Source organism: Gracilibacillus ureilyticus (genome assembly GCF_900111195.1).
Lineage (GTDB): Bacteria > Bacillota > Bacilli > Bacillales > Amphibacillaceae > Gracilibacillus > Gracilibacillus ureilyticus.
Window position 1 is genome coordinate 173014 of the sequence record NZ_FOGL01000002.1, and the last position, 115343, is coordinate 288356.

The 115343-nt window shown below is 37.7% G+C and carries 105 protein-coding genes and 2 riboswitches (2 of these 107 only partly in view); of the genes, 84 read left to right on the forward strand and 21 right to left on the reverse strand.

Annotated features, from left to right (window positions below):
- The 3 genes from BMW36_RS03835 to BMW36_RS03845 all read right to left on the reverse strand — a co-directional run.
- Positions 1–1193 carry the 5' portion of an assimilatory sulfite reductase (NADPH) flavoprotein subunit gene (locus tag BMW36_RS03835; protein WP_089739228.1) on the reverse strand. The gene continues 619 nt to the left of window position 1, outside the view, so 1193 of the gene's 1812 nt are visible here — the first part of the coding sequence; the start codon lies at positions 1191–1193; its stop codon lies beyond the left edge, outside the window.
- A 100-nt stretch (positions 1194–1293) separates the two neighbouring features.
- Positions 1294–2019, reverse strand: a complete 726-nt coding sequence (locus BMW36_RS03840; protein ID WP_089739229.1) for a phosphoadenylyl-sulfate reductase — start codon at positions 2017–2019, stop codon at positions 1294–1296.
- Positions 2020–2109: 90 nt separating this feature from the next.
- Positions 2110–2227, reverse strand: a riboswitch (SAM riboswitch).
- Positions 2228–2325: 98 nt separating this feature from the next.
- A complete protein-coding gene (locus tag BMW36_RS03845) occupies positions 2326–3270 on the reverse strand; it encodes an aldo/keto reductase family protein (RefSeq protein ID WP_089739230.1) in 945 nt (314 codons plus the stop codon).
- 149 nt (positions 3271–3419) lie between these two features.
- Between BMW36_RS03845 and BMW36_RS03850 the strand changes: the two genes are divergently transcribed.
- From BMW36_RS03850 to BMW36_RS03870, 5 genes are all read left to right on the forward strand, one after another.
- Complete coding sequence (locus BMW36_RS03850; protein ID WP_175480348.1) at positions 3420–4580, forward strand: sensor histidine kinase; 1161 nt, start codon at positions 3420–3422, stop codon at positions 4578–4580.
- Complete coding sequence (locus BMW36_RS03855) at positions 4528–5166, forward strand: response regulator transcription factor (RefSeq protein ID WP_089739235.1); 639 nt, start codon at positions 4528–4530, stop codon at positions 5164–5166. The genes BMW36_RS03850 and BMW36_RS03855 overlap by 53 nt, the downstream gene beginning before the upstream one ends.
- Before the next feature lie 121 nt (positions 5167–5287).
- Complete coding sequence (locus BMW36_RS03860) at positions 5288–6220, forward strand: ABC transporter ATP-binding protein (RefSeq protein WP_089739238.1); 933 nt, start codon at positions 5288–5290, stop codon at positions 6218–6220.
- 10 nt (positions 6221–6230) lie between these two features.
- Positions 6231–7505, forward strand: coding sequence for an ABC transporter permease (locus tag BMW36_RS03865; RefSeq protein ID WP_089739240.1), 1275 nt, complete (start codon positions 6231–6233; stop codon positions 7503–7505).
- On the forward strand, positions 7502–8602 hold the full coding sequence (locus tag BMW36_RS03870; protein WP_089739242.1) for an ABC transporter permease: 1101 nt from the start codon (positions 7502–7504) through the stop codon (positions 8600–8602). The genes BMW36_RS03865 and BMW36_RS03870 overlap by 4 nt, the downstream gene beginning before the upstream one ends.
- A 170-nt stretch (positions 8603–8772) precedes the next feature.
- Here BMW36_RS03870 and gdhA read toward each other — a convergent pair whose 3' ends face one another.
- Entirely contained in the window at positions 8773–10134 is a 1362-nt protein-coding gene (gene gdhA, locus BMW36_RS03875) for an NADP-specific glutamate dehydrogenase (RefSeq protein WP_089739244.1), read from the reverse strand.
- 270 nt (positions 10135–10404) lie between these two features.
- Positions 10405–11685, reverse strand: a complete 1281-nt coding sequence (locus tag BMW36_RS03880) for an MFS transporter (protein ID WP_089739246.1) — start codon at positions 11683–11685, stop codon at positions 10405–10407.
- A gap of 157 nt (positions 11686–11842) precedes the next feature.
- Here BMW36_RS03880 and BMW36_RS03885 point away from each other — a divergent pair, with 157 nt between their 5' ends.
- From BMW36_RS03885 to treR, 4 genes are all read left to right on the forward strand, one after another.
- Positions 11843–12187 carry a hypothetical protein gene (locus tag BMW36_RS03885; RefSeq protein WP_089739248.1) on the forward strand — a complete coding sequence of 115 codons (345 nt, stop codon included), beginning with the start codon at positions 11843–11845 and terminating at the stop codon, positions 12185–12187.
- 168 nt (positions 12188–12355) lie between these two features.
- Positions 12356–13801: a PTS system trehalose-specific EIIBC component gene (treP, locus tag BMW36_RS03890; protein WP_089739250.1), complete on the forward strand. Its 1446-nt coding sequence runs from the start codon at positions 12356–12358 to the stop codon at positions 13799–13801.
- A gap of 61 nt (positions 13802–13862) precedes the next feature.
- The gene (gene treC / locus BMW36_RS03895) at positions 13863–15545 is read left to right on the forward strand and encodes an alpha,alpha-phosphotrehalase (protein WP_089739252.1); all 1683 of its coding nucleotides are present in this window, start codon (positions 13863–13865) and stop codon (positions 15543–15545) included.
- Between the two features lie 15 nt (positions 15546–15560).
- Positions 15561–16274 carry a trehalose operon repressor gene (gene treR / locus BMW36_RS03900; RefSeq protein WP_089739254.1) on the forward strand — a complete coding sequence of 238 codons (714 nt, stop codon included), beginning with the start codon at positions 15561–15563 and terminating at the stop codon, positions 16272–16274.
- Positions 16275–16452: 178 nt separating this feature from the next.
- On the opposite strand, the gene BMW36_RS03905 is transcribed toward treR, so the two are convergent.
- From BMW36_RS03905 to BMW36_RS03915, 3 genes are all read right to left on the reverse strand, one after another.
- Positions 16453–16719, reverse strand: coding sequence for a hypothetical protein (locus BMW36_RS03905; protein WP_089739256.1), 267 nt, complete (start codon positions 16717–16719; stop codon positions 16453–16455).
- Between the two features lie 120 nt (positions 16720–16839).
- On the reverse strand, positions 16840–17661 hold the full coding sequence (locus BMW36_RS03910) for a DUF2268 domain-containing putative Zn-dependent protease (protein ID WP_089739257.1): 822 nt from the start codon (positions 17659–17661) through the stop codon (positions 16840–16842).
- Between the two features lie 2 nt (positions 17662–17663).
- Positions 17664–18365: a class I SAM-dependent methyltransferase gene (locus BMW36_RS03915; protein ID WP_089739260.1), complete on the reverse strand. Its 702-nt coding sequence runs from the start codon at positions 18363–18365 to the stop codon at positions 17664–17666.
- Positions 18366–18481: 116 nt separating this feature from the next.
- On the opposite strand from BMW36_RS03915, the gene BMW36_RS03920 reads away from it, so the two are divergent.
- From BMW36_RS03920 to BMW36_RS03930, 3 genes are all read left to right on the forward strand, one after another.
- Complete coding sequence (locus BMW36_RS03920) at positions 18482–18976, forward strand: Lrp/AsnC family transcriptional regulator (RefSeq protein ID WP_089739262.1); 495 nt, start codon at positions 18482–18484, stop codon at positions 18974–18976.
- Positions 18973–20139, forward strand: coding sequence for an aminotransferase (locus BMW36_RS03925; RefSeq protein WP_089739263.1), 1167 nt, complete (start codon positions 18973–18975; stop codon positions 20137–20139). Before BMW36_RS03920 ends, BMW36_RS03925 begins: the two co-directional genes overlap by 4 nt.
- 202 nt (positions 20140–20341) lie before the next feature.
- Positions 20342–21502 (forward strand): family 43 glycosylhydrolase, encoded by a 1161-nt coding sequence (locus tag BMW36_RS03930; protein ID WP_089739266.1) that lies wholly within the window; start codon positions 20342–20344, stop codon positions 21500–21502.
- A gap of 79 nt (positions 21503–21581) precedes the next feature.
- Here BMW36_RS03930 and BMW36_RS20700 read toward each other — a convergent pair whose 3' ends face one another.
- Positions 21582–21704 (reverse strand): hypothetical protein, encoded by a 123-nt coding sequence (locus tag BMW36_RS20700; protein ID WP_281242987.1) that lies wholly within the window; start codon positions 21702–21704, stop codon positions 21582–21584.
- 256 nt (positions 21705–21960) lie between these two features.
- Here BMW36_RS20700 and BMW36_RS03935 point away from each other — a divergent pair, with 256 nt between their 5' ends.
- Positions 21961–23349: a vWA domain-containing protein gene (locus BMW36_RS03935; protein ID WP_245711574.1), complete on the forward strand. Its 1389-nt coding sequence runs from the start codon at positions 21961–21963 to the stop codon at positions 23347–23349.
- Positions 23350–23437: 88 nt separating this feature from the next.
- On the opposite strand, the gene BMW36_RS03940 is transcribed toward BMW36_RS03935, so the two are convergent.
- Positions 23438–23725, reverse strand: a complete 288-nt coding sequence (locus BMW36_RS03940; RefSeq protein ID WP_089739268.1) for a HesB/YadR/YfhF family protein — start codon at positions 23723–23725, stop codon at positions 23438–23440.
- 219 nt (positions 23726–23944) lie between these two features.
- Here BMW36_RS03940 and BMW36_RS03945 point away from each other — a divergent pair, with 219 nt between their 5' ends.
- Positions 23945–24271 (forward strand): MerR family transcriptional regulator, encoded by a 327-nt coding sequence (locus tag BMW36_RS03945; RefSeq protein ID WP_089739270.1) that lies wholly within the window; start codon positions 23945–23947, stop codon positions 24269–24271.
- Positions 24272–24282: 11 nt separating this feature from the next.
- On the opposite strand, the gene BMW36_RS03950 is transcribed toward BMW36_RS03945, so the two are convergent.
- Entirely contained in the window at positions 24283–24513 is a 231-nt protein-coding gene (locus BMW36_RS03950; RefSeq protein WP_089739272.1) for a Fur-regulated basic protein FbpA, read from the reverse strand.
- A 349-nt stretch (positions 24514–24862) separates the two neighbouring features.
- Here BMW36_RS03950 and BMW36_RS03955 point away from each other — a divergent pair, with 349 nt between their 5' ends.
- The 9 genes from BMW36_RS03955 to BMW36_RS03995 all read left to right on the forward strand — a co-directional run bounded on the left by BMW36_RS03955 (position 24863) and on the right by BMW36_RS03995 (position 33600).
- A complete protein-coding gene (locus BMW36_RS03955) occupies positions 24863–25672 on the forward strand; it encodes a glycosyltransferase family 2 protein (protein WP_089739274.1) in 810 nt (269 codons plus the stop codon).
- Positions 25673–25689: 17 nt separating this feature from the next.
- Positions 25690–27036 (forward strand): MATE family efflux transporter, encoded by a 1347-nt coding sequence (locus BMW36_RS03960; RefSeq protein ID WP_089739276.1) that lies wholly within the window; start codon positions 25690–25692, stop codon positions 27034–27036.
- On the forward strand, positions 27033–28016 hold the full coding sequence (locus BMW36_RS03965; protein ID WP_089739278.1) for a Gfo/Idh/MocA family protein: 984 nt from the start codon (positions 27033–27035) through the stop codon (positions 28014–28016). Before BMW36_RS03960 ends, BMW36_RS03965 begins: the two co-directional genes overlap by 4 nt.
- Before the next feature lie 59 nt (positions 28017–28075).
- On the forward strand, positions 28076–28858 hold the full coding sequence (locus tag BMW36_RS03970) for a CAP domain-containing protein (RefSeq protein WP_245711575.1): 783 nt from the start codon (positions 28076–28078) through the stop codon (positions 28856–28858).
- Positions 28859–28996: 138 nt separating this feature from the next.
- Positions 28997–30148, forward strand: coding sequence for an MFS transporter (locus BMW36_RS03975; RefSeq protein WP_089739280.1), 1152 nt, complete (start codon positions 28997–28999; stop codon positions 30146–30148).
- Between the two features lie 18 nt (positions 30149–30166).
- Positions 30167–31072, forward strand: coding sequence for an AEC family transporter (locus BMW36_RS03980; protein WP_089739282.1), 906 nt, complete (start codon positions 30167–30169; stop codon positions 31070–31072).
- Positions 31073–31308: 236 nt separating this feature from the next.
- Positions 31309–32112 carry a basic amino acid ABC transporter substrate-binding protein gene (locus BMW36_RS03985; RefSeq protein WP_089739284.1) on the forward strand — a complete coding sequence of 268 codons (804 nt, stop codon included), beginning with the start codon at positions 31309–31311 and terminating at the stop codon, positions 32110–32112.
- A gap of 112 nt (positions 32113–32224) precedes the next feature.
- The gene (locus BMW36_RS03990; RefSeq protein ID WP_089739286.1) at positions 32225–32881 is read left to right on the forward strand and encodes an amino acid ABC transporter permease; all 657 of its coding nucleotides are present in this window, start codon (positions 32225–32227) and stop codon (positions 32879–32881) included.
- Positions 32878–33600, forward strand: a complete 723-nt coding sequence (locus BMW36_RS03995) for an amino acid ABC transporter ATP-binding protein (RefSeq protein ID WP_089739288.1) — start codon at positions 32878–32880, stop codon at positions 33598–33600. Before BMW36_RS03990 ends, BMW36_RS03995 begins: the two co-directional genes overlap by 4 nt.
- Before the next feature lie 72 nt (positions 33601–33672).
- Here BMW36_RS03995 and BMW36_RS04000 read toward each other — a convergent pair whose 3' ends face one another.
- A complete protein-coding gene (locus BMW36_RS04000; RefSeq protein ID WP_089739290.1) occupies positions 33673–35193 on the reverse strand; it encodes a NarK family nitrate/nitrite MFS transporter in 1521 nt (506 codons plus the stop codon).
- Positions 35194–35484: 291 nt separating this feature from the next.
- Here BMW36_RS04000 and BMW36_RS04005 point away from each other — a divergent pair, with 291 nt between their 5' ends.
- The 11 genes from BMW36_RS04005 to BMW36_RS04050 all read left to right on the forward strand — a co-directional run bounded on the left by BMW36_RS04005 (position 35485) and on the right by BMW36_RS04050 (position 46941).
- Positions 35485–36402, forward strand: coding sequence for a fumarylacetoacetate hydrolase family protein (locus BMW36_RS04005; protein WP_089739292.1), 918 nt, complete (start codon positions 35485–35487; stop codon positions 36400–36402).
- A 354-nt stretch (positions 36403–36756) separates the two neighbouring features.
- Positions 36757–37794 carry an N-acetyl-gamma-glutamyl-phosphate reductase gene (argC, locus tag BMW36_RS04010; protein ID WP_245711576.1) on the forward strand — a complete coding sequence of 346 codons (1038 nt, stop codon included), beginning with the start codon at positions 36757–36759 and terminating at the stop codon, positions 37792–37794.
- Between the two features lie 15 nt (positions 37795–37809).
- On the forward strand, positions 37810–39039 hold the full coding sequence (argJ, locus tag BMW36_RS04015) for a bifunctional ornithine acetyltransferase/N-acetylglutamate synthase (protein WP_089739296.1): 1230 nt from the start codon (positions 37810–37812) through the stop codon (positions 39037–39039).
- Between the two features lie 14 nt (positions 39040–39053).
- A complete protein-coding gene (argB, locus tag BMW36_RS04020) occupies positions 39054–39866 on the forward strand; it encodes an acetylglutamate kinase (RefSeq protein WP_089739298.1) in 813 nt (270 codons plus the stop codon).
- The gene (locus BMW36_RS04025; protein ID WP_089739300.1) at positions 39859–41028 is read left to right on the forward strand and encodes an aspartate aminotransferase family protein; all 1170 of its coding nucleotides are present in this window, start codon (positions 39859–39861) and stop codon (positions 41026–41028) included. Before argB ends, BMW36_RS04025 begins: the two co-directional genes overlap by 8 nt.
- 161 nt (positions 41029–41189) lie before the next feature.
- Positions 41190–42089, forward strand: coding sequence for a formyltetrahydrofolate deformylase (gene purU, locus BMW36_RS04030; protein ID WP_089739302.1), 900 nt, complete (start codon positions 41190–41192; stop codon positions 42087–42089).
- Between the two features lie 155 nt (positions 42090–42244).
- Positions 42245–42985, forward strand: a complete 741-nt coding sequence (locus tag BMW36_RS04035; protein ID WP_089739304.1) for a C40 family peptidase — start codon at positions 42245–42247, stop codon at positions 42983–42985.
- 125 nt (positions 42986–43110) lie between these two features.
- Positions 43111–43245: a hypothetical protein gene (locus tag BMW36_RS20705; protein WP_281242989.1), complete on the forward strand. Its 135-nt coding sequence runs from the start codon at positions 43111–43113 to the stop codon at positions 43243–43245.
- Positions 43246–43451: 206 nt separating this feature from the next.
- Complete coding sequence (gene araD, locus BMW36_RS04040; RefSeq protein ID WP_089739306.1) at positions 43452–44144, forward strand: L-ribulose-5-phosphate 4-epimerase; 693 nt, start codon at positions 43452–43454, stop codon at positions 44142–44144.
- A gap of 45 nt (positions 44145–44189) precedes the next feature.
- Positions 44190–45674, forward strand: a complete 1485-nt coding sequence (araA, locus tag BMW36_RS04045) for an L-arabinose isomerase (protein WP_089739308.1) — start codon at positions 44190–44192, stop codon at positions 45672–45674.
- Positions 45675–45828: 154 nt separating this feature from the next.
- A complete protein-coding gene (locus tag BMW36_RS04050) occupies positions 45829–46941 on the forward strand; it encodes a GntR family transcriptional regulator (RefSeq protein ID WP_089739310.1) in 1113 nt (370 codons plus the stop codon).
- Between the two features lie 91 nt (positions 46942–47032).
- Here BMW36_RS04050 and BMW36_RS04055 read toward each other — a convergent pair whose 3' ends face one another.
- The 4 genes from BMW36_RS04055 to BMW36_RS04070 form a co-directional block, all read right to left on the reverse strand.
- Positions 47033–47641, reverse strand: a complete 609-nt coding sequence (locus tag BMW36_RS04055) for a YesL family protein (RefSeq protein WP_089739312.1) — start codon at positions 47639–47641, stop codon at positions 47033–47035.
- Between the two features lie 148 nt (positions 47642–47789).
- Complete coding sequence (locus tag BMW36_RS04060) at positions 47790–48632, reverse strand: carbohydrate ABC transporter permease (RefSeq protein ID WP_089739314.1); 843 nt, start codon at positions 48630–48632, stop codon at positions 47790–47792.
- On the reverse strand, positions 48632–49588 hold the full coding sequence (locus tag BMW36_RS04065; RefSeq protein ID WP_089739315.1) for a carbohydrate ABC transporter permease: 957 nt from the start codon (positions 49586–49588) through the stop codon (positions 48632–48634). The genes BMW36_RS04060 and BMW36_RS04065 overlap by 1 nt, the downstream gene beginning before the upstream one ends.
- A gap of 90 nt (positions 49589–49678) precedes the next feature.
- Entirely contained in the window at positions 49679–51016 is a 1338-nt protein-coding gene (locus tag BMW36_RS04070) for an ABC transporter substrate-binding protein (protein WP_089739317.1), read from the reverse strand.
- 687 nt (positions 51017–51703) lie between these two features.
- On the opposite strand from BMW36_RS04070, the gene BMW36_RS04075 reads away from it, so the two are divergent.
- From BMW36_RS04075 to BMW36_RS04155, 17 genes are all read left to right on the forward strand, one after another.
- A complete protein-coding gene (locus BMW36_RS04075; protein ID WP_089739319.1) occupies positions 51704–52831 on the forward strand; it encodes a GntR family transcriptional regulator in 1128 nt (375 codons plus the stop codon).
- Positions 52832–53221: 390 nt separating this feature from the next.
- Positions 53222–54583, forward strand: a complete 1362-nt coding sequence (locus BMW36_RS04080; RefSeq protein WP_089739321.1) for an ABC transporter substrate-binding protein — start codon at positions 53222–53224, stop codon at positions 54581–54583.
- Positions 54584–54791: 208 nt separating this feature from the next.
- A complete protein-coding gene (locus BMW36_RS04085; RefSeq protein ID WP_089739322.1) occupies positions 54792–55721 on the forward strand; it encodes a carbohydrate ABC transporter permease in 930 nt (309 codons plus the stop codon).
- 50 nt (positions 55722–55771) lie between these two features.
- Positions 55772–56605 carry a carbohydrate ABC transporter permease gene (locus BMW36_RS04090; RefSeq protein WP_425431919.1) on the forward strand — a complete coding sequence of 278 codons (834 nt, stop codon included), beginning with the start codon at positions 55772–55774 and terminating at the stop codon, positions 56603–56605.
- 69 nt (positions 56606–56674) lie between these two features.
- Positions 56675–57961 (forward strand): arabinan endo-1,5-alpha-L-arabinosidase, encoded by a 1287-nt coding sequence (locus BMW36_RS04095; protein ID WP_089739324.1) that lies wholly within the window; start codon positions 56675–56677, stop codon positions 57959–57961.
- Between the two features lie 68 nt (positions 57962–58029).
- Positions 58030–58653, forward strand: a complete 624-nt coding sequence (locus BMW36_RS04100) for a YesL family protein (protein ID WP_089739326.1) — start codon at positions 58030–58032, stop codon at positions 58651–58653.
- A 433-nt stretch (positions 58654–59086) separates the two neighbouring features.
- A complete protein-coding gene (gene arfA / locus BMW36_RS04105) occupies positions 59087–60601 on the forward strand; it encodes an arabinosylfuranosidase ArfA (RefSeq protein ID WP_089739327.1) in 1515 nt (504 codons plus the stop codon).
- An 86-nt stretch (positions 60602–60687) separates the two neighbouring features.
- Positions 60688–62016 (forward strand): glycoside hydrolase family 27 protein, encoded by a 1329-nt coding sequence (locus BMW36_RS04110; RefSeq protein WP_089739330.1) that lies wholly within the window; start codon positions 60688–60690, stop codon positions 62014–62016.
- Positions 62017–62038: 22 nt separating this feature from the next.
- A complete protein-coding gene (locus BMW36_RS04115) occupies positions 62039–63520 on the forward strand; it encodes an alpha-N-arabinofuranosidase (RefSeq protein WP_089739332.1) in 1482 nt (493 codons plus the stop codon).
- A gap of 333 nt (positions 63521–63853) precedes the next feature.
- On the forward strand, positions 63854–64780 hold the full coding sequence (locus BMW36_RS04120; RefSeq protein ID WP_089739334.1) for a carbohydrate ABC transporter permease: 927 nt from the start codon (positions 63854–63856) through the stop codon (positions 64778–64780).
- A 35-nt stretch (positions 64781–64815) separates the two neighbouring features.
- Entirely contained in the window at positions 64816–65607 is a 792-nt protein-coding gene (locus BMW36_RS04125) for a carbohydrate ABC transporter permease (RefSeq protein WP_089739430.1), read from the forward strand.
- 10 nt (positions 65608–65617) lie between these two features.
- The gene (locus BMW36_RS04130) at positions 65618–66277 is read left to right on the forward strand and encodes a YesL family protein (protein WP_139180290.1); all 660 of its coding nucleotides are present in this window, start codon (positions 65618–65620) and stop codon (positions 66275–66277) included.
- A gap of 20 nt (positions 66278–66297) precedes the next feature.
- Positions 66298–67623 carry an ABC transporter substrate-binding protein gene (locus BMW36_RS04135; RefSeq protein WP_089739337.1) on the forward strand — a complete coding sequence of 442 codons (1326 nt, stop codon included), beginning with the start codon at positions 66298–66300 and terminating at the stop codon, positions 67621–67623.
- Positions 67624–67732: 109 nt separating this feature from the next.
- The gene (gene larC / locus BMW36_RS04140) at positions 67733–68605 is read left to right on the forward strand and encodes a nickel pincer cofactor biosynthesis protein LarC (protein ID WP_089739339.1); all 873 of its coding nucleotides are present in this window, start codon (positions 67733–67735) and stop codon (positions 68603–68605) included.
- A 131-nt stretch (positions 68606–68736) separates the two neighbouring features.
- Positions 68737–69054 carry a PadR family transcriptional regulator gene (locus BMW36_RS04145; RefSeq protein ID WP_089739341.1) on the forward strand — a complete coding sequence of 106 codons (318 nt, stop codon included), beginning with the start codon at positions 68737–68739 and terminating at the stop codon, positions 69052–69054.
- A gap of 29 nt (positions 69055–69083) precedes the next feature.
- Complete coding sequence (locus BMW36_RS04150; protein ID WP_089739343.1) at positions 69084–69899, forward strand: undecaprenyl-diphosphate phosphatase; 816 nt, start codon at positions 69084–69086, stop codon at positions 69897–69899.
- A 23-nt stretch (positions 69900–69922) separates the two neighbouring features.
- The gene (locus BMW36_RS04155; RefSeq protein ID WP_089739345.1) at positions 69923–70549 is read left to right on the forward strand and encodes a hypothetical protein; all 627 of its coding nucleotides are present in this window, start codon (positions 69923–69925) and stop codon (positions 70547–70549) included.
- A gap of 253 nt (positions 70550–70802) precedes the next feature.
- On the opposite strand, the gene BMW36_RS04160 is transcribed toward BMW36_RS04155, so the two are convergent.
- Both BMW36_RS04160 and BMW36_RS04165 read right to left on the reverse strand, forming a co-directional pair.
- On the reverse strand, positions 70803–73100 hold the full coding sequence (locus tag BMW36_RS04160) for a helix-turn-helix domain-containing protein (protein ID WP_089739348.1): 2298 nt from the start codon (positions 73098–73100) through the stop codon (positions 70803–70805).
- Positions 73101–73140: 40 nt separating this feature from the next.
- Complete coding sequence (locus tag BMW36_RS04165) at positions 73141–73812, reverse strand: YesL family protein (RefSeq protein WP_089739350.1); 672 nt, start codon at positions 73810–73812, stop codon at positions 73141–73143.
- A gap of 341 nt (positions 73813–74153) precedes the next feature.
- On the opposite strand from BMW36_RS04165, the gene BMW36_RS04170 reads away from it, so the two are divergent.
- From BMW36_RS04170 to larC2, 16 genes are all read left to right on the forward strand, one after another.
- Positions 74154–75716 (forward strand): extracellular solute-binding protein, encoded by a 1563-nt coding sequence (locus BMW36_RS04170; protein ID WP_425431917.1) that lies wholly within the window; start codon positions 74154–74156, stop codon positions 75714–75716.
- Between the two features lie 244 nt (positions 75717–75960).
- Entirely contained in the window at positions 75961–76923 is a 963-nt protein-coding gene (locus tag BMW36_RS04175; RefSeq protein ID WP_089739353.1) for an ABC transporter permease, read from the forward strand.
- Positions 76924–76943: 20 nt separating this feature from the next.
- Complete coding sequence (locus tag BMW36_RS04180; RefSeq protein ID WP_089739354.1) at positions 76944–77825, forward strand: carbohydrate ABC transporter permease; 882 nt, start codon at positions 76944–76946, stop codon at positions 77823–77825.
- A gap of 29 nt (positions 77826–77854) precedes the next feature.
- Positions 77855–78979, forward strand: coding sequence for a prenyltransferase/squalene oxidase repeat-containing protein (locus BMW36_RS04185; protein ID WP_245711577.1), 1125 nt, complete (start codon positions 77855–77857; stop codon positions 78977–78979).
- A gap of 7 nt (positions 78980–78986) precedes the next feature.
- Entirely contained in the window at positions 78987–80183 is a 1197-nt protein-coding gene (locus tag BMW36_RS04190) for an MFS transporter (RefSeq protein ID WP_089739356.1), read from the forward strand.
- A gap of 9 nt (positions 80184–80192) precedes the next feature.
- Positions 80193–80507 (forward strand): cupin domain-containing protein, encoded by a 315-nt coding sequence (locus BMW36_RS04195; protein ID WP_089739358.1) that lies wholly within the window; start codon positions 80193–80195, stop codon positions 80505–80507.
- Between the two features lie 10 nt (positions 80508–80517).
- Positions 80518–82017, forward strand: a complete 1500-nt coding sequence (locus BMW36_RS04200) for a glycoside hydrolase family 28 protein (protein WP_089739360.1) — start codon at positions 80518–80520, stop codon at positions 82015–82017.
- A gap of 14 nt (positions 82018–82031) precedes the next feature.
- Positions 82032–83597 (forward strand): glycoside hydrolase family 43 protein, encoded by a 1566-nt coding sequence (locus tag BMW36_RS04205; RefSeq protein WP_089739433.1) that lies wholly within the window; start codon positions 82032–82034, stop codon positions 83595–83597.
- Between the two features lie 18 nt (positions 83598–83615).
- A complete protein-coding gene (locus tag BMW36_RS04210) occupies positions 83616–84713 on the forward strand; it encodes a glycoside hydrolase family 88/105 protein (protein WP_089739362.1) in 1098 nt (365 codons plus the stop codon).
- A complete protein-coding gene (locus BMW36_RS04215) occupies positions 84710–85402 on the forward strand; it encodes a rhamnogalacturonan acetylesterase (RefSeq protein WP_089739363.1) in 693 nt (230 codons plus the stop codon). The genes BMW36_RS04210 and BMW36_RS04215 overlap by 4 nt, the downstream gene beginning before the upstream one ends.
- Positions 85399–86043 carry a bifunctional 2-keto-4-hydroxyglutarate aldolase/2-keto-3-deoxy-6-phosphogluconate aldolase gene (locus BMW36_RS04220; protein ID WP_089739366.1) on the forward strand — a complete coding sequence of 215 codons (645 nt, stop codon included), beginning with the start codon at positions 85399–85401 and terminating at the stop codon, positions 86041–86043. The genes BMW36_RS04215 and BMW36_RS04220 overlap by 4 nt, the downstream gene beginning before the upstream one ends.
- Complete coding sequence (locus BMW36_RS04225; RefSeq protein ID WP_089739368.1) at positions 86040–87050, forward strand: sugar kinase; 1011 nt, start codon at positions 86040–86042, stop codon at positions 87048–87050. The genes BMW36_RS04220 and BMW36_RS04225 overlap by 4 nt, the downstream gene beginning before the upstream one ends.
- A gap of 24 nt (positions 87051–87074) precedes the next feature.
- Positions 87075–87905, forward strand: a complete 831-nt coding sequence (kduI, locus tag BMW36_RS04230; protein ID WP_089739370.1) for a 5-dehydro-4-deoxy-D-glucuronate isomerase — start codon at positions 87075–87077, stop codon at positions 87903–87905.
- Positions 87906–87918: 13 nt separating this feature from the next.
- The gene (gene kduD, locus BMW36_RS04235) at positions 87919–88695 is read left to right on the forward strand and encodes a 2-dehydro-3-deoxy-D-gluconate 5-dehydrogenase KduD (RefSeq protein WP_089739372.1); all 777 of its coding nucleotides are present in this window, start codon (positions 87919–87921) and stop codon (positions 88693–88695) included.
- A 100-nt stretch (positions 88696–88795) separates the two neighbouring features.
- Positions 88796–89638: a sugar phosphate isomerase/epimerase family protein gene (locus tag BMW36_RS04240; protein WP_089739374.1), complete on the forward strand. Its 843-nt coding sequence runs from the start codon at positions 88796–88798 to the stop codon at positions 89636–89638.
- Between the two features lie 259 nt (positions 89639–89897).
- The gene (gene larC2, locus BMW36_RS04245) at positions 89898–90362 is read left to right on the forward strand and encodes a nickel pincer cofactor biosynthesis protein LarC2 (RefSeq protein ID WP_089739376.1); all 465 of its coding nucleotides are present in this window, start codon (positions 89898–89900) and stop codon (positions 90360–90362) included.
- Between the two features lie 34 nt (positions 90363–90396).
- Here larC2 and BMW36_RS04250 read toward each other — a convergent pair whose 3' ends face one another.
- Positions 90397–91389 (reverse strand): LacI family DNA-binding transcriptional regulator, encoded by a 993-nt coding sequence (locus BMW36_RS04250; RefSeq protein WP_089739377.1) that lies wholly within the window; start codon positions 91387–91389, stop codon positions 90397–90399.
- Between the two features lie 149 nt (positions 91390–91538).
- Here BMW36_RS04250 and BMW36_RS04255 point away from each other — a divergent pair, with 149 nt between their 5' ends.
- Both BMW36_RS04255 and uxaC read left to right on the forward strand, forming a co-directional pair.
- On the forward strand, positions 91539–93029 hold the full coding sequence (locus BMW36_RS04255) for a tagaturonate epimerase family protein (protein ID WP_089739379.1): 1491 nt from the start codon (positions 91539–91541) through the stop codon (positions 93027–93029).
- Positions 93030–93062: 33 nt separating this feature from the next.
- On the forward strand, positions 93063–94463 hold the full coding sequence (gene uxaC / locus BMW36_RS04260) for a glucuronate isomerase (RefSeq protein ID WP_089739381.1): 1401 nt from the start codon (positions 93063–93065) through the stop codon (positions 94461–94463).
- A gap of 413 nt (positions 94464–94876) precedes the next feature.
- Here the strand turns inward: uxaC and BMW36_RS04265 are convergent, their stop codons facing one another.
- Entirely contained in the window at positions 94877–95278 is a 402-nt protein-coding gene (locus BMW36_RS04265) for a secondary thiamine-phosphate synthase enzyme YjbQ (RefSeq protein ID WP_089739382.1), read from the reverse strand.
- A gap of 102 nt (positions 95279–95380) precedes the next feature.
- Here BMW36_RS04265 and BMW36_RS04270 point away from each other — a divergent pair, with 102 nt between their 5' ends.
- The 8 genes from BMW36_RS04270 to BMW36_RS04305 all read left to right on the forward strand — a co-directional run bounded on the left by BMW36_RS04270 (position 95381) and on the right by BMW36_RS04305 (position 105418).
- Positions 95381–95758 carry a RidA family protein gene (locus tag BMW36_RS04270; protein WP_089739385.1) on the forward strand — a complete coding sequence of 126 codons (378 nt, stop codon included), beginning with the start codon at positions 95381–95383 and terminating at the stop codon, positions 95756–95758.
- A 157-nt stretch (positions 95759–95915) separates the two neighbouring features.
- Positions 95916–96818 (forward strand): DUF1002 domain-containing protein, encoded by a 903-nt coding sequence (locus BMW36_RS04275; RefSeq protein ID WP_089739387.1) that lies wholly within the window; start codon positions 95916–95918, stop codon positions 96816–96818.
- A gap of 142 nt (positions 96819–96960) precedes the next feature.
- Positions 96961–98682 carry an ABC transporter ATP-binding protein gene (locus BMW36_RS04280; RefSeq protein ID WP_089739389.1) on the forward strand — a complete coding sequence of 574 codons (1722 nt, stop codon included), beginning with the start codon at positions 96961–96963 and terminating at the stop codon, positions 98680–98682.
- Complete coding sequence (locus BMW36_RS04285) at positions 98675–100492, forward strand: ABC transporter ATP-binding protein (RefSeq protein ID WP_089739391.1); 1818 nt, start codon at positions 98675–98677, stop codon at positions 100490–100492. The genes BMW36_RS04280 and BMW36_RS04285 overlap by 8 nt, the downstream gene beginning before the upstream one ends.
- Positions 100493–100524: 32 nt before the next feature.
- Positions 100525–102891 carry an RNA polymerase recycling motor HelD gene (helD, locus tag BMW36_RS04290; RefSeq protein WP_089739393.1) on the forward strand — a complete coding sequence of 789 codons (2367 nt, stop codon included), beginning with the start codon at positions 100525–100527 and terminating at the stop codon, positions 102889–102891.
- Between the two features lie 135 nt (positions 102892–103026).
- Positions 103027–103866 carry an aldo/keto reductase gene (locus tag BMW36_RS04295; RefSeq protein WP_089739395.1) on the forward strand — a complete coding sequence of 280 codons (840 nt, stop codon included), beginning with the start codon at positions 103027–103029 and terminating at the stop codon, positions 103864–103866.
- A 111-nt stretch (positions 103867–103977) separates the two neighbouring features.
- Positions 103978–104214, forward strand: a complete 237-nt coding sequence (locus BMW36_RS04300; RefSeq protein WP_089739397.1) for a DUF362 domain-containing protein — start codon at positions 103978–103980, stop codon at positions 104212–104214.
- A gap of 151 nt (positions 104215–104365) precedes the next feature.
- Positions 104366–105418: a rhamnogalacturonan acetylesterase gene (locus BMW36_RS04305; protein WP_089739399.1), complete on the forward strand. Its 1053-nt coding sequence runs from the start codon at positions 104366–104368 to the stop codon at positions 105416–105418.
- 71 nt (positions 105419–105489) lie between these two features.
- Here BMW36_RS04305 and thiW read toward each other — a convergent pair whose 3' ends face one another.
- Positions 105490–105966, reverse strand: a complete 477-nt coding sequence (gene thiW, locus BMW36_RS04310) for an energy coupling factor transporter S component ThiW (RefSeq protein WP_089739435.1) — start codon at positions 105964–105966, stop codon at positions 105490–105492.
- A gap of 125 nt (positions 105967–106091) precedes the next feature.
- Positions 106092–106207: riboswitch (TPP riboswitch) on the reverse strand.
- A gap of 140 nt (positions 106208–106347) precedes the next feature.
- Between thiW and BMW36_RS04315 the strand changes: the two genes are divergently transcribed.
- The 7 genes from BMW36_RS04315 to BMW36_RS04345 all read left to right on the forward strand — a co-directional run.
- A complete protein-coding gene (locus tag BMW36_RS04315; protein WP_089739401.1) occupies positions 106348–107322 on the forward strand; it encodes a ring-cleaving dioxygenase in 975 nt (324 codons plus the stop codon).
- Between the two features lie 241 nt (positions 107323–107563).
- Entirely contained in the window at positions 107564–109249 is a 1686-nt protein-coding gene (locus BMW36_RS04320; RefSeq protein WP_245711578.1) for an alpha-L-rhamnosidase-related protein, read from the forward strand.
- Positions 109250–109262: 13 nt separating this feature from the next.
- Positions 109263–110405, forward strand: a complete 1143-nt coding sequence (locus tag BMW36_RS04325) for an oligogalacturonate lyase family protein (RefSeq protein ID WP_089739405.1) — start codon at positions 109263–109265, stop codon at positions 110403–110405.
- A gap of 57 nt (positions 110406–110462) precedes the next feature.
- Positions 110463–111329: a Cof-type HAD-IIB family hydrolase gene (locus BMW36_RS04330; RefSeq protein WP_089739408.1), complete on the forward strand. Its 867-nt coding sequence runs from the start codon at positions 110463–110465 to the stop codon at positions 111327–111329.
- A 49-nt stretch (positions 111330–111378) separates the two neighbouring features.
- The gene (locus BMW36_RS04335; protein WP_089739410.1) at positions 111379–112149 is read left to right on the forward strand and encodes a DeoR/GlpR family DNA-binding transcription regulator; all 771 of its coding nucleotides are present in this window, start codon (positions 111379–111381) and stop codon (positions 112147–112149) included.
- Between the two features lie 253 nt (positions 112150–112402).
- On the forward strand, positions 112403–113905 hold the full coding sequence (locus tag BMW36_RS04340; RefSeq protein ID WP_245711579.1) for an extracellular solute-binding protein: 1503 nt from the start codon (positions 112403–112405) through the stop codon (positions 113903–113905).
- A 912-nt stretch (positions 113906–114817) separates the two neighbouring features.
- Positions 114818–115343, forward strand: partial view of a sensor histidine kinase gene (locus tag BMW36_RS04345; protein ID WP_089739412.1) — the beginning only. 1199 nt of this gene lie beyond the right edge of the window; 526 of the gene's 1725 nt are visible here — the first part of the coding sequence; its start codon is at positions 114818–114820; its stop codon lies beyond the right edge, outside the window.

The window sequence follows — 115343 nt, forward strand, 5'->3', positions numbered from 1 at the left end:
CAGCTGCTTGAAATAGAATACTGACGTGCAGGTATCTTCCGCAGCCAGTGCATTAATGAGGCTGGATCAAGGTCTGCTGGCGGGTAATCCTTAACTAAATCAAGTAAATCTCTACCATCAATATACTGTTTGATTTGCTCATTATCAGATATTAATTTTAGTAGATCGTCATTTTTAAAGAAGCTTGCTGCTTTATCTAACATGCCTTTTGTTAATCTTGTAATCTCAAAAATAGAGGTTAATGCCTCCTGGATCGAGCGAATTTCTCCTTGTTTATTAATAGGAACAGTCTGCTCAGGATTCCAGCCTAATGTCGAAATTACTTGTTTCACCAATTCCGGGTCATTTTTTGGATAAATAGCAAGGCAGTCCCCTGGTTCATAACTGAAGTTTGATCCATCAAGGGATAATTCAATATGCCTTGTTTCCTTATTGGAACCTCTGCCGCTTAAATTAATATTCTCTAAGACTTCAGCAGAGAAGGGATTGCTTTTTGAGTAAATTGGTTGTTCAGCTGGTGTTGGTTCGGCAATGGCAGCTGTTGACTGGCTGCCTTGTTCTTCTTCAAGTTTTGTCAGCACACCATTAACCCACTCTTCTGCTAACTCCTCGTAATCCACATCACAATCTACTCTAGGGTAGATTCTCGTTGCACCCAGTTCTTCCAGTCGATTGTCGAAATCTTTACCAGTCTGGCAGAAGTGCTCATAAGATTCATCTCCCAATGACAGGACAGAGAAACGAACGTTTTCTAACTTTGGAGCTTTCCGTCCTAATAAAAATTCATGGAACTGAATAGCATTATCAGGTGGGTCTCCTTCTCCGTGAGTAGCTGTAACAATAAATAAGTCTTCCACATCTTTAATTTTTTTCGCTTTAAAGTCATCCATACTTGAAACAGAAACTTTCAAATCTCTTGCTTTTAACTTATCTGACAGACCTTCTGCGATTGTTTGGCTGTTTCCTGTTTCAGATCCGTAAAGAATAGTAATTGTTCTGGCTGGTGCTGCTGCCGGTGCGGATTGTGCCTGCGGCTGGGCAGGACCTGCTCCTGCTGGTGCTTCAACTGTCTGGGAGGCTGCAAGGTAGCCAGCCAGCCAGTTTTTTTGTGAATTGGTTAATGTCGGTAATAGTTGATTTAGAATCTCTGTCTGCTTTTCGTCAAAAGGACTATTGACAACTTGTAACGTCAATAAACTCACCCCTAAAATAGATATTTGGATAAAAAATACATTTACATTATTAAACCGATTGATTTACTTTGATATTGTCATAAAAATAAGCACCATATTTTTACGTGGTGTGTAATCCGCATTCTGTCTTTTTAAAATTAGCCCATCTTCCAGCTCTTTCATCTCCGCCTTGTTCCACCGGATTTGTACATGGAATACAGCCGATACTTGGATAGTTCTGATCGTGTAAAGGGTTATATGGTAGATCGTTAGATTTTATATAATTCCACACATCATCATGAGTCCAGTAGATTAATGGACAAACCTTTACAGACTTAAATCGATTGTCTTTGTTGAAAAATTGTGTATTCGCACGGCTTGGTGATTGCTCTCGTCTTAATCCTGAAATCCATGCAGTTGCTCCATTTAAAACATCTTCTAATGGCTTGATCTTTCTTATATAGCAACACTGGTCCGGGTTTCGTCTCCACAGCGCAGATCCATGCTGTTCTGACTGCTCTTCTAAAGTTAACTCAGGTCGTTTCATTTCAATCTGCAGGCTTGGATATTTTTCTTTTACCCGATCAATCAGATCGTATGTTTCTTGAAAGTGCAGGTCAGTATCCAGGAAAACTAATTTGGCATTTGGCTTTACTTTGGAAATCAGATCAATTAATACCATACTTTCTGCACCAAAGCTGCATGCATATACTAAGGAATCTCCATAAGACTCATAGGCAGTTTGAATGATATCCTGCGCACCTTTTACAGGGTCTGCCTCATCTGGTAAAAACGTATTCCACTCACTCTCCTGATAATGTTCATACGTTATTAATTGCTTAGGCATGTACCAACATCCTCCTTTTGTTGTAATACAACCATATAGTAAAAAAACTTCTCATCAAGGTTTGATAAGAAGTTTGATTGAAATCATTACTTCTTATCTTCCGGGTACTTATATATATGCTGTCCCGCAGGATTTGGCACAGTGTTCTACTTTCGAACCTGTTGCCGAGGATTCACCGGGCCTGCCCCTCCACCTCTCTAGATAAGAATTGCTTTATAAATATTTAATGTAATGGTATAACTATTTTTTGGCAATGTCAATAGAAACTCATAAAAAAATCGTATTTCAGGAAATTTCAACAATACATTACTTGTTTAATATATTTTCAATTTTATCAAGTGTATTTTGTGATAGATTTATTCCGGAAGCTTTAACATTTTCCTCGATTTGCTCGGGTTTACTTGCACCAATTAAGGCACTGGAAACATTTTGCTGACGAAGAATCCATGCAATAGCAAGCTGTGCAATGGATAGATTCTCATCACTGGCAATTTCTTTTAGTGATTCTACTTTTTCGAGATTCGATTCTGTCAGGACTCTGGACAGGTCCATGTTTTCCTGAGCTGCACGGCTGTCTGCAGGAAGTGACTCCCCTATCTTATATTTTCCTGTAAGCACACCTTGGGCAAGAGGGGAGAAGACAACCTGTCCAATACCGTGTTTCTCACTTACTGGAATGATTTCATTTTCAATGTTCCGGTGAAGCATACTATAGTTCGGTTGATTAACGACGATTCGATCAAGCAGTTTTTTGTCTGCAAGATGCACCGCCTCAGTTATCTGTTCAGCAGTCCACTCACTAACACCAATATATAATACCTTTCCTTGTCTGATAAGATCATCTAGTGCACGTAAAGTTTCTTCAAGCGGAGTGTCCTTGTGGTATCTGTGACAGTAGTAAATATCGATATAATCAAGCCCAAGCCTTTGCAAACTTGCATGACACTGCTCGATAATATGTTTTCTTGATAAGCCCTGGTCATTTGGCCCATCTCCCATTTTTCCAAAAACTTTCGTTGCAAGAACATATGAATCTCTTGGATATTTACTTAGTGATTTACCGACAATTTTCTCTGCTTCTCCCCGCATATACACATTTGCTGTGTCGAAGAAGTTGATGCCCAGATCATACGCTTTGTCAATGGCGGCTTCTGCCTTCTGTTCTTCAACATATCCACCATATGTAAGCCAGCTGCCTAAACTGATTTCACTTACCTTTAAGCCAGTATGACCTAATCGTCTGTATTCCATTTAGAGCACCCCTTTTAAATTCCTGTTCATATTGAAACGCTTACATAAAATTATACACAAAATTAGTTCCGGAAGCGAATATATTGACTGGAAAGAAGTCTCACCTTCCTTAAGTTATGATATATTATCATAAGGGGGAGGGGTCGGAGATGCGGGGTATTTTTTGGATTTGGTTATTGTTTTGGTTTCTTGCGTGGATGGGAGGCTTAATTGTCGAGCTTGATGGCAATTCCGCGTATCTTTTTGGAATGACAGCCGTTTATTTCACATTACTTTTCTTTACTTCCATTGTGAAGAAGAGTAATTATATAATTTGGTCAGGTTTAATTATTGTCCTTACGGCAACATTTTTATTTCCTTTTAACGGTATCATAAACCCGTTTGTATGGCTGATGTTAGCTTTTCTCATTGTACATATTGTTTATCATATGAGAGAGAAAACACTCTATAACTTATTAATCTTAATCATTGTTTCTCTATTTTCCTTACATATTGAATTTTTCTCAACGATGAATATTTTCCTGCTTTGTTTGACATCTTTTGCTATCATTCTGTCAGCTATCTATTATCAAAAAAATATTGCAGACATCATAGATTTAGAGGAAAGATATCAGGCTTTATTACATACCTACAGGAAGTTAAAAAGGGATTCTGTCTCCAATGATGCCCATGTCAGACAACAAGAGCGGATATTAATAGGAAGAGAGATTCATGACCGTGTTGGACATACATTAACAAATTTGCTCATGCAAATAGAGATATTAAGATTGCAGGATAACCGTAAAGAGTGGGACCAGTTGAAAAGTTTAGCAAAAGAAAGTCTATCTGAGACGAGAAAAGCAGTGAAAGCATTAAAAGAAGAATCAGTTGCCGGAATTGCTGCCGTTATTCAGTTAATTCGTAAACTGGAAGCAGAGCAGTATATTTCGATAACATTCTCAATGCGTCAAAATGCACTGTCTGTTTCACTAAGACCAGAGCAAGCAAGTGTTGTCTACAGGGCAATCCAGGAATCATTGACAAATGTGATGCGGCACAGTTCAGGAAAAGAAGCAACAATTACCCTGGAAGCGCCAGGTGCTACCCATTTCAGGTTTGAGGTTATTAATCCATTAGACGATGAAATGGTTATAACAGAAGGGTTCGGCTTGAAATCAATGAGAGAACGGCTTAAACAAATTGGCGGAGAATTAGAAGTTCATTCATACAGCAGCCAGTTTGTTGTTCGGGGAATATTTCCGCTAGAGGGGGGATACGGTGATAAAGATCTTATTAGCAGAAGACCAGGCGATCGTAAGACAGGGAATTAAAATGATGCTGGAAACTGATCCGATTTTAAAGGTTACAGGTGAAGCCAAAAATGGAAGGGAAGCTTTGCAGTTACGCGAACAAAATTATTACGATTTAGCTATACTTGATATAAGAATGCCGGAAGTGGATGGCCTGCAGGCGGCTAAAGAGTTACTTAGCCGTTTTCCGGAAATGAAAGTACTCATTTTAACGACATTTAATGATGAAGAGTATGCGATTCAGGCTTTAAAATTAGGTGTGCACGGATATTTGCTGAAAGATGCGGAAGCAAGCCAGCTTATTCATTCTATTAAAGATTGTCTTGCTGGCGGACTGCAGCTGCCAGGAGAAGTTGCGAAGAAAGTCGTTCCGCATTTGCTTGAAAGAAATGAGCCGATGAAAAACCAGCATACAATCTCTTTGACGAAAAGAGAAACAGATATCCTGTGTCTGTTGGGTGAAGGGAAAAGTAATAAGGAAATTGCAGAACTACTGGCATTATCAATTGGAACGGTAAAAAACCATATAAGTCAATTGCTTGATAAACTGCAATTAAGAGACCGAACCCAACTTGCCATCTATGCGATCCGCAATGGATATGTATAAAGAAAAAATAAATGACTAAAGTCATGGTTTTCATTAAAAGTAATGACTGAGGGCAGTGTTCGCACTGTCCCTTTTCGTATAGACTGTGAGTATATGAAAAGGCAAAAGGAAGGTGAGACCAATGTTGGAAACAGAATCATTGCGTAAAGTTTTTAAAAAGCAGGTAGCTGTGGATGATGTGAATTTATATTTAAAACAAGGTGAATCTGTTGGATTGCTTGGACCGAATGGTGCAGGAAAATCAACTTTTATTTCCATGATTGCTACATTAACGAAACCTTCATCAGGTATGGTGACATGGAATGGGCAGGATGTCATTAAAAATCCTAATATTATTCGGCCGACACTCGGGGTGGTGCCGCAGGAGATAGCTTTATATAAAGAATTATCAGCGTATGAAAATGTGAAGTTTTTTGGCAGGATCTACCGTTTAAAAGGAAAGGAACTGGAGAGCAGGGTACAGGAAGTACTGGAACTTGTGGGTCTGAAGGACAGACAGAAAGAACTTGTGAAAAATTACTCAGGCGGGATGCAAAGGAGAATTAATATTGCTGTTGCATTATTGCATGACCCGGAAATCATTATAATGGATGAACCTACTGTTGGAATTGATCCTCAATCGCGTCACTATATATTGGAAATGGTTAAAAGACTAAATGAAGAAAAAGCAATGACTGTTCTTTATACCTCTCATTATATGGAAGAAGTAGAAAGGCTCTGTGACAGAATTTATATCATGGACCACGGCAAAGTTATCGCAACAGGGACGAAAGAAGAGCTGACAAGTATCTTATCAAGCGAAGAAACAATCCAACTTGAATTGGATCAGCCTTCTAAACCTTTTGAAGAAGCGTTAAAAGAGCAGTCTGATGTTCTGAAAGTAACAGAATGGGAAAAAGGAATAAAGTTAATTGTAGCAAAAAACACCCGGAGATTAGCAGGTATTTTTCAACTTGCTGAACATCACCAGGTATCAATAAACAGTGTCGATATTCAAGTTCCTACATTAGAAGATGTTTTCCTGCATTTGACTGGTAGAAGATTGAGAGATTAGGAGGTGTGACATGTTAGATTTCTGGATAAAGGATATGAAACTTCTATGGCGTGATCGCACCGAACTTCTGGTCATCTTCTTGATGCCATTTATTTTAATGACAATATTAGGCTTTGCTCTAAAAGGGATAATGGGTGAAGAAGCACAGGTTTTTGATATGACTGTTGCCTTAGTGGAAGAAGATAATCAGGAAGAAGCAGCGGCATTATTTGTTGAAGAACTGGAGGGGAAAATGCTGCCGCCTGTTGCTGTTACGGCGATGACACAAGCAGCGGAACAATTGAGGCCAAATCAGATTTTGCAGCAGATATTAAAAGAAGATTTGGACTTTGTGACAGTTAGGGAAATGGATGCCTCAGAAGCAGAAAAGCAACTAGCAGCGCAGGAAGTGGAGGCTGTTTTAATTATTCCTGAAAATTTCACGTATAATCTTTTAAACCATATATTGCTGGATCAATCCGTGGAACGGAGTACTTTGCATATCATCAAAGGAGAGCATGCTCACTTTGATGGGGACATTTTACAAAATATTATAGAGCAATTTACTCAGTCGATGAATTTAGAAACAGCTATTGTAAAAGCAACTGGAGCGAATGAAGTGCCAAAGGTGCATCTCGATATAGAAAACATAGCTGAAGAAGAAACTATTACTAACCGTGATCCAATCACCTCAATTGAGTATTACACCATCGGTATGGCTGTGATGTTTGCTTTCTTTGTAGCTTCCACAATGGCAGCTAAAACATATACAGAGCACTCGCAGTTAGTATTAGACCGAATCATACTGTCAGGGAAGCATCCGGTATTTTTCCTTTTGGGGAAATTCCTTGCAGTTATTTTAATGGCTTTTATTCAAATACTGATATTATTTGGTCTTTCTTCACTGATTATGCAATCATTTCAACCATTTACCTGGAAGATAAGTTTAACAGTTATCTCCATTACATTTCTCTATGCGATAGCAGTTGGTGCAATTGGCAGTCTTCTTGTTGCCATGACAATACGCTTCCACTCTAATTCGGTTTCTGGTGCTTTTTCTGGTGGGCTGGTTAGTGTTATGGCTTTACTGGGGGGGAGTTTCACGCCAATTACTACCTTTCCTGATATTATTCAGACTATCGGAAGCTGGACCCCAAATGGAATGACATTACGGGCATATATGCTTGCAAATCAGGGGATGCCATTAACAGATATTCTTCCATATATGTACCGGCTTCTTATTATTGCAGTAATTATCTTTATTGTTAGCATCATGGTATTCCCTGCAAGGAGGACTGAATCATGATAAATATCTTCACACTACAATGGCAGCGTCTGCGGAGAAAACCGTTTATGGTTTTAGCAATGGTTGCAATGACAATTGTCTTCATCATATTTATTGGAGGGGCAAATAATCAGTCTGAAGTATCTGTACCTATAAGTTTTACAGAAGGTGTTTCTGAAGCGGAAAGAACGAAGCTGGCTGACCAGTTAAATGAGTTAGATGGCTTTCGGTTTATTGAAACAAACGAAGACAAGGCAAGAGAAAATATTGCATTAGGAGTATCCAGTTTTGGTATTACACTTGCAGAGGAGAATTACCGTTTTATCATTGGGACAGAAAATCCTAATCAGGCAATTGTTGAACAATATATTAGTTCCATGTATTGGGAGAAATTAAGGATTGAACAGGCGGTTGGTCCGGAAGGCGATGAACACTTGCGCCGAACGATTGAGGCTTCCCTGGAAGATCCCTCAATGGATGTTGTTAGTCAAATTGGTGAATCAGAAGGAGATGTATTTATCTATAATAATAAGCTGCAGGCATTATTCGGAATGACATTATTCTTCGCTATTTATACGATTGTTTTCGGTTTGGGCGAGGTGGCTGAAGAGAAGCAGAGAGGCAGCTGGGACCGCCTTATACTATCACCAGTAAGAAAGTGGCAGATCTATCTAGGCTATTTAAGTTTCGCTTTTGTAATTGGAATGGTTCAAATTTTCGCAGTTTTTACCATGTTTCACTTCTTCTTTGGGTTTGACATGGGAGGTCGCTGGCTAGAAATTTTCATCATTTGCCTTGTCTATACGTTCGCAATTGTGTCACTTGGAATGCTCATCATCGGATTAGTTAACCGTTCTTCACAATTGAATGCAGTTGTACCGATTATAGCTGTAAGTATGGCGATGCTTGGCGGTGCATACTGGCCAATTGAAATAGTAAATAATGAGGTAGTGTTAGCCATCTCCAAGGTAATTCCGGTAACACACGCTATGGAAGCACTAAAAGCAATTACTGTGTATGGAAAAGGCCTGGCAGACATTGCCCAGCCGCTATCCATCCTTCTATTAATGGGAGTATTATGTATGGGGTGCGGAATTAATTTAATGGAAAGAAGATAAGGGAAAGTCCAGCGATGAATACGCTGGACTTTTTACTAGTGGAAAAAAGCGGATGAGGGAATCTGCAAAAAGAGAGCGAAAGTTGCAAAAAGAGCGTGAAATCTGCAAAAAGAAAGCAAAATCTGCAAATATAAAAACCCCACAAATATTTGTGGGGTTCTCCTTAGTTATTAAATTACACCTTGAGCTACCATTGCGTCAGCAACTTTTAAGAAACCGGCAATGTTTGCACCAACAACTAAGTTACCTGGACGGCCATATTCTTCTGAAGCCGCAACACTGTTTTTATAGATATTTTGCATAATTTCCTGAAGTTTTTCATCAACTTCTTCAAACTTCCAAGAAAGACGTGCACTGTTTTGTGCCATTTCAAGAGCGGAAACTGCCACACCACCAGCATTAGCTGCCTTAGCAGGTCCGAATAATACTTTGTTTTCTAAGAAAACATCAATTGCTTCAAGCGTTGAAGGCATGTTCGCACCTTCACCAACTGCTTTTACACCGTTAGCTACTAATGTTTTCGCTGCATCTTCATTTAATTCATTTTGTGTAGCACATGGAAGAGCGATATCACAAGGAATGTTCCAAATGCCTTCAAAACCTGCAGTATATTCTGCTTCAGGATGCTCGTTAACATATTCTTTAATACGTTTTCTTTCAACTTCTTTCAAACGTTTTACAGTTTCTAGATTAATACCGTTTTTGTCATACACATAACCGCTTGAATCACTACATGCGACAACTTTCGCACCAAGCTCTGTAGCTTTTTCAATTGCGTAAGTAGATACATTACCAGAACCGGAAACAACAACTGTTTTACCTTGGAAGCTGTCGCCTTTATCTTTTAACATTTCCTGCACGAAGTACACAGTACCGTACCCAGTAGCTTCTGTACGTGCTAAACTTCCGCCAAAGTTAAGTCCTTTACCTGTTAATACACCAGCTTGATTACCACCGCGCATTTTCTTGTATTGACCGAATAAGTAGCCAATTTCACGACCGCCTACCCCGATATCACCTGCAGGAACATCAGTATCAGGACCGATATGTTTGGAAAGCTCACTCATGAAGCTTTGACAGAAACGCATAATCTCGCCATCAGACTTTCCTTTTGGATCAAAGTCAGATCCACCTTTACCGCCACCAATTGGTTGACCAGTTAAAGAGTTTTTGAAGATTTGTTCAAAACCAAGGAATTTAATAATACTTGCATTTACTGATGGGTGGAAACGAAGTCCGCCTTTGTATGGTCCGATTGCACTGTTGAATTGTACACGGAATCCCCGGTTAACCTGTACTTTTCCTTCATCATCTACCCAAGGTACACGGAAAGAGATAATTCTTTCAGGCTCTACCATTCTTTCCAGGATCCCTTGTTCCATATAAACTGGGTGCTTTTCAAAAACAGGTACTAAAGATTCGAAGATCTCTTTTACTGCTTGATGAAATTCACTTTCATTTGGATTACGTTTTTTGACTGTTTCATACACATCATTGACATAATTTTGAGCAACTTGATTTGCATTTGTCATATCTTATTTGTTCTCTCCTTACTTCTTTATATATATTTGATAAGCATAAGCGTGACACCATATTAAATCTATCTTATTTTGCCAAGCTAATATCCATATATTCCTTTCGAACATTGAAAAGGTAATCAAAACTAAATGATCGAATAATATGAATATTTGGCGATATTTCAAGTGTATTATATCAATTTGGTATAAACAATGCTCATACGAGATATAATTAATGCTTATTTTAGATAGGTTGGCTCCCTAAAAAAAGTACCCCGACAATTTCTAAGCTCGTCGGGGTATCTCTATAGGCATTTCTATCTTTTTATCAGAGGGTACAAATGCGAGAACGATCATCCCTATTACAAATAAAACAATAAGACTTAATATACCCGCATTTGAATTTCCGGTTAATTGGGAAGTTGCTCCCAATATGAGTGGTCCTGTAATGGAGGCAAATTTACCGAAAATGTTATAAAACCCAAAAAACTCGTTTGCCTTTTCTTTTGGTATTAATTTTGCAAAATAAGACCTGCTTAATGCCTGAAGCCCTCCCTGTGATGAAGCGACCAGCATTGCAAGCACCCAAAAGTCCATTGCTGTCTCAAGGAAATACCCATTAATACAGACAATAATATAGACGAATGATCCAACGAAGATCATTAATTTTGCTGAATAGCGATCAGCTAATTTACCATATAATACGGCAAACGGTGCGGCAACAATCTGTGTAACCAGTAGTACGACTAACATCAAGGTAGCATCAAGGCCAACGTCCGATCCGTATGCGGTTGACATAGAGATAATTGTACCGACACCATCTATGTAAAAGAAATAGGCAACTAAAAAGATGGACAGGTATTTATATTGTTTAATATCTTTAATAGTCTGGAATAGTCGCCGAAAGCTTTGTCTTACCGGCTTTGGATCTCGCTTAATAAAATAAACCTGCTCCACATTTTTAATCATTGGAATGGCGAAAGCAGCCCACCAGATACATGTAATTAAAAATGCAATACGGCTGGCCATCACACTGGAGATTGGCAAAATTCCCTGTTGTGCTAAAAGGATGACCGAGATACTAATAATAAATGGAATTGTACTTCCTATGTACCCGAGACCAAACCCTCTGGCTGACACTTTATTCATCCTGCTATCATCTGTAATATCAACTAAAAAAGCATCATAAAAAACGTTAGCACCTGTGGATCCGAGAGAAGCCAGGGTATAGAAAATAAGCAGGAGGAGCCACTCACCTTCCGGTACAAATATCAAGGCACCTGTTGAGAACACTCCCAATCCCACAAAACTGAGGAAAAATTTTTTCTTAAACCCCTGGTAATCTGCAATTGTTCCGAGAATTGGTCCAATCATCGCTAGAATAAACGTAAACATGGCTATAGTATATCCCAGGTAGGCTGTTGAATCGTGGTTCTCAACACCGACATTTGCAGCTTGTGCCTTAAAATATATCGGAAAGATTGCTGTTGTGATAATGACTGAAAATGCAGAGCTTCCCCAATCATACATCATCCAGCTTTTTTCCTGTTTATTAAAAAACTTCATACATTCCTTCACCCGCCTTTTTTCTTTATTTTACTAAATGGAAGAAAATAGATCTCGGTTTATGAGTGAAAATTTAGATAAAATTTACTTTCGGTTTCGAAATGAGTCGAAATGGGTACATTATTTACAACAAATATAATGGAGAGGAAGATGTTCTGTGGCTAAATTTCTACAAGCATTCTTTAAAACAGAAGATGATGCAGAGTCAGTAAAAACGGATTTAGTAAAATTAAAAACAAGTGATATACGCATTGATCATTTACCGGATGCTTCGCAAACTTTATTATTGACACCATTAGCCTACAACAGCAGCACCTCAAGCAGTGTTGGCGGTAACGGATTTGTTGCATCCATCACGAATGATAATGGGCAGGAAGTCAATGATGATTCGCCAAGAGAGTATACAATTGAATTTAATGTGGAAGAAGAAGACTTTGAAGAAGCCTTGCATGTAATCATGAAAAGTGACGGATATGTTGATAAGAAAACAGTTGATCTGTAACTGGAAGTATGGGAAGGGAGCTTTGTTACGGAAGCTTCCTTTCATACATATTGGAAAATTTAGAAAGAGGAATACTTATATTTTTTTATTGACAAACATGTATATACAAGATACAATGAAAACGCAATCAAGTAACTTGTATATACATGACGTCGAGGAGGTATGAACATGAGTAAATATACGGAACCAGCAAAAGAATTACTTGAAAAAGTTGGTGGAAGTGAAAATATATCTGTAGTCACTCACTGTGCAACAAGAATGCGCTTTGTGCTTAATGATAATGACAAGGCAGATGTGAAAGCGATTGAAGAAATAGGTCTTGTGAAGGGAACTTTTACATCGGGTGGTCAGTTTCAGGTGATTATTGGAAATGAAGTTGCTTCATTCTATAATGAGTTTACAAAAATTGCAGGTGTGGGGGATAGTTCCAAAGACGATGCAAAGCAAGCTGCTAAGCAAAATATGAACTTTTTACAGCGGATGGTATCACACCTTGCAGAAATTTTTACACCGATTATTCCAGCATTAGTTGTCGGTGGTCTTATTCTAGGTTTTCGGAATGTCATTGGCGGTATTGATGTAGATACGGATCAGGAAGGCATGCAAACTTTTGCGGACAGCTCTCAATTTTTACAAGGATTGTACGATTTTCTCTGGTTAATAGGTGAGGCTATATTCCAGTTCCTCCCGGTAGCTATTACTTGGGCCATTTCAAGGAAAATGGGGACAACTCAAGTTCTTGGAATTGTATTAGGTATTACACTGGTTTCCCCGCAGTTATTAAATGCGTATGACGTAGCAGGAGCTGAATCGATTCCGTTTTGGGATTTTGGTTTTGCCCAGATTGATATGATTGGATATCAGGCGCAAGTTATTCCCGCAATCTTAGCCGGATTCGTATTAGCCTATTTAGAGATATGGTTACGTAAAGTTATACCAAGTGTTGTTTCCATGATTTTTGTTCCGTTCTTTGCACTTATCCCGGCAGTATTAGTTGCACATGTTGTATTAGGACCGATAGGATGGGAAATTGGTTCATGGATCTCTAATGTTGTTTACTCTGGCTTAACCTCAGGATTTGGCTGGTTATTTGCAGCAATATTTGGCTTCGCCTATGCCCCGCTGGTTATTACAGGTCTTCATCATATGACAAATGCGATCGACTTGCAGTTAATGAGTGACTTTGATGGGACCATATTATGGCCGATGATTGCACTATCTAATATTGCTCAAGGGTCAGCTGTTGTTGCGATGATTTACTTAAACCGGAAAGACAAACAGGAACAGCAAGTTTCCGTACCTGCAGCCATTTCTTGTTACCTAGGTGTAACGGAGCCTGCATTGTATGGTATTAATTTAAAATACCTTTTCCCATTTTTCGCTGGAATTACAGGGTCAGCAATAGCTGCTGTTATCTCTGTTGGCTCAGGAGTGACAGCGAATTCTATCGGTGTAGGTGGTCTTCCTGGTGTACTATCCATCCAGGTTGCGCATATTTTAATGTTTTGTGTTGCAATGGTAGTGGCGATTGTGGTGCCGTTTATTTTAACAGTAATATTAGCAAAAACAAAAATAGGTAAAGATGCATATAAAAGACTCGGAAAAGTGAAATAAACAAAATAAGGGGAGGGTACTCACTCTCTCTTTTTGCTATATAAAGGAAAGGATGTTTCAAATGGAAGAAAAGTGGTGGAAGAAGTCCGCTGTTTACCAAATTTATCCGAAAAGTTTCTGTGATACTACAGGGAATGGTGTTGGGGATCTTCAGGGAATTATCAGTAAATTAGATTATTTGAGAGAATTAGGGATTGATGTTATTTGGCTGACACCTGTTTATGCTTCGCCTCAAAATGATAATGGGTATGACATTTCTGATTACTTTTCTATACATCCTGAATATGGAACAATGGATGATTTGGAAGAGTTGCTTAACGAAGCCCACAATAGAAACATAAAGGTGATTATGGATATCGTAGTAAATCATACCTCTACAGAACATAAGTGGTTTAAAGAGTCACGAACCTCCATCCAAAGTCCATACCGGGACTTTTATATTTGGATGGATGGGGATGGAAATAATCCTCCAACAAATTGGCGGTCAAAATTTGGCGGTTCGGCATGGGAGTATGATAAAGAAACTAATCAGTATTACCTTCATTTGTTTGATGTGACACAAGCCGATCTGAATTGGGAAAACACACAAGTTCGTGAAAAAGTTTATCAGATGATGAATTTCTGGTTGGATAAAGGTGTCGATGGGTTTCGTTTAGATGTAATCAACCTTATATCAAAGGATCAGAAATTCCCTGACGATGATGGTACAGTTCCACCAGGAGATGGTCGGAAATTTTACACAGATGGGCCAAAGGTGCACGAATATCTGCATGAAATGAATCAGCAAGTTTTCAAAGGTCGTCAGACAATGACAGTTGGAGAAATGTCATCAACCACTTTAGAAGATTGTATTCAATATTCCAATCCAAAAAATGATGAATTGGACATGACTTTTAACTTCCATCATCTAAAAGTTGATTATCCTAATGGAGAAAAATGGACTAAAGCAGAATTTGACTTTTTAAAATTAAAACAAATTCTTTCTAAATGGCAAATCGGAATGCAAAAGGGCGGGGGCTGGAATGCACTCTTCTGGTGTAACCATGACCAGCCAAGAGTTGTATCGAGATTTGGGAATGACGCGGAATATCATCAGGAGTCAGCGAAAATGTTAGCAACAACCATCCATTTAATGCAGGGAACACCTTATATCTATCAGGGAGAAGAAATAGGGATGACTAACCCTGGGTTTGAGTCGATTGATCAATACAGGGATGTAGAATCATTGAATATGTATAAAATAAAAAAGGCCGAAGGAATGCCGCCAAAAGAAATATTGGAAATTTTAAAAGAAAAGTCCAGGGACAATGCCAGGACACCAATGCAGTGGGATGATCGGGAAAATGCCGGTTTTACTAAAGGGAAACCATGGATCAATGTTGCAGATAATTATCAATTGATTAATGCAGAAAAGGCCGTCTCTCAATCTGATTCGATCTTCCATCACTATCGGAAGCTTATTTCTTTAAGAAAAGATTACCAGGTCATTACGGATGGCGACTATCAGTTGCTCCTGCCTGAACATCTTGCAATTTTTGCTTATATAAGAGAGAATGAAGACGAATGGATGTTAGTTGTAAACAATTTTTATGATAAAAATGTCCAATTTACACTACCGGATGATAGAAATATATATGATGGCTCTGGAGAAGTAATATTATCAAATTACCCTGATAGCAAAAAAGGTGTCAATAATACAGAACTTCGGCCATATGAGTCATTTGTTTATTATCAGAAGAAATAAATGAGGATCTCCATCATGCAAAACAAGTATATGATTATTTACCAGGAAATGGTCAAACAGATTGAGCAGGAAGCATATAAACCGAATCAGTTTTTACCTTCAGAAAATGAGTTAACCGCCGTTTACAGTACATCAAGAGAAACAATTCGGAAGGCATTGACCTTACTTGCCCAAAATGGTTACATTCAAAAAATCAGAGGAAAAGGCTCTCTTGTCATTGACAGGAGTAAATTCGACTTTCCGGTTTCTGGACTTGTCAGCTTTAAAGAAGTTGCAGAGAAAATCGGCCAAAAGCCTGAAACACTGGTTCATTCGTGTGAATTAATAAAACCGCCTGCTGACATTTGCAGACAATTGAAGATCAAACCATCAGAGCAGGTATGGCAAATAAGCCGCACAAGGTCATTTTCAGGTAACAGAATTATTTTTGATAAGGACTTTCTTGTGGCAAAATATGTACCACTTATAACTGCCGAAATAGCGAAGGACTCCATTTATGCCTATATTGAACAACAATTAGGCTTAACGATCAGTTTTGCTAAAAAAGAGATTATAGTCGAAGAACCGACAGAGGAAGACCGCTCGCTGCTGGACTTAGATGGTTTTCATAACATAGTGGTTATTAAAAATCATGTCTACCTGGATGACGCCAGTTTATTCCAGTACACAGAGTCTCGCCACAGACCTGACAAATTCCGCTTCGTCGATTTCGCGAGAAGAAGCCGCTGAAGCGTCATCACAAGTTGGTGTGAAGATCGTATGTTATATACAGCTTATACACAGATTGTGGACATATTAGGGGTGGGACTATAGAGTTATCCACCATTAATGTGAAAATTAAAAAAGCCGAAAGATTTCAAATGACTAGTGGAATCTTTCGGCTTTTTAACTATCCAGAGTCTTGATATTACCAGAAGAAAAATGGCAGAAATGCGATCGTGGCAATTGCTCCTAATGCTATTCCGACACCTAAACCCCATGGATAGCCGCCATATGGGCGGTAGCCGTAATATCCAATCCCGTACCCACCCGGACGATTTCCTTCCATTGGTGCCAAGAAGACTTTTGACCGGTTAACACGGTGAATTACTCCTTTGTGTACTTGCCCGTCTTTTGTAACTACCCTTACCGGTCGACCTATATTTTGACAACAAAAATCATAATGTCTTGACATAAAGATACATACCCCTCTCATTGTGTGACTACTATACATTATGCACAAACAGGGGATTGGGATGGACATATATTCCCCGGCAAGTTCATCAATTAACTTACAGTATATTTAACGCTAGCCTCAAAGGTTAATATCTTTTAGAATGACATCGTTTTCCATATAAAGAATATCGTTAATCGAAATCTCTTTGTCTTTTGTAAATTGGGTAAGTATATAATAACCAATATGGTAACCAAGGTTCTGCGGAATCCCGTGCCTGTTACCATACATGAGTAAATCATGCTTGGGATGAGTGCGTGTGATAGTTATATTCGGCTTGATCCATTTTTCATAATATTCTTTTGCTTCCATAGAGGAATATTGATTAATCCAGTCATTCCCTGAATCTTCTCCGAGTTTCTTTCTTACAATGTATTCAGCAATACCTTCCAGAATAATGGCATCCAATAGAGTATATTCAGCTTCCGGCTTGCTGAAGTATTGGAGTCGGCAAGTATGACTGTACTCATGAAGGAACAATGCAGTAATCTGTTTTACTTTGGCCTGATTACTTAAGAAAAGAAACAGATGCTTTGGGTAACTTAAACCAGTACAGCCGGAGAATTTTTCTGTTAGATCCCTACTGAAAGGATTAGAAGGGAAAATGAAAATATTGGCAGAAGGGCCTTTCCAGGAACTGCGGTATTTTTCATAAAGATTTTCAACCAACTGGAAATACTTTTTCTTTAACCATTTACGAAGGAGTTCTTCATCCTCGGGTGACGGTGGAAACAGGCCGTGACGAAGTAAGTGATCCTGCAGGGAAAGGATGCTGGTATTAGTAAAATACTTGCTGACTGGTTTGCAAATCAAGTCTTTATGATATTTCCACTTGTCGGCCATATTTCCTGAATGACTATCCACATACTGCTGTATCCATTTATTAGTCGAGTGTACAGTCATTTTTAATCACCTGTCTTTGTTGCAACAAATAAACAGGCATGCAGCAGCTCGCTGTATTGCTCATTTATCTGATAGTGTTTTCCAATTGTCGCAAGCATCGAATCTGTCCAAAGGATCTGTTTATTTGCGGGCGTACTGTCTTTGTTGTGTTTACTTATCTTTGCAAGCCTCACTTCATTAAACCCACTATCCAACAGTAACTTTAACCATTCAAAACGACTGAAAAGGTTTGGAATGTGATAAAAATCCTGGATTATCTCTTTGTCAAGCTGATCCAAGTCCGGGGCTGCCAACATTTCCAGCAAAACTAGCTTCCCGTTTTGCGTTAATACACGGGAAATCTCTTTAAGACTCTTTACTGTGTTTGTAAAAGAAAGTGCTGACTCACAAATGATAAGAGTAAATTTTTCATCATCGAAAGGTAAGTCCTCTGCATTAGCTTCAAATACGCTGATTGAGGAATGTGATGCTGTGTTTTTTTTAGCGTGATTGACCATTTGCTTGCTGTTGTCTAAACCAATAATTTCCGTATTCGTTCTTTGCTGGAGTGAAAGCAATGTTTCGCCGACACCACAGCCAATTTCTAAAATGCTGTTCATACTGGAAAAGGAAAGCTGATCCATCCATTTTGCAGTAGCAGCTCTGCCCCCTGGATGGGCATGGCTCATTCCTAACCGATCTAATAATTCCTGATAACTAAGCACAATACGTACCGTCCTTTCGCCAAAAGTGAAGGTTTATATTTAGGTGGAATTGTAGTAAGATTAAATATAATTGTTATAAGTTAGTGTATACTCAATGTTTAAAGAAGGTGAATGGATTGGAACAAAAAGAGATAGAATTACTGAAACTGTTAGAGAAGAATGGAAGACTTGATACAATTACGATTAGTAAGATGATTGATGAAGATCCGGAAACAGTAGAAGAAATGATTGTGAAATTAGAGAAAGAACACGCGATTCTAGGTTATTCCACATTAGTGGACTGGTCCAATGTATATGAATATGAAGGGGTAGCTGCACTTATTGATGTGAAGGTAACTCCGGTAAGAGGTGTAGGTTTCGATAAAATTGCTTCAAGAATCTACCGCTTTCCTGAGGTAAAGGCAGTGTACCTGATGTCAGGTGCGTACGATTTAAGTGTCTCTGTTGAAGGGAAAACAATGATGGAAGTAAGCAGGTTTGTTTCAGAAAAATTATCCACATTAGATACTGTTATCTCTACTACTACCCACTTCATTTTGAAAAAATATAAACATGACGGAATTATTTTCGATGAAGATGATGATGATAAAAGAATGATGGTGTCGCCATGAGTTCACAATATTTAGCTAAACAGGTTCAGGATTTAAAACCATCTGGAATTAGAAAATTCTTCGATTTAGCATCAAAGATGGAGAATGTCGTTTCCCTCGGTGTAGGGGAACCAGACTTTGTTACACCATGGAATGTAATTGAAGCAAGTTATCATTCCCTGGAACAAGGATATACGGCATACACCGCAAATGCTGGGTTACTTGAGTTACGTGAAGCAATTAGTGAATATCTAGAGGATTATTTCTCCGTTTCATATGATCCCGAAGAACAGGTACTAGTAACTGTAGGAGCAAGTCAGGCAATTGATATTGCGCTACGTGCGCTTCTTAATCCCGGTGATGAAGTAATTATTGTGGAACCATGCTTTGTAGCTTACAGTTCTGCTGTCATATTGGCAGGAGGTGTGCCAGTTACAGTAAGTGCCACAAGTGAAAATGCTTTTAAAGTAACACCGGAACAAATAGAAGCTGCTGTAACAGAAAGAACAAAAGCCATTGTTCTATGCAGTCCCAATAACCCGACGGGAGCTGTACTGAATGCAAAAGAGTTAGCGGATATCGCAGAAGTTCTTTGTAACCATGACATAATTGCCATATCTGATGAGATATATGCGGAATTATCATATGATGAAAAAGCATCAAGCTTAGCTGAAATAGATGGAATGAAAGAGAGAACGATTTTAATATCTGGTTTCTCCAAGTCGTTTGCAATGACTGGCTGGCGCCTGGGCTATGCAGCAGGACCAACCGATATTATTCAGGCAATGACTAAAATCCATCAATATACGATTATGTGTGCGCCAACAATGGCTCAGCATGGCGCATTGGAAGCACTGAGAAACGGCAGAGATAGTGTGGACAACATGACAACAAGCTATCGCCAACGTCGGAACTTTGTTGTAAAAGCATTAAACGAAATGGGATTGAGTTGTCATTTGCCAGGTGGAGCATTTTATGTTTTTCCTTCAATAAAGGCAACCGGAATGTCTTCGGAAGAATTTGCAGAAAAGCTGTTAGCTGAAGAAAGAGTAGCAGTAGTACCGGGTAATGTATTTGGAGAAAGCGGAGAAGGATATATCCGCTGTTCTTATGCAACCTCTATTAAACAATTAGATGAAGCAATGAAGCGAATGAGTCGTTTTGTAGAAAATCATATCAAGTAATAGTCAAAGACCAGCACCTGAAAAAGGTTTGCTGGTTTTTTTAGTAAGGAAATTTATCACTGCACTGAAATATCATACTTATAAACAACTCGAAAGAGAATTCGTTAGGATAAGTTCGTTTTATAAAGCTATTAAATAATAGTTGTAAGTACAAGTTGGATTGTTTATAATAAGCTTATAGAGAAAAGAGAGGATGTCAGAGATGGAAATTAAGCGTATTCACGATATAGAATTAACAGTTAGTAATGGGGAAACACCTCAATTGCCTACTCAGATATTAGTTGATTTAGATGAAAATATTACGGCACCATTCGATGTGGAATGGGAAGTTCCTTCTGCAGAAACATTGAATAACAAGGGCACATATGAAATTGAAGGGAAAATTAAACATAAAGATTATCCTAAACCATTTATAGAGCAACGTGCAGATCCATACCTCTATAAACATACGGACGGGTATTATTACTTTACCGGTTCCTATCCGTTATATGATCGAGTTGTATTACGCCGTGCAAAAACGATTGATGAATTACCGCAGGCAGAAGAAAAGGTTATTTGGTGGAAGCATGAATCAGGAATCATGTCAGAACATATATGGGCACCGGAAATTCACTTTATTGATGGAAAGTGGTATGTTCATGTAGCTGCTGGGGACAAAGATGATGTATGGGCAATTCGTCCATATGTGTTGGAGTGTGATGCAGAAAACCCGTTAGAGGGTGAGTGGGTTGAGAAGGGACAAGTAAATACAGAATTTCAGAGTTTCTCTTTAGATGCGACCACTTTCGAGCATAATGACAAGAGGTACTTAGTTTGGGCACAAAAAGTAGAGAATGATACAATTTCTAATCTGTACATTGCTGAAATGGAAAATCCATGGACAATTAAAAAGCAGGTGTTTTTATCTACGCCTGAATATGATTGGGAAACAATTGGCTTTGATGTAAATGAAGGTCCTGCCATGATTAAGAATGATGAGAAAATCTTTATAGCATTCTCTGCGAGCGCTACAGATGAAAATTATTCTGTAGGTTTATTGTACGCTGATGTCGACAGCGATCTGTTAGACCCGGCTTCCTGGGAGAAAACAAAGCAGCCTGTTATGGTATCGCATGATGGAAACAGTGAGTACGGGCCTGGACATAATAGCTTTTCGGTTGATGAAAATGGCTATGAATTAATTATTTATCACGCTCGTCCATATAAAGGATTCAACACAGAGAACCCATTATATGATCATAATCGCCACGCAAGAATCCAACGATTATTCTGGACAAAAGACGGGTTCCCGTACTTTGGCGAGCCTGGCTATACGCTGGATTTCTCTGAACATAAAGCAATAGCAAAGGTAACAGTTGAATAAATTGATCAAAGATGGAAATACAACTAACTAAAATAAAAAATGGTTCCGAAGCAAACCTTTGCCAGGAACCATTTTTTTATTACTGGTCCGTACGGTAAACTTCCACAAATTCACCTGAGAAACGATTTACGTTGTCTTTACCTTTTGTTTTCCAGCCCCCACCTAATGCTCTGAATACCGCAACTCTGGCAAATAAATTCATCTTTAGTAAATATCTTTTGTCCCAGCATTTTAAGGGACATAACTCTGTCCATATACCTATCTTTTTCCATGAATATTGTGTGAAGAGTAGTAGCAGGGAATCAAAATCAACTTTGAGAGAATGCATGTAAATGGAAGTATTTCCAAGAATAACAGTGTATAAAGAAAAATGTAGCGGATTATGAGAAATTGATCATTCTCAGTCACTCCATTAACATATATTTGTATTTCTATGATTTTTTAGGGAAGGAACGTAGATGATGAAAAAAGTCCTTATTTTTCTGGTTTTTGGATTAGTGCTGTTAACTGCCTGTAGCGCACAACAAGAAGGAGGAGCAGCAAGCAATGAGGAAACAAATGATGAAACGGAAGTAGAAAATGAAGATGCGGAGAGTAATAAGGAAGCTTTCTCGGAAAGTGAATTCAGTTACTATGAATTGGAAGAGATGGCTCGTCCGCTTACAGAACTGGAACAAGAGCTTCTTCGCAAACCTGGTAAATATAGTGGGGATAACTATGAAGAAGAGGCAGTAAAACAAGAAATTGATAAATTACCCGATGATTTGACAGCAGAGCAATATTTAAATGAGCTGGTATATTTACTTGCAGAAGACTATCATGAGGAAATAGATACTATTGTCAATTTCGATACAGAGATCAATGTGGAAATTGCCCGTCCTGATGAAACAGTTGATTCTCCTACAATGAAAACTGCTCATTATGCTATATTAATGGATGCAAGCAGCAGTATGCATCAAGAAATAGATGGCAAGAAAAAATGGGAATCGGCAAAAGAAGCGGTTACCAGTTTTGCAGAAGCTTTACCCGGAAATGCTACCGTTTCTATAAGGGTATACGGACACGAAGGTACAAGTGAAAGTGAAGATAAGGAACTGTCATGCAGCAGTACAGAAAATATTTATAGTGGCGGGTATGATGCGGATTTATTTGAAAAATCACTGTCCAAAATTTACCCGTCAGGATATACACCGATAGCTTTAGCAATCGAATCAAGTGAGGAAGATATCCCTGAAGAAGCAGAAGAAGTAGTCGTCTATATAGTGAGTGATGGTATCGAAACATGCGATGGAAATCCAGTTCAGGCAGCAGAGCAACTTGTGGAAAAAGGCATCCAGACGGTTGTTAATATTATTGGCTTTGATGTAGATGATGAAGGACAGCAATTGTTAAAAGAGGTTGCGGATGCAGGAAATGGAGAATTTACTTACGTCGATTCAGACCGAGAGCTGAAGAAATATATGAGAGAACAATATGAAGCAATACAACAAGCTTGGTATGATTGGAAGCAGGAGGGCAAGTCGCAATCGTATGAATTGAAAGAGCAGAAAAAAGAGTTAGCATATGATACAAAACAACAAATGAAGGATAAGTCCAGCAGGGAAAAAGAAAGATTAAAAGCTGCCCAGCAATACCTGGAGGATCGTTTTGATGATTATCACCATCCATCCAATCAGGTATTTGGTCTCGTTGTTGATTATTCAAATGAAATATGGCGATATGCAGTGGATTCAGGCAACAAATTATATAGAGAAAGTGTAGATAACGGGAATGCTGAGTATAGAGAGTATGTTGATGAGGGAAATGAGAAGATAAGAGAAACAATTGATAAGAAAAATTCACAGTAATAAGAAAGCGGAGAGTGGCAGAGACTCTCCGCTTTTTAAATGCCTGACACTGCCTCTGCAGTCTGAAACACCTTGCTGGCCAAAATTCTCACTTAATAACATAATCTATTTCATCGAATTTGCGTGAGTATTTAATGTGAAAATCTTTGTTGTCAAAGTACCATATATCGGATTCTTCAACATAAAATAAAACACCCTCTTCTTTCACTTGTAAGCCGGGATTATTAGGTGCTGTTTTATCCAGCGCAAGGGAGAAGCCTTTATGTACACCGCCAAAACCTCCGTATCTTGCGAAAAAACGTACGGCATCGTTTTCTTCTAGATTTAGTTCATTGATAAACCATTTAGCTGCTGGTTTAGTAATAGACATTTCCATATAACCTGTCCCCTTTTTCGGTAATGGATTATTATTAAGTATTCTTTCAATAATATAGCAGAATTCGGCCCAATGTTTCCACTAATTATCATCATCTTAGAAACTGACAGATAATGTTTGTCAGATTTTCTTACAAATGTTTATATTCAATGATTAGAACGGTGTATACTTAATGTAATAGATTAAAAGAAACGTAAGTATTCACAGGTGGTGTGCGAATTGGCCGAAAATCCTTCATATAAGACTAGAAAAGTGATCACGATTGGTGTAGTCAGTGAATTAACAGGTTTATCGGAAAGACAGATCCGTTATTATGAAGAAAGAAAACTCGTTTTTCCTGAGAGAACTGCGAAAGGCAACCGTAAATACTCCTTTGCTGATGTAGAGCTATTAATTGATATTGCTAACAAGCGGGAAGAAGGAGTGCAAACCTATGAAATTAGACAGGATATGCTTCGTGCCGAAAAGAAAAAAGAAAAGAAAATGCGTCGTGAACTTTTACGTGGAGAAATTAACGCAAGGTTCGGTATTCAAAAGGAACGCTAAAAAGAGAAGCCTTAATGAAGACTTGGCTTCTCTTCTTCCTGATAAGGATTATATCTGGTGAATTTAAAGCTGTTAGGATTTCGTTGTTCAAATTCAATGCAAAATGTTTCATAATCATGTACTAATTCACTGATTGGTTTATGATATATTTCTGTGTCATCTGCTTTTACTTCTCCGCTTGCTATTAACTGCTCAATTAAGAAGACCTTCTGTTTTTCGACTGCTTCCCGTAAAAAAGCCATTATTACCAACCTCCTTATTGTAGTTTCATTTCACTAAGATAAGTATTGCCAGTTTTGTTATATGTTAAACCATAATGCTATATGTGAGTTGTAGTTGTATTGTGATGATAAAGTTAGATGATTGTAATGTATCGTCTGGAATTCGTATCGTTTTCCGTGCTATAAGGATTTATATATAATAGAGGTATCTTGCTTGGTTTATTAGTGGACTGTTATAAGTTATACCTAAATTATATGCTTCCATTTTAACGGTGTCATGGCTTATGTCAACAAACTTTACATACATTTTATAGAAATTACATACTTTACACATTTATGTAACAAAAAAGAAAGAATGGAGAATAAATAAATGTCAGAACCTAAAGTAACAATTATTATTCCTACATATAACAGACCGGTTTCACTTGCCGAACTATTAGGGGCTTTATGCCAACAGACCTTTCAGGACTTTGAAGTGATTATCGTAAATGACGCCGGGCAGGATATCTCCCGCATTGTTGAGCTATACCCGGATTTATCATGCAGATTAATTAACCTGAAGGAGAATGGGCATCATGTTCGTGCAAGAAATATGGCCCTTCCATATGTAAAAGGTGAATGGATTATGTTAGTGGATGATGATGATCTTATTTTACCAACACATATGGAAACAATGCTCAGCGAATCAGAGGGATACGATTTTATTTATTCTGATGTAGAAATCGTCAATTACCGTGAGACAGAGAGTGGAAGAGTCCCTTTATCCCGAAAGCTCTTTGCATATGACTTTAATTTAGAAGCAATGCGCAAGTTTTCCACATATGTTCCTTCAGGGAGTATGTACAGGTCCGTTATTCACAAGGAGATTGGCCCCTTTGATGAAAATGTCCGAAATTACTGGGATTGGGATTTCTTCTTGAGAGTAGCAGGTACCTACCGAGTGAAGCGATTACCGGTTGCAAGCGTATTGTACGAATTTTCCGATGCGGGAAATAACCAGTCTAAAAATACAGGAAAAATGAGGCCATATCTGGATTTGTTAGCGGAAAAGCATAACTTGGGTCACCTTCCAACAAAGAATTTTTTCTTATTGTTAGAGGAACCAGGGGTAAAGGAAAGAGAATCTAAAAGCAAGCGAATATGGAATGGTGAAATGCCTCCTTCACGGCTTAAAGGATAAAGGGGGACAATACAACATTGAGACAACGGGATTTTACTAAAGGGAAAATATGGCTCGATTTGTTTTACTTTTCGTCACCGATCATGCTTTCCAATTTATTGCAGGTTTCTTATCAATTTATAGACAGTTTGTGGGTAGGGAATTTGCTTGGGGCGGAAGCGTTAGGGGCAGTCGCAGTTTCAGGTACAGTGATTTTCACTGTTCTCTCTTTTATTATTGGAATAAACAATACAACATTAACCATTTTATCCCAGCAAAAGGGGAAGGGGAATGAGCAAAGTCTGGCGAGTTACGTCAATGCCTTTATTGTTACGTTAACTGTATTGGCAATTGTGATGGGGATTTTTGGATTTGGTTTTGCAGTACCGATTCTTCATCTGTTAGGTACACCAGACTCCATGATGGGAGAGGCGACTTCCTATTTAAGAATTAACGCTGCAGGTATTCTTTTTTTAGTTGGCTATAATTTTATCAGCACTGTCCTTCGAGCGATGGGGGATAGTAAGACACCACTGATTTTTGTTACGATTGCTGTCATTTTAAATATCATTCTGGATCCACTTCTGATCTCCGTTTTTCAAATGGGTATCGAAGGGGCGGCTTGGGCAACTGTATTATCCCAGGGTTTTTCCTTTCTTTACGGTGTATCGTATATGATTAGAAAGGAGCTCGTACCCCTTACATGGCCAAGAAAGCCAGACTGGCGTGAAGTGAAATTAATATTAAATCTCGGTATTCCGTCTGGATTACAGATGGCAGTGATTTCTGCAGGATCGGCTGCAATAATGAGTGTCGTTACATCATTTGGTTCTTCAGTTGTTGCGGGATATAGTGCAGCACAGCGCTTAGACAGTTTGTTTCTGTTACCGGCCCATGCGCTAAGTGCGGCAGTGAATAGTATGGCCGGACAGAACATAGGGATAAAGCAGTGGGACCGTGTGAAAAAAATTGCCGTATATGCGACAGTTTACAATGCGGTTATTATGTTAATATTTGCTGGTTTGATTGTACTGTTTGCTGATTTTGGTATCAGATTGTTTGTCAAGGAACAGGAGGCGGTGTCGTTTGGCGCGAAGTATCTAATGATCATAGCCTTTTTCTATCCTTTTTTAGGGATAAATTTTGTGCTAAACGGGATCGTTAGAGCATCGGGCGCGATGTACCAGGTGCTCATACTCAATCTTCTGTCTTTCTGGGTATTACGCTATCCATTATCCTTTCTTTTTTCAAAATGGCTTGGTGAGAATGGTATTGCATACGGAATTGGTGTAAGCTTCATAGTAAGCAGTATAATAGCGTATTTGTATTATCGGTTTGGCAAGTGGCGATCTAAACAAATATTCAGGGAGCAGGTGGAGAAATGAAAGTAAAAGTTGGTTTGATAGGAACAGGCTGGTTCACAAAGCATCACCTTCATATTTTGTCACAGCTTGAGGAAGTGGAAGTAGTTGGATTTGTAGGATCAAGTAAAGAAAAAGCTGAAAAATTGGCAGCAGATAACCCGGGAACTAAAGGATTTGGGTCATTAGAAGAAATGATTGCTAATGACCGCCCGGATGCAGTCTATATTTGTGTTCCGCCAATGAGTCATGGTCATTACGAAAAGTTGCTGATTGAGGAAAATATTCCGTTTTTAATTGAAAAACCTTTAGGTACGGATCTGGCAGTTGTGAGAGAAATCAATGAATTGGTGGAAAGGAAAAACCATTTAACATCGGTAGGCTATCATTTCCGGTACTCAGATGTTGTTGAAAAATGGAAGCGCTATAATGAAAAGGTGAAAACTGGCATGGTTACAGCCGGGTGGATGGGATCAATGCCGTCAGTATACTGGTGGAGAGATCAAAGCTTATCAGGCGGCCAATTCAATGAACAGACAACACATCTGGTCGATCTCATTCGGTTTATATACGGGGAAGTGAATTCTGTTTATGCACAGGAAGCAAGGAATGTAAAAGCTAAAACAGATGCAAGCATTACAGTAGCAGATGTTGGTTCATTTACAGTGACAATGGAAAATGGAATTATTGTTCAAATTGCAAATACATCCATTTTGCCTGACGGAACTGGAGATGTAGGGATTAAGGCATTTACAGATAAAGGAATATTAACATGGCAAATGCAGAGTTTTGAAGTGGCAGGAGCAGAAAAGAAAGAATGGTTTAAGGCGAAGAATAATCCCTATCTGGAGGAATCAAAAGCTTTTATCCACGCTGTGAGAAGTGATGACCGGAAAGGAATTATGTCACCATATCAGGACGCATATCAATCCTTTAAAGTGGCAATGGCAGCACAAAAATCAATCAGGGAAGGAAAGGTTATTGGGTTAAATGATCTAGAATAATAAGTTAGAAAATGTGCATAGTAAGTGGTGAACCTTAAGATAAAATGGAGGTAACCATTATGCACAATAAATTGATGTACATTGCTATATTTTGTCTCTGTTTGATTTTAGCAGCCTGTAACCAAACTTCCCAGCAGGATACGGAAGGAGAAAACATTGAACCTGATTATGTTAGTTTCAATGGTGAGCAGGATGCTGATAACAGGGAAATAGCTGAGGATACCAGGTTTAGAATCCCTGTAAATCCTGGAAGAGAGCAGAATATATTTGAAAATAGGCAGTATCAGTATGATGGTAATTTCAATTACCGGGAACGTAATCAGAATCAGAACCAGAATAATCAGCCAAATCAGCAAGATAGCTTGAGACCAGATGAACAGCAGCAGAATGAACAAACTCCGCAAAATGGCCAGCAGCAGGGTGGCAATCAGGCAGAAACTGCACCAGCACCGAATGGTGGTCAACTTGATCAGGTAAGACAGCAGGTAATTGATTTAACGAACAAAGCACGTAGTGAAAATGGAGCAAGTCCGCTTAAGTTGGATGCAGATTTAGCAAGTGTTGCTCAGACTAAATCAGAAGATATGGCAGAAAATAATTACTTTTCCCATACTTCACCTACTTATGGATCTCCCTTTGATATGCTTAGATCTTTTGGTGTAGACTATACGAAAGCTTCAGAAAATATTGCGGCAGGACAACAGTCACCTGAGCAAGTTGTCCAAAGCTGGCTGAACAGTGAGGGGCATAGAAGAAATATGCTGGATCCTGCAGTTACCCATATTGGTGTAGGTTACGAATCAGACGGAGATTACTGGACCCAAATGTTTATTAAGAAGTAATAACAATAGTCGAACAAGTTGTTCGGCTTTTTTATCTTTTTACATAAATTATAACCTTTTCTTTACATCATATTAGTCGTATAATTAGACTTTAATGCACAGGGAAAATTATACACCGTAGAGAAAGGGGCCATTGATATGGCGAAAGAGGGATCTACGATACCACTGAAGATGCTGTTGTTTTATTTCCATGCAGCAAATACAGTAATTGTTAGTTTTTTACCATTATATTTACAATTTAGAGGGTTAACTGGAACAGAGATTGGATGGGTAATGGCTATTGGTCCGCTCATTTCCATATTCTCACAGCCATTCTGGGGATATATGAGTGATAAATATCAAACAGTAAAGCGTATACTGATGATTTGCCTTATTGGATTATTAATCAGCAGCACATTTTTCTTGCAGATGGCCACATTACCTTTGTTATTAACATTGGGAGCAACTTACCACTTCTTTGCTGCGCCAATTGGAGCATTGGGAGACAGTCTTGCTCAAAGACGAGCAGATCAATTGGGGATATCGTTTGGAACCATAAGAACATGGGGTTCCATCGGTTTTGCTGCATCTTCATTAATTATTGGTCAAATTCTAGAAATTATCGGAATTGAGCTCATGGTTTGGCCATATTTAGTTTTAGCAGTGGCAGCTTTTCTGTCAAGTACAAGATTAGTTGATGTGAAGGTTGAGACAAGACCTGTTCAGTTTAATGATATCGGTTTATTAATGAAAAAGAAGCCATTTCTCATCTTTCTTGGCTTGATTGTGCTGATTACTATCACACACCGGGCAAACGACAGTTTTATGGGGATATATATTGCACAACTTGGAGGATCTGAGCAACTGGTTGGTTTTGCCTGGTTCGCCGGAGTTGCAAGTGAAGCAATAGTGTACGCTACGGCGGGAAAGTGGTTCCGTAAATTTCACCCATTGATATTTATTATTGGGGCAGGAGTGCTCTACTCCATCCGCTGGTTCCTCTATGCTTCCTTTGAAGATCCGGTGCTGATTGTGGCATTACAATTTTTACATGGTTTAACTTTCGGTATCTTCTATTTAACAGCATTTCAGTATGTAACAAGAATTATACCAAAGTTATTGCAGTCAACAGGACATTTAGTGTTTGTCTCCGTCTTTTTTGGAATATCAGGAATTATCGGTTCATTAGCTGGCGGGATGATAATGGATAACTTTGGCGGAGATACGTTATATTTCATTATGGGTATCTCATCAGCGGCTGGTGCTTTATTTATTTTGCTCTATCATATTTTTCCTTACGGGAAATCATAAATAAATTAGGTGATTACATTGCAATTCATTGGTGTCCTTATACCGATCTTTAGTATATTTGCGGTAGGTTATATTGGTATGAAATTCTTGCGAGTGGATATCAAATCAATATCTACAGTTACATTATATTTAATGTCTCCTGTATTGGCGTTTCGGACATTTGTTGAAAATGACTTAAATATGGACTATATCTACTTGGGTGGTTTTTTGCTGGCGCTGTGCCTGTTAAGTCTGTTATTTTGCTACATTGTCGGTTACTTTCGGAAATGGAGTGAATCAGAAAAGAGTGGATTTATTCTTGCTTCGGTTTTTATGAATAATGGAAATTACGGCACACCGCTCGTTTTGTTAGTTTTTGGAGAAGAAGGTTTTCATTATGCGATTATTCTGATGGTATTGCAAACACTAATTATGTGTACTGTGGGGATATATGTTGCTGCTAAGGGTGGCGGATCAGAGGAAAAAGTGAAGATTTCACCATTAAAGGATGTTATTAAAGTACCGATAGTTTACGGTGCCTTTCTTGGGGTAATAATAAATATTAGCGGAATAAAAATAGACGAACAGATGATGACAGCGATAGATATGGTAGCAGATGCGACAATTCCGATTATCATGATAGTATTAGGGATGCAGCTGGCGATGATTAAATTAAATGATCTGGAAATTGGCAAGCTTTCGACATCCGTTATCTTTCGGCTGATTCTCGCACCAGTTATTGCCTATTTAATTACATTGCCATTACCGGTTGATGAGATGGTAAAGGATATACTGATCCTAACGGCAGCAATGCCAACAGCAGCAAACACGACAATGTATGCACTCCAGTTTGGTGCAAGACCCAACTTTGTATCAAGTGCCACCCTTGTTACAACCATATTAAGCATTATTACATTGCCAATTCTTTTAATTATTATTGTATAGCTTGGAACATGGGGACATATCCTAAAAGAGTGGCTAATCAGGAGATGGCAGGAACTATTCTCTCCTTTTCTCAGGGTACCCCCTGTTTTGGGTTAAGTGTATAATGTATTCAAAGTCAAAATAGTTTTCAGAATATTTTTAATATAAAGAATTTAATAAAACCCATTGTGTTATGTATAAATATACTATATTATAATGATTATCAAATGTATAAATAATAAATGGAGTGAATATTTATGTATAAATTACTACTTAGAATTACAGCGGTTTTATTTTTGGCTATGTTGGTTGCTTGTGGTACAGGTACGGATGAAGACAGTGCCCAAAGTGACAAAAACAGTAAAGGCACATTATCTGTAGTCACAGAAGCGGGATTCGCGCCTTTCTCTTACTTGGATAAAGGGGAATTAGCTGGTTTTGATATTGAATTATTAGATGCCGTGATGAAAGAAGCTGGCTATGATTATGACATTCAGAATGTAGGATGGGAGTCAATGCTTGCATCTGTTCAGAACGGAGAAGCAGATCTTGCGATTGCAGGTATTACTATTAATGATGATAGAAGAGAATCGTATGACTTTTCTTCACCATATTTTGAATCAACACATAAGATCGTTTTCCGTGAAGGTGAGAATATTACAAGTGGAGAAGATATTCAAGACCTTAAAGTTGGTGTACAGGCAGGTACGACTGGTGCAGAAGCTGCAGAAAAAATATTAGGTGCAAACCATCCGAATATTGCAAAATATGATGCCAACACATTAGCATTTATGTCCCTGCAGTCTGGTGATGTAGATGCCGTAGTAACAGATAATGTTGTAGCAAATGAATATGTGAAGAATAATCCAGATGCTAAAGTGGAAATGATTGAAGATCCAGACACATTCGACTCTGAGTTTTATGGAATTTTGTTCCCTAAAGGCAGTGAAGTTACAGAAGATGTTAATACTGCATTACAGACATTAATTGAAAATGGTACCTATGCAGAATTGTACGACAAATGGTTTGGTGCAGAACCAAATATCGAAGCATTACAATAAAAAAGTTGTATGTGAGCGTAGCGGTTTCTCGTTGCGCTTTTCTATTTGTTATGCGGGGTATAATTTTGGGAATCAAACAGCAAAGTATAGGATATAGAAAGGAGTTAACGTGATGAATTTTAGGTTTGAAATCATTATGGAATATTTACCTTTTCTCTTAGAAGGTATGTTGCTAACACTATTAATGTCCGTAGTTGGTGTATTAGTTGGATGTATATTAGGATTTTTTATCGCACTAGGAAAGATGTCGAAACAAGCAATTATCCGTATTCCTTTTGTATGGTATATTAATTTCTTGAGAGGAACACCATTACTTGTACAATTATTTTTATTCCATTATGCGGTTCTGCCGACAGTATTGGGTGATACAACAGCAGTTACATCTGTGATTGTAACACTTTCACTGAATTCATCTGCTTATGTTGCAGAAATTTTCCGTGCAGGGTTACAATCAATTGATAAGGGTCAGGCTGAGGCTGCGCATTCTTTAGGTATGAGAAAATTTCAGGTGATGCGCTATGTATTATTGCCACAGGCATTTAAACGTTCCATTCCGCCGCTTGGAAATGAATTTATTGTTTTATTAAAAGATTCTTCACTTGGTGCAATGATTGCAGCACCTGAACTGTTGTATTGGGGAAGAGCTGCAGCTGGTCAGTATTATGTGTTTTGGGAACCATACCTGGCCGTTGCGGTAGGATATTTAATCCTTACGCTTTCCTTAACTTATTTACTTAATTATTTAGAAAGAAGGTTTGATGTCAAATGATTTCTGTTAAACATTTAAAGAAAACCTTTGGAGAATTAGAAGTTTTAAAAGATATAAATGTTGAAATTAAGCAAAAAGAAGTTGTCGTCGTGATCGGTCCCTCGGGCTCAGGGAAATCAACGTTTCTTCGCTGTTTAAATTTAATTGAATCAATCACAGAAGGAACAGTTGAGATTGATGGAAAAGTGCTGACAGATAAAAAAGTCGATATTAACAAATTGCGCGCAGAAGTGGGTATGGTGTTCCAGCAGTTTAATCTGTTTCCGCACAAAACCGTTTTACAAAATATCACACTTCCTATGATTACTGTTAGAAAGTGGAATAAAAAAGATGCGGAGAAAAAAGCATTGGAATTGTTGGCTAAAGTAGGGTTAGAAGATAAAGCAGGCGTATATCCTGAGTCTTTATCTGGCGGACAAAAGCAAAGAGTTGCTATTGCGCGTGCTCTTGGGATGGAACCAAAAGTGATGCTATTTGATGAACCGACCTCTGCTTTGGATCCGGAAATGGTTGGTGAAGTGCTGGAAGTCATGAAGCAGCTGGCACAGGAAGGTATGACAATGGTTGTGGTGACACACGAAATGGGCTTCGCTCGGGAAGTGGGCGACCGTGTGATTTTTATGGATCAAGGCTATGTGGTGGAGGAAAATGATCCCCAAAGTCTATTCCGGAATCCACAGCATGAGCGGACACAGGCGTTTTTGAGTAAGGTGCTCTAAGGGAATTTTATCGGTTTTATGAGAGGATGGATGGGGACTATTGCAACTTGCAAAAGTCCCCATTAATAATGTTTAAAACTTTTTTATAATAACCTGCTTTTTAAGATCTGTCCCTGTTGCTAACGTATTTTGCGCTTCCAGCTCATCATCCGTTAAATAATAGTCTTCACCAAATGAATTTTTCGGTTCTTCTAATAGAAAATAGCAGATAACAAAACTTAAGAAGGCGCCACCTGCCAGGATAAAGAAAAATTGCTGCGGGTTAACGAATGTATATAAAGTTAAATAGATAGTTGAGCCAACATTCCCATAGGCTCCTGACATTCCGGCAATTTGACCTGTCACACGCTTTTTGATCATAGGAATTACAGCGAATGTTGCTCCTTCTGCCCCCTGTATGAACATGGAGGTTAGAATGGTAATGGCCACAGCCAGGACAAGCGGCCAATTGGAATCCATGAAGCCCATTAAGACAAGACCAATCGAAATACCAACCATATAAACCAGCATCACTTTTCTCCTGCTGCCCATTCTATCGGAGAGAACTCCACCCAGCGGCCTTGCAACCAGATTTACGAAAGCGAATGAGGATGCAATTAACCCTGCCTGTGCAGGTGTCAAAGAGAAAGTCAATTGAAAAAACATTGGCAGCATCGAAACGATCGCAAGTTCAGCCCCGAAGTTAGCAAAATACGTACTATTGAGTGCTGCTACATTCCTGAATTTATACTTATCTTGTTCAGGAACACCTTTTTTCAGGATCGGTACATTTACTTTTAAAATGGCATAAATCTGATAAATTAAAATTAGGCCAATGACGCCATATACAATATATAGACTTTCAGCAGAGATAAAACCTAATCCTTCCAGTCTCCATGCACTAACCCCGACAGCTCCTCCCAGAGGTATTGTCCATAAGATTAGCTGAATCATATCTCCCCAGCTGCTTACTTCAAGTGCTGCCGCTTTTTTAGGTTTAATTAATGTTTTTCCCTCTGGTGTATCCCGAACGAAGATATAATAGATAATCCCATAAATAAAACAAATGACCCCGGTAAATGCAAGAGCATACCGATATCCATTATCTCCACCCAGTATGGTTAAAGCGAACCATGGTAACAGCATTGCTGCAGCTGCAGAACCAAAATTGCCCCAGCCTCCATAAATGCCTTCTGCAAAGCCAACATTTTTCGGAGGAAACCATTCTGCCACCATTCGAATACCTATAACGAAACTTGCACCAATACTGCCCAATACCAGCCTAGATACCATAAGCTGTGCCCAGTTGTCCCCAAAAGCGAATACAATCGCCGGGACAGACATGATGATTAGTAAACCTGAGTAAACTGCTCTAGGTCCAAATTTATCGAGCAACTGTCCAATGATGATCCGTGCAGGAATGGTTAATACCACATTACAAATTCCTAATGCGGCAATATGCTGCGGTGTTAACCAGTCCATATCTGCCATCATAGTAGTTGCTAATGGTGCCATACTGAACCAGGCGAAAAAAGCAACGAAAAATGCAAACCATGTAAAATGTAAAACTTTAATACGTTCATTTTTAAATTTAAATAAATCAGCAATAGTCATTCGAATACACTCCTCATGTAAATTAAATTAGTATTATTTTTACATGTTTCTTAGTTTGCGTCTGACTTGTTGTAAGATTGATTAACAGATATTTTTTAGGAATAGCTCTGTCGCTAAAGAATGCTGTATGGCAGTGTGAGATTTTCTGTCAGGTCAGTTGATTTTCTTTTATCAGGAAAAAGGGCAACCTTTTTTTGTTTCGAAATTTGCGAAAAAAAGGACTGAATACCTTAAGTTGTTTCCAATTTAAAAAGCGTGGTAAGATAAAAGAAATGACAGGAGGGGTATATAATGAAGCTGGTAAATTATAAGTTAAAATATGACTTTGCTCCAAATCGAATGGGAATGATGCTATATGATAATGTTGTTGATTTACAACAAGCATCTGAGCAAATGCATGAAAATGAGGTAACAAAAGAAAGCGCTTATCCACTGCCGAGTAATCCGGATGAATTTTTTGCACAAGGAGCGGCAAGCTTGCGATGTGCAGAAAAGGTATTTTCCTATATCCAGAGAAATCAGCCAAAGTTACAATACAAAAGAGAAGAAGTAATACTGGGCCCTCCGGTACCAAATCCTTCTAAGATTATATGTGTAGGAATTAATTATGCAGATCATGTCGCAGAGATGGGGAGTGAAATTTCGAAGTTCCCTGTACTGTTCTCTAAGTTTAACAATGCATTGATTGGCCCTGAAGATAACATTCATAAAGTGAGTGCAACGGAAAAACTTGATTACGAAGCAGAGCTGGCAGTAGTGATCGGTAAAAAAGCTTCGAACGTTAAAAAAGAAGAAGTGTTTGAGTATATTGCCGGATATACGATCGGGAATGATACATCTGCAAGGGATCTCCAGAAAAGAACCGTACAATGGCTGCAGGGGAAATCATTGGATCATACCACACCGGTCGGGCCATGGCTTGTGACTAAAGATGAACTAACTGATCCTGCTAATCTGTCAATTCAATCCTTTGTTAATGGAGAAAAGAGACAGTCATCCAATACAAAACATTTAATCTTTGACATACCATATTTGATTAGCTTCATCACCGAGTTAATTACACTGAATCCAGGGGATATTATTTTAACCGGAACACCAGATGGAGTAGGAATGGCAATGACTCCACCACAGTTTTTGCAGGATGGTGATACGGTAAGAGTGGAGATTGAAGGAATTGGAGCAATGGAAAACAAGATTATCGATATGTAAAAAGGCTTATTCAAAAGCAAATCCGGACAATCATTTACTCAATGAGTAAAAGGCTGTCCGGATTTTCTGTTTTGAATTAGAGTTCACATGAACATTCACAGAATTTTTCTGTAACATGCATCATATAAATATACTTGGATATTTATACAGACAAATTTGTTAATACTCATTTGTATGCATACAGTGTTGAAGGGTGCGACAATATGCGCTTGATTATAAGTGTTGTTTTATATAGAGTTTTATATCCGTTTTCTGTTTTTATCTGTATCTTTTTTTATAAACAATATTGCATGAAAATACAAAATGGAGTATAATTATAAAATATCATATACGGATTACTTAGGAGGATTTATTGTGAAAGTAGCAATTGTAGGAGGCACAGGATACGGGGCTGTTGAATTACTCCGGTTTTTATATAATCATCCACATGTAACAGTGTCAAAAATAATTTCCCATTCTAATAGCGGAACACCTTTTTCAGATGTCTATCCACATTTAGTCAATGTTATTGATCTGGAAATGGAATCACTTGATATCAGCCAGTTAGCAGAAGAGGTTGATCTTGTATTTTTCGCAACTCCCTCTAATGTGAGTAAAAATTATATTCCCGGATTAATTGATAGAGGGGTTAAGGTGATTGATTTATCTGGAGATTTCAGACTGCGAAACGGGAAAGAGTACGAAAAATATTATGGTGAAGAAATGGCGTCTTCGGAATATATCGGAAAAGCTGTGTACGGATTAAGTGAGATTAATAAAAATGAAATAGCAAATGCAACGTTAGTAGCTAATCCTGGCTGCTATCCAACAGCCACCACATTAGGGCTGATTCCGGTAATAGCTAATAATCTGGTAAATTACCATAGTATAATTATTGATGCGAAAACAGGTACAACCGGTGCAGGAAGAAGCCTGTCACAAGGATTCCACTTTTCTGAAATGCAAGAGAATTTCAGAGCATATCAACTAGGTGTGCATAAACATATTCCAGAGATTGAACAAGTACTTGCAGGTTCTGCTAAGGAAGCGGTGCAAGTTAGTTTCACACCACATGTTGTTCCAATGACACGGGGTATTATGAGTACAATTTATGTGGATTTAAAGGAAAAACAATCAACAAAGCAATTATTAGAATTATATAAAGAGTTTTATAAAGATAAACCATTTGTGAGAATAAGAGAAGAGGGTATAATTCCACAGACAAAAGAAGTTTATGGAAGTAACTTCTGTGATATTGGATTATATGCAGATGAACGGACAGGCAAATTAATTATTATTTCAGTGATTGATAATTTAGTGAAAGGCGCATCAGGCCAGGCAATTCAGAACATGAATATTATGAACGGATGGGACGAAACAACTGGAATAAATCAGTTGCCGATTTATCCATAAGGAGTGAATGAGTAAATGTTAACAGAAGAACAACAGGGGATTTTCAGAATAATTGAAAATGGAAATATTGCAACAGCGAAAGGATTCAAGGCAGGAGGATTACATTGTGGTATCCGGAAGCAGAAAATAGATTTTGGCTGGTTTTATTCGGAAGTGCCGGCAAATGCAGCTGGAGTTTATACAACAAACGTTTTCCAGGCGGCACCGTTAAAAGTAACTCAGGAGAGTATAGGGAAAGAGAATAAACTCCAGGCTGTAGTTGTTAATTCTGGAATAGCTAATGCATGTACAGGGAAGCAAGGGCTTGAAGATGCTTATGATATGAGAAAGTTATTTGCAGAAGCTGTTGGTGTAGAGGAGCACTTAGCAGCTGTTGCTTCCACTGGACTGATTGGAGAATTGCTGCCAATGGAACGGATTCATAAAGGTATTAGCCAGATTAATAATACCGAACATCATGGTGCGGATAAGTTTGAAACAGCAATCTTGACAACAGATACGCATGAAAAGGGAATTGCAATTGAATTAGAAATTGATGGCGAAAAAGTGGTTATCGGCGGTGCAGCAAAAGGTTCCGGAATGATTCACCCGAACATGGCGACAATGCTTGGTTTCGTCACAACAGATGCTGCAATTGAGGGAAGTGAACTGTCGGCAGCTCTAAAATCTATTACAAACAAATCATTTAATATGATTACAGTCGATGGGGATACAAGTACAAATGATATGGTACTGGTTCTGGCTAATGGGAAAGCAGGCAACAGCACACTTTCTGAAAAACATAAAGATTGGGAAAAATTTTACCAAGGATTAAAATTTGTATGTGAGTATTTAGCAAAAGAAATAGCAAGAGATGGTGAAGGTGCGAGTAAATTAGTAGAAGTCTGTGTAGAGGGTTCATTTTCAGATGAATCAGCTGCGGCGATTGCGAAGTCAATTATCTCTTCTAATCTGGTAAAAACAGCCATTCACGGGGCTGATGCCAACTGGGGAAGAATCATCACCGCAATCGGTTATAGCGGCCAGTCACTGGACCCGGATAAGGTGAGTATATTCTTAGGTGATATTCTGGTAGTGGAGAATGGTGTACCACATAAATTTGATGAAGATGAAGCGAAACAATACCTGTTACAAGACGAAGTGAAAATTACAGCGAAACTTGGTGATGGTAACGGGAAGGCAACAGCATGGGGCTGTGATTTGTCTTATGAGTACGTAAGAATTAATGCATCTTACCGAACATAAGGAGGATATACAAAGTGAAAACAAATTATGTTGTGATTAAATGTGGTGGCAGTGTATTTGAACAGCTGCCTCATTCTTTTTATCAGGATATTGTAAAAATCCAGCAACAGGGCGAATGGCAGCCGATTATCGTTCATGGAGGCGGACCGCTCATTTCCAAATTGTTAGAACAAACCGGGGTAAAAACAACCTTTGTGAATGGTCTCAGAGTGACAACAAATGAAGTACTCGATGTAGTGGAAATGGCTCTAAGTGGATCATTGAATAAGGAAATTGTGCGAAATATTACAAAAGCAGATGGGAAAGCTTTTGGTTTAAGTGGTGTTGATGGCAGATTACTGCAAGCGGAACCTGTTGAAGAAAGTGACACCCTTGGTTTTGTAGGTGAAGTAACAGAAGTTGATACAGTCTTAATCGAAGATCTTGTAACAAGGCAACTGGTCCCTGTCATCTCACCTATTGGTATAGATGAGAGGGGTCAGCGCTATAATATCAATGCAGACATGGCAGCATCTTCCATTGCGCAAAGCTTAGGAGCGAAGCTGTGCTTTATTAGTGACATTCCTGGTATTTACGAGGAAAAGAATGGGGAGAAACATATTTTCCATCAGCTGAACGAAAAGCAAATCAATGAATTAATCGAAAAAGAAGTAATAATCGGCGGTATGATTCCAAAAGTAAAGTCAGCAATAAGTGCATTGCATAAAAATGTTCAGGAAGTATCGATTGTTGATGGAATGGAGCCAAATGGATTGCTGCAATTTATGCAGGGAAAAGAAATTGGAACAAGAATTTCGTTAGATAAGGAGGCGACTTTTTATGCCTGAGCACTTAGTAAATCCGGTAATGGGGACTTACGGCAGATTCCCGTTAACTGTAGTTGAAGGAAAAGGAAGTTATGTCTGGGACGATAAGGGGAACAAATATTTAGATTATTCTTCAGGTATCGCCACATGTAACCTTGGGCATGTTCCAGATGTAGTCGAAAAAGCTCTGCAGGAGCAATTAAGTAAGTTATGGCATTGCTCCAATTTATATCATATTCCAGCCCAGGAGCAGCTGGCTGAAGTTTTAGTTAAACATAGTTGTGGTGATCAAGCATTCTTTTGTAACAGCGGAGCAGAAGCGAATGAAGCTGCCATAAAGCTGGCAAGAAAATATGCAAAAGATAACTTTGATAAAGAACTCCCTGAAGTAATAACATTTGGCAACTCCTTTCACGGGAGAACGATGATGACATTATCGGCAACTGGCCAGGAGAAAATCCATCAAGGCTTCACTCCCCTGACACCAGGTTTTTCGTATTTGCCATATAATGATCCAGAAGCATTAACAGAAGTGAAAAACAAGAAACCAGATGCAGTTCTGTTAGAGCTGGTACAGGGAGAAGGCGGCGTCGTACCTGCTGAGCGTACATGGGTGAAAGAATTGGCTGATATATGTAAGGAAAATCATATTCTGTTAATGGTGGATGAGATCCAGACAGGAATGGGGCGAACAGGTACATTGTTTGCTTATGAACAATATGACATAGAGCCTGACGTAATCAGTTTGGCAAAAGGACTGGGTTCCGGTATACCAATAGGTGCTATTATTGCGAAAGAACCTGTTGCTAAATCGTTTACCCCGGGGTCACATGGCAGTACATTTGGCGGGAATCCTGTCGCTGCAACAGCAGGCTTGGCTACAGTTACCCATCTGACTAATTCAAATGTATTAGCAGATTCTAATGAAATAGCAGAATATATCTGGTCGGGATTAAAGGAAATAGCCGCAGAAAAAGATACGGTAAAACAGCTTAGAGGGAAAGGTTTACTTATTGGATTAGTTGTAGAAAAACCCGCCATCGAATATGTTAATAAAGCCAGAGAAGAACATGGTGTACTGATTATCGTGGCAGGTCCAAACGTCATTCGAATATTACCACCACTTACTACGAACAAAAAAGAAGCTGATACTTTCCTGCAAGTAATGAAGCAGCTTTTATAATAGGAGAACGAGAAAAGCGCTTATTATTAGTTAATAAGCGCTTGTTTTATGAAAACAGTGGAAAACATTTAACCGCACGAAAAAAATATACTAGGATAACTTGACCATTTGCGATAAAATGTTAAAGTATAAAGAACGAAAACTAACAAAGAGGGATTATGATGAAAAGCTATATTAAGGAAAAAATAGATACATTCCGTATGGAAAATGAGAACAGAGCGAGATTGTTAATTAACTGCCCTGACCAACCAGGTATTGTAGCCGCAGTCTCCCAGTTTCTTTCAGAACACAATGCGAATATTATTGAATCAAATCAATATTCAACCAATCCAAAGGGCGGGGAATTTTTCATTCGAATTGAATTCGAAATGCCAGATCTAAAGGAAAAGAAAACCGATTTAGAAGCAGGATTTGAATCAATTAAAGAACAATTTGAAATGGAAGCTACCTTTAAATATGTTGATCAAATTAAAAAAATGGCTATTTTTGTTTCAAAAGAACCACACTGCCTGTTGGAATTATTATGGGAATGGCAAAGTGGCGACTTAATGGCAGACATAAGCCTTGTTATCAGTAACCATGAGACATCGAGAGAATTCGTGGAATCGTTAGGAATTCCTTATTATTATATTCCAGCCAATAAGGATATTCGCAAAGAGGTAGAACAAAAACAGATTGAGCTCATTAAACAATATGATGTAGATTTTATTGTGCTTGCACGTTATATGCAAATATTAACACCAAATTTTGTGGAAACTTTTAAGAACCGTATTATTAACATTCACCATTCATTCCTACCTGCCTTTATTGGTGCAAAGCCTTATGAGCGTGCATATAATAGAGGGGTTAAGTTAATTGGTGCAACTTCTCACTATGTGACAAATGACTTAGATGAAGGTCCGATCATTGAACAGGATATCAGCAGGGTAGATCACAGAGATAATGCCGAAGCGATGAAGAAAATTGGACAATCTGTTGAACGAAGTGTGCTTGCACGTGCGGTAAAATGGCAATTGGAAGACCGAATTATTGTATATGGAAATAAAACGATCGTATTTTAATAAGGAGCAGGCAGTATTTTAAACATCTGCCTGCTCTTTTATCTTCCTAATAAACCATTGGGCGTATAGTACCAGTTAATATGTTGAAATCCTCCATACCGCTTCTTTGTAGCATTGTCTTTAAAACTGCATAACATGGTGTGGGGGGGATGGCGATGCAAAAATGGAGTTCTGCCTGGAAACATGAAGAGCATCTTATCATTAAACCGGCATACCCGCATTATACAAAGGTTTATAAAGATCACCGTCTGTATTGTGAAATTCACGGTGACCAAGAAGTTACTCTTCCAATAAAAGAAAATGATACTGTGCTGACTATTGTTGGATTTTACGATAATTGGATTGTGAGAGAAGATTTTAATCTTTTTGATCAGAATGTGATGAGAAATCAGGATTATCAGCCTGGAGATATTCTTGTAGCCAGTGATAATATAAAACAAGAGCTGTCGGGTTATGTTGGTCATACGGCCCTTGTAGTTGATGGGCAACAACTTGTAGAAGCAACCGGGGGACACCCGGCAATTGTTAAGGATTCGATTAAGCAGTTTAAGGAAAAACATCCGATCCATGCCCAATTTCGGCCGAAAAACAAAGAATTAGGCGAAAAAGCAGCCGCATTTGCGAAAGAATATTATTCAAAATATAAAGAAAACCTTAGTAATGATATAAAAAAGCCGGAGTTTTCTTTTCAATTATCGCAAGATCTCAAGGATATATGGGATTATATTTATTGTTCCAAGTTAGTGTGGATAAGTTATCATTATGGTGCCAATTATACATTTGAGAATGATTACTTATGGTTCTCGCCAGAAGATTTATACAATCAGCTAATAGAAAATGAAAAATTTGAATTAGTCTATAAACACCCGGAGGTAAAATTTATTATTAACACTTAACAGCAAGAGACACCCGGACTAAAGAGTAGACTCATACCAAAACCATAAATTCTCATGAACACTCCATGCATTGAATGTTCATGAGAATTTTATTAGTTTCAACCTCTCCCTGAGCGGAGGGGAATATGGAGGCTCTAGTACAGGAAGTGAATCCTTCCTATGGAGCGACATTCAGTACATACAAACATCCATTTGAAAGAAATATCGTCATTGATACGGAACATTTTAGTTATGTCCCACGCTCTTTATTTTTAAGGTAATGAATGTTACATATAACACTACTTAAATGGAACATAACTTCATAGATAATATGGAGACAGGCTGTCATAAAATAACTTCCATTAATTTTTTCAAATTTTTGATATATTTTTATTGAATGTACGTACGAATTATATTATTATTAAGGTAATCGATTTTACACATACGTACAATTGCAAAATTATAAAATAAAGGAAGTGATTAGGGCGTGCTTGAATCATTGAAACAACAAGTATTGGAAGCGAATATGGACTTGCCGAAGTATGGACTTGTCACATTTACTTGGGGTAATGTAAGCGGATTCGATAAGGAATCAGGTTTGATGGTAATTAAACCGAGTGGTGTGCCTTATGAAGAATTAAAAGTAGAAGATCTTGTAGTCCTTGACTTAGATGGAAATATCGTTGAGGGGAACTTAAAGCCTTCATCTGATACACCTACACACCGCTATTTATACCAGAAGTTTCCGGGAATCGGCGGAGTCGTTCATACACATTCCCCATGGGCAACAAGCTGGGCACAGGCAGGAAAGGGAATCCCTGCATTAGGGACAACCCAGGCAGATTACTTTTATGGAGAAATTCCTTGCACACGAAGAATGACGGAAGAAGAAGTAAAAGGTGAATATGAATGGGAAACAGGAAAAGTAATTGTTGAATCGTTTAAAGAGATCGATCCTACCCAGGTTCCTAGTGTCCTTGTGCATAGTCATGCGCCATTTAATTGGGGGAAAGACCCGCATGAAGCGATTCATAATGCGGTAGTATTAGAGGAAGTAGCAAAAATGGCACTACACACTTATCAAATAAATCCAAATGCACAGAACATGGATCAATATTTATTAGATAAACACTACTTGCGTAAGCATGGAGCTAATGCTTATTACGGGCAGGATAAATAAAATTAGATCAAATACAAACAAGTACACATAATAGGAGGAAAGAATATGTTACAAATTAGACCATACAAATTTTGGTTTGTTACAGGAAGTCAGCACTTATATGGGGAAGAAGCAATCAACGAAGTAGAAAAAAACTCACAAGAAGTAGTTTCAGGTCTGAATAATGCTGGTAATTTACCATTTGAAGTAGAATTTAAAGAAGTACTTACAACAGCTAATGACATTCATGCTTTAATGTTAAAGGCAAACTCTGATGAAAATTGTGCGGGTATCATTACATGGATGCACACATTTTCACCAGCAAAAATGTGGATCGCAGGGCTAAAAACATTACAAAAACCATTATTACATCTGCACACACAATTTAACCGTGATATCCCTTGGGAATCCATTGATATGGACTTCATGAATTTAAATCAGGCTGCACACGGTGATCGTGAATATGGATTTATCGGTACACGTATGGATGTATCCCGAAAAGTAGTTGTTGGCCACTGGCAAAATGAAGGTGTACTTAAACGTGTAGCTGACTGGATGAAGACAGCTGTTGCTGTATCAGAAGGTTCGAATATTCGTGTTGCTCGTTTTGGTGATAACATGCGTAATGTTGCCGTTACTGATGGTGATAAAGTAGAAGCTCAAATTAAGTTTGGCTGGGTAGTAGATTATTATGGAATCGGTGACCTTGTAGAAGAAATGGCAAAAGTAACAGATGAAGAATTAGATGCACTTTACAAAGAATATGAAGAATTGTATGAATTACCTGCTGAAGCCAGCGAGGCTGGTCCAGTCCGTGACTCGATTCTTTACCAGGGTAAGATTGAATTAGGTTTAAAATCATTCCTGGAAAAAGGGAATTATTCAGCGTTTACAACCAACTTCGAAGATTTACACGGTATGAAACAATTACCAGGTCTTGCAGCACAGCGCTTGATGGCTGAAGGATACGGTTTTGCTGGAGAAGGTGACTGGAGAACTGCAGCATTAACTCGCTTTATGAAAATTATTGCTGATAACAAGGGTACATCGTTCATGGAGGATTATACTTACCATTTAGAGCCAGGAAATGAAATGATCTTAGGTTCTCATATGCTTGAAATCTGTCCGACAGTTTCAGCAACAAAACCAAGAATTGTTGTTAATCCTTTAGGTATTGGCGGAAAAGAAGACCCGGCGCGTTTAGTATTTGATGGCCAGGGCGGCGATGCTGTTAATGCTTCATTAATTGAAATGGGTGGACGTTATCGCCTTGTAATCAATGAAGTGAAAGCAGAACAGCCACAAATTGATACACCTGAATTACCTGTTGCTAAAGTACTTTGGAAACCTGAACCTTCTTTAAGCGAAGCGACAGAAGCATGGATTTATGCTGGTGGTGCTCACCACACTGTCTTTTCTTTCAATGTAACTACAGAACAGCTTTATGATTTTGCTAACATGGCCAAAATTGAATGTGTTGTTATTGATAAGGACACAAACTTAAGACAATTCAGAAATGAATTAAAATGGAATGAAGCGGTTTATCGTTAATTGAGATAAGCAGAGATCTACCGAGTGTAGGTCTCTCTTTCTATTTTATGTAATCATATATGAGTAGTTGTTGTTGGTTGTGGGCGTTTAAGGTAAAATAGATTTATTCTTATAAAAAAACATGGGAAAAGTCGGTTTGAAGAGGGGTGTATAGATGCAAACGAAATATAATATAGTAAAACAAGCTATAAAATCTCAAATATTAGATGGTACGTACCAACCACACCAGAAAATCAGTTCTGAGAGTGAATTGATGAAACAGTTTGGGGTGAGCCGTCATACAGTGAGACTCGCTATAGGGGATCTTGTTAATCAGGGATGGCTTTATCGTGAGCAGGGGGCTGGGACGTTCTGTGCTGACCGTTCCAAGGAAGATAATCTGCAGCAAGTTAGACAGAAAAATATTGCCATAATCACAACTTATATTTCTGATTATATTTTTCCATCGATTATTAGAGGTGCAGAATCCTATTTAAGTCAACGTGGTTATCAAGTCAGTCTATTCTCGACAAACAACGATCATGAAAACGAAAGAAAGTTTCTGGAGAAGATATTAACACAGCAATTTGACGGCGTAATTATTGAACCAACAAAAAGTGCTGTCTCGAATCCAAATATCAATTATTATTTGAATTTAGAGCGCCAAAATATTCCTTATCTTATGATAAATGCTTTCTATGATGAACTGGAACCTTTTCATATTGTAATGGATGAAGAAAAAGGTGGTTTCCTCCAAACAGAACATTTAATTGAATTAGGACACAAGAATATTATCGGATTCTTTAAAAATGATGACATTCAGGGAACAAAAAGAATGAAGGGTTATCTAAAAGCGCATCGGAAACATAACATTGAGATTTCTCCCAACAATATTGTAACATATACGACAGAGGAAAAATTAACAAAGCCGGTGGAAGTACTGAAGAAGCTGTTGTTTGAAAATAGCGAAAGCCGGCCAACAGGAATTGTTTGTTACAATGATGAACTAGCTATAAACCTATTAGATGTAATTAGGGAAAGTCAGTTAAATATCCCGGAAGACCTTTCTATTGTTGGGTTTGATGATTCCTTTATGGCAGAGATCACAGAAGTTAAACTTACAACGATTAAGCATCCTCAAAGTGAGATGGGGGAGTTGGCAGCAAAAGTGATTCTAGATATGATTAAACAATCCAAGGGCTCCAAAAAGCAAACAATTACCGAAAAAGATTTAATAAGATTTGATCCCGAATTAGTTGTGAGGAGTTCAACAGCAGAAGTTAAATGAAAAGAACTAGCATTTTTATAATGCTAGTTTTTTAATAGAGAGCGGGAAATGGGAAATAGCTGTGAAGTATGCTGCATTGAGTAACCATTTTTTAGAAAATGTCTTTAAATACTCTTAATGTGAGCCACATCCATACGAGTGACAGTAAACTAAAACTGAAAAATATTAATAAAACCGGAAACTCTAATGAAAAATACATCATAGAAAACAGTAGCAGCATAATAGTAATAGTAATATGTATTTTGGATATCCCGATAATTAAAGCATTTTTTAATTGATGAAGGATGGAAGCGTAATTATGTACATTAAGAGGGAATACCCAGATTACGATAGTAAAGTACAAAAATAATATAAAATAAAAAGCAAATGGTATAACGAATAAAAGATCTCCTTGGGCAGCTTGTATGCTGAGAAAATTCAGGTACAGAATGATACCAAGAATTATGATTATCCAACCGATAATATTGGAGTATTTAAACTCCTCTCGATAAATCTTTTTAAAAGTTGGCCAAATACGGATGTTCAGATCTCCCATTAGCCATTTTCTAACTACACCTAAAGCAGCCGATGTAGCTGGAAACAGTCCGAAAGCGATTAAACCTAAAAGGGTAAAGGCTACCCATAACAGATTTAGAAATGCCAGTTTATTTATCCATATAAATCCTTTGTCTAGTATGGTTGAAAAGTTTCTTTTACTCATCTTTTAAGCCATCCTTCTGCAATTTTACTATTATTATAACATGAAAAAAGCCATAGTCCTTGGTTCACACTATGGCTTTCCTCATTTATACAAACCTTTTTCACAGCATAAACTACCCCATACAGGGCCCGAAAATGGAAGTCTTACTTTATCCTTTCACCCCGCCAGATGTTAAACCGGCAACGAAGTAACGCTGGAAGAAAATAAACAGTATAACAATTGGGATAATTGTCAATACAGACCCTGCTATTAGAATATCATAGTTATTTCCATATGGTGTTAATAGTGTTGCTAACCCTATCGGGAGTGTGAACATACCATTTGACCTTAATACTAGTAATGGCCAAAGGAAGTTATTCCAACTTGCTAATCCTTGTAAAATAGCCATAGCTGCCATTGAGGGCCCCATTAATGGTAACATAATCTTAAAAAATATCCCATACTCCGTACTTCCATCCATTCTAGCTGCATCCATCAGTTCTTTAGGTAATCCTGTAGCATATTGTCTAAAGAAGAATACAGCAACAGGTGCTACAATTAATGGAAGGACAACTGCAAAGTAACTATCAACTAACTGAGCGCCTACCATCATTTGATATAGAGGAAGCATTAGTATTTCGAAAGGAATCATTAATATAAGTAATACTAATACAAAAAATAGGTTTCTTCCTTTAAAGTCATAGACTGCTAAAGCATAGCCAACCATAGAAGAAAAGAATAGTGATAAAACAATTGTCATTGCTGAAATGATCAAACTATTTCCATACCAGCTCCAATAAGAAGCTGCTTCCTGAAAAATATACATATAGTTAGCTAAGTTTAATTGGCTGAAATCTATACTAAATGTAATCCCGTCACGCATCAGTTCGGATGAAGGTCTAAAAGAAGAGATAATCAATCCGATGATTGGGAACAGGATAATTAAAGAAATGAGTAAAAACCCAATACTTGCTACCCAGGTTAAACTACTGTTTTTCTTGTTGGAAGCCATTATTCATCACCTCGCTTGAAAGTACCTGTAAGTAGTAAATTAATTATACTAATAACAAAAATGATCAACATCAGGACAACACCGATTGCAGAACCGAATCCCATATCATTTTGTCCAATACCCTGTTGATAGATATAACCTACTACTGTTAAACCGATATTACCTGGTGAGCTGGTTTCCCAGAATACAAAACTTTCTTCAAACATTCTAAATCCGTTTATTATCGTTATCGTACTAACAAAAATAGTGATTGGCTTTAGATGAGGAATGGTAATATATCTTAGTTTCTGAAAGGCATTCGCACCATCAATATCTGCCGCTTCATATAATTCACTTGAAATGTTCTGCAGCTGAGCAAGGAAGTAAAGTACATTAACGCCTATCCAGCGCCAAGAAGCTAAAATTACCATTAAAAACATGGCTGACCATGCATTATAGCGCCAATCTATTGGCTCCAAACCTAAAAAAGTAACAATTTGATTTGATACAGAGGAATCTGCTTCACTAAACATTAACCTAAAGATCATACCACCAACAATAGTTGAAGTTAATGCCGGTATAAATATAGAGGCTCTAAAAAAGGTTTTAAATTTTACAAATTTAGAGTTTAATAAAATTGCTAACAGCATTGGGATGATCGTTAAGATTAATACAGTCAAAATCACATAAATGGTTGTATTGGATAATGCTTTATAGAAGTTAGGATTTAGCACCCGTTCATAATTTCTAAGTCCAATAAACTCTACTTGACCCGGCAAAATACTCTGAAAACTCATGATGATCCCGTGAATAGCCGGGTATAAGGTTAAAACTAAGAAGGAAAGAATAAACGGTGAAACAAAAATATATGGCACTACGTTCTTTGAATTTAGAAATGTTAAGAACTTATTAGGTTCTTTATAACTTTTATCTTGTACACTTGCGCTGGTGTTAGATTCCTGATTTGGAGAGGACACCGTAATACCTCCTTTTGATTTATTTAATTAGGAGACAGGTATGTTTAAGTACTCTGTCTCCTAATTTTAAAGTAATCTAGTAAGTTGTTTTTACTCCATTTGTGATCTTACAGCTTCAGCTGCTTGTTCAAGAGCTTCTTGTGGAGTTTGAGAATTATTTCTCAGGGTTTGCTGTGTTACATTAGTGTGATACTCACTTATGACATCTGGTGTATATTCCGTAAAGTTTAATGCGTTGATATCATCCTTTATTTCCAGAAGCATGTCGAAGATACCGTCTCCAAAGTATTGATAGTACTTGTTATCTTCTCTTACTTCTTCACTTTCCCATGTATCCCAGCGAGGAGGATCGAAACCTAATACAGTCCATAGTTTAATATTTCCTTCTTCACTTAACTTCGCGTAAGCTAAAAATTCTTTTGCTAACTCTACATCTTCTGCCTGATTTGTTACAACAGTACCTGTACCACCCATCCCTGCAGAACGGTTACCGCCTTCTTCCCAAGCTGGTAGAGGGCGAATAGCAATTTTGCCTTCTAAGTCTGGCATATTATCTAAGAACCTGCCCATATACCATAATGGTGCTAAAATAGATGCTGCTCCACCATCTGAGAAATAACCGTAAAACTCCTCGGATTGATTCATTCCTCCTGGTGTTACTTCAGCAATTTTATGTTCGTATATAACGTCTTGTAAAAATTGTAACGTTTCCACATTTGTTTCATTATCAAGAATTAATTCTCCATTCTCATCAAAAGCATCTGAACCTTGTTGGGAAATCATTGGCCACATGTCCATTAACCAGTCTTCTGTACCAACATTCCACATCATTGAGTCAGTATTCTCCACAACTTTTTTCCCTGCTGCTACGAAATCATCCCATGTTTGGATAGAATCTATATCCACGCCAGCCTGATCCATAATTTCTGTATTATAGAACATTACTGTCGCACCAACATGTGTTGGGACTCCATAATAATTTCCATCTTTTGCATAGTTCTCAAACCTAGAGGTTACTGCTTTGTCCAATACAGGTTCAACATACTCATTCAATGGCTCCAACTGAATGTCGCCTTGTAAGTAGTTAGGGAACTGTCCAATTTCGATATCCACAATGTCCGGACCACCTTGTCCAGATTGAACAGCTAACAATAAGTTATTGTGCATTTGTTCGAATGGATAAGTCTCTGCAACTAATTTAATAGGACGGTCTGGATTCTCCTCATTCCATCTTTCTGCTGCATCTCTGTATAGATCCACGTGTTGTCCAACAAATGTCCAAAACGTAAGTTCTGTTGCACCCTCGATGTCCTCACCGATAATTTCTGTTTCTTCTGCTTCACTGGAAGTGTCTCCACCCCCGCCTCCGCAAGCTGCTAGGATAATTGACAATAAACCTAAGAAGAAAATAAATAAACCTTTTTTCATAGTAACTACCTCCTAAATGATTTTGAAACGCTTTCAAGTGGTGGATAAAAATAATCTTTAACTATCAAGCAAGACAGAATAAAGAATGGAGTGAACACCTAGTTGTCAGTAAAAGCCTAACATGGCATTATTTACTTGTCAATAACTAACCATTGAATTTCCGCTCATTTATACGTATATGCAATATCTATGTATTTCAAAATGGTATGATAGATATTTTTGTTTATTAAAAAGGTATATTTTGAGTTGTTGGGCTGTTAAGATTAACTTTAATGTAAATTAAGCTATTGAAGATTGATTCAGAGATAAAATAAGAAATTCAGTTATGGTAAGTCAACACCAAAACTCCCATCGACACTGAATTTATCTTTCTTTTGAGTAAAGTTACCAATATTCATTAATGTTTACGGTCCTTTACCGTCAATATATCTTTTTACATCGATTACTTCTTTCTGCTTCTGTAACAGGAATGATTAACCTATTGTAAAATAGACATAATTAATATAATATTAGTACGTACGAATTCCGGAAGTGCATTTTTAAAAAATAAAAAAAGCAGAAGGCAATCTTACCAGATTCTATTTGCTCTTTTGGAAACGATAACAAATACTAGTATATAGTTTATTCAATTAATTAAGTAAGTTCTTAGCATATTAAAAAAAGCAGAGAAAAGAAGGGGAGGCAGCCATGGGATATTCTGAAGCTAAATACAAAAAAATAAAGCAGTCGATCAAAACAAATATATTAAAAGGACTGATTACCACAAATGAAAAAATCAGTTCCGAAAGTCAATTGATGAAGGAATTTAAAGTTAGCCGGCATACAGTAAGGTTAGCTATAGGAGAGCTTGTGAATGAAGGGTGGTTATATCGCGAACAGGGAGCGGGGACTTTTTGTGCAGACAGGAGAGAATCAAATCTCTCAAGTATAAATGAAAATAACAAAAATATCGCAATTGTTACAACTTTTATTTCAGAGTATATCTTTCCTACTATAATAAGAGGCGCGGAAAGTTATCTGAGTGAACATGGATATAATGTGAGTATTTTCAATACGAACAATCAGTACAACCAGGAAGAGAAAATTTTAACTCAAATTCTATCAAGTAATTATGCAGGTGTAATAATTGAACCTACACACAGTGCATCTGCCAATCCAAACTTGAAATATTACTTGAACATGGAAAAAGAAAAAATCCCATATGTAATGATAAACGCAATGTATGAAGAGTTAGAACCGGTTAGCTTCTCCTTAGACGATGTAAAGGGAGGATTTCTTCAAACCAAACATCTAATTGATTTAGGGCACAGGGACATTGTATGTATATATAAGACGGATGATGCACAAGGGCAAAATCGCTTAAAAGGCTATATTAAAGCCCACCGAGAATGCAATCTGCGGTTGAATCCGAAAAATATCATTACATATCAAACGGAAAATGAACATTCGAAACCGATTGATGATTTAAAAGAACTATTAAAAGTGAAAGCTGACTGCCCGACAGCGGTAGTATGCTATAATGACCAACTAGTTTTAAGATTGCTGGATTTCGTAAGAGAGGAAGGAATAAAGGTACCTGAACACTTATCTTTTGTTGGTTATGATGATTCCCTGCTTGCTGAATTATCAGAGGTAAAGCTTACCTCTGTCATCCATCCGAAGAGTGAGCTGGGACGAGATGCAGCTAGAGCCATTATTCGATTGATTCAGAAAAATAATCAAATAGACCCAGGTGAAGATCTTTCGAAGTTGTATGAACCACAATTAAAAATTCGTCACTCAACTGCACCAATTGATAAAGATTTAGCTATTTAGTTGTATAATTTTGGGTATCATTAATGAAAGCGTTGTAGAAATCCAAAAAAAACAAATCATTACAGATAAGAAATTAACATAATAGTTAATTAAAAAAACAGCAGGCATTTTGCTTCTAAAATGCCTGCTGTTACTGATTTACCGTAATTTACTTAAAAAGGAATATATCCTCATCCGCTAGGGTATTCCGTTGTTATAAAATATTTTTATTAATTAAAGAACTTGTTTGAAAATTCTCTTGACATGTACGAACAACTATAATATATTAATACATGTAAGGTCATTCAATAAGTTAGACAAGCTTATTAAAGCGCTTTATAAAAACGCTTTCTATCATTATAGAGTGACTATTACACCAAAAAAATATATATTTTCGGGGGTTGAGACATAATGAGAAAGTCCTATGCACTATTGGTAATGCTTCTTTCAGCTATGTTAGTATTAAGTGCTTGTGCAGGTGGCGGCAGCAGCTCAGGTGATAAAGGCGAAGCAGCAGAAGACGGAACAAAAGAATTAACGTTTATGTTTAGAGGTGGAACAGCAGAAGAGGAAGCATACCAGAAAGCAATTGATCAATTTGAAGCAGATAACGAAGGCGTAAAAGTAAACATGATCGTAACAGCTGCTGATCAGTATTCAACAAAACTAAAAGCAGCGATCACAGGTAATCAAGTGCCTGACGTGTTCTATATTGAACCAGGACAATTGAGATCATATGTTCACAGTAACATTTTATTAGACTTAACGGAATATATCGAAAACAATGACAACATAAATTTAGATAATATTTGGCAATATGGTGTAGACAGCTATCGTTTCGATGGTGAAACACAAGGTCAAGGCGCGATTTATGCTATGCCAAAAGACGTTGGTCCATTCTCGCTTGGATACAACAAAACAATGTTTGAAGAAGCAGGTCTAGAATTGCCGGATGAAGACGTTCCAATGACATGGGATGAGTTTATTGAAGCAAATCAGGCGTTAACAAAAGATACTGATGGCGACGGTGAAATTGACCAGTACGGTACAGGGTTTAACGTTAACTGGGTATTACAATCATTTGTCTGGAGTAATGGAGGATCATTCATTGATGAAACTCAAACAAAAGTTACTGTAGATACTCCGGAATTTGCGGAAGCTTTACAATGGTTTGCAGATCACCAGAATGTATATGAAATTACACCATCTATTGAAGATGCACAAACATTAGATACTTATCAGCGCTGGATGCAAGGTCAATTAGCATTCTTCCCTGTAGCACCATGGGATTTAGCGACATTTGATACAGAATTGGATTTTGAATATGATGTTATTCCATATCCTGCAGGTAAAACTGGAGAATCAGCTACATGGATCGGTACTTTAGGGATTGGTGTTGCACAATCTTCAGAATATCCAGAGTTAGCGACAGAGTTAGTATATTATTTAACAGCATCTGAAGAAGGACAGCAAGCATTAGTTGATGCACGTATCCAGATTCCTAACTTAATTGATATGGCGCAAGAGTGGGCAGCTGATGAATCAATGGCTCCTGCAAACAAAGAAGAATACTTACAAATTATCGAAGATTATGGCCGTGCTTTACCAGCTAACAACACTTATAATGCAGAATGGTACGATTACTTCTTTACAAATGTACAGCCTGTATTAGATGGTGATATTACGGCAGCTGAGTATGTAGAACAAGTTCAGCCTAAAATGCAAGAATACCTTGATAACGCAAGAGAATTAGAAGAACAATCTAAACAGTAAAATTTAAATCAATTTTAATAAGGGAGGTATTACCTTTCTGAGAATGTCAGGTACTATCTCCTTTCCTTTATCTTGATAGTTTGTCCACTTACATGGCTTTAAGCAAATCATCTATGTATGCCATGAGTGTACAAAGAAGATTTGCTTAATTCCAAGTAAAATATTACACCAGTTTTGGTGATTGAATGAATTCGAGGTGAAAATACTAATGGCAACAAAGGCAGAAGCATTACAAGTAAATAAGAAAAAAGCGAAGAAGTCGAAACTTTACCAGAAAGAATCAAGAGCAGCACTATTATTTATCCTGGCACCATTAGTAGGATATTTAATCTTTACTTTGTATCCATTTCTCTTTTCAATTTACGCTTCCTTTACTAACTGGAATGGTTTAGGAACGATGAATTTTATTGGATTGACTAACTATACAAGGTTATTTTCAGATGATTATTTTATAAGTTCTTTATTCAATACATTCTTTATGATGATTGGTATACCGATTGGTTTACTGATTTCGCTGTTACTTGCTATGGGATTGAATAGAGGTATACCAGGTACAACGACTTTCCGTGTCATTTATTATATCCCGGTAGTTTCATCACTTGCAGCAATTTCTGTATTGTGGCAATGGGCATATAATGGAGATTACGGTTTAGTAAACCAATTTTTAGCTTTAATCGGAATAGATGGTCCAAACTGGCTGCAAAATACATCAACAGTTAAACCTGCCCTAATCATTATGACAATATGGAAAGGGTTAGGATATTCCATGTTACTTTATTTGGCAGCATTGCAAAGTGTACCGAAAATGTATTACGAGGCTGCTGATTTAGACGGTGCAAACAGTTTCCAGCAGTTTAGACACATTACGTGGCCTATGGTAAAACCAGTTACATTCTTCCTTGTAATTACAAATATCATTAACGGTGCTCAAATGTTTACAGAGATTAATATTATGACACCTACAGGCGGGCCGGAATACAGCTCGGCAACAGTTGTATTCTATATTTGGCAAAAAGCATTTGATAACCTGCAAATGGGATATGCATCCGCATTATCTGTAGTACTGGGAATCATTATCTTTATTGTTACACTAGTTCAATTTAAACTGAATGATAAATCATCCTTTGAAATAGATTAATAGTTTATTTCAGCAATTATTGAAAAATCGAGGTGAGAATATTGTCACAAATCAGAAAAAAGAAAATAGCCGACAGCGTTATATTTGTTGCATTGTCAGCAGGTGCGGTATTCATGATTGCACCGTTGCTGTGGATGCTATCAACATCCGTAAAACAGAAATCAGATGTATTTGCTCTTCCGCCAGTGTGGATTCCGAACGAGTTTGATTTTTCGAAATATGCAGAGATATGGACAGCAGGTCCTCTGTTATCAGGTATACAAAACAGTTTAATTATATCTTTATCAGTTACAATTGTAGGTTCATTCACCTCAAGTTTAGCAGCATTTGCATTTGCTAAATTGAGACTGAAAAACAAAAATGCTTTATTTCTATTATTACTATCGGCTATGATGATTCCGTATCCAAGTCTTATGATTCCACAGTTTTCCATGTTCGCAGGAGCTGGCTGGATTGATACACTGTTACCCTTAATCATTCCGCCGATATTCGGTAATATAGTAATGGTCTTCTTCTTAAGACAATATTTAATTAATGTGCCAAATGCGGTAATAGAAGCAGCGAAAATAGATGGAACATCCTTTTTCGGTATTTTCACAAAAATCATTTTCCCGCTAATCAAACCAGCGATTGCCGCACAGTTTATTCTATGGTTCATGGCTGTATGGAATGATTATCTTGCACCGATTATTTATTTGAACTCGCCAGATAAATTAACGATACAGCTAGTTATCGCAAACTTTAATGCTACTTATGCAATACAAACAGATTATCCGTTAATCATGGCGGCATCTATCATTGCATTGCTTCCAATGTTAATAGTTTTCTTGATCTTCCAAAAACAAATTATCGAGTCAATTGCTATTTCAGGTGTAAAAGGTTAAATGTTCATACTCTACTGTCATTATGGCAGTAGAGTATTCTTCGTAATAAATCGAAAAGGATGGGGAAAAGTGATAAACCAAACTAATATACCAGAAGACGTGCTGTACAATGAGTCAATTATTGGAGATGAGGAGAAATGGACAACAAATAATGTTCATGATCCTGCTATTATAAAAGATGGTGAATGGTATTATGTTTTCTCAACAGATGCACAACATGGCGGTGTTTTTAAAGCGGGAATTCAAATAAGAAAATCAAAAGATTTAATTAACTGGCAATGGGTAGGAAGAGCTTTTGCTGAGGGGGTCCCGGAAACCGCAAAACAATGGACTGGTGCTAAAGGACTTTGGGCTCCGGAAATTGTGAAGTATGAAGGGGTATATTACATGTATTATGCTGCCAGTCAATTTGGTAAAACACAATCATTTATTGGGGTAGCTAAAAGTGATCATATTGAGGGACCTTATCAGGATCTTGGAGAGGTATATAAATCTGAGGAGGGTACAGACGGGCCAAATGCCATTGACCCTAACATAACATTTGACCGTGATGGTAAACCTTGGATGGTATATGGCTCATTTTTTGGTGGATTGTATGTAGCAGAAGTGGATCCTGAAACAGGAAAGTTTGTAAAACAAGGAAGAGGGACGTTGATTGCTAAACGGAATCATAGTGTGGACAGGGCTCTGGAAGGTCCTTATATTGTTTACAATCCAACATTTGATTATTTTTATTTATTTGTATCATATGATTCTTTGTTCTCTAACTACAATATCCGAATTGCGCGTTCCAAAAATATAGAGGGTCCATATGAGGATTTTCGCGGAAATGTCATGACAGACCTTGAGAGTCCGCAATATGAAATTGGAACAAAAGTTTTAGGCGGGTACCGTTTTATGGATGGTGAAGGATGGGTAGCACCTGGGCATAACTCCATACTAACCGATAATGGCGATTACTATGTTTGTCACCATGTTCGCGCACCGAAAGATAAACGCTGGCATTACTTGCACATAAGAAAGATTGGATGGACAAGTGATGGATGGCCACTTGTATCGCCGGAAAGGTATGCAGGAGAAGAAAATCACTTAATAGAAGAAAACAGGTTATATGGTGAATGGGAATGGATACATGTTGATCAGTTAAATGACGGACAAGATGTTGCCAAAATGGTACAATTAGATAAGGACACATGGCAGCAGCAAAGTGCCGGCAACTGTTACACCATATTATTAAATGGCACGAAGTATGACGGTGTCGTAATGGAAAGCTGGGACTGGGAAAAATGGAAAAAGACAATTGTATATATGGGTAAAGACCAACAGGGAAATGTAGTCATTTCCAAAAAAGCCTGATACAGGTTCGTCTGCTTTCCGAAGCATATTTCAAATCTAACTAATCGTGGAAAAAGGGGACAAGACATATGGATACTAATTGGGCAGGGACAATCATGCAGATGCTCGATAAAGCTGTAAAGCTAGTTTGGATGAATTGTTTATGGGTTGTATTTACATTATTGGGCGGCGTAATACTAGGTGTAATGCCAGCAACTGCTTCCGTTAGTTTCTTAGTTCGGAAAATGATTAAGAACGAAGAGATTGAAAATGTATTTCAGGAATTCTGGCAATGTTATAAGCGAAGCTTTAAATCATCTAATGTAATTGGTATTTTGTTTTGGCTTGCCGGTTTATTTTTATTCATGGATATCTCTTTTTTAATACAAATGGAAGGAACACTTGCAACTGTGTTATTAACAGGGGTATTCGTATTACTTTTAGTATTTTTTAGCGTCTTATTACACTTTTTTCCAATTTATTCCAGATTTGAAATGAAAACAATTTCGTATGCAAAGCTTGCATTAGTAATGGCGATGACACGTCCGTTCGTAACTATTTTCATGGTTTTGTGGTTAGGGGTTGTGACGATACTAAGTATTGAATTCACCGTAATCATTCCATTACTATTTAATGTTTTAATAATGTTAGGTATTAACTGGTTAAGTATAGTAAGGATAGAGAAAAAAGATTATCAATTAATAAATAAGTAGAAAAAGGAGTGGGCTGACACACAGCTCACTCCTTTCTTGCCTATAGGGGGATATTGGGGGAGAGTATAGCTTGGGACCTTTCGACTAAATTATGGATAAAAAAAAGATATGGATTCGAAAAATAATCCATTCACAGTCTCTAAAAATTATGAGAATATGCAAGGTAGCAAAAAGGTATAATAACATTTTATAATAATCTTGAGACGGATGATTATTAATTAAGTTTAAACGGTTAAAAAGTAAGGTAGAACTTGCTCTATATTCTTGACAAAGCTAAGGATTTTTCTTAATCTTAATATACGGACAAATTCTCTAAAAATGATATTTTTTTAGAATTTGTACGAATAAGATAAGTGTGGGAAACATAATAATTAAATTATTTAATATTTTCATTGTAAGCGTTTAATATGTGAAAAAAGGAAGGATGAAGGAAATGGCAGAATCAGTAAAGGCAAAAATGGTAATAGACAAAGAATTCCAGATTTCTGAAATTGATCCCCGAATATATGGTTCATTTATTGAGCATCTAGGAAGAGCGGTATATGGCGGAATCTATGAACCTGAACATCCTACTGCTGATGATAAAGGGTTCAGACAGGATGTTCTGGAGTTAGTAAAAGAATTACAAGTGCCGATTGTCCGTTATCCAGGTGGAAACATGGTTTCTGCTTACAATTGGGAAGACGGAGTAGGACCGAAAGAAGATAGACCTAAACGGCTGGAATTAGCATGGCGAGTAACAGAAACGAATCAAATGGGAACAAATGAATTTGTTGATTGGGCTAAAGCTGCAAATACGGATGTTATGATGGCGGTTAACCTCGGAACGAGAGGAGTAGACGCTGCCCGTAACTTACTTGAATACTGTAACCATCCGGGAGGTACCTACTGGAGTGACTTACGTAAATCTCACGGGTATGAGAATCCGCATAATATTAAAGTCTGGTGTTTAGGGAATGAAATGGACGGGCCGTGGCAGGTTGGTCAGAAAACTGCCCACGAATATGGTCGGTTAGCATTTGAAACAGCGAAAGCAATGCGACTGGTAGACCCGACGATTGAATTAGTGAGCTGTGGTAGTTCCAATTCCAATATGCCGACATTTCCTAGCTGGGAAGCAGAAACATTAGAGCATACTTATGAAGTTGCTGACTATATCTCACTCCACCAGTATTATGGAAACAGAAGTGGTGATACGGCAAATTTCCTTGCAAAATCAATGGATATGGAAAACTTTATTCAAACAGTTATAGCTACATGTGATTATATTAAAGCAAAGAAACGCAGTAAAAAGAATATGTATTTAAGTTTTGACGAATGGAATGTATGGTTCCACTCGAATGAACAAGATAAAGAGATTGAGCCGTGGACAGTAGCTCCTCCTCAATTAGAGGATGTCTATACATTTGAAGATGCCGTTTTAGTTGGCAGTATGTTAAATACAATGTTGCGACACTCTGATCGCGTGAAAGTAGCCTGCATGGCGCAGCTTGTTAACGTTATTGCTCCAATCATGACTGAAAATGGCGGAGCTGCTTGGAAACAGACGATATTCTATCCATATTACTATACATCCGTATACGGACGCGGTGTGGCATTAAACCCTGTTGTCAGCTCACCAAAATATGACAGTAAAGATTTTACGGATGTTCCTTACCTTGATCCTTCTGTTGTTTATAACGAGGAAAAAGGAGAATTAGTTGTCTTTGCGACAAACAGACATTTGGAAAAAGACTTAGAAGTAGATATAGATGTTCGTTCATTTGAAGGATTCGATGTAGTAGAACATGTCGTACTGGAAAATGAAGATGCCAAAGCGATTAATACAGCTACTCAGGAAAATGTAAAGCCTCATTCTAATGGAGAATCTTATGTAGACGATGGTAAATTAGTGGGTATATTCCCTAAATTCTCTTGGAATATGGTGCGTTTGCAAAAGAAAAATTAATCGAATGATATCAGGAGGGCAAGTATACAATAGCTTGCCTTCCCTTTCATCTCACATTTATTTTATGTATGAAAGGGGATTTATGATTGAAACATCATCAGTATGCATTAACTCCACCAATGGGGTGGAATAGTTGGGATTGTTATGGCGCAACTGTAACGGAAGCAGAAGTGAAAGGTAATGCGGATTACATGGCAGAGCATCTGAAGGAATTCGGCTGGGAATATGTTGTCGTCGATATTCAGTGGTCTGAACCTGGAGCGGTATCCTCGGCATATCGTCCATTCGTTCCATTAGATATGGATGAATACTCCCGTCTGGTACCTGCTGTCAATCGTTTTCCATCAGCAGCAAATGGCAAAGGCTTTAAGCCATTAGCAGATTATGTACATAATAAAGGATTAAAATTTGGTATTCATATCATGAGGGGGATCCCAAGACAAGCGGTACATCAAAACACAAAAATTCTTGGCAGCAGTGCGGGAGCCAGGGATATTGCAAAACCTAACTCTATTTGTCCGTGGAATACGGATATGTACGGAATTGATCATACAAAAGAAGGTGCCCAGGCATACTATAACTCATTGTTTGACTTGTATGCTGAATGGGGAGTGGATTTTGTTAAAGTTGATGATATTGCAGATTCAAAGTTATACGGGATTCATGCTGATGAAATAAAAATGATTAGAGAAGCAATCGACCAATGCGGAAGGCCGATGGTGCTAAGTTTATCGCCGGGCCCTGCACCTCTTGATCATGCCAGCTTGTTGGAAGAAAACGCAAATATGTGGCGTATGACTGATGATTTTTGGGATTTATGGCCACTTCTTTACGATATGTTTGAACGTTGTTATAAATGGAGTAAAAATATCGGTCCAGGTTATTGGCCGGATGCTGATATGTTGCCATTAGGTCATATTGGTATAAGATCTGTTGACGGTGGTGCCAGTGACAGATATACCAGATTTACGAAAGATGAACAGTTAACGATGATGACACTCTGGTCCATATTTCGCTCACCATTAATGTTTGGCGGTGAGTTAAGGGATAATGATGATTGGACATTATCATTGATTACAAATAAAGAAGTGCTTGAAGCTCATAAATATGGGTTTGGAGCAAGGCAGGTTTACAGGGAAAACGACCAAGCTGTATGGATGTCATGCGGGGATAATCATACTATTTATGTCGCATTATTTAATTTAACTGATAAGGAAAGCGAAGTTTCTACAACCTTTAGCCAGCTTGGAATAAGTGGCGGAGATATTGAACTGCGAGATTTATGGGCATGTGAAAATATTGCATTAACATCAGATAAGATTAGCTTTCACATACCGGCACATGGAGCCAAATTTGTTAAATTAACTAATGCATCCGTACAGTATTGCCAAAAGGTTACACATTTAAATTTATAATAAATTAAAATGAGGTGGAGAAATGAACAATAAGGCAGTTATTAATGCAGATGTTACAAAAGGAACAATTAACAAAAACATTTATGGTCACTTCGCTGAGCACTTAGGACGCTGTATTTATGAAGGGTTTTGGGTAGGGGAAGATTCCGAGATCCCAAATACGAATGGTATCCGTAATGATGTGGTGGAAGCGTTGAAAAACATCAACATACCAGTTCTTCGCTGGCCTGGTGGATGTTTCGCTGATGAATATCACTGGAAAGATGGAATCGGCCCGCGTGAAAACCGTAAACGTATGGTAAACACACACTGGGGTGGCGTAATCGAGAACAACCATTTCGGTACACATGAATTTTTCATGCTTTGTGAAATGTTGGAAACTGAACCATACATTTGCGGAAATGTTGGTAGTGGAACAGTACAGGAAATGTCAGAATGGGTAGAGTATATGACATTTGATGGTGAATCTCCAATGGCGAATTTACGTCAGGAAAATGGGAAACAGGAGCCGTGGGCATTGAAATATTTCGGTGTAGGTAATGAAAACTGGGGTTGTGGTGGTAATATGCGACCACAGTATTATGCGGACCTTTACCGAAGATTCCAGACATATGTAAGAAATTATGGTGAGAATAAAATATATCGTATTGCAGGCGGCCCTAATGTAGATGATTATAATTGGACAGAAGTGTTAATGCGGGAAGCGCACCATTTAATGGATGGGCTAAGCTTACATTATTACACAATTCCTGGTGACTTCTGGTTAGGAAAAGGATCTGCAACAAACTTCCCTGAAGATGAATGGGATATTACGATGCAAAAAGCATACCATATTAAGGAATTGATTGAAAAACACAGTACTATTATGGATAAGTATGATCCTGAAAAGCGTGTTGGTTTAATTATTGATGAATGGGGTACATGGTTCGATGTAGAAGAAGGTACGAACCCAGGATTCCTTTATCAGCAAAACACGATCCGCGATGCTTTAGTTGCAGGTGTTTCCTTAAACATTTTTAATGATCATAATGACCGTGTTCAAATGACGAACATTGCTCAAACAATTAATGTATTACAGGCAATGATATTAACTGATAAAGAAAAAATGATCTTAACACCAACTTACCATGTGTTTGAAATGTATAAAGTACACCAGGATGCTGAGAAGCTTGCTCTGGATATTCAGTCGGCAACCAAGAAAATAGCTGATAAAGAAATTCCGCAAGTGACAGCTTCTGCATCTAAAGCAAAAGATGGCTCCATCAACATTACATTATGTAATATTGATAAAGATAATGAGACGGAACTAACCGTTGACCTGAGAGGTGCTAATCTTTCTGATATTAGCGGCCGTGTATTGACAGCAAATGAATTGGACGCACATAATACATTTGATAATCCGGATAAAGTTAAGCCTGTTAGCTATACAGATTTCCAGGTGAATGGATCTGAACTTTCATTAAAATTACCAGCTAAATCTGTTGTTGCTATTTCAATTAAATAATATGGCAATTTGGCTTGCTAAATAAGAGTTTTAATCAAAAGGAAAACCGAACTATGACCGAATATTTATTATATTCGCAGTAGTTCGGTTTATTCCTGTTTTAAACCAATGAATTAGATAGCACTAATCCGCCGTTATGTTCTTTTTATTGTCCCCATAGCAATTTTCTGCTCCGTTTTTATATACAAGTGATCCAACCACTTATTTCACCTAAAATAAATAAATTGTCCATCTTATACGTATAATTTTTAGCATGTTAAGTATAATCCCTACATATATTATGGTGAAAAGTAAAAGTTGTTAGACTAACCATATAAAAGAGGGGGGATTTACATGTCATTAGATCAACCGGCAGAAACGGGCAAATCATCATTGGTTAAATTTATAAATTCTAAAAATGTTGTACCATATGTTTTAATTTCTCCATTTCTAGTCTCATTTCTTCTATTAACCGTATATCCGGCTGTGCAGGGGGTGATAATGAGTTTTCAAAAAGTTTTGCCTGGACAGGTGACTTTCGTAGGGTTATCAAACTATAACCGTATATTTAATCCGACATTTTTAAAAGCGCTTACAAACACCTCGGTATATGTTGTTCTTACTGTTATTATATTAACCGTCCTGCCTATGTTGTTTGCAACTATTCTCAATTCTAAAATAGTACGCCTGAAAACATTATTTCGGGCATCATTGTTTATGCCAGCTTTAGCATCCACGATTGTGGCAGGTATGGTATTCCGGTTAATGTTCGGCGAGACAGATACAGCTGTCGCCAATCAACTATTAAACTGGTTTGGAATAGATTCCGTTGATTGGCGTTTTAATGCCTGGTCCGGGATGTTCTTAATGGTAGTTTTATGTGTGTGGAGATGGTTGGGGGTTAACATTCTATATTTCCTTGCAGCATTACAAAATGTACCGGTTGAACTGTATGAAGCGGCTGAGGTGGATGGTGCTACAATATGGCAGAAATTTCGTCATGTCACTTTACCGTTCTTAAAGCCTGTCACTGTTTTCGTTGTAACAATATCCATCATTAATGGTTTCAGGGTATTTGAAGAAAGTTTTGTTTTCTGGGAGGCAGGTTCTCCAGGTAATATCGGTCTCACAGTTGTTGGATATATTTATCAGCAGGGTATTCAGCAAAATGATATGGGCTTTGGTGCAGCAATAGGTGTGATACTAATGCTTATTATATTCGTTATCAGTTTTATTCAGTTAATGTTAACAGGTGCCTTTAAGCGAGGTGATCAATCTTGAACAAAAAAGCAGTTAGCTGGGTTGTAACTGTGGGTATGGGGATAATCTCACTTATTGCATTATTTCCAATACTATTGCTATTACTCTCATCATTTCGTCCTTCATCAGAATTAATGCGCTCAGGAATTAGTTTAACCTTTGATTGGGCGGACTTGAATCTTGATAACTATCTATATATTTTCTCGCAAGCGGATGGCTATTGGACCTGGTATGCAAATAGTCTGTTAATCTCAGCGCTGACCATTATTCTATCATTATTCTTTTCTTCCATGGTAGGTTACGCTCTTGCAGTATATGATTTTAAAGGTCGCAATCTATTCTTTGGCTTTGTTGTCTTTATATTGATGGTGCCGTTTGAAATTCTCATGCTGCCTTTATTCCAAATGATGATTAGTGCACAGCTGGTAGATACTTATGCAGGGGTAATTCTGCCATTAATAGTGGCACCTATTGCTGTCTTTTTCTTTCGTCAGTATGCATTGGGGTTGCCAAAACAGTTAATGGATGCAGCGCGAATAGATGGGGCGACAGAATACGGAATATTTTTTAAGATTATGCTGCCATTAATGACTCCATCATTAGGTGCGATGGCAATATTACAAGGTTTGGGCAGCTGGAATAACTTCCTGTGGCCATTAATTGTTTTGCGTTCAAATGACATGTTTACATTACCAATTGGCCTTGCCACATTATTAACACCATATGGAAACAATTATGATGTCCTGATTGCAGGTTCTGTGATGACGATTATTCCAATCATTATCCTGTTCATATTCTTCCAGCGGTATTTTATTGAAGGGTTAACAGTTGGTGGAGTAAAAGGCTGAAAACAGGGGGGTGAATAGTATATCAGGTTATCAAATGGTTGAATCACTTGATCGAATATTAAAAGCATTACTGAAAATTGTCTGGTTAAATTTTCTGTGGTTCGCGTCAGCGCTAACAGGTCTATTAATCTTTGGTATTTTCCCGGCTACGGTTGCTTTGCTGACTGTATCTCATAATGTCATAGAGAAGAAACTGGATTTCCCGATTTATCATCACTTTATTAATATTTATAAGAAGGAATTTGGAAGAGCAAATTTATCAGGATGGTTGCTAGTACTATGTGCCATCATATTATATTTAAATTATCAGATTATTGACCAATCCAATGGCCAAGTACCACTAATTGTAGTTTTTTCTTTCTATTTTTTAATTATTATCTACAGTTTAGTTGCAATCTGGATATTTCCGCTAATGTCCTGTTTTGAAGGAAATATCATTCAGTATTTAAAAAACGCTATTATTATCGGACTAACAAAATTCATCTACACCATACTGAACCTGCTCTGTTTAACGGTTTGCTTATATATATCATTGGAAATACCGGCAATGTTTTTATTTGTGACAGCAGGATTGACAGGGATTCTGGTTATGTCAGTCAGCGTAAATGTTTTCTCGAAGACAGGTCTGTTACAACGAACCAGCTTAAACATAATTAATCAAAAGAATTAAATGATGGAGGTTATGAAAAGATGAAAAATTACAAAATATTAGTTTTTCTGTTTGGATTGCTTCTATTTATCCTTGCAGGCTGTGGAGGAGGAAGTGAGGAAGAGGCTACAGGTACTGCTACCGCTGGGGAAGATATTGAAAATGCTACAGAGCTGACAATGTGGACTTTCGTGGAATTGCATATGGAGTTCTTTACAGACGCAGCAAATCGATGGAATGAAGAAAATCCTGATCGACCAATTCATCTGAAAGCTGAAACTTACCCTTATGATCAGATGCATAATAATTTACTGTTGGCATTACAATCAGGAAAAGGTGCACCTGATATTGCTGATATAGAAATTGGCCGTTTTCCCAATTTCCTTGAAGGCGAACCCCAGCTGCATGCGATGAATGAATATGTAGAACCGGAGATAGAAAACTTTGTTAAATCAAGATTCGATATTTACGCAAAAGATGGCAACTATTATGGAATGCCAACACATGTCGGCGCTTCAGTAATGTATTATAACAAGGAAATCCTCGAGGAAGCGGGAGTCGATCCTGATAGTATTCTTACATGGGATGATTTTGTAGAAGCAGGAAAACAGGTTACAGAAAAAACGGATTCTGTGATGTTTAACTCATTTCCAGGTGATTACCTGCCTTTTTGGCAGATGGTTTCCCAGCAGGATTCTGATTTTATCGACACAGAAGGGAATATTACAATAAATAATCAGGAAAACCTTCGTGCACTCGAACTTTTAAAAGAAATGCAGGATCTGGGGATATCCGAGGTAGCTCCAGGTGGTGAGCCGCACGCCGAAGAATATTATCAATATATGAATGAAGGCGGGGCAGCGGCTATAGCAATGCCTGCATGGTATATGGGCAGGTTTACGGATTATATGACAGACCTTGAAGGCAAGATGGTTGTCCGCCCTTTACCAGCATTTGAGGAAGGCGGAAAACGTTCAGCAGGAATGGGGGGGACGGGAACCGTTGTAACAAACCAGACAGAACATGAAACGTTGGCAAAAGACTTCCTTGCATACGCTAAACTATCAAAAGAAGCGAATATTAAATTATGGACAGTACTGGGCTTCGATCCACCGCGTCACGATGTTTGGGATGATCCCGCTGTTTTAGAGGAAAATAAATTCTTTCGATATTTTGGTGATGATATTTTTGACACACTAACAGATATTAAAGATGAAATAAATGCAGTAAATATAACAGAAAACACACCGGCAATAGCCACAGAGTTAAATACAAATACACTGAATAATATTTTGCGAGATGGAGCACAAACACCGGAAGAAGGCCTAAAATCAGCACAGGAAGCAGTAGAGTCACAAATTGAATAACGAGGAGAAGGGATCGTCATTAAAGCGATTCCTTTTTTCTTTACAACCAATAATTAATAAGCTTAATATGAGAATATAAGCAGTTACAGAGAAGAGGGAGTTTTTAATTGTGAAGACATTATATTTGGATTGTTTTTCAGGGATAAGTGGGGATATGACGATTGCTGCTCTGTTGGATACTGGAGTAGATGTGGATTACTTTGAGAATGAATTGAAAAAGTTACATTTGGAAGAAGAGTATCAGCTGCAATTTAAGCGGGTGAATAAAAATGGAATATCAAGCTTTAAATTTGATGTGATTTTTGATGATCAACCTCCTCATCACGATCATGACGATAATCATGGACATAGTCATCATCATCATGGCCATGAGCATAATCACAGACATAGCCATCATCACGATCATGACCATGATCACAATCATGGACATAGCCATCATCATGATCATGAGCACAATCACGGACATACCCATCATCATCGTACATACAAGGATATTGTCACATTAATAGAAAATAGTGAACTTAATGAAACGGTTAAAGAACTATCTCTGAGAATGTTTAATGTGATAGGTGAAGCGGAAGCGAAAATTCACGGAATGAAATTAGATAATGTACATTTCCATGAAGTTGGGGCTATTGATTCTATAATAGATATTGTCGGCACTGCTATATTAGTTGATAAGCTGGCGGTAGAAAAGGTCGTGTCATCTCCCGTTCCGACAGGTTCTGGCCGTATTTCAATTGATCATGGTATCTATCCAGTTCCCGCACCTGCCACATTAGAAATTTTAAAAGATGTCCCATTAAAAAATAGTGATGTGAAAGGGGAATTGACTACACCGACTGGTGCAGCGATTGTTAAAGTGCTTGCTGAAAATTTTTCAGAGTCTATACCAAATATGACAGTAAATCAAATTGGTTACGGTGCAGGTACTAAAAATTTTAGAGAACACCCTAATATTTTGCGAGTAATTCTCGGATAATATAATGCAAATTAGTAACCCTGTTTATTCATTAACAGGGTTATTTTTCGTCGGTTAAAAAATACCTTGCATTATTAAGTAATTTAATATAAACTACTTAATGTTATTAGGTAATATAGGGGGTTGGGTTATTGAATAAAGAAATGCTTAAAGGAACGATAGATCTTCTCATACTTTCCCTATTAGATCAAGAAGACAGTTATGGATATCAAATTTCAAAAAAGATAAAAGATAAAACAGAAGGTACATTTCTTATTCAGGAAGGAACTCTCTACCTGTCATTAAAGCGATTAGAGAATAATGAAGCTATTTCTTCCTATTGGGGAGAGAAAAGTCAGGGGGGAAGGAGAAAGTATTATAAGATTACGGAAGAAGGGAAAAGACAATTCAGCCAAATTACGAATGATTGGAAGCATGTCGTGCATATAGTAAATAGATTTATCCCTTAAAGGAAAATTAGAAATAAAGGAGCTTTTACATGGAAGAATTAGTATTACTGATCAAGTATTTTGTTTTAGGATTAGTGCAGGGGATTACTGAACCTATTCCTATATCCTCAAGTGGTCACATAGTTATTTTTAGGGAATTGTTTGGAATTGAAGCGAAGGGGCTCTCTTTTGAAATCTTTGTTAATTTCGCTTCACTACTAGCTGTATTGGTAATCTATCGCAAAGATATTGTCCGCCTTGTCACAAACGGATTAAACTTTATGGTAAAAAAAGATATGGAAGCAAAAAAGGATTTTCAATTTATCATATACTTAATTATCGCTACAATTCCTGTTGGGGTAGTAGGTGTATTATTTGGTGATGCCATTGGAGATCTGATTGGAAATAATACTATGGTAGTTGGGATTACTTTATTAATTACAGCTGTAGCGCTTTGGGTAATTCGTAACTTACGTGGTCGAAAAAATGATGGAGATTTAACGATGAAAGATGCTGTCTTAGTTGGACTGTCACAAATGGTCGCATTAACACCGGGGATTAGCCGCTCAGGCGCAACAATTGTCGGATCAATGTTAGTCGGAATGAAACAGGAAACAGCATTACGCTTTTCCTTTTTACTGTATATTCCTGTTAGCCTTGGAACAGGAATCCTGGAAATACCTGATATATTCCGGGATCCAACGATGGATACATTATTAATTCCATATATCATTGCTTTTATTACGACATTTATCGCAACATACTTTGCATTGAAATGGTTTATGAATATTATGGCAAGAGGAAATTTACGATATTTTTCTTACTATTGTGTGGTTGCAGGGATATTAATTCTTCTATTTATGTAATTGGCAGGAGTTGAGGTAAGAATATGAATCTCTTTAAAAAAATAACCAGTTTCTCTGATATAAAGTTTTTCTGGATTCTTCTTATTTCCATAACAGTGTTTGTTATCACGTTATTTGTTGATTACTATGATAACCCGGCATATACTCCGGTTAATGCTTTAGTAGGGTATGGTCTTGCAATAATGATAGGAGGTCTATGGGCAATCTTCAATTATGTCGGACATATGAAAATTAATGTCTTATACCGAAATAGTAAAGACCTTTCCTCATTTGTAGAAAGATTAACATTGAATAAAGATGAAAAGATCGAATTACTTACCTATATGGAAGATTATGTCCAGAATCTGGTTGACCAAGGGAAACCGATGGAAGAAGCAACTTCCATTGCAATAAATCAGTTTAAAATAAAAGAATTTGACCAAATGTCTAAGGATTCCGCTGTTTTTCATTTACCTGCACACCATTATTTGATAGGTTATGCATTTTTAACTGGAGTGCTTTTTGTAATATGGTTAGCAATCAGCAATACAATAACCAGTTCTTTGTACATTATCGTAATGGAAGCCACCTGCTTTGCTTATGCGACAGGTTTCATTGTTGCATTCTTCATGTACAAACTCATTGATATAATGATATACAAGAAACTGTAACAAAAAAGATCTGGCCTCTTGGAGGACATTCAACTTTCATTAGATAGTCAAATACTTTTCTGTCACAAGCATTGAAGAGGAACACTAAAGCGGAGTGACCGGCCGAAGTGCTAGCATAGCACTCCATAAATACACCTTTAGTCCACAGAATCCGTATTATAAGAATTAGAAAAATAATATCCGAACGATCTGATGGTTTCGATGATCGTTCGGATATTGTTGTTTCTATGATGCTTTTGTCCGGGCTTCTTTTCTATGCTTCTTTACTTTTGTATTGTGCCCGGTATTTACCTGGGGTAATCCCCTCCATTTTACGGAATGAGCGGATAAAGTTTTGCGAATTGTTATACTGTAAGTCCTCGGCAATTTCTTTAACAGATTTATTGGTTGTAGTCAGCCAGTCTTTTGCTTTATTTATACGGTACTTCAATAAATATTCACTAAATGAATAGCCGGTCTCTTTCTGAAAAATACTGCTTAAATAGTTAGGGTTATAATGCAGTTCAGCAGCAATCAAATCCAGTGATATATCACGATTGAAACTTTCCTGAATCATTCGAATCATCTTATCAGAAATTCTTTTATTTTTGCTGTCATCTTTGGCATCTAAATTATCGATTAACGGATGAATAATCTTATTTAAAATCCAGTCTCTTATCTCCTCAAGTGAGCTGAGACTCTGATAATGTGTAATCATTTCCGTTGAATGGAAATCTTCGACATCAATGCCCAGTAACTCTTTCAATTCAAAAAGTTCATACAGAAAGCGTGATAAGATTATTTCCAACTGTTGATGATGGATATCATTTCTGTCAATATATTCAAACAGTTTTAATAATTCAATTCCCGCTTTTTCTTTATCACTAACCTTAATTGCATCAAAAAGTTTATTTTTGATTGCAGATGGGTATGGTGCGATATTGGAGTAACGTCTATTTAAATTTTCATAGAAAATAATAGATGAGTCACCCATTTTGAGACGATACTTCAATGCTTCTTTACTCTCTTTAAAGGCAGTATCCGCTTCATGCAGATGTTTAAACCTCTGGCTTATCCCAATACTTACACTTAAATGGAATAATTCCTTCACCTTTTCCTGGATTAACTGGACTTTCTGGTTGATACTGCGTGTATATTCAGCATCATTTTCACACTCAGTTATAATAATTGTTGTTTGTGTATCGTTAATGACGATTGGTGTAAATCTTTCATTTGCCGGAATAATATCTTCCATCAAATTGTTAATAGCAAATAAAATAAGATCCTGATCATTTTTATCAAATTTTTCCTGGTCAACCGCATCAAATTTTAATGAGAAAATGGTTAACCAAGTCCAGTTAGTATGATAATGGAATGATTGCAGTTTTAAAGGCAGCTCATCATTCTTAACTTTTCCCTGAACGAGACGCATCATAAACAATTGCTTTAATTGAGTGACCTGACTCTGTACTCTTTTTTCTAATTGATTGTTCTGATTGAGCAGTTTTTCAATATGTGTTTCGATCAGATCAAACTCATTAACGTTATTCCCGGCAGTTTCCGATTGATTTGAATAAATCGCATTTCTTAACCTTTTGACAGGCTTATAAAGCACCCGGCTTCCAATCACCGCAAAAATAATCGATATAATTAAAAGAATACTAACAATTAATACAGTGATCCAACCGATGGAACTTGAACGCATATGCAAATCACTTAATTTAACAAAAGATAAATAAGTCCAATTATTATAGTTGGAAGTATGATAAGTGATTTTATACGCCACATTACTTATTGTGTATTCAAACTGTCCTTCCTCGGCATCCTGGTCAATTTCGTTAAAAAGTGAAGAAGGGATATAATTATCTTCCCCAATATAGGCTGTATTGCTATGAGCGATTGTCTGATTATCTTCATCTAATATTAGAAAAGATTCACTATTGTTACTGCCAGCCATAATTTCTGTAAGTTCACAGGTTGGAATTAAGACACCGATAATACCAGTTGGCTCAGAAGAGAGGATAGGAAGTTTTTTAACCAGGTTAATATAATGCGAACAACTCTTTTTTGTTGCATTAGGAAAATCGATTTTATCTGCTTCTTCCAATATCCAGCTGGACTTATCAGGGATATTCATATAACTGGTGTTGATTTCTTCATACGTAGTCTTATCCAAGCGTACTAAACCATCATTATTAATGAGCCATTTCTTATCAAAACTGACAAAGATAATATCCTCAATCCCTGTTTCAATTGTCTGAAGGTGATTGAGGTCACGTCTCAATTTATTAAAATCAGAAAAAGAAGCTGCATTCATATTTTCATTCAAAAATTGCTGGGTTTGTGTTGATCGAACAAAATATGTTGTGGATAAATCGACATATTTAAGAACCTGCTCAACATTTGTCTGAATTTGATAAATATTTTGTTTCTTCTCGTCATTCGAATAATCCACAATTGCATTGGATGATTGCCAGTAAGAAAGTCCGCCTGTGATAATAACTGGTACCGTACTTAAAATAATGAGAAAAGCAATCAATTTAAAATAATGTTTCGTCGAAAATTTTTTCATAGGCAACTTCCTCGTATTAAATTGACTAAAACGTGTATCTTTAATTCAAAGTGGTAGAAACAGTTTCACTGTGTTTATCTGTTTGCTCCTCATGCTGCTTTTTCAATAACTGATTAAAGCCAAGATTAGCTAGGAACATGATAATGTATGCGCTTAAACTGAAACTGAAAAATAAGCCGAAGCCAGGGTACTTAAATGAAAGAAAATAAATACCGGCTAATAAGGTTAACGTACAGATTGAGTAGTGCAGATTCACTGCACCGATTGTAACGGCATATCGAATGTATTGCCAAAATTTAAGATCAAAATGTACAAATACTGGGCCAATATACATAATCAGCATCACATAAAAGAATGCAGCGAGAATAAAAATTCCAAGCAGTACGGAATATAATCCGCTCTCATTCATTAATCCTGTATATTTAAGGAAAATGGAAAGTGCATATCCAGCTATGAATATGATTATACCAAATAAATTCGCTTTTATAAAGTTATCTTTAAATGCTTTTGAAAATGTTGCGAAAACATTTACATCATAATCTTTTTGAACCCATTTACGTACAACAGTAAACAAAGCAATTGTTGCAGGCATTAACCCAAATAATATTAACCCAATGAGGGTAGAAATTAGCCATAAGATATTTAACCAAGCAAAACGTGTTACCCATAAGCTGACTTTATATAAGCCTGACCATATACCCGATAATTCCATTAGTAATCACCTATCTTCATATTATAGTTATGTGCTAAGAATAGGATAGCTGTTAATATAAAATAAGTAAAGGTTGTGAGGAAGCGTTTTCAGGCAATAATCATCATCTAAGGTGCACATAACCCTTATGTGTCAAGGTTTGTAATGTTTTTGTAACATAAAAATAATCATTAGCTAATGAAAAATTGCTAAAGAAGTGATAGTGATTATTTACCTAGAATATAATAAAATGAAAACGTTGTTAAGTAAGCGTTTCCACCAGCTGTGAAAAAGTGATTATATACAATGGGGCAAAAATTCATTTAATATAAGTGTATGCAGCAAGCGCTGTAAAAAACAAAATGAATATTTGGAGGGTGGTTAATTTGAGTAAATGGAAAAAATTACTCGGTATTATGATGCTGATGTTTCTACTATTAGTAGCAGCGGCATGTAGTGACAGTTCATCTGAAAGTGGTTCTGACTCATCAGGTGATGGAGGATCAAGTGAAGGAGAATCTACAGATTCTGGATCAGATGAGCCATATGCTTTCTCTATAATGGCAAACTTACACACACCTGAAGTTCCTGCAGATAAAGTCTTAGAGAAAATTGAAGAAGCAACAAACACAGATGTTGAAATTCAATGGGTACCTGATAACAACTATGAAGACAGATTAAATACAGCATTTGCAACAAACTCTTTACCTGAGGCAGTATTTTTAAAGAATCAAACAACATTTGTTCAATTCCGTGATGCAATTGAAGATGAGCAGTTCTGGGAAATCGGCCCATATTTAGAGGAATTTGAAAACCTATCTAAATTGAAAGAAAATGTTCTAGATAACACAATGGTTAATGGGAAATTATATACGTTATATCAAGGCCGTCCACTATCACGTCAAGGTATTATCTATAGAAAAGACTGGGCGGATAATCTAGGATTAGAAGCTCCTACAACTACAGAAGAGTTTATGGAAATGGCGAGAGCATTTACTGAAGACGATCCTGATGGTAATGGTCAAGATGATACATTTGGTGTGACTGATCGTAGTGATTTAGTATATGGTGCATTTAAAACAGTAGCTTCATGGTTTGGAACACCAAACTATTGGGGTGAAAAAGATGGACAGTTACAACCGGAATTTATGTTTGATGAGTATGTACAAACAATGGATTTCTTTAGAGAAATGCATGAAAACGGATACATTAACCAGGATTTCCCTGTAACAAGTAAAACTGACCAGCAGGAATTCTTTAAAAATGGTACGGCTGGTTTATATGTAGGATCTATGGGGGATGTTGGAAGCTTAAAAGATGATGCGATTGCAATTAACCCTGATGTAGAGTTCGATGTACACAACTATGTGGAAGGTCCGGATGGAGAATTTGGAATTTGGGCAATCCCAGGTTATGGTAACTTAGTAATGTTCCCTAAAAGTTCTGTAGAAACGGAAGAAGACTTAAAGAAAATTTTAGGATTCTTTGACAAGATGATGTCACCGGAAGTTGCAAACTATGCTTACTGGGGTATCGAGGGAGAACATTATGAATTAGTGGATGGAGCTGCAAAAGTAACAGATGATTCTGCATTATTTGAGCGTGAAGTAAAGCCATTCCAGGCACTGGAAATTGGCGAGCCTGAAACAAATGGCCGTTATGTTGGTTATTTCGATTATGAGCCAAAAGCAAAATCTGAAGAACTGTTTATTGATAACGAAAACTATTTAATCGAAGATCCGACAGTGCCATTATACTCTGAAACTTATTCACAGGATGGTGCACGTCTGCAGCAGATAATTACTGATGCAACCTATCAGTATATCTTAGGTCAAATTGATAAAGATGGTTTCGATGCTGCAGTTGAAGATTGGAAATCTCAAGGTGGAGATGCCATCATCGAAGAGTTTAATTCATCAAATTAATATGTAAGTTAAATGGGCTCTTAAACGGTATGTTTTAAGAGCCCATCCTATCAAAACACTGATGTAATTGGAGATGATCATTATGTTATGTTAGTTACTTTTACCATATAAAAAAGAAACAGAATTGTTTGAAAATCAAGAGATTAGTAACTCGTAAGATAATGATTATTTACGTTATGGCTTGTTTACTTTACGATTTGGTGTATGAAAGATAAATGAATAATTAAAAGAAAGGAAACTGCTTATGGAAACGTCTACAATGTCAGCTCGAGAAGAAGCGAAGCAATTGAAAAAAATGAAGAGATCAGAAACATGGCGCAGAATCAAAAAGAATAAAATGATTTATTTAATGATTCTACCAGGACTACTTTATTTCCTGATTTATAAATACTTGCCAATGTACGGTTTAGTTATCTCTTTTCAAGACTATAAACCGTACAAAGGAATAGCTGGAAGTGAATGGGTAGGTTTAGAACATTTTGAGAGATTATTTACAAGCTCAGAATTCTGGATGATTTTTAAGAATACGTTAATGCTATTTGGCTTACAAGTATTCATCTTCTTTCCAATTCCAATTATTCTTTCATTAATGCTCAATGAAGTTAGACACAGCTTCTTTAAACGAAGTGTCCAGACATTAGTGTATATTCCGCACTTTATGTCATGGGTTGTAATTGTTTCAATTAGTTATGTGATGTTAACGCTTGATGGCGGTATTGTAAACGCTGTACTGGAAACATTGGGTTTACAGCCGATAAACTTCCTGTTAAATGATGAATGGTTCAGGCCGATGTATATCATTCAGGTCATATGGCGTGAAGCGGGCTGGGGTACTATTATATTCCTGGCTGCAATAACAGCTGTTGATCCAAGTTTATACGAAGCAGCCAGAATGGATGGAGCGAACAGATTCCGTCAGATGTGGCATATTACATTACCTGCAATCCGCAGTGTAATTATCGTTTTATTAATCTTGAAGATTGGTGATGTTTTAGAACTAGGTTTTGAACACGTTTACTTACTATTGAACTCTTCCAATAGAAATGTTGCAGAAATTTTTGATACGTATGTATATGTAGCAGGTTTACAACAAGGTCAGTTCAGTTACAGTACTGCAGTCGGATTCTTTAAAGGGATCGTCGGTTTGATAATGGTAATTTTCGCAAACTGGCTGGCGAAGAGATTTAATGAGGAAGGAATTTATTAAACACGAATGAGGTGAAACAAGTGGCTAAATTACAAAAAGTATCAGCAGGCAGCAGAGTATTCGATTTCTTTAATTACTTCTTACTAACGTTAATCGCATTGGTAACGATACTACCGTTCATACACGTTGTAGGTAGTTCCTTTGCAACAAGTGCTGAAATAGCGAGAACAAAATTCTTATTGTTCCCTACAGAATTTTCATTAAATGCTTATGAATATATTTTCTCTACAGATACAATTTTTCGAGCACTTGGTGTATCAATTATTGTCACTGTTGGTGGTACATTATGGAGTATGCTTTTTTCTACATTAACAGCATACGGGCTATCGAGAAAAGATCTTGTTGGTCGTCGTGCCATTAACTTTATGATTGTATTTACATTACTTTTTAATGGTGGGATGATTCCTACATTCCTGGTTGTTCAACAGACAGGTTTGCTAAACTCACTTTGGGCATTAGTAGTTCCGGTAACCATTAATGCATTTAACATGATTATCCTCCGAAGTTTCTTTATGAACATACCTGAAAGTTTAGAGGAATCAGCGAAAATTGATGGTGCGAATGATTTTAGTATTTTATTCCGGATTGTTCTGCCGATTTCGTTACCCGCTATTGCGACTATTTCATTATTCTACGCAGTTACTTATTGGAATACGTATATGCACGCGATTCTCTACTTAAGTGATGCAGATAAATGGCCAGTACAGGTACTCTTAAGGCAAATAGTTGTACTTGCCAGCGGGATGAATTATGACAGTGAATCATTTACTGATGTACCGCCGCCGGAAACAACGATTAAGATGGCAACAATTGTTGTAGCAACAGTTCCGGTATTATTAGTATACCCGTTCTTACAGAAATATTTTGCAAAAGGTGCATTGTTAGGTTCAGTTAAAGGTTAAGTAATGCAGGTGAGAGGGAGTTTGGTAGTGTGGGATGGAAGGATGAAAGCTTAGCTCAACTAGATGAATTATATAACGGGATGTTTAATTGGTTAGGGGACCAATATGATTCGGTAACAGGCGGCTTCTATTATGCTAAAAGTTCGGTGAATAATGATAGTTTCTCGCCAGATATAGAATCAACAGCCCAGGGACTAAATATACTGATCAGGCATCAGCTTAAAGAGAAGATGCCTGAAACAGTTAAACAGCAAATGATAAACTTTTTTCAGTTAAAGCAGGACAAAGAAACCGGCTATTTCTATGATGAACACCCAGCAATGAAAAAAGATGAAGTAATGGTTCATCGTGCAATGGCTTATTCCATTAATTCATTAAAAAGATTAGGTGCCGATCCTCTCTATGCCTTGCCGGTTTCATTAAATGTTGCTCCTTCTTACACGGAGTCACTAGAGGCTTACAGGGGAAAATGGGAAAGTATTGATCTGAGAAACAGTTGGCGGGGGTGTGATTTGTTAGCATCCTCTACTGTTTATATCAGACAAATGTCTCCAGAAAAACAAGCAGATTATGTGAAGGCATGTGCGGAGTATTTAGCAGAAATACAAGACATAGAGACTGGGTTATGGGGAGAAGGCTCTTTGTATGTAAGGATCTCGGGCACATTTAAATTGCATACTTTCTATCGTAGCTTTCAGATACCAATGCCGAATCAGGATAAAATATATCAAAGTATTCTGTACTGTCTGAGAAATGAAGAGGCAGTGGATATGTGTTACATTCGGAATCCGATAGATTTGCTTTCATATTTAGCATTGGAAGTTCCTGATGAGGAACTGAAAGAAATTACAGAAATTACGATAAGGAATATGGCACGGCTTAAAAGAGAGGATGGCGGCTTTTCTCGTGAATTGGAGCATTCTCCTCAAGCGCCAAATGTTGCTCAAGTTAAAGGTGATGAGTTTTATCCGGATATGCCTGCACCTGTGCCTTTAGGTTTGGGTTTATATGAAGGGGATATGAATGCAACAACGCAGGCAACGTTAATACGGAAGCAACTCTATCATTTGCTAGAGTATGAGCCTGGTAAATTAATTGAGGCCGATCAATTTTGGGGGAAATGTGGAGAGCAATTAGAGCAGAAAGAAGTGTAAAACATTCATGCAGCCAGAACATAGAAAAATAGAAAAGCGCTTGTCTAAACATGCTGTTAATATACTGATAAATCATGCGATTTTTCAGTTTGGAGGGTCTTTATCCATAATATTTGTCAACTTATATTTATGGCGCTTAACCAATAGTATCTGGGTTAATGGTCTGTATAATTTGATTGCTATTTTAGCCCAAGCTGCAACTACATTTTTGATTGGGAAAATGTCAAAACGAAAAGGCAGGACAACAATATACCGTTATGGAATATTTATGACTGCCTTATTTTATTTGTTAATTGTTATCGTACAAGATGATATTGTGAAACACTTTTATTGGTTTGCCTTACTTAGAGGGATTGCTCAAGGATTATATTGGGTAGCATATTTTACAATTGTCCATGAGGTATCTTCCAATTCAAATCGCCATCGATATTTGGGTTGGAATCAGGTAGTAATGGGGACAACAAATTTGATTGCTCCCGCACTCGCTGGTTCAATCATCGGATATTTTACAGGATTGACAGGATATATGATCGTTTTTTCCATCGCATTTCTGATGTTTTTTGTTTGTACAATCGGAAGTTTTCGCATTAAGAAAGAATCTATTAGACACAGAAATTACTATATGAAATATTTACCGCTTATTACAAAACGTCAAAAAGGGTTCAGAAATGCTTTGTTTGGATGGTTTGTTATTGGATTTCCTCAAGGGATATTAATGTATGTTCCTCCTATACTGATTTACAGCATTTTTGAAGATGAAGGAATTGTCGGCTATTTAAATGCTAGTTTCCTAGCTGTTTCTATTATAGTTAGTTTCATCTTCTCAAGGTTTGCAAATATTGAGCATACAAAACGATATCTCTGGATAGCTGCTTTAGGCTTTGTTCTGTCAGGTACTTTCCTGACATGGGAAATTGCAACATGGAGTGTCATTGTATTTATGATTACACAAAATATGTTTAAGCCGTTACAGGCAAATGCGTATGCTGCATACTATTTCCAGTGGATTGACCGAATACCTTTAAAATCAGAGTTCCGGGTGGAATCGGTCGTATTAAGAGAAACAATTATCAATATCGGACGGGGTCTTGGTATTATTTGTTTTATGTTATTTGCAGATGGTATTGATACAGGAACAGCAGCTTACGTTATCGTTGCAGCGATGATCATTCAATTATTACTGCCAATAGTAATAAAAAAATAAGGAGGGAATATGATGGGAATTAATCAATGGGAACAAGCAGAGCCGGGTGTAAAAAGAAAGATTCATAGTCCAGGTAATGAAGTGATGATGATGGAAGTTGTATTCGAAGAAGGAGCTGAAGGATCAAGCCACAGTCATCCACATGAACAATTGACTTATTGTCTGGAAGGGAAACTTGCTTTTCAGATTGACGGTAAGGAAGTTCTCCTGGAGCAGGGGCAGTCAGTACATATACCATCAAATGCGGTTCATGGTGTAAAAGCATTGATGCCAAGCAGGCTTCTCGATGTATTTACCCCATTAAGAGAAGATTTACTAAATTAGGAGTGAGATGATGAGCTTTTTTGATATTACAACATATGGAGCACTTAAAGATGGAAGTGGAGATAGTACAAAAGCTATTCAGGATGCAATAGAGGCATGTTCGAATGAAGGCGGAGGAACAGTTTATGTACCTGCAGGGACTTATCATACTGGACCAATTCGATTGGCGAGTAATATGACATTGTATTTGGATGCTGGTTCCGTTCTTTCATTCACAGATGATTTCGACGCATATCCAGTTGTGAAAACAAGATGGTCAGGGTATGTATGTCATGGGTTCATGCCGTTGATTTTTGGTCAAAATGTCTCCAATGTTTCAATTAAGGGGGAAGGGGTTATTGATGGGAACGGGAGAGAATGGTGGAAAGTAAATCGTCGTCTTCGTAAGGGAGAGCACTATGAATCTGCCAAAACGAAAGAAATTGCACTGGCAAATTCAGAATTTACAGAGCCTGCGGATACTAATTTAGTAGAATGGCCTTCACAATTTTTACGTCCGCCTCTGATCCAGTTCTTCGATGCGGAAAATGTGACAATCAATGGTGTTACAGTTAGAAATTCGCCCTTCTGGAATACTCATCTCGTATTCTGTAAAAATGTTTCGATCCATCAGGTGCACTTTCAAAATCCTTCCGATACTCCGAATGGTGATGGATTAGATATTGAATCATGTTTAAATGTCCGGATATCTGATTGTCATTTTGATGTAGGGGATGATTGTGTTGTTTTGAAATCAGGTATAAACGAGGATGGGCGGAAATATGGTGTTCCTACGAAGAACGTTACTGTAACTAATTGTACGATGCACCATGGTCATGGCGGAGTAGTCTTCGGCAGTGAGAATTCTGGCGGTATTGAGAATATAACTGTATCAAATTGTGTGTTTGATGGTACAGACAGAGGTATTCGTATAAAAACAAACAGGGAACGTGGAAGCTACATACGTAACATTTTAGTGAACAATATTTGGATGGATGATGTGCTGTGTCCAATTGCGATTAACTCCTTCTATCGTCATGGCGTAAGTAAAAGCAATCCGGAATTATTAGATGCAGCAGCTATTCCTCTAAGTGAAAAAACGCCAGTCGTTGAAAAAATCCGAATCAGCAACATCACAGCAAGAAATTGCCGGGCAGCAGCTGGGTTTATTTACGGCTTGCCGGAAATGCCTGTTAAAGAAGTGGACATTGACCATGTCACCATTGAGATGACACAGGATGAAGATGTGCCAGGCGGTGAACCGGATATGGTACGTGAAGTGATTGAAATGGCCGGGGAAGGGATTTTTGCTAAATATGTTGAAGATTTGAATCTCCATCATGTAAAAGTGTTGACAAGAAACGGTCCGGGATTAGCTGTAGAGGAATCAAAAAATATAGTACTTGACCAGTTTTCATTAAAGAATGAAACAAGTGAAACCAATGTGGTAACGAGTAAGGATACGGACGGTTTAGAAATTAGAGGTTCTCAATTTGAAAAGTTGGGAGATCGTTATCTTTTGAATAAATGAGAGGACGTTAAATGATGAAAACATATAAAAATCCGATTATACCAGGTTTTTATCCTGACCCGTCAATTTGCCGTGTAGGAGAGGATTATTATTTAGTCACATCAAGTTTTGAATATTTCCCTGGTGTACCAATTTTCCACAGTAAAGATTTAGTGAATTGGAAACAAATAGGGCATGTATTAGACAGACCTGAACAATTGAATTTAGATCAGACCCCTAATTCCCGCGGGATTTATGCACCAACGATCCGATACAATGATGGGATCTTCTATATGATAACAACATTCGTTGTGAGTCAAACAGGAGCAAGGCGTAACTTTTATGTCACAGCGACTGATCCGGCCGGCCCATGGTCTGATCCAAACTGGCTGGAAGATGCACCAGGTATTGATCCATCATTACTATTTGATGATGATGGAAAGGTGTATTATACAGGAAATCGTAAGCCGCCTGAAGGTCCTAAGTATAAGAAACATAATGAAATTTGGCTTCAAGAGCTTGATCTTGAGAAGAAGCAATTAGTTGGACCAAAATACAGCTTATGGGATGGTGCGCTTAAAAATGCTCATGCCCAGGAAGCACCTCACTTATATAAGATTAATGGCTGGTATTATCTTATAATCGCAGAAGGAGGAACAGGTCATACACATGCTGTAACTATTGCGAGAAGCCAAAATGTAACAGGTCCATATGAAATGACCGAAACAAACCCTATATTGACCCATCGTCATTTAGGAAACAACCATCCAATTGTCAATGTAGGACATGCGGATATTGTGGAGACTCATAATGGTGACTGGTGGATGGTTTGCCTTGCTTCTCGTCCATATGGCGGGTACTACCGCAACTTAGGTCGTGAAACTTTCCTCGTTCCATTTATTTGGGAAGACGGGTGGCCAATTGTGAATCCCGGCAAAGGAATAATTGAAGAAGAAATGATCTTCCCACAGTTAGAGGAACATAAGTGGCCATCCTTACCAGCCCATGACCCTTTTGAATCAGAGCAGTTGGAAAACAGATGGAACTTTTTAAGAACTCCTCGCGGAGATTTTTGGTCATTAACGGAAAGGCCGGGGTTTTTGCGCTTAAAGGCAAAAAAGGAAACAATTATGGAAGAAGAGAATCCGGCATTTGTCGGGAGAAGACAGCAAGACATAGATTTCATGGCCCAAACAGTAATGGAGTTTTCACCAAAAGAAGAAAATGAGACAGCGGGACTTGTGTTGCTTCAAAACCAGGATTATCAATTCCGTTTGGAAGTAGTACTGGAAAATCAAAAACCGCATATTCAATTAATCAGGAGAGAAGCAGGTGTCGATGAATTAGTTGCTAAAAGGGAGATTGCAACAGACAAAGTTTATTTGAAAGTGGAAGCAGAAGGTCAGGCATATCATTTTTATTATGCAGAAAAAGCATTTGATTGGGAGCTGCTGGCAGATAAAGTGGATGGGACAATATTAAGCACTGATAAAGCAGGTGGATTTATTGGTTCCTATATGGGCATGTATTGCTCAGCTAATGGTAAAGAAAGCAGAAATTATGCAGATTTTGACTGGTTTGAATATCAGGGAATTAATTAATGGAGAGGGGATACGTTGATGACAGTAAAACAAAGAAATGCATTAGATTGGGCGAAGCTTGCATGTGATACATTAATGAACCAGTATGAGCCGGTGAAGTTACCGCCGGCAGACCGATGGCATTATCATCAGGGAGTATTCCTGTGCGGAATGCATGATGTATGGGAACAAACGGATGAGCAAAAGTACTTCGAGTACTTTAAAGAGTATGTTGATAAACTGGTAGATGAGGAAGGGAACTTCTATTTTGCCAGAAGTGAACTGGATGCGATCCAGCCAGGATTGTTATTATTGCCATTATACAACGAAACAAAAGATGAAAAATATAAAGTGGCTGCAGCTAAATTACGCAACCTTTTAAATACTTTAAACAAGACAAAAGAAGGTGGCTTCTGGCATAAAGATAAATATCCATATCAGATGTGGCTAGATGGACTATATATGGCTGGACCATTTACTATCCAGTATGGCCAAATGTTCGGTGAACCGGAATTAACAGATTTGGTTATGGAACAGGAACGTTTAATGCGTAAAAATACAAAAAAAGAAAACGGATTATATTATCATGGTTATGATGAGAGCAAGCAAACTCCTTGGTCTACTGAGAAAGGTCATGCGCCGGAAGTCTGGGGTCGTGCATTAGGCTGGTACAGCATGGTGACAGCTAATTTTATTGAGATGTTACCAGAAGACCATCCAAAACGTGATGAGCTGAAGCAGGTAGTTCACGAATTAATAGATGCATTAATTAAATTCCAGGATGAAAAAACTGGATTATGGTATCAAGTTGTTGATAAAGCTGGGGAAGCGGACAACTATTTAGAGAGTTCATGTTCTTGTTTGTTTACTTATGCTATTGCAAAAGCGGTAAATAAGGGTTATGTGGATAAGTCTTACTGGACTTATGCAGAAAAAGCATTTCAGGGATTAATAGAAAATAAAGTAGAAGTGGATGACAAAGGAAATTTCCATTTGCATGATATTTGTATCGGTACATCAATCGGTACGTATGATTATTATGTCCATCGTGAAACAAGTACGAATGACCTTCATGGTGTCGGCGCCTTTATTCTTGCAAGCGTTCAATTAGCTATTGGAAGTGAGAATAAAGAATGAAAAAGGTACAGCTTTTCTTAGCGGGAGATTCGACGATGTCTCATTATGAGGCATCCGCTTTTCCTCGCATGGGCTGGGGCCAGGCATTGCAGAATTTTTTTACCGATGAATTAATCGTTAAAAATCACGCAGCTTCCGGCCGCAGTACAAAGTCCTTTATTAATGAAAACCGCTGGGCAGTGATGGAAAGGGAATTCTCTGAAGGTGATTATGTGTTAATACAATTCGGACATAATGACCAGAAGCCTGATGAGGCTAGGGCAACAAAGCCTTTCACAACTTATCAGGAAAATCTGAGATTTTTTATACATCGTGCCCGGTCATTTGGGGTTACACCAATTCTTCTTACTTCCATTGCAAGGAGACATTTTGACAAAGATGGGAAGCTGTTGGAAACACATGGAGAGTACCCAAGGGCTATGAGGGAATTAGCGGTTCGGGAAGGGATTATTTTCATCGATATGCTGGAGAATACAAAAGAAGCATTAATTAACTTAGGTCCTGAGCGTTCAAAGGATTGGTTTATGTGGGTGGACCCCAACCAATATGAAGGGTATCCTGATGGGGAAAAGGATGATACCCATCTTAGAGCAGAAGGTGCCCATGCACATGCGAAGATTTTTATTGAGGAAATCGTACGGTTTAATCATCCATTATGTAAATATATCAAAAGTGAGGTGACAAAATGAATAAATTACGAGTATTAACAAACCTGCAGAACCAAAAGGTAGTCGCAGTTATCCGCACAGATACAGTAGATCAGGCTGTGCAAGTTGCAGATGCTTGTATTGCTGGAGGAATGAAGGCTATCGAATTAACCTATTCTATTCCACATGTGGAAGAAGCGGTTGAAAAATTAAAGAATAAATATGCCGCTGATCAGGAAGTAACAGTAGGAGTGGGTACCGTTTTAGATCCATATACGGCAAGACAGGCGATATTCGCAGGGGCATCATTTATTGTCGGTCCTTCTTTTGATACAGAAACTGCTAAACTATGTAACTTATATCAAGTTCCCTATATGCCTGGGTGTTTAACGGTTACCGAAATAAAAGAGGCAATGGAGGCAGGGGCAGATGTTGTGAAAGTTTTCCCTGGCAGCAATGTTAACCCAGGTTTCCTAAAGGCGGTTCATGCACCGATTCCACAAGCCAACATGATGCCAACAGGTGGTGTGAGTTTAGAAAATATGGTGGAATGGCTCCAGAGTGGTGCTGTTGCTGTTGGGATTGGCGGAAATCTTGTGGCCCCAGCTAAAACAGGGAACTATGAAAAAATTACTGAACTTGCAAAGCAATATGTAGAGAAAGCGAAAGAGGCGAGTGTATGAGAGTAGTAACATTCGGTGAAATGCTGATGCGGCTGACGACAGACCCGACAGTAAGGCTGCAGCAGTCTAATCTATTTACTTATTATTATGGTGGAGCCGAAGCAAATGTAGCCGTTTCACTAGCTGACTTCGGAGTTGATACACTCTATATCAGTAAAGTTCCTGATAACTCAATTGGTGAAGCATGTGAAAAATATTTACAGTCCAATCAAATAGACACAAGACATCTTCTGAAAGGTGGAGATAGATTAGGGTTGTATTTTGTAGAATCAGGTATTGGTAATCGTTCAAGTCAGGTAACCTATGACCGCAAGTTTTCTAGTTTTTCTCAATTAAAGCAGGAAGAAGTAAATTGGGATCGAATATTAGAAGGAGCAGACCTTTTTCATACGACCGGCATTACACTTGCTCTATCAGAAGAATTACGCGAAATTACATTGGAAGCAATGAAGCAAGCGAAGAATCGAGGTATTAAAGTCAGTTTTGACTTTAACTTTCGGGCAAAGTTATGGAGTCAGCAGGAAGCAAGTAAAGCTATTGAAAAAGTTCTGCCATTTATTGATATTGCCTTTTGTAACCACATGGATGCTGTTCATCTTTTGAATATAGAAGTATTGGAAAATGAAACAGATCATGAAGAAAAGTTAACGTATTATTATAAGCAAATACAAGCAAAATACCCCAACATCCAAGTTTTTGCATCGACAAAAAGAGAAGTAGTGTCTTCTTCCAGTCATCGATTAGAGGGTTATTTATTTGCTGATCAACATATTTCTAAAACACATACATATACGATTGAACCAGTAGTTGATCGTATTGGCGGGGGGGATGCCTATGCAGCAGGAGTACTGTTTGGAATACTTAGCAAGTGGGATCCAGACAAAACTGTTCACTTCGCAACAGGCGCCAGTGTTCTGAAACATACATTAGCAGGAGATGGCAATGCCTTCTCAATAGCTGAAGTGGAGCAATTTACACAGAATGTAAGCCAAGAGATTAGCAGATAAAATAAACAATAGGAGGAATTAATCATGGAAGTACGTTATGCAAATCACCCAGAGGAAATTAGAAGATATAATACAGATGAATTGCGTGAAAAATTTTTAGTGGAAAAGTTGTTCGAAGCAGGGAAAGTTCATTTAACTTACACACATGTTGATCGTATGATCTTTGGTGGTGTGACACCTGCATCAGAAGATCTAACTATTAAACTGGATAAACAGTTAGGTGTGAGTTATTTTTTAGAACGCCGTGAGCTTGGGATTATAAATATTGGAAATGACGGGTATGTAATTCTGGATGGCGAACGTTACGAAATGAAACGTCACGACGGATTATATGTCAGCAGAGGAACGAAGGAAGTGTATTTCGGTTCCAATGACCCGGCGCAACCGGCAAAGTTCTACATTAACTCTGCGCCAGCACATCACACATATCCTACAGTGAAAATTGATATTAAAGATATTAAACCATTGGAATTGGGCGAACCTGGTACGTTAAATGAGAGAAAGATTCATCAGTACATCCATCCAAATGTTTGTGAGAGCTGTCAATTACAAATGGGGCTAACGATGTTGCAGCCAGGTAGTGTATGGAATACAATGCCTGCACATACACACGATCGCCGCAGTGAGGTATATTTGTATTTTGATATGGAAGAAAACACTCGTGCTTTCCACTTTATGGGTGAACCAAGTGAGACTAGACACCTTGTACTAAAAAATGAACAGGCTGTTATTTCACCGAGCTGGTCTATTCACTCCGGGACAGCAACAAGTAATTATACATTCATCTGGGGAATGTGTGGCGAGAATATTACCTATGATGATATGGATCATGTAAGTATGGATGAGTTACGCTAAGGAGGTTTGTTAGATGAGTTTGCAGGAATTCAATTTAGATTATTTTTCATTAAAAGGCAAGACGGCCATTATTACTGGAGGTAACACTGGTCTTGGCCAGGCATACACTATTGCTTTAGCGAAAGCGGGGGCAAATGTATTCGTTGTAACACATGGTACTAACTGGGAAGAAACGAAGGAATTGCTTTCGGGGGCTGAAGGAAGTTCAGAATTTTACCAGGCGGATTTATCTGATCGGGAACAGATAAAAAAAGTTGTACCTGCATGTGTTGGTAAATTCGGTACAGTAGATATTTTAGTGAATAATGCTGGTACAATCCGCCGTAATCCTTTGTTGGAATACAAGGACGAGGACTGGGATGATGTGATGGCACTTAATCTGGACGCTGTATATTTCCTGAGCCAGGCTGCAGCGAAAGTTATGGCGGAAAAACGTTCAGGTAAGATAATTAATATCGCTTCCATGCTATCATTCCAGGGTGGGAAGTTTATCCCTCCATACACATCGAGTAAGCATGCGGTAGCAGGGTTGACGAAATCTTTTGCTAATGAGCTGGCAGAGCATAACATTCAGGTAAATGCGATTGCCCCAGGTTATTTTGCTACAAAGAACACGGCTCCTATTCGTTCAGACGAAAAGAGAAATGCTGAGATCTTGTCACGGATTCCAGCGGGCTATTGGGCAGATCCAAGTGATTTAATGGGAACGGTAGTATACCTGGCAAGTAAGGCTTCCGATTATATGAATGGACATGTGTTAGCTGTTGATGGTGGATGGCTGGCTAGATAATAGAGAGTGACTAGCTTAAAAGGCTAGTCATTCTTTTTCTCTTTCCCTTTTAAAGTGGGTGACATAATGAGTACGCAATATAAAAAGGAGTGTAAGTATAATGAAACTGAATTTAGGTATACGGGGACACGATATTGATTATCATGAGCCGGAGTTAATTGCAAAGGAAGTAGCTTCCAAAGGATTGGGATCTGTACAATTGGCATTAGCAAAGTCTTTCCCGGATTTACCGACACAAACTGGTTCACTTAGTCCCGGTTTTGCTAAACAAATGTTTCAATCGTTCCGGGATCATCGGGTTAATGTGGCGATATTAGGTTGTTATATCAATATGATTCATCCTGATCCAGAGAAACGTGAACAGTTACTTTCCCGCTTTAAAGAACATATCCGCTTTGCCAGAGATTTTGGTTGCAGTATTGTTGCATCAGAAACAGGAAATGTCAACGAAAAGATGGGGTATACGGAAGATAACTTTACTGAGGAAGCATTCCGGAAGGTCGTTAAAAGTGTGAAGGCCCTGACAAATGAAGCAGAGAGATGGGGCGTCATTGTAGGCATTGAAGGAGGAATTAATCACCCCATACACACACCTGAGCTGATGGGAAGACTTTTAGATGAAGTTGACTCCAATCACTTGCAAGTTGTATTCGATCCGGCCAATTTTATGTCGATGGAAAACTATCATGATCAGGAAAAAGTATTTGGACAGTCATTTGAACTTTTCGGTGACCGAATGGCAGCTATCCATGCCAAAGATTTCATTATCGAAGACCAGTGGATAAAAATGGTACCTGTCGGCAAAGGAATGTTGCGCTATGACCTTTTATTCCAATGGTTAAAAGAAAATAAGCCATATATTGAAGTATTACTCGAGAATACAAAAGAACCGTATATTGATGACAGTATCAAATACTTACATGAACAATATGATAATGCATAGCAGGAGCAATTCTTAAAAGGATTGCTCCTGTTTATAAATAAATCATTCGTCTATATTCCTATTTGACCATGTACTAAAACATAGCATACTTCTAAGTTAATACAAGTGTGTTAGAATACACATAATATACAAATTAACGACGCAGCCTGGACAGTGATGTTGGTATGCATTCTTCATTATCTCGTGACAGGAGGATTTTACTTATGAGTATGATGGATACATAAAAATTATAGAATCAATAATTAAGAGGTGAGTTAGGATGAGGAAACACCCGCCAGATGAACAGCATATTGATAAAGAAATGGTAAAAGTTGAAGTAAACTTAGATGATACACCAGGTGAATGGTTAGGATATGTAATAGATAAATTGCTTGATGCAGGGGCCAATGATGTGTATTTCACTCCGATTTTTATGAAAAAAAACCGGCCTGCTGTGAAGTTGGAATTACTGTGCAGTCTGAGCCGTTTAGAGGAAATGAAACAGATTTTGTTATCAGAGACAACAACGCTGGGCATTAGATACTATCCTTTAACTGTTTTTCGGATGGAAAGGCAGATCCGGACGATTGATATAAAATGGGGGAAAGTTACTATAAAAGAAGGCCTTCAAAATGGTGAAGTGGTGAAAGCCTCCCCGGAATACGAAGACTGCCGTCGAATTGCGGAGGAATTTCATGTCCCGTTAAAAGATGTCTATGCTGAAGTGTGGAAACAACTGGAATAAAAGCACCTCCCGTTAAGGAGGTGTCTTTTTCGTATTATTGAATTCGTGGGGGACCGGAACTCTCTCTAGCCGTTAATGTAGGAGATAATTTCTTTACTAACTCCACCCTCTCCTCTGACTCAATACGTTCAATTATCGCATGGACGATTTCTTCTGCCAAAACATCTACAGGTACACCAATACAAGTCATCGGAACTTCTGTTGTTGCCATTTGTGGTATATTATCATAGCTGACAAGAGAGATATCATTAGGGATGCTTATTCCCTTTTCTGTAAGTGCACGCATAATCCCTCCACTAATATCATAACTTCCTCCAATTATGGCAGTAGGCTGTTGACCTTCATTTTGCAATACTTTTTCTACTGCAGTGTAACCATCAAACCAATTTAGTCCTTTGGAATCAATAATTTGTTTGTACTTCTCTAAGCCAAACTGTTTCATAGCCTTTTCATACCCTTCCACTTTTTCCAATTGAAGTGCATCTTTTGTATCAAACTGCCCGATGTAAGTGATATTACGGTGACCAAGTTCATATAAATGTTTTACTGCCTTTTGCATCGATGCTTCATGATTGGCATCAATAATCGGGTAGGAGGTCTCATTTTTTCCAGAAACACCGTAAACAACAAATGGGATGGGATCTTGAGTAATTGATACTTCATTGGATTCACCAAATATGATCATCCCGTCTACTTGAAACTTTTTGAAGGTTTCCATAGCTGTTTCCTGAGAATCGACTGATAATATCATTGAGTATGAAGTGTTTTCGAATGCTTTACTAATGTTAGTGACTAATGTAGCGAGGACAATCCTTTCAATTGTCGGCCACATTAAGCCAATCACATCGGTTCTTTTTCTAACTAATTGTTTTGCTGCAAGGTTTGGTTCATATCCCATTTCTTCAGCAACTTTTAAGATTTTCCTTTTTGTTGCTTCTTTTACTAATGGACTATTATTTAAAGCTTTTGACACAGTAGAATAGCTTACTCCAGCAACCTTTGCGATATCCTTAATTGTAACTGTCATCTTCATCACCTATATCTTTCTTAAAAATAATCATTTTATAGTTGAGATCTTTTATTAAATAGTATATCATAAAAATAACAACGTTGTTATTTTATTTTCTGAAATAGCTGAAACCGCTAACAACGGAATTCTTTGAAGGAGTGAATAGAGTGGAGCAATTTAATAAAGTTATTGAGACATTAGCACAGGGGAATAAACCATCGTCAGCGGATGGAGTGACTGTTTATGAAAGTTCGTTTGAACAAAAAGATGGTACAAATCTTGTTATGGTGAAATCAGGTACAGATAAATATTTACTGGCGGCAGGAGAAAGTGATTTATTTAGCGAATTAAATGGTGAGTCAGTGGGTACGGGAAAAGTATGTGCTCTATCACATGAAAACCGTCTTGTACTTAATAAATATTTTGATTATACTGTACCGCAGGCTTTTGGTACGAAAATTGCAACAATGGGACTTGGTGATCGTCTTGGTGTCGCTTCACCGGGACATATTGAAACAACTAGAAACCGAAAAGTAAAACCGATCCTTGCTCAGCAAAGTATTCGTGAGTTGACTTTATTAAATCGTACAATGACAGATATTTTAGATGCAGCGAGCTTCGCGGTATTCCAGGAAGGATACAAAGATGGTTATGGAGCAGATGCGGATCATATTAAATTAGAGAAAGATATTGCCTATGCAATTGAACTTGGATTCAGCTTCCTTACATTAGATTGTTCGGAACAAATTCGTAATGATATTGAAGGTGCTTCATCAGAAGATATTCAAAAAGAGTATGCAGGACTTCCTGTTGACAGAAAAGAATATTTCAACAGCCATTACTTAAATAAAACATTTGATGTACAGGGATTGGAAATCAAATTTGATGAAGATAGTCTTGTGAAAAATGTTTTAGTATACGGAGAAGCAATCGACTTTATGGAGCATGTATATAATGAGCATGTCGCAAAAGCAGATAAAGCGATCGACTTTGAAATATCAATTGACGAAACAGAAACCGTAACTGCACCTGAAGCACACTTCTTTGTTGCAGAAGAGTTAAGAAGAAGAGGAGTAACTGTCCAAAGTTTAGCACCTAGATTTTGTGGTGAATTCCAGAAAGGCATTGACTACATCGGGGACCTGGAGCAGTTTGAAAAAGAATTGCATGAACATGCAGAGATCGCAAAATATTTTGGCTATAAATTAAGTATTCACTCCGGTAGTGATAAATTTAGTGTGTTTCCTATTATCGGAAAATATACTGAAGGATTATTACACATTAAAACAGCAGGTACAAACTGGTTAGAAGCTGTGCGTGTTATTGCAGTAGAAAATCCTGACCTTTACCGCCGTATGCATGTATATGCAGAAGATCACTTTGAAGAAACGTTACAATATTACCATGTAACACCAGATTTAGACAGTGTCGCACCACTTGATGACACATCTGATGCAGATCTGCCAAAATACATGGATCATGATGCTGCAAGACAATTATTCCATGTAACTTACGGTATCCTTTTAACAGCAAAAGATGATTCGGGCAAAGATTTATTCCGCACAGAGTTTTTTGAAACCTTACTAAACAATGAAGACACATACCGAAATGGACTTGTAAAACACATCGGGCGTCATCTCGACTTACTAGGACTTTAATATATTCAATTTTTGAAAAGGCAGGGGATACAAATGAAAGCATTTATGGATGATAACTTTGTTTTGAATAACAAAACAGCAGAGAAGCTGTACCATCAATATGCGAAAGACTTACCGATTATAGACTATCATTGCCATTTGAGTCCACAGGAAATCTATGAAAATACTCAATTCGAAAACATTACAAAAGTTTGGCTATATGGTGATCACTATAAATGGCGTGCAATGAGAGCAAACGGTATTGAAGAAAAGTATGTTACTGGAGATGGCAGTGACTATGATAAATTTATGGCATGGGCAAAGACTGTTCCAATGCTGATTGGTAACCCGCTCTATCACTGGACACACCTTGAGTTAAAGCGCTACTTTGGAGTAGAAGAAACATTAAATGAGAATACGGCTCCAGCTATTTGGGAAAAGGTAAATAAACTACTTAACAGTGGAGAGTGGAATGTTCGTGATTTTATTGTTAAGTCAGGTGTGGAAGTAGTTTGTACGACGGATGATCCGACAGATTCCTTGGAGTACCATGAGAAGATTAAAGCGGACTCAAGCTTCGATGTAAAAGTATTACCGAGTTTCCGTCCGGATAAAGGGTTGGAAATTAACCGTGATACTTTTGTTGGCTGGGTAGCAAAGCTGGCAGATGTTTCCGGAATAACTATTGATTCTTATGATGCTTTCCTGAAAGCTCTGGAACAGCGGATTGAATTCTTCCATGAAATTGGCGGACGCGTTTCTGATCACGCTTTAGATACAATGATGTATGAAGAAGCTACAGAAGAGGAAGTAGCTGAGATCTTTGCTAAAGGAATCAAAAACGAAAAGGTATCATTGGAAGAAGAGAAAAAATACAAATCATTCACACTGACTTTCTTAGGTAAACAATACCATAAGAGAGGATGGGCAATGCAATACCATATCAATGCCCACCGAAATAACAATACAAGAATGTTTAACAACTTAGGACCTGACACTGGTTATGATTCAATGAATGATTCATTGTTAGCACAGCCGCTAGTTAAATTACTGGATTCTCTGGATCAGGCAGATGCATTGCCGAAGACTATTCTTTACTCATTAAATCCACGTGATAATGTAACGATTTCAACAATCATCGGCAGCTTCCAGGGCGGAGGAGTACCAGGCAAAATGCAATTTGGTACAGCATGGTGGTTCAATGATACAAAGCTTGGGATGATTGATCAGATGGAAAAGTTAGCTGATAATGGTGTGTTCAGCCGATTCATTGGTATGCTGACAGATTCACGAAGCTTCCTTTCCTATACACGTCATGAGTATTTCCGCCGTATTATGTGTAACTTGATCGGTGAATGGGTGGAAAATGGTGAGTATCCAAATGATGAGGAAACATTGGCAAAAATCGTACAGAATATCTCCTATTATAATGCAAAAGAATACTTTGGATTTTAATAGTTAAATCAGGAAGCACAGACTTAGTATAGTTTGTGCTTCATTTTTGTCACAGCGGCTATGTATGCTAGAAGTTTTGCTCACGATCATAAATGGACGGGAAGTATGAGAAAAAAGATAACCAATTGGAACATATGCCAGTGAAAACAGATCAGGACGAAATCACATAAGTGGAGCCCGGAGATTTGGTTGTGAAAAGGAGATCAGGACGAAATCACATAAGTGGAGCCCGGAGATTTGGTTGTGAAAAGGAGATCAGGACGAAATCACATAAGTGGAGCCCAGAGATTTGGTTGTGATTGCAAAACAGAACAATGCCTTAGCTAAATCGCCCGGATATCGGAAACTTATGGGCACATTAATTAATTTAAATAATCTCACCCTAAAATAGGGAGGGATAAGCATATACAAGCTTATCCTTCCAGCACTTTTACATGAAACTTACGTGATCTTGGACCATCAAATTCACAAAAATATATCCCCTGCCATGTACCTAGCACAAGATTCCCATTAGAAACAACCATTGTTTGACTATGTCCGACAGTACTAACTTTTAAATGTGCCGCAGTGTTTCCTTCCATGTGCAAATCTTCCGGATGCTCCCAAGGGTAAACTTCCCGCAACCGTCTAAGAAAATCTGTCTTGACATCTGGATCTGCATTTTCATTAACTGTAATCCCTGCTGTAGTATGCAGTGATGAAACAACAACCAGCCCGTTTTGAATCTTATTTTCTCTTAGAAATTGTTCAACATCTGATGTGATGTCAATCATTTCATCATGTTTCTTTGTACGTAATTGAAAAGTCTTCTCCATGAATATCACCCTTTTTTTAAAATTCTAACAATTATATTCTACTAAAAATCATTTATATGTTAAAATCTTCTGTGAAACAGTATGAAGAAAGGATGCGATAAAATGGTAAAAGCAATACATACAAACAATGCGCCACAAGCAATTGGTCCGTATTCCCAGGCGATTGATGCAGGAGATCTAGTTTTCGTTTCGGGACAAATTCCTCTTAACCCCGAAACGATGGAAGTAGTTGAGGGGGACATTGCGAAACAGACAGAGCAAGTGATGAACAATCTGCAAGCAGTACTAACTGAAGCAGGATTAAGTTTTGCTAATGTGGTGAAATTCACCATTTACATTACAAATATGGATGATTTCGCAACAATTAATGAAGCATATGCAAAATTTTTAAAAGAACCATACCCGGCACGTGCCACAGTTGAAGTTAGCAAGCTTCCAAAAGGTGTAGGGGTTGAAATGGACGTTATCGCAAAGAAATAAGATAAATTAACCTTCTATCATTCATTGTTAGAAGGTTTTTAAAACGGCTGAGAAGGGAATAGGAACACAGCATCCCTGTATATCTCATATTTTACTTCCCATATTCTCGTACATCTTGCATAATATAAGAGTAAGTATAAGAAAAAGGAGACAATCTATGAAAAGAATATTATCAATGCTTGTTGTATCATTACTTGTTGGACTAGCTTTCTCTTCCACTCTCATTGCAAGCAGTGGGGACATAGGAATTGATGAGCGTTATGGAAAGCCAAAAGTGGTACTAGGTGAGGCTCTATCAGAGGAGCAAAAAGATCAGGTAAGAAACTTGCTGAATGTAACAGATCCGGAACAAGTAGATGAGTATATTGTAACAGCAGAAGATTTAGTGAATTTCATTGACGGTGACCCTAGCTCAAACATGTACTCTTCTGCTAAGATTACGAGACAAGGTGAAGGTTACGGGGTTGTTGTTAATATTGTCAACCCGGAGAATATCACCCAGGTAACAAGTGAAATGTATGCAAATGCATTATTGACAGCCGGTATAGAGAATGCACTAGTTGAAGTTGCTTCCCCCTTAAAGGTCAGTGGGCATTCAGCATTAACAGGAATCTATAAAGCATATAATGTCGATGGAGAATCATTAGATAAAGAACGAATGGAAGTTGCGAATCAGGAATTGGATGTAGCAACAGACCTGACTGAAGATGCAGGTATTGATGAATCAAAAGTCAGTGAATTATTAACGGAAATTAAGAAACAGATAGCGGAACAAAACCCTGCTACTAAAGAAGATGTGGAAAGAATTGTGAGTGAGCAATTAGAGAATTTAAATATTCAATTAAGTCCGGAAGACCGTGAAATGCTGACAAATCTATTTGAGAAAATGCGTAATATTAATATTGATTTTGGTCAGGTGACAGAACAACTGGACAGCATTGTTGCTGATCTGAAAGGTAAGCTTGATGAAGTGACAGGCGGCGATACAGAAGGCTTCTGGCAGTCTGTAAAAGACTTTTTTACGAACCTAATTGATTCAATCAGAGGATTATTCAGCTAGGATAAGAATAAGTGCTCCAGTATGTGATAGAAATGACATACTGGAGTTTACTTTTTCAAGGTACACAGAGGAGTAATATCCTTTAGAGAATGTGAGAAATTAGCTATAATGATTATTAAAGAATGATAGCTGGAGGCTTAGTATGCGAACTATTTTTAAATATGCTTTTACATATTGGATTCCTATGATTATTGCATTATTTTTGATGATAGTAGAGCTGGTTGTTGAGCTGGTTCAGCCAGTCATCATGTCAAAAATTATAGATGAAGGTATTATCGCTGAGGATATGACGACCATTTATATTTACGGAGGGTGGTTATTATTTATCACTCTCATTGCTTTTACAGCAGGGATTAGCAGTTCTTTTTTTGCATCACATGTAAGCCAGGGAGTTGGCTATGATATGCGAAAGGACATGTTTACTAAAATTCAGATGCTATCCCCAATGAAAATGGAAAAGTTTCAGACATCTTCGTTATTAACCAGGATGACAAACGATGTTACCCAGATACAAGGGTTGCTGTTTGGACTTATGCGCATTATGCTGAGAGCCCCTTTATTTATTATTTTTGGAATTGTCATGTCATTTACTATCAATGTTCCCTTGGCAACTATATTATTGATAACGCTCCCAATATTATTCGGAATTATGTTTTTTTTAATGATAAGAGGGATGCGCTTATTCCAATCTGTTCAGGAGAAAATTGATCATGTGAACCAAATTATCCGGGAGAACTTGCTTGCAATGAAATTAGTAAAAGCTTTCCATCGGCTCACATTTGAAAATAAACGTTTTCAGAAAGTGAACAACAGGTTAAAAGATCAAAACAAGAAAGCTCTCTGGGTTATGGAGATAGTCATGCCCATTGTTATGTTGATAATGAATATGGCCATGATTGCCTTGCTCTGGTTTGGGTCCATTCAGCTTGAGATGGATAATGCACAGGCAGGTGAGGTTGTAGCTGTCATAAACTATGCAACAAAAATGTTAGCTTCCTTTGGCGTTTTTTCGTTTTTATTAATGAATGTGACACGAGGAAAAGCTTCCGCTGTAAGGATTAATGAAGTTCTGGAAGAAAATACAGATGATGAAGTGAAAAGGATGGAGCATAGGAATAAGATAAAAGGTGCGGTGAAATTTGAAAATGTATCATTTAGATATCCTGGTTTAGAGCATGACGTTTTACACGAGATCAATTTATCTGTAAAGCAAGGGGAGAAAATAGGTATCCTTGGTGAAACAGGCTCTGGTAAAACGACATTACTCCATTTAATTCCATTTTTATATCCTGCGACAAGCGGTATTGTTTATATTGATGATATAAAGATGGAGGACTGGGGAAATCGTGTCCGTCATGACATAACACTTGTACCACAGGAAGGCTTTTTGTTTTCCGGATCGATAAAAGAAAATATCGCATGGGGGAATGAACATCTAACAGATAATGAAATTGAAAAAGTTGCGAAAGAAGCACAATTAGATGACTTTATTCAAACATTGCCGAATAAATATGAAACACGAATTGGCCAGCGTGGAGTAAATTTGTCTGGTGGGCAAAAGCAGCGTCTTTCCATCGCCCGTGCATTAGCAGACAACCCTTCCATTCTGTTACTTGACGATAGTACAAGTGCGCTTGATGCTACTACGGAAAACAAGGTATTAGATGCCATTAGAAAAAGGAAATGTACGACTTTTATTGTGTCTCAAAAAATTAGTTCAGTAGTGGATGCAGATCAGATCCTTGTCCTGGAAAAGGGTATGATAAAAGGAGCTGGCACCCACAAGGAGTTGCTGCAATCATTATCTTTATATCAAGAAATGTGGCAATCACAACAGAAGGATGGTGTTTTGATCGATGAGTAATCAGAAAATGAATGTGCAAAAAGATCAGCCGAGATCACCACACCTTCCTGTAAAAAGACCTGAGATTAAAAATGTAAAAGAAACTGTTCTCCGTATATGGAGCTATATGGCTACAGACAGATGGCTGTTCTGGTTAGTTATATTATTTGTTATTATAAGCTCTGCACTGTCGTTGCTAGGACCTTATTTTATCGGTACTGCCGTAGATGTTATGACAGGGAGTATAAGCAGTTACGGCTTTGGACAAATTCTTCTAATACTTGCAGCGGTGTTCATTCTTCAGTCAGTGGCTTTAGCATTACAAAACTACTGGATGATAGATATTGCACAGCACACTGTTTATTTAATGCGAAAAGAACTGTTTGCCCATGTATTAAAACTTCCCGTGCTGTTTTTTCAGAGATCGAAAAGTGGGGACCTGATGAGCCGGCTCACTAATGATATTGAAAATGTGAGCAGGACATTAAATACAGCAGTGATCCAGTTAACTACAAGTGTTCTTACATTGGCTGGTACTCTCATTGTCATGTTCTGGCTCAGTCCATTATTAACATGGATGACCCTAACCATTGTTCCGATCATGTTCTTTGGAATGAAATGGATTACCAATCGAACAGGCAAGTATTTTAAGAAACAGCAGAGTGAGCTTGGGGAGATGAACGGGTTTTTGGAAGAAACACTATCAGGACATACGATGGTGAAATTATTTCATCAGGAACACAGAGTGATCGATCAATACCAGAAACATAATGAGCAATTAAGAGAGGTAGGCTACTGGGCACAGGTTTATTCCGGATTCATTCCTAAATTAATGAACTCTTTAAATAATTTCAGTTTTGCAATCATTGTAGGGATTGGAGGGTGGATAGCCCTGTCAACAAATGCTGCCACCATATCGATTGGTGTCATCGTTACTTTTACAGTATATGCAAGACAGTTCACAAGACCGCTTAATGATTTAGCCAATCAGTTTAATACGATACTATCCGCTGTTGCAGGTGCTGAGAGAGTTTTCACTATCCTTGATGAAAAAGAAGAGGAAATGCATGACAGGAAGAAGCGGTTAGAAAAAATTGACGGTGATGTTGTATTTAAACAAGTATCCTTTGCTTATAATGAGGAAGAGACAGTACTTGATCAAATATCCTTTCATGCGAAGCCTGGCCAGACCATTGCATTAGTCGGCCCGACAGGTGCAGGAAAAACGACTGTCATTTCTTTGTTAACACGCTTTTACGTGGAACAGTCCGGCAGCATTTATTTAGATGGAACAGATATGAAACAGATTTCCAATGAAAGCTTAAGGGATCATTTAGGTATTGTTTTACAAGACGCTTATTTATTTGATACAACAATAAGAGAGAATATCCGTTACGGCAAATTAGATGCAAGTGACGATGAAGTAGAAAATGCCGCAAAAATGGCAAATGCCCATTCTTTTATTGAACAACTGCCAGCGAAATATGATACATTATTAGAAGGAAACGGTCATGGAATCAGCCAGGGACAACGGCAGCTTATTTCCATCGCCAGAGCGATGCTGCGTAATCCATCTATCTTGATTTTAGACGAAGCAACGAGTAGTATTGATACGATAACTGAATTGAAAATCACTGATGCATTAAATCGGTTGATGGATGGAAAAACTAGTTTTATTATTGCACATAGACTTAATACTATTGAGGAAGCGGATCTTATATTGGTGTTAAAAGAAGGCCAAATTATTGAGAGAGGCACTCATCATTCTTTATTACAGCAAAAAGGATTTTATGCTAACCTTGTTGAAACACAAACAGTTAAAGAAGCATAATCCATTGAATTTACGTCATGGAGGTGATTGTAATGACGGATGACAGTCAAAAACAGGAATGGAAAGAAGAACAGAATAGAGTTAATAATGTAGTTGATGAAATCAAACGGAAAATGAAGATATTACGATCACGCGCATCTAATTTAAAGCAGGACGTTATCGATATCAGACGAGACTTCTGGGAAGATGTTACGGTTAATATAGAAGAAATGGATGATAAAATTGAGACGGAAGCGAGTATTAAGCAACAGGCTGAATTTTTATCAGAGCGTGAAAGAAGCCATGGTCAGGTTAGCGAAAGACTTGATATTCTTAACAGGCTAAAAGATTCACCCTATTTTGGCCGAATCGATTTTCAGGAAGAAAGTGATTCAAAGGAACAGCCAATCTATATCGGACTGGCTTCAGTCCTTGATGAGGATGAAGAAAATTTTCTTGTACATGACTGGAGAGCACCAATTGCGAGCATGTATTACGATTTTCCACCAGGTCCTGCAAATTACGACACCGTTCAAGGAAATATTTCCGGGGAAATAAAATTAAAACGTCAATATATCATACGGAATGGCGAATTAAAAGGAATGTTTGATACAGGTCTAACGATTGGGGACCATCTGCTGCAAAAGGTGCTCGGTAATCAGGCAAGTACAAATATGAAGAGCATTGTTTCAACCATTCAAAGAGAGCAAAATCAAATTATACGAAATGAAAAAAGTAAAGTTCTTGTGGTTCAGGGAGTAGCAGGAAGTGGTAAGACTTCTGCAGCACTGCAAAGGGTTGCCTACTTGCTGTATCGCTACAGAGAAACACTTACATCAGAACAAATTGTCTTATTTTCTCCAAATCCATTGTTTAACAGTTATGTCGCAACTGTGCTCCCGGAACTGGGAGAAGATAATATGCAGCAAATGACATTTTATCAATTTTTACATCGTCAGCTTGATGACAGTTTTCAGTTAGAGACACCATTTGAGCAAATGGAATACTATTTAAGAAAAGATGGCAAGGATTATGACACAAGGGTAGAAGCAATGCATTACAAGGCCAGTTTAAGTTATAAACAATTACTGGATAAGTATTTAGATGCCCTTGGTAAGAACGGAATCGTTTTCCGGAATATCTCCTTTCGTGGTGATATTATTATCTCAAGAAAAGCTATTGAGCAGTATTTTTATCAAACAGAACAAACATTATCCATACCAGATCGTTTAGAAAAGGTTTCTAATTGGCTTCTGATGCAAATTAAAAGAGTGGAACAATATGAAAGAGACAAAGACTGGGTATTGGAAGAAAGTGAACTTCTTGATAAGGAAGACTTTGTTGATGTGCATCAGAGTTTACAAGAAGAGCAGAGATATTCTGAAGAAACTTTTGATGACTTTGACCGGGAAGAAGAACTGTTAAGAAAACGTGTCGTTGCAGCAAAGTTAAAGCCATTAAAAGTAAAGATTAAAAAACTGGCATTTGTTGATACTTTGAAGACTTTTCGTAAACTGTTTCATGAATACCGTACAATTAGTGCTGATGAAACATTGCCAAACAGATGGACAGATATATGCTTGTTAACAGATGAGTATTTGAAAAAGAAGTACTTAACCTGGGAAGATGCGACAGGGTTTATCTATTTTGAAAAAAGCATGCTTGGCTTCCATTCTCATCGAACAATTCAGCATTTATTTATCGATGAAGCTCAGGATTATACACCATTTCAATTTGCATTGCTTAAAAAAATGTACCCAGTAAGCAGGATGACATTATTGGGCGATATTAATCAGGCGATATATGCACATGCTGTGAAAGAAGAATCTCTTTTATCTGATAAATTTTCAGAAAAACATGAACGGATCGTATTAACAAGAAGTTACCGTTCGACAAAACCAATTGTTTCTTTCACGAAGGCGTTTATGCCGAATGGTGACTTAATTGAGCCTTTTGAAAGAGAAGGTGACCTGCCAAGTCTTATTGAAGTCGACCAGCCGGAGATCGCCGTTGAAAAAATTGTATCGATAATCGATGAATATTTAGCGGAAGGGCAAGAAACAATAGCGATTATTGGAAAAACGATGGAAGAGTGCAGGTTATTGCATGCTGTATTGAAAAATAGACTGCCGCTCCATTTAATGACACAGGAAACCCATACATTTAATAAAGGAATTGTGGTAATACCTGCATATTTAGCTAAAGGGATTGAATTTGATTGTGTAGTTATTGCGGATGCTTCGGATGAAAATTATCATAATGATCTTGAACGAAACTTGTTCTATACCGCATGTACCCGGGCGATGCATCAGTTAGCATTATTCTCTGTCGGTCGTCCGAGCCGTTTTATTGAACAAGTACCGAAAAGTGATTTTCAGCATTATAAGATACATGAAATTGCTGTAAGACACAATGACTAAGATGACCATTAAAAATGGTCATCTTTTTTCTTGAATACAATTAAGCTGTTATGATAAATAGTAAGCATAATATTTTTCAATTTATTTCATTTGTGGCAAGATAATATAGTAACTAAACAAAGGGGAGGTATAACTATGGTAACAAGTTTACAAGCAACAACAACACTACATAATGGTGTGAAAATGCCTTGGTTTGGTCTGGGAGTTTTTCAGGTAGAGGATGGAGAAGAAGTAATTAATTCCGTGAAATGGGCATTGGAACATGGGTACAAAAGTGTTGATACAGCAGCTGTTTACAAAAACGAAGAAGGCGTAGGGCAGGCAATCAGAGAATCTGGTATTCCTCGTGAAGAATTGTTTATCACCTCAAAACTTTGGAATGGTGACCAGGGCTATGAAGAAACATTAAAAGCATTTAACACCACTTTGGAAAAATTAGGACTGGATTATTTGGATCTTTATTTAATCCATTGGCCAGTGCCAAGTCAAAATAAATATAAAGAAACATGGAAAGCGATGGAGAAACTTTATAATGATGGGAAAATCCGCGCTATCGGTGTAAGTAATTTCAAAGAGCATCATCTGGAAGATTTAATGGCAGATGCAGAAATTGTTCCGATGGTAAATCAAGTAGAATATCATCCGCATTTGCAACAGAAGAGTCTTCATGAATTCTGTAAAAAGCATCAAATTCAATTAGAAGCATGGTCTCCGTTAAAGCAAGGCCAAATTTTAGCTGATGAAAGACTAACTAAAATCGCGGAGCATCATGGTAAATCAACAGCGCAAGTTATCTTACGATGGGATCTTCAAAATGAAGTTGTAACGATTCCGAAATCGGTAAAAAAACACCGTATTCATGAAAATGCAGATGTTTTTGGCTTTGAATTATCAGATGAAGAAATGAAGATTATCGCTGAAATGAATAAAGAAGAACGGATTGGACCAGATCCGGATGTTTTTGATAAGAGATAAAATGATGAAGAAAGTATCTAGCTAAGCTAGATGCTTTTTTCAATTTAAGGTTGAACAGTTGAATAGAATAAGCTATCGTATAATAGAGACAACAAAGAGAGGGGTTGTATTATGGCTTTTGTAATTACGGAACCATGCCAGGTAGAGAAAGCTGGGGAGTGTGCGACAGTATGTCCAGTAGATTGTATTGAAGAAGGCGCTGACCAATTTTATATAGATCCGGATGTTTGCATTGATTGCGGTGCATGTAAAGCAGTATGTCCGGTGGATGCTATTGAGGAGGAGTATGATCTTACTCCTGAACAAGAAGCATTTTTAGAAAAAGCAGAAGCATTTTTTGCTCGATAATAAAGTTTCATAAGATAGATAGAAAGGGTGCTGTTTCGAATAATGGAGACAGCACTTTTTTTATTTTAAGGATACAGGTAAAGGAATCCTAGTGTAAATAATAGAGCGACTTCCATCATTTTTTTAACTCAGTGATGGGAAGGAATATGATATGCTGGAAATAAACTTTACTCATTCATTTTTTCCGAGACAAAATTGTCAATATACCATGGAACAAGGATACGGTTTTGCTATGTCAACGGAAGCTTCAATAAACGAAGACTTAAGAGATTCCTGGCCAGGGGAATATTTTACACCAGCCATTCCTACCTTCTTAATTGATGTTCCGCATGGAAATTACATCATCACGGTAACTGTGAGGTCACATTTCCGTGATTCCACCATAATGGTAAAGGAAGGTTTAGGTCATGTAAAGGTTTATCGGGAGAAAGTGTATGCTGGTGAAACAGTAAAGAAGGAATTTTCTGTCCATGTTGATGACGGACAAATTAAACTGGCATTTTGGGGAGAAGCGTTGGACATTCACCAAATAGATGTAACAAGATCTGCAATGATCCCAACGATTTATCTTGTGGGTGATTCAACGGTAACTGATCAGGCTTCTGGTAAATATCCTTATAGTGGCTGGGGACAAATGATTGGTTTTTTTATTGGAAAATCAGTGGCAATTTCCAATCATGCACGTTCGGGAAGAAGCAGTAAAAGCTTTATTAATGAAGGTCGCCTGAACCAAATCGCGAAAATGATGCGTAAAAGAGATTACCTCTTCCTTCAATTTGCCCATAATGATGAAAAAGATAATGAAGGTGGAACAGATGCTTTTTCAACCTATCAGGATTATTTAAATCGTTACATAAGTCTTGCCAGGTCAAAGAAGGCCGTACCTGTGTTAATCTCACCAATGCACCGCCGATTCTTTCAAAAAGACGGAACGATAGAAAATACCCATGGTGACTATATTAAATCAATGCAGCAGCTTTCTGTAAGAGAAAATGTGCCTTATATAGATTTGGCAACATTAAGCAAAGAGTATTTTGAAAAATTAGGATCAGAACGGACAAAAGATATCTTTTTTTGGGCAAAACCGGGACAATATAAAAATCACCCGGAAGGTGCAGAGGATAATACACATTTTACGGAATATGGAGCAATGGAAGTTGCTAAATTAGTTGCAAGAAGGATAGAAGAATTAGATCTTCTTTAGATGAAGAGGTTGATCTATAACCCAAAAGTAATAAAGCTGTTGAGAAGTATAAAACCCAACAGCCCCTTTTTTTATGTCTTTGTCGGAAAAGCTTGTTTAGAAAAACTAGTAGTTTTTACTCGTGATAATATAAGAACACCAATAATTGATCCACTTATACTGCTAACTAGAAAACCCGGTAAAAATGCCAGGGCACCAACAGATGTATCCATCAGTAAATAAGCGAAAGGCACAGATAAAAATGCCCCAATAATGCCGGTCCCGATAACTTCGCCAATCCCTGCCGCTATTTTGTTTTTTGTAAACTTATAGACAATGCCGGCCAATAATGCACCGATCATTCCTCCCGGGAAGGCGAGCAATGTACCTATACCTAATAAATTCCTTAGCAGACCGATAGCAAAAGCAATAATTACTGCAGGGACAGGTCCCAAAGTAACAGCTGCCATTACATTTACGGCATGCTGTACAGGGAACGCTTTTGCAATGCCTGTTGGAAACCATAAAAATTGGGAACCTAGTGTACCTATAGCGACAAATATCGCCATCATTGTGATTAATAATGTTTTTCTTCTCAATTTGTTTCACCCTCTCCATCCATGTTTTGTCATCCTGAAACAGGGGAAAAACTAAAAAGCCAGATCTCTGGTAAGACCTGGCTACACATACAATTTGGTATGGACAGCTACTTCCCTCCGCTGGTATCATCCAGATCAGGTCTTAGGAGTTAAAAAGCTTACACGCGCTTTTCTCTCAGCCTATGCTTTATAGGCACCCCCAGTAGTAATGACAATTATTTAATTCTTAGAAAATTATAACATAGAGTGGGAAAATATCAATTATATAAATATCTTTAATTCAAGATAATAATGAGTTAAAATAACCATATACTAATCAAAATACAACAGATGAAAAAGGAGGCTTCACTTATGGAGCTGAAAGGTTTGCATCACGTTTCCGCAATAACTGCCAATGCTAAAAGAAATTATGATTTCTATACAGAAGTCCTTGGAATGCGTTTAGTTAAGAAGTCTGTCAACCAGGACGATACGAGCATGTATCATTTATTTTATGCTGATGAAATAGGAAGACCGGGAACTGACCTGACATTTTTCGAAATATTGGGGGCCGGGCATACTTATCCAGGAAACAACAGTATCTCTGCTACATCGTTAAGGGTGCCTGATGATAATGCATTACTTTTTTGGCTGGATCGCCTAAATGAACTGGCTGTAGAGAATGATGGAATAGAAGAGCAATTTGGGAGAAAAGTAATTCATTTTAAAGATCACGAAGAACAGCGATTATTCCTAGTATCAGATCAAACGAATGAAGGGGTTTCAGCAGGTATTCCCTGGTCTCATAGTGTAGTGCCAAAAGACAAAGGAATCACAGGTCTTGGACCGGTAAAATTAACAGTCCCGGAATTAAATCCAACTGAGCGGATTTTAATTGACGTGCTAGGCTTTCATCAAACGGGAGAATACCCTTCCGCTGCAAAAGGTATGCCGGATATTCAAGTATATGCAACAGGGGAAGGGGGAACTGGTGCAGAGTTGCATGTTGAAGTCAGGTCTGACCTGCCAAAAGAACGTCCGGGTCGAGGCAGTGTTCATCATGTTGCATTAAGAGTGGAAGATGAAGTGGAATTAAATGAGTGGAAAAAGCGTATAAGCAGAGAACGATTGCCTAATTCAGGTGTTGTTGATCGCTATTATTTTCAGTCATTATATTTCAGAGAACCGAATGGAATTCTTATCGAATTGGCAACAGACGGTCCAGGATTTGCTACTGACGAAGATGAGGAACATTTAGGTGAAAAAATCGCATTACCACCTTTTTTAGAACCGCAACGCGAAGAAATTGAAGCAAAATTAAAGCCATTAGATACAAAAGAGAAATAGAATATTAAATAGAGGAATGGTTTGTGAATTGTTTTAGGCACCTTTACGGGTGCTTTTTTATTTTTTTCTGAAGAATCCGGACTGCTTTTTAACCATCTGTAAATCCTCTGCTCGCGAGAGTCTCACCTATATACTGCAAAAATGTATTAGCCGCGAAAAAATGTATAATTGCAAAATGTAACAGCTTAGGATAATGTTTATTGAAAGCGCTATCTGTAAATTGGGGAGGGGGATTATTTTTGTGAAAAAAATTGCATTTGGTAAAAAAGATTCTCGAATTCGTGAATATATTACACCGGAAAATATTCTGTGGAAAACAGACGATAACCATTCGGAAGTAAAAAATGAACAATTATTGTTAGAGGACAGGGAATCACAGGTGTTAATTACTCCAGAGAATCCCGTTGTAATGAGACATGAAGGAAATTCGCCAGCAATATTGCTTGATTTTGGGAGGGAACTTCATGGAGGTATTCAATTAGCTGTTTGGAATATTGTGAAATCCGGCCAATTAATAAAAAGTGCAAAAATCAGGGTCCGATTTGGTGAGTCTGCAATGGAGGCGATGAGTGAAATAGGCGGGGAAACGAATGCAACGAATGATCACGCAATAAGAGATCAAATAGTTGATATTAGTTTTCTTGGCATGAATGAAATAGGCAATACCGGGTTTCGCTTTGTAAGAATTGATTTACTGGAATCGGACTGTTTTATCCAAATTAATACAATCAAAGCAATCTTTATTCACAGGGATTTAGAATTTCAAGGCTCTTTTCACAGTAATGATAAGCTCCTCAATCAGATTTGGGATACAGGAGCCTACACCGTTTATTTAAATATGCAAGATTATCTTTGGGATGGAATTAAACGTGACAGGATGGTATGGATTGGTGACATGCATCCAGAAGTCTCCACAATTCAAGCAGTATTCGGAAATCAGCCGATTGTACCCGAAAGTCTAGATTATGTAAGGGACCGGACCCCATTACCCCAGTGGATGAATACATTCCCCAGTTATTCTGCCTGGTGGATCATTATTCAGTATGACTGGTTTATGTATTCAGGTGATGAGAAATATTTGCGTGAGCAGAAAGACTATTTGATCGGGTTATTAGACCAAATGGGTGAGCATATTGAAGATGATGGTACTAATACGATGCCTAACCCATTTCTGGATTGGCCTTCTGTTCATAACGAACAAGGTGTGACATCTGGTGTCCATGCATTATTTATTCTTGCGGTAAAAAAAGGGGCATTTTTATGTGAATACTTACAGGAAACAGAAGCGGGTAAACGGTGCAAGCGATACTTGGATAAGCTCATAAAAAGAAACACAAAACATGGAAACAGTAAACAGGCTGCTGCTTTATTAGCGCTGGCAGGAGTCATCGATGCTAAAACTGTCAATCAGCAAGTGATTTCTGTTGACGGTGCTAAAAGGATGTCGACATTTTACGGCTATTATATTTTACTGGCAAAAGCAATGGCAGAAGATATAACGGATACCCTTCAAATAATCCGTGAATATTGGGGCGGAATGCTAAAGCTTGGAGCTACTACTTTTTGGGAAGATTTTAACATAGAGTGGCTTAGCAATGCGGCAAGAATTCATGAAATTCCCCCGGACAATAAGGTCAATGTACATGGAGAGTATGGAGATCATTGTTATGTGGGCTATCGCCACAGTTTATGCCATGGCTGGTCTTCAGGACCAACAGCTTGGCTCTCGCGTTATGTGTTAGGAGTGGAGATAGTTGACCCAGGCTGCAGGAGGATTAAAATAGCGCCATCACTTGGGGATTTAGAATGGGTAGAAGGAACATTTCCGACTCCTTACGGAAATATTTATGTGAAGCATGAAAAACAATTAGACGGTTCCATTCATTCAATTATTGATGCACCTGATGAAGTACATATTTTAAAATAAGGGAGATGGCCAAATGGGAAAGGGTAAAGAATGGCAGCCGGAGTGGAGGAAGTTCAATGACAGGATTACAGGAGTACCAACAGTTCAATTAACGAATTATACTGGGCATAGTCATCATCTTTATTTTACCGAGAATGGCTGGTATGATAACAATCGGAAACTGTTGTTTTGTTCTGACCGCAGCAATAAGACAGATTTGTTTACGATTGATACAGAAACAGGTGTGATCACCCAACTTACTGACCATCAGAAGACATATGGGAGTCTGTCTCCTTGTCTGCACCCGGATCAAATGAAAATGTATTTTCGTAGGGATGATCAAATTATAAGATTAGATTTAACCACACTGGAAGAACAGATAATCCATGAAAAACCGGACTCTTTACTTGGTGGAAATTTAAACTGTACCGCAGATGGAAAATATCTGATTACTTGTCTAAGAGAGGATATTTCCGATAAAGTCTACACAGATTTAGGTAATGGATATATCGGACATCGGGAGTTAATGGAGGCAAGACCGCAGTCTACTATTATTAAAATTGATTTAGAAACAAATGAAGTTGTAGAAGTCTACCGGGAAAATAACTTCATTACCCATATTAACACATCGCCAACAATACCTGAGCTCATTACTTTCTGCCATGAAGGACCGTGGCAATTAGTGGATCACCGCATTTGGGGGCTTCATCTGGAAACAGGGGAAGCATGGAAAATCCGTGAAAGAAAAGAGGAACAGGAAATGGTTGGCCATGAATACTGGTATCAGGATGGAGAAACTATTGGTTATCATGGATTTAGAAAGGATCGGACAGGATTCTTTGGCAAAATTAAATATGATAATACAGACGAGAAAGAAGTGGAATTTGATTTTGTCAATTGGCATGCTTTTTCCAATGACTTTGACAAAATAGTTGTTGATGGTCGTGCTCCAATTGAACACTTGATTATATGGTATAAGGAAAACGGGACTTTTTCGCCTCCGAAAATTTTAAGTGAACACAGATGCAGCTTTCATACACAAAAAGTCCATGCCCATCCCAGATTCTCTCCGGATGGATCTAAATTAATCTATACCAGTGATCGGAATGGCTATGCTAATATTTATCTAGTAGACGTGCCAGAAAGTTCAGGTCGTTTACCAGACTTCGCTAAATAAGAAATTCCCCCTATGGCTATGCTATAATATATCAATAGCTCTAAAGGGGGATTTTTTATGTCTTTTATACCAAAAGCAATATGTCTGGATATGGATGGGACATTGTTAAACAATCATAATAAAATATCAGTAAGTACTATTAAAATTATTGAGAAAATAAGAAATAAAGGAATTAAAGTTTTTATTGTAACAGGACGGTCATTAGAAGAAATATATGAAGCTGCTCCAAGGGATATCAAGCTAGATGGCGTGGTAACAGCAAATGGAATGATTACCTATGTGGATGGAAAGAAGATATTAGAACATGAATTATCCACATCTGTTGTGAATAAAGTAATTAAATCAGCGAGGCACCACCAAATCTATTACGAAGTACATCCAAATGATGGTCGGAGACTTTCCTTTGAAGAGGATAAAGGCTATATGACAGATATGATCGATAATAATAAACCGGACGAAGTAGGAATAAATGAATGGTTAGATCGGGAAATTGCCATCAAGGAAAATGATATAGACTGGATTACAGAATTACCTGACCAGAAATACTCAAAAATGTACTGTTTTAGTACAAGCCGTGAAACAATGAAACAATGGATTAGGGAGTTAGAAGAGATGAAAATGGAAGAGGATTTTACTACATCTTCCTCATCCTATCATAATGTGGAAGTAATGGTTGCTGGGGTGAACAAAGCAACTGGGATTAAGGCACTTCTGCAGCAATATGATATTGAACCAGCAGATGCGATGGCAATTGGTGACAGTAACAATGATTTACCGATGATGAGGTTTGTTGGCTATCCTGTAGGGATGAAGAATGGAACAGATCAGATAAAGGAACTGGTAAAAGAAGTAACGACCTATACTAATGACCAAGAGGGCGTTTATCATTATCTAGCTGATTATTTTTATTGTATGTTAAAATAAAGATAAACAAACACAAATAAAAGTGTGTATTTTAAAGGTGGGCTGTTTCATGTTGGTAGCTGAAAGACATCAGCTAATAGTTGAGGAAGTTAATCAAAGAAAAAGTGTAAGGGTATCAGAGTTAGCGGCACTCTTTTCTGTAACGGATGAAACGATTCGAAGAGATTTGGAAAAGTTAGAGAAAGAAAAGAAGTTAGCCCGAAGTCACGGCGGGGCAGTTAGTATTAAATCAGGTACAGATGAGCCGGAGATTCCTTTTCAGGAACGGGAAATTATCCATATAGAAGAGAAAAAGCAAATTGCGAAGGAAGCGGTTAAACATATTGTGGAGACTGATAAAATATTACTTGATGCCAGTACAACAGCGTGGTATGTGGCGAAGAATCTCCCTAACATTCCTATAACTGTTTTAACCAACTCTGTGAATGTTGTGTTAGAACTTAGTAAAAAACAGAGAATTACGGTAATATCTACAGGTGGTACATTGCTTTCCCGTTCTTTTTCCTATGTAGGTCCACTGGCTGAAAGGTCGCTTGACCTGTACCATGTAAATAAAGCTTTTCTTTCGTGTAAAGGAATCCATTTCGAACGGGGCATTAGCGAGTCAAATGAACAGCAGGCACGGATAAAACAAAAAATGATTGAAATAACAGAAACGTCTTATATCCTTGCTGATCATCACAAGTTTAATACACAAGCCTTTGCTCATGTCACTTCTATAGAAAATGTCCATCGTATTATTACGGACAGTAATGCTGCTAAAGAAGATGTTGCCTTATTAAAGGAATTAGGATTAGAAGTAATTCAAGCAAATTATTAATATATAGCGAGACATTTTGATTCCCCACTGATCAAAAGTCTCGCTATAATTTTTTTGAGAATGTTAAAGAGTAATCATTATATTATAAATAGATGGACAAAGAAAATAATGATTATCCACATAATATGAAAACGCTTTAAATCAGGGCGCTGTACAGTGTATAAAGAAATGATTATATACACACTGATTGAAATTTTAATAAGATGAAAAGTATCAATTGCAATTGCTAAATAAATTAAAAAGGGTGGTTATTGTGAAGGATTTTAAAAAATTATTTAGCTTATTTATACTTTTACTTATTTTATTTACAGCGGCAGGATGTTCCAGCAGTGAAGGTACTGGCGGAGGCGGGGAGAGTGAGGCTTTCTCATTTTCCATGATGGCTACACTGCATACTCCGGAGACGCCTGATGAAAAAATACTGAATGAAATTGAACAGGCAACAAACACAAATATAGACATTCAATGGATACCAGGGAATAACTATCAAGACCGGTTGAATTCTGCTTTTGCGACTAATTCTTTACCGGATGCTGTTTTTTTCGGTAATCAAGCTATTTTTAATCAATTTAGAGGCGCAATGGAAGACGGACAATTTTGGGAAGTAGGCAAGTATATCGATGACTATGAAAATCTGTCTAAACTGAAGGATACAATATTGGATAATACAAGGGTAAATGGGAAACTGTATGCACTATACCAAGGTGTACCACTATCAAGGCAAGGTTTGATCTACCGTAAAGACTGGGCTGAAAGCTTAGGGTTGGATGCTCCAACGAATACAGAGGAATTTATGGAAATGGCACGAGCATTTACAGAGGATGACCCTGATGGCAACGGAGAAGATGATACATTCGGATTAACTGATCGAAGTGACTTGATTTATGGTGCATTCAAGACAGTCTCTTCCTGGTTTGGCACACCGAATAACTGGGGGGAAAAAGAAGGAGAATTATTGCCGGAATTTATGTTTGATGAGTATATGCAAACATTGGATTTCTTTAGAGAGATGCATGAAAATGGTTATATTAACCAGGATTTCCCTGTTACAAGTAAAACCGATCAACAGGAATTTTTTAAAAATGGTACCGCAGGAATGTATGTAGGAGCAATGGGGGATGTAAGTGGTCTGTATCGTGATGCGGCTGCACTTAACCCTGATTTAGAGTTTGAAGTACAAAACCGTATAGAAGGTCCTGATGGTGAATTTGGAGTCTGGTCTGTACCTGGTTATGGAAATGCATTGATGTTTCCTAAGAGTGCTGTAGAGACTGAAGAAGAATTAAAAAACCTTTTAGCATTCTTCGACAAAATGATGACACCGGAAGTAGCAAATTTAGCAAACTGGGGTATTGAAGGGGAACATTATGAAGTGGTAGATGGTAAAGCACTACCGAGTGATGATAAACAAATAACAGATCGGGAAGTCCGTCCGTATTTAAGTATATTAATCGGGGAACCGGAAACAAGAGGAAGTTATGAAAGTATCATGGAACTGGAAGTGAAGGCTAAATCGGAAGAATTAATTAAAGATAATGAAAACTATTTAATTGAGGATCCGACTGTGACACTGTATTCAGAGACTTATCTTGAAGAAGGTACACGACTTCAACAAATTATTACTGATGCTACTTACAACTACATTTTAGGCAAGATTGATAAAGATGGATTTGCATCTGCAGTGGAAGAATGGAAATCGGAAGGCGGAAGTGCCATTATTGAAGAATATAACGCCTCGTTCAAAGAATCAAAATAGCTTAGAAAACAATAAAATTTGAGAGTGGAGGACAGTGGAATAAAAGCATTGACCCTGCAAAAACCACATGAACAGTAAACAACGAAAGAATTTGTGTGAATACCATCGATTATTATATTGCACATAACATGGATTATGTGTAATAAAGAAGTATTATGTTATGTGCTATACTGCCGCTCCGTCCGGCCACTTCGCTTTCACCCAAGGGCATAAGTGCGACATCTACTCAAGCAAAATACGCTTTCATAGTGTCTTCTTTACCGTGGGCTCGTCTTCAGCTAACTTTGCAAAGTGGATCATCAGATCTCGCTGTCCCACAGGAGTCTGTATGGTCGGCCTACGCTTTGGAGTTATTCGACAATGTATGTGACAAAAAAACTGTTTAAATTACCCAGTGAAGATGTTTGATATCCTATATTGGGTGAACATACGTTAAAATAAAAATTCTCATGAACAGTTCAAGCATAAAATGTTCATGAGAATTTTATTATGTCTCTATTATTGCAACATCCTATAAAAATTGTAGAGCAATACTTCAGCGCAGGCCGATTGCGTAGACTCCTGCGGGACAGGACGAGCTGAAGATCCACTTGGTGAAGCGGGTTTCTTCAGCAAGTTAGCTGAAGCCGGCCCCGTGGAAAGCGAAGCAATCGGCGGAAGCGGTTGTATTACACTTTAAATATTTCAAATTCGGGTTACTGCACATAATTCATGTTATGTGTTTTATTTAGTTTTCAACATACTTTTTGGGTGGAGCATACAGCTATGTTCCACTCTCTTTTTTTATTCCAAAATCTTTAGTTTGAGATATAATTGTTTGATTTATGTTTTTTTAGTCCTTTTAAAGTAGTATAATAGTATGGAAACTTTAGATATCGGATAAACAAAGTTATTTAATGCTGGAGTGAGATAATGTTTAATATATTTAAAAGCTGGAATACATTGCGAAATCAATTGTTGGTAGTATATTTATTTGTTACTTTGCTTGTCCTCATAATTGTAAGCGGTATTACATATGTGCTTGTTGCTGATCTACTGCAGGAAAATGCCGAAGAACAAATCAGGCAGACGGCAATAGAATCAAGTGGCCGTTATGATTCTTTGTATGAACAAATTAACATGGTCACTAAACAAATAATCACAAATGAAGAATTACAAAATATTCTTTTAAAAGAGTGGAATGGATATTCATCGACTTTTAATGAAAGGCAGTCATTAATGAGTTCAGTTAATCTCATTCAGGCGAATGCAGACGGTATCTATTCAGTTGAAGTGTATACAAGTGATTATCAACGTATTATTCCAATTGATGCAACAAATCTTGTGGAAAGACTTGATCCAAAATGGGTGTCACAGGCCAATAAAGCAAAGGGAGGATTAATTTGGATTGGTGAAGATCCGCTCGACTCCAATTATTTTCTTGTAGGCCGCAGGATTA

What these genes read in the sequence shown, in the direction of transcription:
- BMW36_RS03845 (WP_089739230.1), bottom strand. Translation starts at nt 3,270, where the DNA reads ATGGAATACAGACGATTAGGTCATACTGGCTTAAAGGTAAGTGAAATC.
- BMW36_RS04135 (WP_089739337.1), top strand. Translation starts at nt 66,298, where the DNA reads ATGAAAAATTACAAAATATTAGTTTTTCTGTTTGGATTGCTTCTATTT.
- BMW36_RS04085 (WP_089739322.1), top strand. Translation starts at nt 54,792, where the DNA reads ATGGCAACAAAGGCAGAAGCATTACAAGTAAATAAGAAAAAAGCGAAG.
- BMW36_RS04120 (WP_089739334.1), top strand. Translation starts at nt 63,854, where the DNA reads ATGTCATTAGATCAACCGGCAGAAACGGGCAAATCATCATTGGTTAAA.
- BMW36_RS03940 (WP_089739268.1), bottom strand. Translation starts at nt 23,725, where the DNA reads ATGGAAATGTCTATTACTAAACCAGCAGCTAAATGGTTTATCAATGAA.
- BMW36_RS03930 (WP_089739266.1), top strand. Translation starts at nt 20,342, where the DNA reads ATGGAAATTAAGCGTATTCACGATATAGAATTAACAGTTAGTAATGGG.
- arfA (WP_089739327.1), top strand. Translation starts at nt 59,087, where the DNA reads ATGGCAGAATCAGTAAAGGCAAAAATGGTAATAGACAAAGAATTCCAG.
- BMW36_RS03905 (WP_089739256.1), bottom strand. Translation starts at nt 16,719, where the DNA reads ATGTCAAGACATTATGATTTTTGTTGTCAAAATATAGGTCGACCGGTA.
- BMW36_RS03925 (WP_089739263.1), top strand. Translation starts at nt 18,973, where the DNA reads ATGAGTTCACAATATTTAGCTAAACAGGTTCAGGATTTAAAACCATCT.
- BMW36_RS04315 (WP_089739401.1), top strand. Translation starts at nt 106,348, where the DNA reads ATGGAGCTGAAAGGTTTGCATCACGTTTCCGCAATAACTGCCAATGCT.
- BMW36_RS20700 (WP_281242987.1), bottom strand. Translation starts at nt 21,704, where the DNA reads ATGAATTTATTTGCCAGAGTTGCGGTATTCAGAGCATTAGGTGGGGGC.
- thiW (WP_089739435.1), bottom strand. Translation starts at nt 105,966, where the DNA reads ATGGCGATATTTGTCGCTATAGGTACACTAGGTTCCCAATTTTTATGG.
- larC2 (WP_089739376.1), top strand. Translation starts at nt 89,898, where the DNA reads ATGAGGAAACACCCGCCAGATGAACAGCATATTGATAAAGAAATGGTA.
- BMW36_RS04240 (WP_089739374.1), top strand. Translation starts at nt 88,796, where the DNA reads ATGAAACTGAATTTAGGTATACGGGGACACGATATTGATTATCATGAG.
- BMW36_RS04325 (WP_089739405.1), top strand. Translation starts at nt 109,263, where the DNA reads ATGGGAAAGGGTAAAGAATGGCAGCCGGAGTGGAGGAAGTTCAATGAC.
- BMW36_RS04075 (WP_089739319.1), top strand. Translation starts at nt 51,704, where the DNA reads ATGGGATATTCTGAAGCTAAATACAAAAAAATAAAGCAGTCGATCAAA.
- BMW36_RS04070 (WP_089739317.1), bottom strand. Translation starts at nt 51,016, where the DNA reads ATGAAAAAAGGTTTATTTATTTTCTTCTTAGGTTTATTGTCAATTATC.
- BMW36_RS03870 (WP_089739242.1), top strand. Translation starts at nt 7,502, where the DNA reads ATGATAAATATCTTCACACTACAATGGCAGCGTCTGCGGAGAAAACCG.
- BMW36_RS03840 (WP_089739229.1), bottom strand. Translation starts at nt 2,019, where the DNA reads ATGCCTAAGCAATTAATAACGTATGAACATTATCAGGAGAGTGAGTGG.
- purU (WP_089739302.1), top strand. Translation starts at nt 41,190, where the DNA reads ATGAAAAGCTATATTAAGGAAAAAATAGATACATTCCGTATGGAAAAT.
- kduD (WP_089739372.1), top strand. Translation starts at nt 87,919, where the DNA reads ATGAGTTTGCAGGAATTCAATTTAGATTATTTTTCATTAAAAGGCAAG.
- BMW36_RS03860 (WP_089739238.1), top strand. Translation starts at nt 5,288, where the DNA reads ATGTTGGAAACAGAATCATTGCGTAAAGTTTTTAAAAAGCAGGTAGCT.
- BMW36_RS04115 (WP_089739332.1), top strand. Translation starts at nt 62,039, where the DNA reads ATGAACAATAAGGCAGTTATTAATGCAGATGTTACAAAAGGAACAATT.
- BMW36_RS03910 (WP_089739257.1), bottom strand. Translation starts at nt 17,661, where the DNA reads ATGACTGTACACTCGACTAATAAATGGATACAGCAGTATGTGGATAGT.
- BMW36_RS04165 (WP_089739350.1), bottom strand. Translation starts at nt 73,812, where the DNA reads ATGGAATTATCGGGTATATGGTCAGGCTTATATAAAGTCAGCTTATGG.
- araA (WP_089739308.1), top strand. Translation starts at nt 44,190, where the DNA reads ATGTTACAAATTAGACCATACAAATTTTGGTTTGTTACAGGAAGTCAG.
- BMW36_RS04175 (WP_089739353.1), top strand. Translation starts at nt 75,961, where the DNA reads ATGGAAACGTCTACAATGTCAGCTCGAGAAGAAGCGAAGCAATTGAAA.
- BMW36_RS04155 (WP_089739345.1), top strand. Translation starts at nt 69,923, where the DNA reads ATGAATCTCTTTAAAAAAATAACCAGTTTCTCTGATATAAAGTTTTTC.
- BMW36_RS03880 (WP_089739246.1), bottom strand. Translation starts at nt 11,685, where the DNA reads ATGAAGTTTTTTAATAAACAGGAAAAAAGCTGGATGATGTATGATTGG.
- BMW36_RS03850 (WP_175480348.1), top strand. Translation starts at nt 3,420, where the DNA reads ATGCGGGGTATTTTTTGGATTTGGTTATTGTTTTGGTTTCTTGCGTGG.
- BMW36_RS04150 (WP_089739343.1), top strand. Translation starts at nt 69,084, where the DNA reads ATGGAAGAATTAGTATTACTGATCAAGTATTTTGTTTTAGGATTAGTG.
- BMW36_RS03950 (WP_089739272.1), bottom strand. Translation starts at nt 24,513, where the DNA reads ATGGCTTTTTTACGGGAAGCAGTCGAAAAACAGAAGGTCTTCTTAATT.
- BMW36_RS04000 (WP_089739290.1), bottom strand. Translation starts at nt 35,193, where the DNA reads ATGACTATTGCTGATTTATTTAAATTTAAAAATGAACGTATTAAAGTT.
- treC (WP_089739252.1), top strand. Translation starts at nt 13,863, where the DNA reads ATGGAAGAAAAGTGGTGGAAGAAGTCCGCTGTTTACCAAATTTATCCG.
- BMW36_RS04220 (WP_089739366.1), top strand. Translation starts at nt 85,399, where the DNA reads ATGAATAAATTACGAGTATTAACAAACCTGCAGAACCAAAAGGTAGTC.
- BMW36_RS03990 (WP_089739286.1), top strand. Translation starts at nt 32,225, where the DNA reads ATGAATTTTAGGTTTGAAATCATTATGGAATATTTACCTTTTCTCTTA.
- BMW36_RS04300 (WP_089739397.1), top strand. Translation starts at nt 103,978, where the DNA reads ATGGCTTTTGTAATTACGGAACCATGCCAGGTAGAGAAAGCTGGGGAG.
- BMW36_RS04215 (WP_089739363.1), top strand. Translation starts at nt 84,710, where the DNA reads ATGAAAAAGGTACAGCTTTTCTTAGCGGGAGATTCGACGATGTCTCAT.
- BMW36_RS04125 (WP_089739430.1), top strand. Translation starts at nt 64,816, where the DNA reads ATGGGGATAATCTCACTTATTGCATTATTTCCAATACTATTGCTATTA.
- BMW36_RS04225 (WP_089739368.1), top strand. Translation starts at nt 86,040, where the DNA reads ATGAGAGTAGTAACATTCGGTGAAATGCTGATGCGGCTGACGACAGAC.
- BMW36_RS04285 (WP_089739391.1), top strand. Translation starts at nt 98,675, where the DNA reads ATGAGTAATCAGAAAATGAATGTGCAAAAAGATCAGCCGAGATCACCA.
- treR (WP_089739254.1), top strand. Translation starts at nt 15,561, where the DNA reads ATGCAAAACAAGTATATGATTATTTACCAGGAAATGGTCAAACAGATT.
- BMW36_RS04270 (WP_089739385.1), top strand. Translation starts at nt 95,381, where the DNA reads ATGGTAAAAGCAATACATACAAACAATGCGCCACAAGCAATTGGTCCG.
- BMW36_RS04035 (WP_089739304.1), top strand. Translation starts at nt 42,245, where the DNA reads ATGCAAAAATGGAGTTCTGCCTGGAAACATGAAGAGCATCTTATCATT.
- BMW36_RS03965 (WP_089739278.1), top strand. Translation starts at nt 27,033, where the DNA reads ATGAAAGTAAAAGTTGGTTTGATAGGAACAGGCTGGTTCACAAAGCAT.
- BMW36_RS04210 (WP_089739362.1), top strand. Translation starts at nt 83,616, where the DNA reads ATGACAGTAAAACAAAGAAATGCATTAGATTGGGCGAAGCTTGCATGT.
- BMW36_RS20705 (WP_281242989.1), top strand. Translation starts at nt 43,111, where the DNA reads ATGGAGGCTCTAGTACAGGAAGTGAATCCTTCCTATGGAGCGACATTC.
- BMW36_RS04200 (WP_089739360.1), top strand. Translation starts at nt 80,518, where the DNA reads ATGAGCTTTTTTGATATTACAACATATGGAGCACTTAAAGATGGAAGT.
- BMW36_RS04080 (WP_089739321.1), top strand. Translation starts at nt 53,222, where the DNA reads ATGAGAAAGTCCTATGCACTATTGGTAATGCTTCTTTCAGCTATGTTA.
- helD (WP_089739393.1), top strand. Translation starts at nt 100,525, where the DNA reads ATGACGGATGACAGTCAAAAACAGGAATGGAAAGAAGAACAGAATAGA.
- BMW36_RS04170 (WP_425431917.1), top strand. Translation starts at nt 74,154, where the DNA reads ATGAATATTTGGAGGGTGGTTAATTTGAGTAAATGGAAAAAATTACTC.
- BMW36_RS04050 (WP_089739310.1), top strand. Translation starts at nt 45,829, where the DNA reads ATGCAAACGAAATATAATATAGTAAAACAAGCTATAAAATCTCAAATA.
- kduI (WP_089739370.1), top strand. Translation starts at nt 87,075, where the DNA reads ATGGAAGTACGTTATGCAAATCACCCAGAGGAAATTAGAAGATATAAT.
- BMW36_RS04025 (WP_089739300.1), top strand. Translation starts at nt 39,859, where the DNA reads ATGCCTGAGCACTTAGTAAATCCGGTAATGGGGACTTACGGCAGATTC.
- BMW36_RS03970 (WP_245711575.1), top strand. Translation starts at nt 28,076, where the DNA reads ATGCACAATAAATTGATGTACATTGCTATATTTTGTCTCTGTTTGATT.
- BMW36_RS04330 (WP_089739408.1), top strand. Translation starts at nt 110,463, where the DNA reads ATGTCTTTTATACCAAAAGCAATATGTCTGGATATGGATGGGACATTG.
- BMW36_RS04305 (WP_089739399.1), top strand. Translation starts at nt 104,366, where the DNA reads ATGCTGGAAATAAACTTTACTCATTCATTTTTTCCGAGACAAAATTGT.
- BMW36_RS03975 (WP_089739280.1), top strand. Translation starts at nt 28,997, where the DNA reads ATGGCGAAAGAGGGATCTACGATACCACTGAAGATGCTGTTGTTTTAT.
- BMW36_RS03995 (WP_089739288.1), top strand. Translation starts at nt 32,878, where the DNA reads ATGATTTCTGTTAAACATTTAAAGAAAACCTTTGGAGAATTAGAAGTT.
- BMW36_RS04160 (WP_089739348.1), bottom strand. Translation starts at nt 73,100, where the DNA reads ATGAAAAAATTTTCGACGAAACATTATTTTAAATTGATTGCTTTTCTC.
- BMW36_RS04250 (WP_089739377.1), bottom strand. Translation starts at nt 91,389, where the DNA reads ATGACAGTTACAATTAAGGATATCGCAAAGGTTGCTGGAGTAAGCTAT.
- BMW36_RS04275 (WP_089739387.1), top strand. Translation starts at nt 95,916, where the DNA reads ATGAAAAGAATATTATCAATGCTTGTTGTATCATTACTTGTTGGACTA.
- BMW36_RS04060 (WP_089739314.1), bottom strand. Translation starts at nt 48,632, where the DNA reads ATGGCTTCCAACAAGAAAAACAGTAGTTTAACCTGGGTAGCAAGTATT.
- BMW36_RS04335 (WP_089739410.1), top strand. Translation starts at nt 111,379, where the DNA reads ATGTTGGTAGCTGAAAGACATCAGCTAATAGTTGAGGAAGTTAATCAA.
- BMW36_RS04280 (WP_089739389.1), top strand. Translation starts at nt 96,961, where the DNA reads ATGCGAACTATTTTTAAATATGCTTTTACATATTGGATTCCTATGATT.
- uxaC (WP_089739381.1), top strand. Translation starts at nt 93,063, where the DNA reads ATGAAAGCATTTATGGATGATAACTTTGTTTTGAATAACAAAACAGCA.
- BMW36_RS04055 (WP_089739312.1), bottom strand. Translation starts at nt 47,641, where the DNA reads ATGAGTAAAAGAAACTTTTCAACCATACTAGACAAAGGATTTATATGG.
- BMW36_RS03985 (WP_089739284.1), top strand. Translation starts at nt 31,309, where the DNA reads ATGTATAAATTACTACTTAGAATTACAGCGGTTTTATTTTTGGCTATG.
- BMW36_RS04265 (WP_089739382.1), bottom strand. Translation starts at nt 95,278, where the DNA reads ATGGAGAAGACTTTTCAATTACGTACAAAGAAACATGATGAAATGATT.
- BMW36_RS04190 (WP_089739356.1), top strand. Translation starts at nt 78,987, where the DNA reads ATGCAGCCAGAACATAGAAAAATAGAAAAGCGCTTGTCTAAACATGCT.
- BMW36_RS04005 (WP_089739292.1), top strand. Translation starts at nt 35,485, where the DNA reads ATGAAGCTGGTAAATTATAAGTTAAAATATGACTTTGCTCCAAATCGA.
- gdhA (WP_089739244.1), bottom strand. Translation starts at nt 10,134, where the DNA reads ATGACAAATGCAAATCAAGTTGCTCAAAATTATGTCAATGATGTGTAT.
- BMW36_RS04295 (WP_089739395.1), top strand. Translation starts at nt 103,027, where the DNA reads ATGGTAACAAGTTTACAAGCAACAACAACACTACATAATGGTGTGAAA.
- argJ (WP_089739296.1), top strand. Translation starts at nt 37,810, where the DNA reads ATGTTAACAGAAGAACAACAGGGGATTTTCAGAATAATTGAAAATGGA.
- BMW36_RS03865 (WP_089739240.1), top strand. Translation starts at nt 6,231, where the DNA reads ATGTTAGATTTCTGGATAAAGGATATGAAACTTCTATGGCGTGATCGC.
- BMW36_RS03935 (WP_245711574.1), top strand. Translation starts at nt 21,961, where the DNA reads ATGATGAAAAAAGTCCTTATTTTTCTGGTTTTTGGATTAGTGCTGTTA.
- BMW36_RS04205 (WP_089739433.1), top strand. Translation starts at nt 82,032, where the DNA reads ATGAAAACATATAAAAATCCGATTATACCAGGTTTTTATCCTGACCCG.
- BMW36_RS04100 (WP_089739326.1), top strand. Translation starts at nt 58,030, where the DNA reads ATGGATACTAATTGGGCAGGGACAATCATGCAGATGCTCGATAAAGCT.
- BMW36_RS04195 (WP_089739358.1), top strand. Translation starts at nt 80,193, where the DNA reads ATGATGGGAATTAATCAATGGGAACAAGCAGAGCCGGGTGTAAAAAGA.
- treP (WP_089739250.1), top strand. Translation starts at nt 12,356, where the DNA reads ATGAGTAAATATACGGAACCAGCAAAAGAATTACTTGAAAAAGTTGGT.
- BMW36_RS03955 (WP_089739274.1), top strand. Translation starts at nt 24,863, where the DNA reads ATGTCAGAACCTAAAGTAACAATTATTATTCCTACATATAACAGACCG.